94 protein-coding genes and 2 pseudogenes (2 of these 96 cut by a window edge) are annotated in these 115343 nt (G+C 53.6%); 31 read left to right on the top strand and 65 right to left on the bottom strand.

Features of this window, described 5'->3' with window-relative positions; translation table 11 throughout:
* Window positions 1-178, top strand: partial view of a glycoside hydrolase family 31 protein gene (locus IV433_RS06300; protein WP_195813491.1) — the 3' portion only. It extends 1862 nt beyond the left edge of the window; 178 of the gene's 2040 nt are visible here — the last part of the coding sequence; its start codon lies off the left edge, out of view; it ends in the stop codon at window positions 176-178.
* Window positions 179-451: 273 nt separating this feature from the next.
* Here IV433_RS06300 and IV433_RS06295 read toward each other — a convergent pair whose 3' ends face one another.
* The 3 genes from IV433_RS06295 to IV433_RS06285 all read right to left on the bottom strand — a co-directional run bounded on the left by IV433_RS06295 (window position 452) and on the right by IV433_RS06285 (window position 2483).
* Window positions 452-1018, bottom strand: coding sequence for a YfaZ family outer membrane protein (locus tag IV433_RS06295; protein ID WP_195813490.1), 567 nt, complete (start codon window positions 1016-1018; stop codon window positions 452-454).
* Between the two features lie 182 nt (window positions 1019-1200).
* Window positions 1201-1692: a FidL-like protein gene (locus tag IV433_RS06290; protein ID WP_195813489.1), complete on the bottom strand. Its 492-nt coding sequence runs from the start codon at window positions 1690-1692 to the stop codon at window positions 1201-1203.
* Window positions 1689-2483 (bottom strand): winged helix-turn-helix domain-containing protein, encoded by a 795-nt coding sequence (locus IV433_RS06285; protein ID WP_195813488.1) that lies wholly within the window; start codon window positions 2481-2483, stop codon window positions 1689-1691. Before IV433_RS06285 ends, IV433_RS06290 begins: the two co-directional genes overlap by 4 nt.
* A 348-nt stretch (window positions 2484-2831) precedes the next feature.
* Between IV433_RS06285 and IV433_RS06280 the strand changes: the two genes are divergently transcribed.
* Window positions 2832-3959 (top strand): HD-GYP domain-containing protein, encoded by a 1128-nt coding sequence (locus IV433_RS06280; protein WP_195813487.1) that lies wholly within the window; start codon window positions 2832-2834, stop codon window positions 3957-3959.
* On the opposite strand, the gene IV433_RS06275 is transcribed toward IV433_RS06280, so the two are convergent.
* From IV433_RS06275 to IV433_RS06260, 4 genes are all read right to left on the bottom strand, one after another.
* Entirely contained in the window at window positions 3934-4806 is an 873-nt protein-coding gene (locus tag IV433_RS06275) for a hypothetical protein (RefSeq protein WP_195813486.1), read from the bottom strand. The two genes, IV433_RS06280 and IV433_RS06275, sit on opposite strands and share 26 nt — an antisense overlap.
* Window positions 4797-7151: a fimbria/pilus outer membrane usher protein gene (locus tag IV433_RS06270; RefSeq protein WP_195813485.1), complete on the bottom strand. Its 2355-nt coding sequence runs from the start codon at window positions 7149-7151 to the stop codon at window positions 4797-4799. The genes IV433_RS06275 and IV433_RS06270 overlap by 10 nt, the downstream gene beginning before the upstream one ends.
* Window positions 7152-7317: 166 nt before the next feature.
* A complete protein-coding gene (locus IV433_RS06265) occupies window positions 7318-7896 on the bottom strand; it encodes a fimbrial protein (protein ID WP_195813484.1) in 579 nt (192 codons plus the stop codon).
* Window positions 7897-7985: 89 nt separating this feature from the next.
* Window positions 7986-8681 carry a fimbrial biogenesis chaperone gene (locus tag IV433_RS06260; RefSeq protein WP_229893234.1) on the bottom strand — a complete coding sequence of 232 codons (696 nt, stop codon included), beginning with the start codon at window positions 8679-8681 and terminating at the stop codon, window positions 7986-7988.
* Window positions 8682-8876: 195 nt separating this feature from the next.
* Between IV433_RS06260 and msrB the strand changes: the two genes are divergently transcribed.
* Both msrB and msrA read left to right on the top strand, forming a co-directional pair.
* On the top strand, window positions 8877-9416 hold the full coding sequence (gene msrB / locus IV433_RS06255; RefSeq protein WP_229893233.1) for a peptide-methionine (R)-S-oxide reductase MsrB: 540 nt from the start codon (window positions 8877-8879) through the stop codon (window positions 9414-9416).
* A 16-nt stretch (window positions 9417-9432) separates the two neighbouring features.
* Window positions 9433-10170 (top strand): peptide-methionine (S)-S-oxide reductase MsrA, encoded by a 738-nt coding sequence (gene msrA / locus IV433_RS06250; RefSeq protein ID WP_195813482.1) that lies wholly within the window; start codon window positions 9433-9435, stop codon window positions 10168-10170.
* An 823-nt stretch (window positions 10171-10993) separates the two neighbouring features.
* Here msrA and IV433_RS06245 read toward each other — a convergent pair.
* Entirely contained in the window at window positions 10994-11884 is an 891-nt protein-coding gene (locus tag IV433_RS06245; RefSeq protein WP_195813481.1) for a proline iminopeptidase-family hydrolase, read from the bottom strand.
* Window positions 11885-11972: 88 nt separating this feature from the next.
* Window positions 11973-12728: a LuxR family transcriptional regulator gene (locus IV433_RS06240; protein WP_195813480.1), complete on the bottom strand. Its 756-nt coding sequence runs from the start codon at window positions 12726-12728 to the stop codon at window positions 11973-11975.
* Window positions 12729-12956: 228 nt separating this feature from the next.
* Here IV433_RS06240 and IV433_RS06235 point away from each other — a divergent pair, with 228 nt between their 5' ends.
* From IV433_RS06235 to IV433_RS06205, 7 genes are all read left to right on the top strand, one after another.
* Entirely contained in the window at window positions 12957-13895 is a 939-nt protein-coding gene (locus IV433_RS06235) for an ABC transporter permease (RefSeq protein ID WP_152326787.1), read from the top strand.
* The gene (locus IV433_RS06230) at window positions 13892-14752 is read left to right on the top strand and encodes an ABC transporter permease (protein ID WP_195813479.1); all 861 of its coding nucleotides are present in this window, start codon (window positions 13892-13894) and stop codon (window positions 14750-14752) included. Before IV433_RS06235 ends, IV433_RS06230 begins: the two co-directional genes overlap by 4 nt.
* Window positions 14749-15756, top strand: a complete 1008-nt coding sequence (locus tag IV433_RS06225) for an ABC transporter ATP-binding protein (RefSeq protein ID WP_195813478.1) — start codon at window positions 14749-14751, stop codon at window positions 15754-15756. Before IV433_RS06230 ends, IV433_RS06225 begins: the two co-directional genes overlap by 4 nt.
* Entirely contained in the window at window positions 15740-16783 is a 1044-nt protein-coding gene (locus IV433_RS06220; protein ID WP_195813477.1) for an ABC transporter ATP-binding protein, read from the top strand. The genes IV433_RS06225 and IV433_RS06220 overlap by 17 nt, the downstream gene beginning before the upstream one ends.
* 1 nt (window position 16784) lies before the next feature.
* Window positions 16785-18299 carry an ABC transporter substrate-binding protein gene (locus IV433_RS06215; protein WP_195813476.1) on the top strand — a complete coding sequence of 505 codons (1515 nt, stop codon included), beginning with the start codon at window positions 16785-16787 and terminating at the stop codon, window positions 18297-18299.
* Between the two features lie 221 nt (window positions 18300-18520).
* Complete coding sequence (locus IV433_RS06210) at window positions 18521-20017, top strand: MFS transporter (RefSeq protein ID WP_195813475.1); 1497 nt, start codon at window positions 18521-18523, stop codon at window positions 20015-20017.
* 46 nt (window positions 20018-20063) lie between these two features.
* Entirely contained in the window at window positions 20064-20642 is a 579-nt protein-coding gene (locus IV433_RS06205; protein ID WP_165060528.1) for a TetR/AcrR family transcriptional regulator, read from the top strand.
* 35 nt (window positions 20643-20677) lie between these two features.
* Here the strand turns inward: IV433_RS06205 and IV433_RS06200 are convergent, their stop codons facing one another.
* The 35 genes and pseudogenes from IV433_RS06200 to tssB form a co-directional block, all read right to left on the bottom strand.
* Window positions 20678-20824, bottom strand: a complete 147-nt coding sequence (locus IV433_RS06200) for a DUF2474 domain-containing protein (protein WP_370530251.1) — start codon at window positions 20822-20824, stop codon at window positions 20678-20680.
* Window positions 20825-20852: 28 nt separating this feature from the next.
* Window positions 20853-21860 (bottom strand): cytochrome d ubiquinol oxidase subunit II, encoded by a 1008-nt coding sequence (cydB, locus tag IV433_RS06195; RefSeq protein WP_195813473.1) that lies wholly within the window; start codon window positions 21858-21860, stop codon window positions 20853-20855.
* 2 nt (window positions 21861-21862) lie between these two features.
* Window positions 21863-23287 (bottom strand): cytochrome ubiquinol oxidase subunit I, encoded by a 1425-nt coding sequence (locus IV433_RS06190; protein ID WP_101079060.1) that lies wholly within the window; start codon window positions 23285-23287, stop codon window positions 21863-21865.
* Window positions 23288-23925: 638 nt separating this feature from the next.
* Entirely contained in the window at window positions 23926-24747 is an 822-nt protein-coding gene (locus IV433_RS06185) for a DUF2145 domain-containing protein (protein WP_195813472.1), read from the bottom strand.
* Window positions 24744-25181 carry an STM0539 family protein gene (locus IV433_RS06180; RefSeq protein WP_195813471.1) on the bottom strand — a complete coding sequence of 146 codons (438 nt, stop codon included), beginning with the start codon at window positions 25179-25181 and terminating at the stop codon, window positions 24744-24746. Before IV433_RS06180 ends, IV433_RS06185 begins: the two co-directional genes overlap by 4 nt.
* 42 nt (window positions 25182-25223) lie before the next feature.
* Window positions 25224-26594 carry a VasL domain-containing protein gene (locus IV433_RS06175; protein ID WP_195813470.1) on the bottom strand — a complete coding sequence of 457 codons (1371 nt, stop codon included), beginning with the start codon at window positions 26592-26594 and terminating at the stop codon, window positions 25224-25226.
* A 114-nt stretch (window positions 26595-26708) separates the two neighbouring features.
* A complete protein-coding gene (locus IV433_RS06170) occupies window positions 26709-27158 on the bottom strand; it encodes a hypothetical protein (protein WP_326838644.1) in 450 nt (149 codons plus the stop codon).
* A 73-nt stretch (window positions 27159-27231) separates the two neighbouring features.
* Entirely contained in the window at window positions 27232-27657 is a 426-nt protein-coding gene (gene tssE / locus IV433_RS06165) for a type VI secretion system baseplate subunit TssE (protein ID WP_195813468.1), read from the bottom strand.
* Between the two features lies 1 nt (window position 27658).
* Complete coding sequence (tssJ, locus tag IV433_RS06160) at window positions 27659-28195, bottom strand: type VI secretion system lipoprotein TssJ (protein ID WP_229893265.1); 537 nt, start codon at window positions 28193-28195, stop codon at window positions 27659-27661.
* Window positions 28176-29273 carry a type VI secretion system baseplate subunit TssG gene (gene tssG / locus IV433_RS06155; RefSeq protein ID WP_195813466.1) on the bottom strand — a complete coding sequence of 366 codons (1098 nt, stop codon included), beginning with the start codon at window positions 29271-29273 and terminating at the stop codon, window positions 28176-28178. Before tssG ends, tssJ begins: the two co-directional genes overlap by 20 nt.
* Entirely contained in the window at window positions 29237-31000 is a 1764-nt protein-coding gene (gene tssF / locus IV433_RS06150) for a type VI secretion system baseplate subunit TssF (protein WP_195813465.1), read from the bottom strand. The genes tssG and tssF overlap by 37 nt, the downstream gene beginning before the upstream one ends.
* A 120-nt stretch (window positions 31001-31120) precedes the next feature.
* The gene (locus IV433_RS06145; RefSeq protein WP_229893232.1) at window positions 31121-31807 is read right to left on the bottom strand and encodes a hypothetical protein; all 687 of its coding nucleotides are present in this window, start codon (window positions 31805-31807) and stop codon (window positions 31121-31123) included.
* A gap of 100 nt (window positions 31808-31907) precedes the next feature.
* Window positions 31908-32151 (bottom strand): annotated as a pseudogene (locus IV433_RS06140) (DUF6396 domain-containing protein); the annotation flags it as partial.
* A 144-nt stretch (window positions 32152-32295) separates the two neighbouring features.
* The gene (locus IV433_RS06135; RefSeq protein ID WP_195813464.1) at window positions 32296-32958 is read right to left on the bottom strand and encodes a DUF2931 family protein; all 663 of its coding nucleotides are present in this window, start codon (window positions 32956-32958) and stop codon (window positions 32296-32298) included.
* Entirely contained in the window at window positions 32955-34538 is a 1584-nt protein-coding gene (locus IV433_RS06130) for a T6SS phospholipase effector Tle1-like catalytic domain-containing protein (RefSeq protein ID WP_195813463.1), read from the bottom strand. The genes IV433_RS06135 and IV433_RS06130 overlap by 4 nt, the downstream gene beginning before the upstream one ends.
* A gap of 29 nt (window positions 34539-34567) precedes the next feature.
* Window positions 34568-37075, bottom strand: a complete 2508-nt coding sequence (locus IV433_RS06125) for a type VI secretion system Vgr family protein (protein ID WP_195813462.1) — start codon at window positions 37073-37075, stop codon at window positions 34568-34570.
* Between the two features lie 26 nt (window positions 37076-37101).
* A complete protein-coding gene (gene tssA, locus IV433_RS06120) occupies window positions 37102-38706 on the bottom strand; it encodes a type VI secretion system protein TssA (protein ID WP_195813461.1) in 1605 nt (534 codons plus the stop codon).
* Window positions 38706-42119 (bottom strand): ImcF-related family protein, encoded by a 3414-nt coding sequence (locus IV433_RS06115; RefSeq protein WP_195813460.1) that lies wholly within the window; start codon window positions 42117-42119, stop codon window positions 38706-38708. Before IV433_RS06115 ends, tssA begins: the two co-directional genes overlap by 1 nt.
* Window positions 42103-43263, bottom strand: a complete 1161-nt coding sequence (locus IV433_RS06110; RefSeq protein ID WP_195813459.1) for a type VI secretion protein — start codon at window positions 43261-43263, stop codon at window positions 42103-42105. The genes IV433_RS06115 and IV433_RS06110 overlap by 17 nt, the downstream gene beginning before the upstream one ends.
* Window positions 43264-43266: 3 nt before the next feature.
* Complete coding sequence (locus tag IV433_RS06105) at window positions 43267-43533, bottom strand: PAAR domain-containing protein (RefSeq protein ID WP_195813458.1); 267 nt, start codon at window positions 43531-43533, stop codon at window positions 43267-43269.
* Window positions 43534-43597: 64 nt separating this feature from the next.
* A pseudogene (locus tag IV433_RS06100) lies at window positions 43598-44487 on the bottom strand (formylglycine-generating enzyme family protein).
* Window positions 44488-44501: 14 nt separating this feature from the next.
* Entirely contained in the window at window positions 44502-45395 is an 894-nt protein-coding gene (locus tag IV433_RS06095; protein WP_195813457.1) for a formylglycine-generating enzyme family protein, read from the bottom strand.
* Window positions 45396-45457: 62 nt separating this feature from the next.
* Window positions 45458-46351 carry a formylglycine-generating enzyme family protein gene (locus IV433_RS06090; RefSeq protein ID WP_195813456.1) on the bottom strand — a complete coding sequence of 298 codons (894 nt, stop codon included), beginning with the start codon at window positions 46349-46351 and terminating at the stop codon, window positions 45458-45460.
* Window positions 46352-46365: 14 nt separating this feature from the next.
* Window positions 46366-48651, bottom strand: coding sequence for a hypothetical protein (locus tag IV433_RS26125; RefSeq protein ID WP_229893231.1), 2286 nt, complete (start codon window positions 48649-48651; stop codon window positions 46366-46368).
* 25 nt (window positions 48652-48676) lie between these two features.
* Window positions 48677-51175, bottom strand: a complete 2499-nt coding sequence (locus IV433_RS06080) for a type VI secretion system Vgr family protein (RefSeq protein WP_195813455.1) — start codon at window positions 51173-51175, stop codon at window positions 48677-48679.
* Between the two features lie 38 nt (window positions 51176-51213).
* A complete protein-coding gene (locus IV433_RS06075; RefSeq protein WP_195813454.1) occupies window positions 51214-51603 on the bottom strand; it encodes a hypothetical protein in 390 nt (129 codons plus the stop codon).
* A gap of 171 nt (window positions 51604-51774) precedes the next feature.
* Entirely contained in the window at window positions 51775-52263 is a 489-nt protein-coding gene (locus tag IV433_RS06070; RefSeq protein ID WP_370530244.1) for a putative T6SS immunity periplasmic lipoprotein, read from the bottom strand.
* A complete protein-coding gene (locus IV433_RS06065; RefSeq protein ID WP_195813453.1) occupies window positions 52257-52805 on the bottom strand; it encodes a type IV secretion protein Rhs in 549 nt (182 codons plus the stop codon). Before IV433_RS06065 ends, IV433_RS06070 begins: the two co-directional genes overlap by 7 nt.
* 15 nt (window positions 52806-52820) lie before the next feature.
* Window positions 52821-55463 carry a type VI secretion system ATPase TssH gene (gene tssH, locus IV433_RS06060; RefSeq protein ID WP_195813452.1) on the bottom strand — a complete coding sequence of 881 codons (2643 nt, stop codon included), beginning with the start codon at window positions 55461-55463 and terminating at the stop codon, window positions 52821-52823.
* Between the two features lie 289 nt (window positions 55464-55752).
* Entirely contained in the window at window positions 55753-56244 is a 492-nt protein-coding gene (gene hcp / locus IV433_RS06055) for a type VI secretion system effector Hcp (protein ID WP_101079103.1), read from the bottom strand.
* Window positions 56245-56276: 32 nt separating this feature from the next.
* Entirely contained in the window at window positions 56277-57971 is a 1695-nt protein-coding gene (locus IV433_RS06050) for an OmpA family protein (RefSeq protein ID WP_195813451.1), read from the bottom strand.
* Window positions 57972-57974: 3 nt separating this feature from the next.
* Window positions 57975-58628 carry a type VI secretion system protein TssL, short form gene (gene tssL, locus IV433_RS06045; RefSeq protein ID WP_195813450.1) on the bottom strand — a complete coding sequence of 218 codons (654 nt, stop codon included), beginning with the start codon at window positions 58626-58628 and terminating at the stop codon, window positions 57975-57977.
* Entirely contained in the window at window positions 58625-59962 is a 1338-nt protein-coding gene (gene tssK, locus IV433_RS06040) for a type VI secretion system baseplate subunit TssK (RefSeq protein ID WP_195813449.1), read from the bottom strand. Before tssK ends, tssL begins: the two co-directional genes overlap by 4 nt.
* A 15-nt stretch (window positions 59963-59977) precedes the next feature.
* Window positions 59978-61522, bottom strand: coding sequence for a type VI secretion system contractile sheath large subunit (gene tssC, locus IV433_RS06035; RefSeq protein WP_195813448.1), 1545 nt, complete (start codon window positions 61520-61522; stop codon window positions 59978-59980).
* Between the two features lie 28 nt (window positions 61523-61550).
* The gene (tssB, locus tag IV433_RS06030; RefSeq protein ID WP_195813447.1) at window positions 61551-62048 is read right to left on the bottom strand and encodes a type VI secretion system contractile sheath small subunit; all 498 of its coding nucleotides are present in this window, start codon (window positions 62046-62048) and stop codon (window positions 61551-61553) included.
* A gap of 864 nt (window positions 62049-62912) precedes the next feature.
* Between tssB and IV433_RS06025 the strand changes: the two genes are divergently transcribed.
* Together IV433_RS06025 and IV433_RS06020 are read left to right on the top strand one after the other, a co-directional pair.
* The gene (locus IV433_RS06025) at window positions 62913-64460 is read left to right on the top strand and encodes a methyl-accepting chemotaxis protein (RefSeq protein ID WP_195813446.1); all 1548 of its coding nucleotides are present in this window, start codon (window positions 62913-62915) and stop codon (window positions 64458-64460) included.
* Between the two features lie 149 nt (window positions 64461-64609).
* Entirely contained in the window at window positions 64610-65158 is a 549-nt protein-coding gene (locus IV433_RS06020; RefSeq protein WP_195813445.1) for a GNAT family N-acetyltransferase, read from the top strand.
* A gap of 62 nt (window positions 65159-65220) precedes the next feature.
* Here IV433_RS06020 and IV433_RS06015 read toward each other — a convergent pair whose 3' ends face one another.
* A complete protein-coding gene (locus IV433_RS06015; protein ID WP_195813444.1) occupies window positions 65221-66768 on the bottom strand; it encodes a methyl-accepting chemotaxis protein in 1548 nt (515 codons plus the stop codon).
* Window positions 66769-67242: 474 nt separating this feature from the next.
* Between IV433_RS06015 and IV433_RS06010 the strand changes: the two genes are divergently transcribed.
* Both IV433_RS06010 and ovoA read left to right on the top strand, forming a co-directional pair.
* Window positions 67243-68274, top strand: coding sequence for a tyrosine-type recombinase/integrase (locus IV433_RS06010; RefSeq protein WP_370530250.1), 1032 nt, complete (start codon window positions 67243-67245; stop codon window positions 68272-68274).
* Between the two features lie 145 nt (window positions 68275-68419).
* Window positions 68420-70561, top strand: a complete 2142-nt coding sequence (ovoA, locus tag IV433_RS06005; protein WP_195813443.1) for a 5-histidylcysteine sulfoxide synthase — start codon at window positions 68420-68422, stop codon at window positions 70559-70561.
* 209 nt (window positions 70562-70770) lie between these two features.
* On the opposite strand, the gene IV433_RS06000 is transcribed toward ovoA, so the two are convergent.
* Window positions 70771-70938, bottom strand: coding sequence for a YhfL family protein (locus IV433_RS06000; RefSeq protein WP_152328047.1), 168 nt, complete (start codon window positions 70936-70938; stop codon window positions 70771-70773).
* A gap of 313 nt (window positions 70939-71251) precedes the next feature.
* Between IV433_RS06000 and IV433_RS05995 the strand changes: the two genes are divergently transcribed.
* From IV433_RS05995 to IV433_RS05980, 4 genes are all read left to right on the top strand, one after another.
* Window positions 71252-72850 carry a tannase/feruloyl esterase family alpha/beta hydrolase gene (locus tag IV433_RS05995; protein ID WP_229893229.1) on the top strand — a complete coding sequence of 533 codons (1599 nt, stop codon included), beginning with the start codon at window positions 71252-71254 and terminating at the stop codon, window positions 72848-72850.
* Between the two features lie 173 nt (window positions 72851-73023).
* Complete coding sequence (locus IV433_RS05990) at window positions 73024-73641, top strand: TetR family transcriptional regulator (RefSeq protein WP_195813442.1); 618 nt, start codon at window positions 73024-73026, stop codon at window positions 73639-73641.
* Entirely contained in the window at window positions 73634-73969 is a 336-nt protein-coding gene (locus IV433_RS05985) for an SMR family transporter (RefSeq protein WP_195813441.1), read from the top strand. Before IV433_RS05990 ends, IV433_RS05985 begins: the two co-directional genes overlap by 8 nt.
* A 35-nt stretch (window positions 73970-74004) precedes the next feature.
* Window positions 74005-74871 (top strand): helix-turn-helix domain-containing protein, encoded by an 867-nt coding sequence (locus IV433_RS05980; RefSeq protein ID WP_195813440.1) that lies wholly within the window; start codon window positions 74005-74007, stop codon window positions 74869-74871.
* A gap of 63 nt (window positions 74872-74934) precedes the next feature.
* Here IV433_RS05980 and IV433_RS05975 read toward each other — a convergent pair whose 3' ends face one another.
* On the bottom strand, window positions 74935-75714 hold the full coding sequence (locus IV433_RS05975) for a (S)-acetoin forming diacetyl reductase (protein ID WP_195813439.1): 780 nt from the start codon (window positions 75712-75714) through the stop codon (window positions 74935-74937).
* A 228-nt stretch (window positions 75715-75942) separates the two neighbouring features.
* On the opposite strand from IV433_RS05975, the gene IV433_RS05970 reads away from it, so the two are divergent.
* The 3 genes from IV433_RS05970 (at window position 75943) to ompC (ending at window position 78449) form a co-directional block, all read left to right on the top strand.
* Window positions 75943-76353, top strand: coding sequence for a hypothetical protein (locus IV433_RS05970; protein WP_195813438.1), 411 nt, complete (start codon window positions 75943-75945; stop codon window positions 76351-76353).
* 153 nt (window positions 76354-76506) lie between these two features.
* Window positions 76507-76695: a hypothetical protein gene (locus IV433_RS05965; protein ID WP_195813437.1), complete on the top strand. Its 189-nt coding sequence runs from the start codon at window positions 76507-76509 to the stop codon at window positions 76693-76695.
* Between the two features lie 614 nt (window positions 76696-77309).
* On the top strand, window positions 77310-78449 hold the full coding sequence (ompC, locus tag IV433_RS05960; protein WP_195813436.1) for a porin OmpC: 1140 nt from the start codon (window positions 77310-77312) through the stop codon (window positions 78447-78449).
* 85 nt (window positions 78450-78534) lie between these two features.
* Here ompC and IV433_RS05955 read toward each other — a convergent pair whose 3' ends face one another.
* Window positions 78535-78804, bottom strand: a complete 270-nt coding sequence (locus IV433_RS05955; RefSeq protein ID WP_195813435.1) for a DUF3761 domain-containing protein — start codon at window positions 78802-78804, stop codon at window positions 78535-78537.
* Window positions 78805-79214: 410 nt separating this feature from the next.
* Between IV433_RS05955 and IV433_RS05950 the strand changes: the two genes are divergently transcribed.
* Entirely contained in the window at window positions 79215-79700 is a 486-nt protein-coding gene (locus IV433_RS05950; protein WP_195813434.1) for an RrF2 family transcriptional regulator, read from the top strand.
* A 96-nt stretch (window positions 79701-79796) separates the two neighbouring features.
* Here IV433_RS05950 and oqxB read toward each other — a convergent pair whose 3' ends face one another.
* A complete protein-coding gene (oqxB, locus tag IV433_RS05945) occupies window positions 79797-82949 on the bottom strand; it encodes a multidrug efflux RND transporter permease subunit OqxB (RefSeq protein ID WP_195813433.1) in 3153 nt (1050 codons plus the stop codon).
* Window positions 82950-82965: 16 nt separating this feature from the next.
* On the bottom strand, window positions 82966-84138 hold the full coding sequence (locus IV433_RS05940) for an efflux RND transporter periplasmic adaptor subunit (protein WP_229893264.1): 1173 nt from the start codon (window positions 84136-84138) through the stop codon (window positions 82966-82968).
* A gap of 411 nt (window positions 84139-84549) precedes the next feature.
* Here IV433_RS05940 and IV433_RS05935 point away from each other — a divergent pair, with 411 nt between their 5' ends.
* The 3 genes from IV433_RS05935 (at window position 84550) to IV433_RS05925 (ending at window position 86765) form a co-directional block, all read left to right on the top strand.
* Entirely contained in the window at window positions 84550-84906 is a 357-nt protein-coding gene (locus tag IV433_RS05935; RefSeq protein WP_095925761.1) for a helix-turn-helix domain-containing protein, read from the top strand.
* A gap of 400 nt (window positions 84907-85306) precedes the next feature.
* Entirely contained in the window at window positions 85307-86068 is a 762-nt protein-coding gene (gene kduD, locus IV433_RS05930) for a 2-dehydro-3-deoxy-D-gluconate 5-dehydrogenase KduD (RefSeq protein WP_152328057.1), read from the top strand.
* 58 nt (window positions 86069-86126) lie between these two features.
* Window positions 86127-86765: an RpiB/LacA/LacB family sugar-phosphate isomerase gene (locus IV433_RS05925; RefSeq protein ID WP_101079130.1), complete on the top strand. Its 639-nt coding sequence runs from the start codon at window positions 86127-86129 to the stop codon at window positions 86763-86765.
* Window positions 86766-86838: 73 nt separating this feature from the next.
* Here IV433_RS05925 and IV433_RS05920 read toward each other — a convergent pair whose 3' ends face one another.
* Both IV433_RS05920 and IV433_RS05915 read right to left on the bottom strand, forming a co-directional pair.
* On the bottom strand, window positions 86839-87159 hold the full coding sequence (locus tag IV433_RS05920; RefSeq protein ID WP_195813431.1) for a cupin domain-containing protein: 321 nt from the start codon (window positions 87157-87159) through the stop codon (window positions 86839-86841).
* A gap of 6 nt (window positions 87160-87165) precedes the next feature.
* Entirely contained in the window at window positions 87166-88347 is a 1182-nt protein-coding gene (locus IV433_RS05915; protein WP_195813430.1) for an oligogalacturonate lyase family protein, read from the bottom strand.
* Between the two features lie 293 nt (window positions 88348-88640).
* Here IV433_RS05915 and proP point away from each other — a divergent pair, with 293 nt between their 5' ends.
* Both proP and amyA read left to right on the top strand, forming a co-directional pair.
* Window positions 88641-90143, top strand: a complete 1503-nt coding sequence (gene proP / locus IV433_RS05910; RefSeq protein WP_195813429.1) for a glycine betaine/L-proline transporter ProP — start codon at window positions 88641-88643, stop codon at window positions 90141-90143.
* A 122-nt stretch (window positions 90144-90265) separates the two neighbouring features.
* Entirely contained in the window at window positions 90266-91747 is a 1482-nt protein-coding gene (gene amyA, locus IV433_RS05905) for an alpha-amylase (RefSeq protein ID WP_195813428.1), read from the top strand.
* 37 nt (window positions 91748-91784) lie between these two features.
* Here amyA and IV433_RS05900 read toward each other — a convergent pair whose 3' ends face one another.
* The 4 genes from IV433_RS05900 to fbaB all read right to left on the bottom strand — a co-directional run bounded on the left by IV433_RS05900 (window position 91785) and on the right by fbaB (window position 97214).
* The gene (locus tag IV433_RS05900) at window positions 91785-93107 is read right to left on the bottom strand and encodes a J domain-containing protein (protein ID WP_195813427.1); all 1323 of its coding nucleotides are present in this window, start codon (window positions 93105-93107) and stop codon (window positions 91785-91787) included.
* Window positions 93104-94366 (bottom strand): hypothetical protein, encoded by a 1263-nt coding sequence (locus tag IV433_RS05895; protein WP_195813426.1) that lies wholly within the window; start codon window positions 94364-94366, stop codon window positions 93104-93106. The genes IV433_RS05900 and IV433_RS05895 overlap by 4 nt, the downstream gene beginning before the upstream one ends.
* A gap of 4 nt (window positions 94367-94370) precedes the next feature.
* A complete protein-coding gene (locus IV433_RS05890) occupies window positions 94371-96056 on the bottom strand; it encodes an Hsp70 family protein (RefSeq protein WP_195813425.1) in 1686 nt (561 codons plus the stop codon).
* A gap of 108 nt (window positions 96057-96164) precedes the next feature.
* Window positions 96165-97214 carry a class I fructose-bisphosphate aldolase gene (gene fbaB / locus IV433_RS05885; RefSeq protein ID WP_195813424.1) on the bottom strand — a complete coding sequence of 350 codons (1050 nt, stop codon included), beginning with the start codon at window positions 97212-97214 and terminating at the stop codon, window positions 96165-96167.
* A 237-nt stretch (window positions 97215-97451) separates the two neighbouring features.
* On the opposite strand from fbaB, the gene IV433_RS05880 reads away from it, so the two are divergent.
* A complete protein-coding gene (locus tag IV433_RS05880; protein WP_195813423.1) occupies window positions 97452-99140 on the top strand; it encodes a sensor histidine kinase in 1689 nt (562 codons plus the stop codon).
* The gene (gene btsR / locus IV433_RS05875) at window positions 99134-99853 is read left to right on the top strand and encodes a two-component system response regulator BtsR (protein WP_195813422.1); all 720 of its coding nucleotides are present in this window, start codon (window positions 99134-99136) and stop codon (window positions 99851-99853) included. Before IV433_RS05880 ends, btsR begins: the two co-directional genes overlap by 7 nt.
* 25 nt (window positions 99854-99878) lie before the next feature.
* Here the strand turns inward: btsR and yjiA are convergent, their stop codons facing one another.
* The 8 genes from yjiA to IV433_RS05835 all read right to left on the bottom strand — a co-directional run bounded on the left by yjiA (window position 99879) and on the right by IV433_RS05835 (window position 112866).
* The gene (gene yjiA, locus IV433_RS05870; protein WP_195813421.1) at window positions 99879-100844 is read right to left on the bottom strand and encodes a GTPase; all 966 of its coding nucleotides are present in this window, start codon (window positions 100842-100844) and stop codon (window positions 99879-99881) included.
* 13 nt (window positions 100845-100857) lie between these two features.
* Complete coding sequence (locus IV433_RS05865; RefSeq protein WP_104924916.1) at window positions 100858-101061, bottom strand: YbdD/YjiX family protein; 204 nt, start codon at window positions 101059-101061, stop codon at window positions 100858-100860.
* A gap of 79 nt (window positions 101062-101140) precedes the next feature.
* Window positions 101141-103291, bottom strand: a complete 2151-nt coding sequence (locus IV433_RS05860; protein ID WP_195813420.1) for a carbon starvation CstA family protein — start codon at window positions 103289-103291, stop codon at window positions 101141-101143.
* Window positions 103292-103566: 275 nt separating this feature from the next.
* Complete coding sequence (locus IV433_RS05855) at window positions 103567-105948, bottom strand: virulence factor SrfC family protein (protein WP_195813419.1); 2382 nt, start codon at window positions 105946-105948, stop codon at window positions 103567-103569.
* The gene (locus IV433_RS05850) at window positions 105945-108932 is read right to left on the bottom strand and encodes a virulence factor SrfB (protein WP_195813418.1); all 2988 of its coding nucleotides are present in this window, start codon (window positions 108930-108932) and stop codon (window positions 105945-105947) included. The genes IV433_RS05855 and IV433_RS05850 overlap by 4 nt, the downstream gene beginning before the upstream one ends.
* A gap of 4 nt (window positions 108933-108936) precedes the next feature.
* A complete protein-coding gene (locus IV433_RS05845; RefSeq protein ID WP_195813417.1) occupies window positions 108937-110295 on the bottom strand; it encodes an SrfA family protein in 1359 nt (452 codons plus the stop codon).
* 181 nt (window positions 110296-110476) lie between these two features.
* The gene (locus tag IV433_RS05840) at window positions 110477-111370 is read right to left on the bottom strand and encodes a dihydrodipicolinate synthase family protein (protein WP_195813416.1); all 894 of its coding nucleotides are present in this window, start codon (window positions 111368-111370) and stop codon (window positions 110477-110479) included.
* 50 nt (window positions 111371-111420) lie between these two features.
* A complete protein-coding gene (locus IV433_RS05835) occupies window positions 111421-112866 on the bottom strand; it encodes a DHA2 family efflux MFS transporter permease subunit (protein WP_195813415.1) in 1446 nt (481 codons plus the stop codon).
* A 352-nt stretch (window positions 112867-113218) separates the two neighbouring features.
* On the opposite strand from IV433_RS05835, the gene IV433_RS05830 reads away from it, so the two are divergent.
* Window positions 113219-114130: a DMT family transporter gene (locus IV433_RS05830; RefSeq protein WP_195813414.1), complete on the top strand. Its 912-nt coding sequence runs from the start codon at window positions 113219-113221 to the stop codon at window positions 114128-114130.
* 27 nt (window positions 114131-114157) lie between these two features.
* Here the strand turns inward: IV433_RS05830 and IV433_RS05825 are convergent, their stop codons facing one another.
* A protein-coding gene (locus tag IV433_RS05825; protein ID WP_195813413.1) for an LVIVD repeat-containing protein crosses the window boundary here: on the bottom strand, window positions 114158-115343 show its 3' portion. The gene runs 62 nt beyond the window's last position; the window shows 1186 of its 1248 coding nt (coding positions 63-1248); the start codon falls outside the window, past its right edge; it ends in the stop codon at window positions 114158-114160.

Below are 115343 nucleotides of genomic sequence, written 5' to 3'. Positions count from 1 at the left end.
TGTTTTACATGCTGGCCAGCGGGAGCGTGAAGTCTGGCTGCCCGCCGGTGAAAACTGGATAGCCCTGAACGGTGAACGTTATCAGGGCGGACAGAAAATCATAGCCGATGCGCCGCTCAGTGCTATTCCGGTCTTTATTCGTGAGGGTACACTGGTGCAGGCAGAACTGGGTCTATAACTGTGCCTTAACGAGGGTGATGATCATGCTGCGGATGATGAGATTCCGCATGGTGGGCGTCATGATGATGGTCGTAATGCGGGTGATGATCGCGCGGGCGCGCCATCATGCAACCTGTCAGAGAAAAAACGAGGCTCAGGGAAAGAACGGTTTTTAAGAAATTGTTCACAACATATGACTCATTCAATATTCAGAACCGGCAGATCTCCCTTTGCGCAATGAAAGCGGAGATCTGCTTCAGATAAACGGGCTTTTGAAATCAGACGCGTGAAATCAGAAATCCAGTTCGCCACCTAAATACGCGCCATCAATAATGCGCTCATTCGGATTCCCTGCGCTGCCGTCAACGCCAATATAACGGTAACCGGCTTTTACTTTTAATGGCTGGAAGGGAACCCAACTGAATCCGCCGTCAGCTTCAACATAGATTTTCGCACGGTTATTTAAAGAATCGGGCGCGGCATAACCTTCAGCATAAAAAGCCAGAGAGTCAGTGAAGGGCACGGTAATACCGCCGCCGACCGGGAAGGCCACGCCTTCATTATCGGAAACTGAACCTTGCATATACACGGCTTTTGCGCCGAGGTTGATCATTGCCGGGCCAACAGGAATATTAAAACCTGCGCCTAACGCGCCTGCCTGACGTCCGTTGCTGGTGTTTTTTGCCCAGTTGCTGTCAAGGTAAAGACCGGAAGTTGCACGGCTCATACCGACATTGAGTTCGGTGAAATCAGTGCCTGCTTTGGCGCCCAGTTCTAACGCCTGAGCCTGCCCGGTGAAGGCCATTACTGCGACCAGCGTGCTGCCGGCAAAGAGAGTTTTCATTGAATTGATACGCATTTTAAACCTGTCATATGTCGTTTTATGTCTTCTGAAGCACCTGACAAAATAGGCCAGCCAGGTGCTGGTATGAAGATGCTATAAAACGACACGAGGCTTACTCACCTCAATTTATATCTGTAAAAACGACATATATAGTTTTTTATGCTTCAGTTCGCGATGATGAAGGTTTTAAATCTAAGTCAGTTCGCCACGCAAACGAACTGTGGCGCGTAGGGGCTGCTGATCACATACGCGCTGTCACGGATATTTCTTACCCCGATGTTTATCGATGTGCTGTCGCCGCTGTTTTCCAGCCAAAGCTGATTGAAGTCCGCATCCGGCGTGGTGTCCAGTGGTGACGGTGTCACTTTTTCAATGGTGAAGTGATAGGTTTTACTGTCGACCCGGACGCCGTGAGTAAGGTAAATCGTGCGCTCCAGATAGGTATTTTTCGAAGGTGATTTCACATTGCCTTCGTACTGCACAATACCTTTGTCCTTCCCGTAAAACTGAAGGTTTTCATTGAGTGAAAAAATTAATTGTCCTCGTTCGAGATCCATACTCCATCTGGCAAAGCCTTTACAGTTAAGCGACGGCACAGAATTACGCGGGAAGAGGAACGCCACAATTAAGGCGATGAAGACCACAGCCAGCAGTAATAGAGAAAAACGCAGAGGTTTCAGGTATCTCATGGTTTGATCCATTTATAATGATAAAAATTATCACAGGAGATAATTTCTCTGTTCTTCCCCAGGACGCATAAAGACAGCAATGTCCGCCGGGTGTCCAGATTGGACACTGTCACCTCACGGTTATAAATAATCACATTGTCTTTGAGACATTGAAGGCCATTTTTCTTCATGATATTAGCCACTTCCTGCATAGCATCCTTTTGACGCCGTTCAGAAATGTCCTTAAGAAATATCACTTCACAACCGCTTTCCTTGTGAGTTACCACTGTTTTCTCATCATGATCATCCTGATATTCCCACAACCCTAAAGCGGCGGCGCACAATACGGTCAGCGCCCCCAAAATGGCCGGCAGGGTTTTCTTTTTTGGCGCAGCCGTGACAACCGGCGTTTCAGGAACCAGGGGCTGAGAAAGTGGAAGCGGCGTCCGGGGTACCGGCGCGGTTTCTTGCTGCGTTGTCTCCGCTACCGGCATCACGCTGATGCGGGTATTCAGCCTGAAGCCGACTTTGGGCAGCGTCACAATCAGTTCATGGCAATCGAGCATCGCAAGATTGCGGCGCAGGATACTGACGTACTGGTTGAGATTATTGCCTGATGCCTGCAAACCGTGGCGATCCCACACGGTTTCCAGTAAGTAATCACGGGTCAGGTCACGCCCGTCCGATAACAGAAACTCCTCCAGAAGGCGCGACGCTGGCAGAGTGAGTTTTATAATATCTTTGCTGGCGGGATAAAAGAGCGACCCGTCGTCTGAGTTGAATTCTATTTTATTATCAATAAGATATTTCATCTGACCCTGTTAGATATCCATGAAGTCGTTCAAGTGATCTTCTGAGAAAAGGCGTCTCAGATTAAGAGTATACAAATTAAAAACCGATAGTCGTACTTCGGGAAAATATCGGTGAATTTTCTCTCCTTCTTACTGTTATCCATTATTTGTGTATGGGTAATTTTGTTGCCGGGGATAATTAATTATCCGGTGAAGTCTGCTGAATGAAAAATAAAAACCTATATATGCCCCCATCGGGTAATTAAATTGTCTGCTTAATTAAAATACGGTTTCCTGTGCTGCCTGATCACAACGTATCGGAGGGAGCAGGGCCACGCGCATTTTCTCCCGCCTGCACGGGAGCATTCAATGACCGTCAATTTTACTGATTTTCTCACTGCTTTTTCCTCGGCACTGGACTTGCTGAAACCGGAAACTCCTCACCAAAGCGCCCGCCGGGCCTACATTACGCAGAACATCGCCCGGCATCGTGGCCTCAGCAAGCCTGCTCAGCGGCGTTTGTTTATTGCCGCCTTGCTGTGGGATATCGGTAACGGCGCGCATTCTCCGGCGCATTGCGCGCAACGGCTGAGTAATATCCCGCTGCTGGCCGGATGCGCCGGTCTGATTTGTGGCGCAGGTATTCACAATGCAGAACACAGCCTGCTGCAACTGGCAGACGACCTCGCCGCCCTCAGCGTGTATGAATTTCCCCGCGGGCATTACCCCGAAAAGGCCATGCAAACCTTGTGCGATTCCATCGGGTGTAAATACGCGCTGGATGACGTTATTGCCCTGCGTGATCTGGGTTTACAGCAGGAATTCTGGAAGCAGCTCGCATCTTCTTCTCTCAGCACTGAAATTCGCCTGCTCGCACCTTTCCCCGCACACACTCTGACGGACACTGAGTTACTCCAGATTGCCAGCCTGCTGGCGCGCGTGATTGATACGCATTGTTGCTCGGCCATGGGTCATTCTTTCAAAGTTGCCGAACTGAGTGCTCAGCTGGGCGGTTTGTATGGTTTTTCACAGACGGGCATAGAAAAAATTCATATCGCCGGTCTGCTGCACGATCTCGGAAAACTGGCGGTCCCGGCGGCGGTGCTGACGCAAAAAACGCCGCTAAATGAAATGCAGAGAAAACAGGTTTTCCGCCATCCGCTGCATACCTGGGATGTTTTATCCGCAGTGCCCGGTCTGTGCGATGTCGCGCAGAGCGCCAGTTTTCACCATGAACGGCTGGACGGCAAAGGCTATCCTTTCTACCTGAAAAGCACGCAGCTGGATCTGGGCTCGCGCATTATTTCCGTCGCGGATAATTATGCTGCGCTGACGGAAGAACGTTGCTACAAGGCGGCATACTCACCGGAAAAAAGCTTTGCGATCATGGAAGAAAACGCCCGCGGTGGTGGGCTGGATGCGGCAGTCGTGGGCGCGCTGAAGTCCGGCCTCAGCGTTAGCCCGGACATACTCAGCGCATCGTCAGTACAGCCGTAACACTGACATTGAATTTCCCGGTCTGCACCGGCTCACCGGGAGCCCGGCTCAGTTCCGCCACGTAACCCGTCTCATGAAATGCCGCGTCCGCATCGGTACTGGCGGCGCTGAAATCAACATATTTTCCCTGTTCCGTCCTCACGCTCAGCCCGATGCCCGGCAGACTGGTTACGATGTGTTGCGCGTCAATCCGCTTGCCGTTGTACACAAAATGAATGTCCAGGTTGTCGTAATCCTCCGGCGTGTTACAGCGCAAGGGCAGATGAAAACGGACGCGGGAAAGCACCGGAGACGTGCCGGGCGTGGCGTCGGGGAATGTGACGTGCAGGGAATTACGGGTGATGCTGCACTGGCTGACGTTAAGCCGCAGCGCATTCAGGCCCAGCGACATAAGCGGCGCACCTGCCTGATTAAGGGTAAACAGGGCGGGTAAATTGTATTCACCGGCCTGAACCCGACCGGTTTTATACAGGCGGATCGCGAAATTTTTCATCGACGCCGGAACGGACGACCCCGTCAGCGCCGCGCCGTTGTGAAGGCACAGGCTTCCGTCCTGCTGGCAAAAGCTAAAACCAATCCCCGGAATATCCGTCTGATAAATGCCCCGGCCTTCATCCCAAACCGGGTGCGGGATCATCACATTAAGGTCAGCGTCGGGCAACACCGCATGGCTTAACGTGCTGGCAGGAAAGGTGCCCAGCAGCGTGCCGCCGGGTTGGATCTGTTTTACCGCAACGTTCCCGGCTTTAAGTAACAGGGTTTTGTTTTCGCTGGCCTGTGTCTGGGATAACAGAACCGGAGCAAGCAGAGGCAATAACAGCCAGCTATTGCGGCGCGCTATGAACATGATAATTTCCACAAAGTTGATGTGTCGGAAGAAGCGCCGGAGGTTGCCGGGCGGGGAATATGGCACAGCAGCTTGCCGTTGAGGGTGACGGCCAGCGGCCAGCGGGCTTTACTGAAATCCGCCAGCAAAATACCTGCTGCGCCGCCGGTGCCCAGTTCAGAATGACCGGCATCCTGAACGCTGACGCCGAAAGGCAGCGGCTGCTGTTTTTTATCGAGTATTTTGGAAAAACGCCGGTCGTGGCGGCGGGCATTAAATTCGGCTTCGATGACTGCGCCATGAGTCGGTATCACCCTTTTTACAGTCGAAGACGCATCGATATGTCTGTCGAGGGACTCAGGATCCAGCTCCACATCGTTTGCCCGGTAAGGCACGGCGTACGGGATCACCGCGTTGCCCCAGCGATCGGTAGAGATATTTTCACTGTTTTCAATTTTCAGCCCCGATGTCTGCGGGGTGTGAACCAGCACCACCGTGTCGCCCAGCGGCTGGCTGAGCGTGATGCCATGATGATGCACCAGCACGCCGCCTTCCAGGCCGAGGCTGGTTTGCTGATAACCCCGCCCCTGTGAAATCCCGGCGCTGACAATGCCCGCCGCACCGCTGTAATCACCGGAAATCTGCGCCGTTTTCTGGCTTCCCTGGCCGGAAAGACTGACGTCATAACCCAGCTGATTATCCTCAAGAAAAGAACCGTTCACCGAGGCCGTCTGCTGCGTGCCACCCCGCGAATCTGTCAGGGCGTTGTAACCGATGTGGTGTTTTTGGGATTCGCCCAGCGGGATGACGACGTTGAACGTCAGGCTGTTATCCGTAACGCCCTGAAGGCTTCGCTGATGAGTGTAGTAAACCTGAAATTGTGATTGCCAGCGGTTGACGCTCAGCCCGAGACGCGAACTGCGCTGATGGCTGCCGTCCCCGCGCCGGTCTTCGGTATAACGCAGCATCACGGTCATTGTGCCGATGCTCTGATCGAGCTGAACGTTGTACTGATCACGGTAGCGGATGCCTGCCGGGCTCAGTTCGGCGGCGCTGATCGCTTCGCCGACTTCCTGATAATTCTGGCTGTATTTGTGCTTCCAGCTCAGGCTCAGGGTGCTTTGGGTTTCGTCGACCGTGCGCACAAACAGCGTTTCCAGCTGTTTCCCTTGCCGCATTTTGGGGGTGCTTGCGGTTTGGGACTGACTGCGTTTAAGCAATAACGACAGCCCGCCGATCACCGGGATATTCGCACCCAGCCCGCCGCCGCTGTTCTGATAACGAAAGTTGCCCTGCGTCGCCATCTGCTGACCGGCAAGCAGGGTGAAGGTATTGCTTAACCCGTAAAAGGCGCTGGCCTGATAGATTTTTGGCGTAAGCATCAGACCTGCCGTCGTGCTGTTGCGATAGCGTCCGGCAGAGATTTCATAGTTAAAAACGCCCGGCGGAAGCAGGGCGGCAATGGCATTGAACGCCTGAGTAAAATGTTGCGTACTGCCATCGCTTTCCATCACGGTGATATCAAGATCGCCGGAGCTGCTCGCGCTGTGTAAATCCTTAATCAAAAACGGGCCGGGCGTAACGCGGCGCTGGTCAATCACAAAACCGTTCTGGCGGATGACCACGGTGGCGTTGCTGCGCGCCGTTCCGCTGATGACGGGCATGTAAAAACGCTGATTATCCGGACGCATTTCATCGCTGGAATAGAGCGTCATGCCGCGCAGTGAAACGGACGAAAAGATTTTGCCATTCGTGAAGAAATCGCCGCCGCGAAATGTACTTTTCAGCGCGGCGATGTCGCGGGTGATATAGCTGGCGCTGCTCTGATAATGGCTGCCCGCCTCGCTGCTGTAGTTAAAATAGCCGTCGTTGCGCAGCCGCCAGTTTCCCAGATTGATGCCGCTGCTGAGCGTCGAACTGGCGGTGTCATTTTGCTGACTCTGGCTGCCGGTATTGCGTTGCAGGTTCAGGTTGTAGTTGAGCCGCGCGGCGTTAAGCCCGGCCACCCAATTTTGTTCGGGCGCGATATCGCCTGAACCGGCGGAAAACCGTGCCTGCGGAACCGTCAGGGAAAGCTGCTCGCTTCCGGCGTCATAATTAACCTGGGCGTCATCCACAAAAGCAGCCAGCGGGTGCGGCCCTTCAGGGGAATGGTCGGGCGTAATGCCCCAGGCGCTGAGTTGCGCGGTGGTAAAAACGGGCTGAACGGAACCGTCCGCCAGCTGAAAAGACTGCGTGATCTGGCCGGTTTCCTGAGTATTGATCAGCAGAACGACCGGATAATTTCCTGCGATCATCTCGCCGCCTTTTTCCAGCACTGATGTATCCACGCCCTGCAAATTTCCCACTTTTTCCATTAAAGACATATCGAAGTCTTCACTGCACGCAACGCCCGGATAACACATCGGGAGCAAGAAAAGGGTAAGAAAATGCGGGGGGATTTTCATGATGGGTGCCGGGATTCGAGCCGTAAAGCCCGGTAACATCTGACGCCCGTGAGGTGAATGACGCCAGATGTTATTTCCCTATGCGTTACTTATATGTGAACGCAAAAGTTGCGTTGGACGTCAGAGCACCGGCGCTGACTGTGGCGTCCTGTTTCGCATATTCCACCACAAAGTTGATGCTTCCGTTACCCTGATTCAGGCGGTCGATGTAATCGGCAGAAGGCACGACGCCGCCATTCACCTGAAGAGGTGTTGCCAGATCCTGCTCACTGAAAAGCTCGAAGCCTACGCCTTTTGCACTGGCGGCATCGGTGCTGGCGTTGGTCAGGATATTCGGCGTTGAGCCATCGGTATGACCATCTATGGTCAGGGTCAAATCATCTGCACTGGCTTTTTCAGCGCAGTTCACAGAAAGGTGAAAACGTTGCTGATTTTCCGCGGTGGCCTGGCCGGTGGTGAGCGCGGCAACTTTCGCCTGGTTGATTTCCGTCAGGTTCACGGAATGATCGGTATCACTGTCATTGATGGTACAGGTCGGGGCTTTCACTGAACCATTGAACTGAATTTCAACCGAAGAAGCGGCGTCATCAGCGTGGACCATACCGGCGACCGGTAATAAAGATAAGGCTAAAGCACCTGCTAATACATTTTTATTCAACGTCATTTTCTTGCCTTTATAAATTTAAAGCGTGGAGACTCACTTTCCTTCAGAGAGGGTTTAAATCGCTGTGGGAAATTTTATTAAAATACATACTAGAGAGAGATGTTTTGTATTTTTGATACGCCGCCAAAATCATTGATAATATTGTAATGCACCTGATGGACTACGGCGCTGGCGGGAACGGAAATTGTCAGGGTGGAAAACGGTTCAACCATATTGGCGGATAGTTTGTTTTTGTCGTTACTGACCGGGCCACCCCATACTTTATCGAAGGTAATATGGTAAGGCGTCGGGTTGGTGACGATCAGTTTTCCCGGTTCCGCGCGCCAGGTCATTTGGGTAAAACTGTCATGAAGTTCCGGGTCTATCCCTTTCGGGCGGTAGAAAATTTTGATGCGGGTCTTGAAGGCGACAACCAGCTGCGGCCCGCTTTCTTTGGCTTTTTGCGGGATTTCCTTCACGTTCAGCCACATCATCGTTTCACGGTCTGACGGAAGATTACTGGCGTCGATTTTTTCAATGCGCAACGTACTGGCATTATTTCCGCTGATTTTAGACAGCGGCGGATACACAGCAAAACGACCTTCTTCCTGACCTTGATCGTTTTCAATCCAGGCCTGTGCCAGGAAATTAATTCGCGTCGGGTTATCGACTTTTACAGATTCCTGCGTTTTCGATTCAGGATATACCACCCGGGTTTCATTAAGAATAAGCGAAGCATGACAAAAGAAAGGAGGTAAATAAGTCACCAAAGCTAAGGTTAACGCCGTGACTTTTTTGCTGTTCATGTTTTTACCGGTATTAATGTATTAGGATAATTCGCAGGAGATTATTATAGGTGGCTGGTATCAACGCTTCTTCAACGGGTTTCTGCTGCCTGTTTTAGATGTAAATCAATTGATACCAGAATATTCAAATTCGTCAGTTATCACAAAATGGTTAACTTTTCGGGAGGATTCGGTAAGACATCCGCCGGTAATCTGATGCCATCGACAACTACCGCAACGGTGACGATGATGATCAACAGACGTAATTTCCTCTTAGGCAGCACCGCCGTTTCGGCGATTGCCGTGATGGGGCTTTTCCCCGGGGTCTTTACCCGCAAGGCCGATGCGCAGGCAAAAACTGAAACATTCGAAATTGAACTGACCGATGCGCAGTGGCACCAGCGCCTCAGCGAAGCACAGTATTACGTTTTGCGTGAAGCCGGTACTGAGCGCCCTTATTCCAGCCCGCTCAATAATGAGCATCGCGAAGGGCAGTTTGCCTGTGCGGGTTGCGCGCTGCCTTTATTCTCTTCGGCGACCAAATTTGACAGCCACACCGGCTGGCCGAGTTTCTGGAAACCGCTGCCTGACGCGGCGCTGACCAGCCGGGATACGACACTGGGTATGGTTCGCGACGAAGTGCATTGCCGTCGCTGCGGCGGCCATCTTGGCCACGTATTTGACGACGGCCCGCAGCCCACCGGTCTGCGTTATTGCATGAACGGGCTGGCGATGACGTTCAGTCCAAAAGTTTAATTCCCGCGAGGCTGCTATGAAAACAACTGTGAAAACATCCGAAAAAAGAGTGAAGTCGTTACGCAATATCAGCGTGATCGCCGGTCTGGTGCTGGCGTCTGCCTTTGTCTTTCAGAATAGTGCCTGGTCGTGGGGCGGCGCGGAAACGGCGGTGGTGATCCCCGCACCGGCACATGACGAACCGGCGGGCACATCACACAGTGAAACGGCCGTGTTTGCCGGTGGCTGCTTCTGGGGAATTCAGGGCGTATTCCAGCATGTGAAAGGCGTGACCAGCGCGGTGTCCGGATACGCGGGCGGCGACGCGCAAACCGCCAGCTACGAGCAGGTCAGCGGCGGCGATACCGGGCATGCGGAATCGGTCAAAGTGACGTTTGACCCGACGCAAATCACCTACGGCGAACTGCTGCACATCTTCTTCTCCGTGGGGCATAACCCGACCGAACTGAACCGGCAGGGGCCGGACACCGGCAGCCAGTACCGCTCGGCAGTGTTCCCGATGAATGCGGCGCAGGCGGAAGTGGCGACAGCGTATATCGCGCAACTGAACACCAGCAAAAGCTACAGCGATCCGCTGGTGACGAAGGTGGAAAGCAATGCGCATTTCTATCCGGCGGAGGCTTATCACCAGAACTTCCTGAATGATAATCCGGACTATCCGTACATTGTGGTGAACGATCTGCCGAAGATTAAAGATTTAGAGAAAGTTTTTCCGGGGGATTACCGGGAGAAACCGGTTCTGGTGACAAAGTAGAGCTTGACGCTCTGGCTTTAAAGTCAACACCTTGGGCTCGCCGCCCAAACTGCTCTCAAACGGCAGCTTGGCGTAAATTTCGGTTTTTCACTTGCAGTGATCGCTCAGCGGCTCGCGCCGAAACCGACCAAAGAGGCCCAGGACGGGGCCTCTTTGGAATCTCCGCGTCTTTTTACAACCCGCGCTATCGCTCGCTGGCTATGTTTCAGGTACCGCAGCTATTGCCGCGAAAACTTGCCGCTGCGCGGTACCTTCATTTCGGTCTTCGAGCCTTTTGGTCTCGAAACACTCATTCAGCAAGCTTTCTGAAAGCGGCTGGAGGCTTCTTCACGATATAACAATGGATTGGTTTGCTCCTCCCCCTGCGAAGGGGGAGGCCGGGAGGGGGTTTAGCAGGCAACTGAGCCGCTAAAACCAACACCCCATCCCGACCTTCCCCTCGTGAGAGGGGAAGGAGAAATTCAAAATCAGCCTGCATAAATCTTCCGAATTACATAGTCCTTGGCCGCTTTCAAAACGACGTCGAGTGAGTGGTGAGAAACAGCGAGAGTCTTTTTTTCGAGCAGGTTCGAACCCGAGGCGAGAGAACCGCGCAGCGGCGGCGTTTGCGGCAATAGCCGGAGTTGCTGAAACATACTTTACTAGCGGCAGCGCGCAGTTAAAAAGCGCGGGTGTCCAGAGGGCGCGCGCGTTAACGCGCCCTTTGGGCCAGTTTGGGCGGCGAGCCCAAGGTCTTGACCTTGAGTGATCACTGCAATTGAAAAACCGAAATTTACACCAAGCTGCTGCTTCAAAGCTGTTTGGGCGGCAACCCAAAGCCAAATCAAACCCCTTCCAGAAACTCCTGAATGCATTCCATACACGCTCCCCGTTCTTCCACATGCGGCATGTGGCTCGAATTCTCAAAAATCACCCACCGGACGTCTTTGATCATGTCGGCAAAGGGCTGAACCACTTCGGGGGCGGCTTCGTCGTAGCGGCCGGAAATCAGCAAGACTGGTACGTTGATCGCCGGCAGACGGTCGATGATCGTCCAGTCTTTCATGCTGCCGATGACGTGAAATTCGGTCGGGCCGTTCATGGCGTGATAAACCGTCGGATCGGCGTCCATCGCGGAGAAGGTGCGTTTTACCTCTTCCGGCCACGGGTCGAGACGGCAAACGTGGCGCGCGTAGAAAACCTGCGAGGCGGCTTTGTATTCTTTGCTGTCGATCGTTCCGGCCTGTTCGTGGGCGAGCAGGGTTTCCTGCACACCGGCAGGAAGTTCGCTGCGCAGGCGGGCGGCGGCTTGCAGCCAGAGTTCCATCGAGGCCGGTGAGTTGGCGATGATCAGTGCCTTCAGGCCGGGGGGCTGCGTAACGGCGTGTTCGGCACCTAACATTCCGCCCCAGGATTGCCCGAGCAGGGCGTAGTTTTCTTCGATGCCGAGATGGCGCAGGAGATTGTCCAGCTCTGCCAGAAACAGCGACGGTTGCCAGAAACCGGCCGGTTTATCGGGAAGATGCGTCGAACGACCATTGCCTACCTGATCGTAATGAATGACCGCGCGACCCGTTTCGGCGATGTCGCGAAAGGCGTCCACGTAATCGTGCGTGCAGCCCGGTCCGCCGTGGGCGATCACCAGCGGAGTCTTACCGCTGCTGAGATCGCCGCTGATGCGGTACCAGGTCTGGTATTCCTGAAGCGGCGCGTAGCCTTCAGTGATGTTGACCATTTTGTTTCCCCTGTCGGTGAATAATCTTCTCAGGGTAAACATCGGGGCGGTGCTGAACAGCTAGTAAAAAAGATAGGAAATCGGGCGGTCAGCTGTCCAGCAGGCGGTAATGCAGCGCGCGAACCACCGCCTGGACGCGGTTGCTGGCCCCCAGTTTACGGCCAGCAGTGTTGAGGTGCAGCGTGACGGTGGCCACCGAGCGGTTAAGTTTGCGGGCGATCTCTTTGGCCGTTAACCCCTCCGCCGCCCAGGCCAGACATTCGCGCTCGCGCTTGCTCAGCCGCACATGTTTGCAGGTCAGCACGCTGGCGTCGAACAGCGGAAAGACGCACTCCTGAAACGTCAGCGCCAGCAGGCTCAGCTCCGCCAGCACATCGTGAATATCCAGTTCATGCCCCGCGCTGGTGTGTATGCCGGTCACGGTGACAAACCCGCCGTTCGGCAAATGCAGGGGGACGGTCGCGCCGCACGGCATATTGTTATCACACATGTAATGCGTGACCGGTTTGTTGAGGTCGCTCAGACGGTTTTGCAGGGACGTGTTGTCCGGCCGCTGATAGGACCACACAAACGGCGCGCAGCTTTCCAGCGCGTAATGCTGCACCGGATCCACCTGATAGTAGCCACTTTCCAGCCACAGCTTTTGCATGTCGCCCGGCACGTTACACATCCGCAGCAAAGAGGGCGTGATCAGCTCGCCTTCCAGCGATCGCGGTACCGGCGTGTAATCGTAGATCAGGGCGTCGAACCCCAGACGCGACGTCTGCGCAAAGAGCTGGTTAAACGCGCCGTCCACGGTGGTTTCCCGTAATGGCGCTGCACTTTCTTTCACCGCGAGTTTCATGAATTCATCTCCGCAAGTTGCTCTTTCCGCCATGAATGTGCTGATCGGGCACCGATTTTGCTGCTGACCGGTTGTTAAGAAAAAGTTATGCAATCGCAGTGCCAAATCGCCGACGGGACAAACCTAGTATTTTTGCTAACTACCGGTGAGGTTTTGCTGAGGCTAACGTAGAGCCACAGGGGGAATGACGCCTGCTCTGCACCAAAAACAGTCATTAAGAGGATTGCCATGCACCGTTACCGATTTTTGCTCTGGCGCCCGCTGCAACTGCTGCCGGTTTTGCTGGGGATCAGCATCCTGACGTTTGTCATGGTGCGCGCCATTCCCGGCGATCCGGCGAGGATCCTGCTGGGCGTACGCAGCACGCCGGAAGCCATCGCCCGGATTCGTGCGCAGTACGGACTGGATCTGCCGGTCTGGCAGCAATATCTCTACTTCTTGCGCAACCTGTTGCACGGCGAAATGGGAAAGTCGCTGATTTACCGCGTGGATACGCTGAAACTGATCATGTCGCGCATCGAACCGACGCTGTATCTGGTGCTGGGCAGCGTGATGCTGGCGATGCTGTTTACCGTGCCACTGGCGGCAACGGCGGCGCGAAACCGCGGGCGGCTGGCAGATCAGATGATCCGCCTGCTTTCTACCGTCGGCCTCGGATTACCGGCGTTCTGGCTGGCGATCATGATGATTTTGCTGTTCAGCCTGTCGCTCGGCTGGTTTCCGGTGTCGGGCTACGGCAGCGATTTCGGCGAGCGTTTACATCATTTGTTTTTGCCTTGTCTGACCGTGGCGCTGGCGTTGTCGGCGGTGCTGACCCGCAACCTGCGCGCCAGTTTATTGATGGAATTGCAGAACGATTACGTTACCGCAGCCAGGGCGCGCGGGCAGAACGAGAACCGGATTTTCTGGCGGCACGTCATGCCCAACTCGCTGGTGCCGACGGTCAATCTGCTGGCGGTAAATATCGGCTGGCTGATTGGCAGCACGGTGGTGATTGAAAGCGTTTTTGCCATTCCAGGCATGGGACAGTTGCTGGTTAAAGCCATTATCAGCCGCGATTACATGGTGGTGCAGGGCGTGGTTTTGGTGTTTGCGCTGGCGACGGTGGCCGTCAATCTGGTGGCTGATTTGCTGACGGTGGCGTTAGATCCGAGGGTAAAGCTATGAGCATGACCGAAAAAATAGCCACGCAGCGGTTGGGCAGCTTTCACCTGCGTTGGTTGCCGCGTCAGCAGGCGCTGCGGCTGGGTATTCTGATGCTGAGCGCGTGGGTGCTGATTGCGCTGTTTTCCCCGTGGATTGCCCCGTTCGGCCCGATTGCGCAGGATGCTTCTGTGACGCTGTCGCCGCCAACTTTTGCGCACCCGTTTGGCACTGATAATTTTGGCCGCGACATTCTTTCCCGCGTGATGTGGGGCGCGCGGATTGATCTGCAAATCTGCATTATCGGCGTCATCTTTCCGTTCACCTTTGGCACGTTGATTGGTGCGTTTTCCGGGTACCTCGGCGGTGCGGTGGATACGTTTTTCATGCGCGTTATCGATGTGGTGCTGGCGTTTCCATTTCTGGTGCTGATGCTCTCGATCATCGCCATTCTCGGGCCGGGGTTGAGCAGTTTTTATATCGCGATGGCGATGGTCGGCTGGGTGTCTTACGCCCGGCTGGTACGCTCGCAGGTGCTGACGCTTAAACACCGGGATTTTATTCTGGCCGCGCGCAGCCTGGGTTACAGCCATCCGCGCATTTTGCTTTTGCATCTTTTACCCAACGCGCTGACCAGTTCGCTGGTGTTTTCGATGTCCGATTGCGTTCTGGTTTTGCTTAGCGGCGCGTCGGTGAGCTACCTCGGCTTAGGCGTTCAGCCCCCGCTGGCCGAATGGGGCGTGATGGTCGCTGAAGGGCAAAGTTTTATCACCACCGCCTGGTGGATAACCACGTTTCCGGGCCTGGCGATTGTGATGCTGGCGATGAGTTTCAGCCTGCTGGCCGACGGTTTAGGCGACAAACTGGGGGAGCGCCCATGACGCTGTTGCAGGTTCGCGGTTTAACCATTGAAGACCGGCAGGGCGTGGCGCTGGTGGATAAGCTTTCCCTTACGCTCAGTGCCGGTGAAATTCTCGGTCTGGTGGGTGAAAGTGGCTCCGGAAAAACGCTGAGCTGCCGTGCGATGATGCGCCTGTTGCCGGGCGAAGGGCTGAACATCCGCGCCGGAGAAATCCGCCTGAATGACACCGATTTACTGACGCTCAGCGATAAACGCATGACGGCCATTCGCGGGCGGGAAATTGGCATGATTTTCCAGAACCCGGCCAGCCATCTGAACCCGGTGATGACCATCGGGCAGCAGATTGCAGAAAGCCGCCGCCTGCATTTTGGGGCGAGCAGCCGTGAGGCACAGCGTCAGGCCGTGGAGTGGCTGCGGCAGGTGGGCATTCCCGATCCGCAGCGTCGCGTGGACAACTATCCCCATGAGTTTTCCGGTGGTATGCGTCAGCGCGCGATGATCGCCGTGGCGCTGGCCTGCGAGCCAAAAATTCTGATTGCCGACGAACCGACTACGGCGCTGGACGTCACCGTACAAATGCAGATTTTACGGCTGCTTTGCGATCTGCGCGACAGGCTGGGTATCGCCATTATTCTCATTACTCACGATCTCGGCGTGGTAGCACAAACCTGCGACCGCATCGCGGTGATGTACGGCGGTCGCTTGTGTGAAACCGGCGAAAAACGCCACGTACTGGCGCAGGCGCTGCATCCTTATACCCGCGGCCTGATTGACTGCCAGCCCGCCAGCGAAGGCGGCGCGGGGCGGCTGATCACGTTGCCCGGCCAGCCACCGGTTGCGGCGCGTTTCCCGACCGGCTGCCGTTTTCATCCGCGTTGTTCACACGCCACGGCGCAGTGCCATGACCTTCAGCCCGCGATGCAGACCGCTGCGTTTGCCCGCAGCCACGTCGCCGCCTGCCATCACCCTTTGCGGGTTCTCAGTCCGGTGATATCCGGGAGGGAAAATGAATCCACTTTCTGACCGGACTGCTGCGCCGGATCCGCGGCCTTACCCGCTGCTGGAAGCCGAAGATTTGTCGGTGACGTTTCCGGTATCCGGCGGGCTGGGGCGTAAAAAGCGCGTTGTGCAGGCGGTAAACGGTGTGTCGATGTACATCAATGCCGGAGAAACGCTGGGGCTGGTGGGCGAATCGGGCAGCGGAAAAAGCACGCTGGGGCGCGCGATGTTGCAGCTGGAAAATGCCAGTGCAGGGCGTGTGCGCTTTAACGGGCAGCTGATTACCGGCGGCGTGAAACCGGATATTGCCCGGCTTCGTCAGCAAACGGCAATGATTTTTCAGGATCCGTTTTCCTCACTGAATCCGCGTCAGACGCTGGGCCAGAGCATTGGTGAAGTGCTGCGTGTACACCAGAAAGTCGCGAAAGCGGCGATCCCGGTGCGGGTTAACGAACTGCTGACGCTGGTCGGCCTGAGCGCGGAACATGCGTCGCGGAGACCACAGGCGCTGAGTGGCGGGCAGTGCCAGCGCGCCGGAATTGCCCGCGCGCTGGCGATTGAGCCACGGCTGATTGTCGCCGATGAATGCGTCGCCGCGCTCGACGTGTCGATTCAGGCCCAAATCATCAATTTGCTGATGGATCTGCGCGAGAGCATGGGGCTGGCAATTTTGTTTATCGCGCACGATCTGGCGATTGTGCGGCGTCTCTGCGACCGCGTGGCGGTGATGTATCTGGGGCGGATTGTTGAAAGCGGCCCGACGCAGACGGTCTTTACTACGCCGCGCCATCCTTACACTGCCGCGCTGGTGGCGGCTATCCCCGAAATTGACCCCGACCGCCCGCTGCCGGAGAACCCGTTACAAGGCGAGCCGCCCAGCCCGGTTTCGCTGCCTGCGGGCTGCGCTTTTCATCCACGCTGTGCCCGTGCGATTCCTGCGTGCAGGCAGGGCGCGGCACCCGAAACCCGGCATATTGCCGACCATGCTTTCGCCTGTGTGCTTGATGCGCCCGGTAGCGAAAGGATTTTTCCGATGACTGAAGGAATGTGACATGAAGCAAAAGCATTTTAACGTTGTGGCCGCCGGGGTGCTGCTGGCGTTGAGCCTGGTCAGCGAAATGGCGCAGGCGGCCGGGGTTCTGACCATCGGACGTCGTGAGGACAGCACGACGTTTGACCCGATCAAATCGGCGCAAAACGCCGATAACTGGGTGTTCTCGAATGTGTTTGATCCGCTGGTTCGCGTGGACAATACCGGCACCAAACTGCTGCCGGGGCTGGCGGAAAGCTGGACGATTTCGCCGGACGGCAAAACGTATACGCTGAAAATGCGCGAGGCAAAATTCTCAGACGGCACGCCGGTCACGGCTTCGGATGCGGTGTTCAGCCTGACGCGTATCCGCGACGATGCCGGTTCACTGTGGAAAGATTCGTACAGCATTATTGATACGCTGAAAGCGGACGATGCGCACACGCTGGTTATCACGCTGAAAACGCCGTCGGCAGCGTTTCTTTCCCAGCTGGCGCTGCCCAATGCGTCGGTGATTTCACAGGCGGCGCTGACCAAACAGGGCGCGGATGATTTTGCCGAACATCCGGTGGGATCGGGCGCATTCAGCGTGAAAGAGTGGACGCGTGGCGAGAAAGTCGAGCTGGTCAAAAACCCGTATTACTGGGATGCCGCGAAGGTGAAGCTTGATGGCGTCGAGTGGCTGACGCTGCCGGACGACAATACCCGCATGCTCAAAGTGCAGGCGGGCGAAATCGATGCGGCGCTGTCGATTCCGTTCTCACGCATTTCCTCATTGCAGAAAGACCCGAAACTGGCTGTCGAACTGGACACTTCTACGCGAGAAGACCACTTGCTGATTAACCATTCACACGGCGATCTGGGCAAAGTTGAAGTCCGGCAGGCGCTGGATTTCGCCATCGACAAAAAGTCGATTATCGACACCGTGACGTTCGGCTACGGCAAAATCGCCAATTCCTATATTCCTGACGGCGCGTTGTATCACTACGCCGGTAACTTACAACGCCCTTATGACCCGGAGAAAGCCAAACAGCTGCTGGCAGCGGCGGGCGTGAAAAATCTGACGCTGAAATATCTGGTGAACGCCGGGGATGAAGTGGACGAGCAAATCGCCGTTCTGCTGCAACAACAGCTGGCAAAAGCGGGCATTACGGCCAGTCTGCAAAAAGTGGATCCGAGCCAGAGCTGGGACATGTTAGTCGCGGGCGATTACGACATTTCGGTGATGTACTGGACGAATGACATCCTCGATCCCGATCAGAAAACCACGTTTGTGCTGGGACATGATTCCAACAACAACTACATGACGCGTTATCACAACGATAAAGTGAAAGCGCTGGTGGCCGCCGCCCGCGTGGAAATGGATCCGGCAAAACGCCAGCAGATGTATATCGATTTACAGAAAATGGCTAAAGCGGACGTGAACTGGATAGATTTGTATTACAGCCCGTACCGCAACGTGACACGTAAAAATATCAAAGATTTCCATCAGAACCCGCTGGGCCGTTTCACGCTGGAAGACACTGTTAAAGAGTAATTTCGCCACACCGGGGAAATAATAAGAAAGCTGAGATAAAAGTCTGTTTACCCCTTTTGCCCACCTTCCGGTGGGCTTTTTCTTGCCGCTGAGTTCTGCGTTTCTGCCCGCCGGTGTGTCAACCGATCCTCAACCATTACGCTGGCTTCGCTTGATTTTGAGCGCCCGCTCAAGTACCTTTCGCTCTTGAGCAAGTGCTCAAAAACTTTCTGAGGCTGTATATGTTCGTCCAAAACCGCTGGCTGATCCTCGCCATTGTCACCAGTACCCTTTTCCTGATCATCATTGATATGACGGTGCTTTACACGGCGCTGCCGCGTCTGACGCTGGCGCTGGGGGCGTCGTCATCCGAAAAATTATGGATTGTGAATGCGTATCCGCTGGTCGTCGCCGGGCTGCTTCCCGGCGCGGGTATGCTGAGTGACCGTCTCGGGCATAAAAATCTGTTTATGAGCGGCCTGCCGGTGTTTGCGCTGGCGTCGCTGTGCGCGGCTTTTGCGCCGTCCGCAGAATGGCTGATCGCATCCCGCGTGTTTCTGGCGATTGGCGCGGCCATGATGATGCCTGCGACGCTGGCGATTGTGCGCCATGTGTTTACCAATGAGCGCGAACGTGCGCTGGCGATTGGTATCTGGTCGGCGGTGGCGTCAGGCGCGGCGGCGCTCGGGCCGGTGATTGGCGGCGTGTTGCTGGAATATTTCTGGTGGGGCTCTGTGTTCCTGATCAACGTGCCAATTGTGCTGGCCGTATTCCCTTGTGCGCTGGCGCTGATCCCGCGCGGCAAAGGCAACCCGGAGCGTCCGTGTGATTTCACCGGTTCTGCGATGGTGATGCTCGGGCTGGTCGGCGTGATTTATGCGCTGAAAGAGCTGAGCAATATGAACTCTTCATGGGCGGGCGTGTTGTTCCCGGCCTTTGCAGGCGTACTGTTTCTGGGGCTGTTCGCCAGAAGGCAAAAACGCGCCGTGCAGCCGATGATCGATTTTTCGCTGTTCCGCAACCGCGCTTTTGCCTGCGGCGTGGGCGTGGCGATCACCTCAATGATTGCGCTGATCGGCATCGAACTGGTGCTGAGCCAGCGGTTGCAACTGGTGCTCGGGCTGACACCATTTATGGCCGCGATGTTTATTTTGCCTATTCCGGTAGCCTCCGCGCTGGCATCGCCGCTGGCCGGAATGCTGATGCCAAAATACGGCGTCCGTAAAATTATGCTCGGCGGTTTCGCGCTTTCCGCCGCGGGAATTGTCAGCCACGCGCTGCTGTTTGAAGGCGGCACCGCGATGCAGCTCATCAGTCTGTTTATTTTAGGTTTCGGCCTTGGCGGCGCGGTGACGGCGGCCTCGACCTCCATCATGCTGAACGCCCCGGAAGAAAAAGCCGGGATGGTCGCAGCGATTGAAGACGTGTCATGGGAAATGGGCGGCGTGCTGGGTGTGACGTTGCTGGGCGGCCTGATGACGGCGGTGTACAGCCGCAGCCTTATGCTGCCGGACGGTATTGTGACCGGCGACGGCGCGTATGACAGCCTCGATGAAGCGCTGAATATCGCCAGCCATCTCAGCCCGGAGCATGCGACGTTAATCAGCGAACTGGCGCGTACGGCGTTTGATCAGGCGTTTCTGGCAGTCCTGATTTCTGCCGCCACGCTGGTGATCGCCACCGTGGTGGTGCTCAAAATCGTCCTGCGTAAGCCGGTGGGCGTGCGCCAGTCTTCCTGATAAACTGCGGCCTGAGCGGTTGCTCAATGCCAGCACAGGATTGATGATGAAAGAAAATCGGGAAGCGTTGAGGGCGAAAATCCTCGACGGCGCAATCAGCCTCTTTATCGAAAAGGGGATTGAGAAAGTGACGACGCGCGAACTGACGGAATACGTCGGGATCTCGCGCAGTCATATTTATCACTACTTTCCCGACTGGCAGACGCTGTGTATCGAAGCGCTGACGGAGGTAATGCTGGCGGAGCTCAAGGAGTTCACCGCAGAAATCGTGGCGCTGCCGCCGCAGGAAAAACTCCACACGCTGGTAAACAGTTATCTGCCGGACACGCAGGGTGACATCTGGCGACTTTACGGTTCGCTGTGGCAACTGGCGGCGCACAACGAGGCTTACGCCGCGCTGGCGCAGCTGATGGTGAGAAAATGGCTGGATTTGCTGGCTGAAATCATCAGCGCAGGCACTGAAGCGGGGATATTTCGATCCACCAACGCCGCACGTGTTACCCGCCAGCTTTCCGCGATGCTCAACGGCTACGCCGATCAGCTGATCGTCATGCCCTCAGCAGAGGTCAGGCAGGAAGCCATGGAAGATATCTGTGATTTCGTGGAATTGGTGTTGAAGAAATAAGTAAAAGGCCGCTACGGATGCAGCGGCCCTCTGTATCAATGCTCCCGCATTCCCGCTGCAAACATCAGCAGATGAAATACTGTCGCGACGACAAACAGCGCTAACACACTTCCACTCCAGATGACGGCCATCCAGCCAACGCGTTTTAAAAACGGCGCTTTGGTGATGTTGTTGCCATCCATTTTTCTGATGAGATTCATACGAAATTCCTCAGTGATAACCCTGATCCGGCGTCACTTTTCCGCGGAACACGTAGTAGCTCCAGAAGGTGTACACCAGAATGATCGGGATGATGAACAGCGCGCCCACCAGAATGAAGCCCTGGCTTTGTGGCGGTGACGCCGCTTCCCAGATAGAAATGGACGGCGGAATGATGTTCGGCCAGATGCTGATCCCCAGACCGGTATAGCCCAGGAACACCAGCGCCAGCGTCAGCAGGAACGGCGCGTGATGCGCATTTTTGCTGATGGCACGGAACATCCACGCAGACACTAATACCACCAGAACCGGCACCGGCAGGAACCAGTAAAGGTTAGGGCGCGTGAACCAGCGGGTGGCGATATCGCTGTGCGTCAGCGGTGTCCACAGGCTGACTGCCAGCGTCACCAGCAGGAAAACCACCAGCAGAGGTTTAGCGATTTTGTGCATCGCTTCCTGCAATTCGCCTTCGGTTTTCATGATGAGCCAGGTGCAGCCGAGCAGGGCATACGCCACGACCAGCGCGAACCCGCAGAACAGGGTGAACGGCGTCAGCCAGTCCAGCGCGCCACCGGCATACGTGCGGTTAACCACAGGAATACCATTGATGACGGCGCCCAGAACCACGCCCTGACAGAAGGTCGCGATAACCGATCCCCAGATGAAGGATTTATCCCACACATGGCGCTTGGCCGGGCTGGCTTTGAAACGAAATTCAAACGCCACGCCACGGAAAATCAGACCGAACAACATCAGGGTCAGCGGGATGGACAGCGCATCCAGAATCACCGAATACGCCAGCGGGAATGCGCCGTACAGCGCCGCACCGCCCAGCACCAGCCAGGTTTCGTTGCCGTCCCAGACCGGCGCAACGGTGTTCATCATCACGTCGCGCTCGTGCTCTTTTTTCACCAGCGGGAACAGCAGACCGATGCCCAGGTCGAAGCCGTCCATCACCACATACATCATCACGCCGAAGATGATGATCAAAAACCAGATCAGCGGTAAGTCGATACCCATTATCAAGCTCCCTTAGAGTCGTCGGACAGTGATTCCGAAATAGCAGACAGCGGACGCGCTGGCGTACGGTGCTGGCCCGGACCACCGTGGTCTACGCTTTCGCCTTCGTGCGCCTGCGGACCTTTGCGGATCAGACGCATCATGTAGCCGTAACCCACGCCAAATACGGAGCAGTAAATCACGATGAACAGGATCAGGCTGACGCTCATCTGGAGAACGTTATGGTTCGATACCGCATCTTTGGTGCGCAGCAGGCCGTAAACGACCCAGGGCTGACGCCCCATTTCCGTGGTGATCCAACCCGCCAGGAGCGCCAGCAGACCGGAAGGCCCCATCAGGAAAGCAAAGCGCAGGAACGCTTTAGAGGTATACATTTTGCCGCCACGACGCAGGATCAGGCTCAGCACACCCAGTAAAATCATCAGCATGCCCAGACCGGCCATGATGCGGAAGGTGTAGAAAATGACGGACGAGTTCGGACGATCTTCTTTCGGGAAGGATTTCAGCGCCGGGATTTGATGCGTCAGGCTGTGCGTCAGGATCAGGCTGCCGAGATACGGGATTTCAATCGCGTAGCGTGTTTCTTCGCGGTTCATATCCGGGTAACCGATCAGCACCAGCGGCGTCGGTTTATTGTCTTTATTTTCCCAGTGACCTTCGATGGCCGCGATTTTAGCCGGCTGATATTTCAGGGTGTTCAGGCCGTGTGCATCGCCCAAAAATGCCTGAATCGGGGAGACAATCAGCGCCATCCACATCGCCATCGACAGCATGGTGCGGATTGCCGGGGTATCTCGCCCGCGCAGTAAATGCCAGGCCGCCGCAGAACCCACGAAGAACGCCGACGCCAGGAAGGCCGCGGTGGTCATGTGCATCAGACGGAACGGGAAAGACGGGTTGAAGATGATTTTCATCCAGCTGACCGGCACGACCAGATTGTTAACAATCTCGTAGCCCTGCGGTGTCTGCATCCAGCTGTTGGACGCGAGGATCCAGAAGGTGGACATCAGCGTACCGAGCGCCACCATGCAGGTGGAGAAGAAGTGCAGACCGGGGCCGACGCGGTTCCAGCCGAAGAGCATCACGCCCAGGAAACCGGCTTCGAGGAAGAACGCGGTTAACACTTCATAGGTCAGCAGCGGGCCGGTAATGCTTCCGGCGAACGAGGAGAACATGCTCCAGTTGGTGCCGAACTGGTAGGCCATCACCAGGCCGGAGACCACGCCCATACCAAAGTTCACGGCAAAAATTTTCGACCAGAAATGATACAGGTCGCGGTAAGCCTCTTTCTTCGTTTTCAGCCACATGCCTTCCAGAACTGCCAGAAAACTGGCAAGCCCGATTGTGATTGCGGGGAAAATGATGTGAAAAGAGACGGTGAACGCAAACTGGATCCGGGCCAGTTCTAGCGCATCAAGACCAAACATAACAACCTCTTTTTGTGTGTCAGGTAACCCTTCCAGACATTAATACCGGTACGGGAACCGGTAATTTCTGACATTCGCAGGTGAAGTCTTGAATGAAAGGGTGGTACAGCTGGGTTTTCGCGAGGGGCCGATTTAACCACAGGGGTTAAAGGTATTAACAGGGACGGTTTCGTGGGGAAATTACCGGCTGAAACACTTTTGTGGCAGGGGAATGGGAGCGGGGAAGGAAACTTATTTCAGCCCGAAACGCCCGAGTGAAGAGTAACCCTGAAAAGTACGCGGACATGATGTTGCATTGATCTGGATCAAAGAGTTTTGATGTTTTCTGAATGTAATTACCCTGCGTCCAGTAATGACTTGTTGTGTGCCATATTGGTAACTAAAAAGTTAAATCTCCAGCGGCATCAGCGCATTCTGATTTTAATGCAATGTAAATTTATGTCATCGGTTTTGGTTGAAATGACGTCAAAATAGGTAATGGTTGTAGTATTTGTTTACATTTATGTATCACAACCTGGTGAAGAAAAACCGCAGGGTAACAGTATGTTCCGATACCTCTCCGGCATGCCTTTCTGTCACAAAGGGTGCTAGAGAGGTAATCCGTCACATCTGAATTTTGTTCCTCAATTTAGTTTATTTCACTCCGGCAAGGTAAAGATGCATACGTTTTTCTGCCATTTTCCGTGGTAACAATCTGGGCGCGGCTGGCTAAACTGTTGCAGGAAACCGATAACGCTGTCGCCACTGCTAAAGCTAATTTTCCCTGCCTTAATCAGCGCCTCTGGCCTGTCATCGATAAAAATATTCTGCGAGGACAATGAAGCAAAAATGCGTGCAGGCAAACCTGCCGCGATCTCCGAGGGCTGATAACCTTTTTGTTTTAACCAACGCTGGGCCTGCATTCGATCTGATATGTCGGGTTGGCTGGTCTGTGCAAAGGACTCCAGCAACCAACTGTTCGAGTTCTGATAGCGCCAGAAATAAGGATAAGCCACCAGACTGTAACGGCTGTCGTGAAGTCGCTGAGCTTGCTGGGGATCGCTGAGCAACATTTTTGCCCCATTCTGTAGCTCCGGATCGGGGATCAAAATAGCAATCTGCTTCCCTGTCAGGTCATCACTTAAAAACTCATACAACCCCTGAACATAAAGCGCCGAACGTGGTGTTTCACAGATATTCAGATTGTGTATCACCTGCCAGTTACCGTCAGAGTTTTTCCTGGCCCAGGCGGCGTGAGAATACTGAATATCGTATCTCCCCAAATCCTGCCCCTGACGTACCAGAATGACAATTTCATCCGGACGCACATTTAGCGCATTTTTTAAGGCAACCGCATTCGCCATGGTTTTTGAAACGTTGATCACATCAGGCTGAATATCTGAGTCACAAGCTGAGCTGGCAGCATAGGTTGGCAGGGCTAAACAACACATCAGGCAGAGGCAGTAACTGAGCGTTTTCACGGTTTTTCAGCCATTTGTGCGCTCGAAGATAATCCTTCGTCACTGGCGTTGCGCATATGGGCAACGGCTTTTCCCTCTTTCTTCAGCACCGCCCCTTCGCCCTGAGGAGCGGGTTCGAGGGTAAGACGATCCCCAGCTTTCAATTTGGCATCCTTTGCCATTTTATCAGACAGTTTTAACTTTACGGTTTTCCTCTCAGGCGTTTCAGTCAGCAAGGTGGCAGTCTTCTCTCCTTTGCTGTATTCCACGCTTTTAATCACCAATGCGGCGGGTAACAGAATCGGGGAGAGGATCAGTCCGCTGACCACAACAGAACTCCCGGCGCTGGCCACTCCTCCGGATAGCAGTAACACGGCTGAGCGTTCATCTGCATGGACGCAGGTACTGCCCGTCATGAGTAAAGTGATCAGGCCGATATTTAAAAATTTGTTCATGTGGAGGGACCTCAAATTGAAATATGCTTTGGCCGCTGCTTATCAGGGCTGTGGTTGGGAGGGCATCGAGGCTGGCATCAGCAATGCATACCGGTTCAGCAACTGCGTGAACTGATTATCCAGTTGCATCAGCAGCTGAGGAGATACGGCATTTTTTTGCTGCTTCGCTTCGGCTAATTTACGCAGCGATTCTTCGACCGACGTGGCTGTGTTCAGCGCCTGCTGAATGGCAAAAACCGACGATTTGAGCTGCGAGACGGTCATATATTTGCCGCGCTGTTCATCCAGCCCGTTAAGCTTATCTGCCAGTTGCTGCAACTGCGCGTTGGCCGAATACCAGCCGTTGAGGTTTTCCAGCGGCATAGCATTGGCGGTCAGCTGCTCGTTCCATTCCTGCGTCAGCTTTTTCGTCTCGGGATTGTCAGGCCAGAGGAACCGGGTCTGCTGTATCAGCTGCGAACCGGTGTCCTGCGCCCAGCGCGGCGAAAGTGCGGCCAGATGGCGGGTTAGCTGGCGGGTGGTGGCAATGATCTCTGGCGCCTCGCGGTGAAGTGATTCTGCCTCGCGATTTTTCAGGGCTTGCAGCTCAGTAGCGCTCAGAGGTTTAGGCGTGTTAGTCAGTGACGCTATCAGCCGCTCGCTGGCAGGCGGATGATAAAACGCGTTCACGCCTGCCACCACGCCGCTGCCGACCAGTACGGTGACCACAATCCCCGCCACAAATCCTTTCCACTGTAACGGACGCCTCGCTGCCGGAGCGGGTGCAATCACCACCTGCGGAAGCTCGGGTTCTGCCTGAGCAACATAAACCCAGGGTTCTCTGGCCTGGGTATCCCATGTTCTTTCAACTTTTTCGGCGGCAGCGGGCAGCACAACGGCAGAGTCTGTCGTGGCGTGCATGTTTTCGAGGCGCATCGCGGCACCCTGCATATAGGTGCTCAGCACGGTAAGCTGGCTGGCGTGTTTTAGTTCAAGACGTTGCAATACATCACACAGCGCATTGATGAGTTTTTCCGCCTCATAAATTTGCGGCAGGTCGCGGTATTCCAGCGTCATTCCCCGAAGGGATTGCTGCAAGCGCTGGCTCAGCCCGGTCAGAATTTCCATCCGTGCATGAACCGGCTGCGGCCATAGCCCCGGCCACTGGCGGGAGATCAGCGCGTCGAGTATCGCCAGCCCTTCATTCAGCCCGGACAATCCGACGAGTTGCGCCCGTGCCTGCGTGTACCACGATGCAGTTTGCAGCTCGATGCCGTTTTGCTGGAACAGGCTCAGACACAGCTGTTCCACTTTTTTCCAGTTCACATCCGGACGCGCCGGGTGTGTCAGTTTACTCAGTTCTTCGCGTAAAACGGCATAATCAGCCAGCGCACGCGGGTCGCCCCCGGTGCGCAGCTGGCGTTCAATAGACATGGTTGTTTTCCTTAACTTACGTAATTCTGCTCTTTCACATAGCGGATCAGCACAAGGCCTTCAGGTATTCCCGAAGGCCAGTGCATTAAAGAATTCAGGTGGCAGGATTAAAGGTCAGGACAATAAACCTTCAATCATGTTGAAAAAGATCTCTTCGCTGAACGTTTCGCCGGGCTGCGTGGACCAGCCCGCCGGACGCCATGTCCAGTGATTGTGCTCTGCGGAACGCATGAATAAACGGCAAAGAGGGACAGGAGCGCCCTCAGCGCAGAGGCTGACTTCTACGCAGCCGGTCACGCCCTGACCGTATAAAAAGGCAGGCGTGAATTTCACCATCTTGTTTTCATAACGCAGGTGGATGCCGGGAATGTTGAATGCCTTTCCGCCTATCAGAAATTCAACCAATGAAACGGAGGTGCTTTCCGTCCGGATGCCGGTACCGGCCAGCCATGTTTCCATGTTCTCCTGAAGCTGACTCATCTGTTGCTGAAACTCAGCGATATCAGCCTGACCTTTATTTTCAAACACGGTACGGCCCGGTTGTTTGTCTTGTAGCTTTTTCAAAAAACGTTCTTTAGCTGACATACTTCCTCTGTCATTGACGATGGCAGGTGACACTCAGGATTGAATCTGACCATCAAACATAATTCTGCTGTTTCATATGTCGCATCAGCACCCGGCCTTCCGGCATAAACTCAGTCCCAAACCGCACCAGACCAAGCTCTTTCAGCTCGGCGTCGATGGCGTATTCAAGATGCCCTGGTGTGGACTGTGGCAGTAAAATCACGTTCAGCTTTTGGATCCGCGGCTCGTATTTCAGCAGCGTGGCGGAGAGCGCGGTCAGCAGGGAGTGCGCGGTGCCGGGCATCCCCTGCAAGATTTTGCTCATGTCCGGCAGGCCGTAATCCGGCAGATGCGAAATCGTTCCTGCGCGGCAGTTAAGGACCCGCTGCATGTTGTCGAGCACGGACAGAATGACCTGATTGGCTTCGCTGACCTGATGAAGCTCAATGCCGCCGGCAAAATTGCCGAGCAGCATTTCATAGACGGAAGGCTGCGGCATCTCACTTGTCCTTCAGGGGGATCAGCGTCATCCCCTGATTATTGAGCTCAATCTGGCGGGCTTTATCCGGGTCAAGGTCATCGCGGCTCAGCACCAGTCGCCAGGTGTTGTTGGTGATATCCGGGGCCAGAAACAGCCCGGCCACGGCGACAAATTGCGCCTTTTCGTCCATAGGCATATCCACCGTTATCGCCTCGCCCGGACGGACGCGGATGTCTTTTTCCGCGACCAGATCGGCTTTGATGGCCTGACTGTCTCCGGCAAACAGTGACGGATAATCCGTGCCGTCAAAAACCTTGCGGTCTTTCAGCTGATAGATGCGCACGACTGTCGCCAGCGGCGCACCTTTGGCATTGTTGTTGACCGCGTCACGTGCCTGAATATCCAGGTGCAGCGTTTTTACCTGCTTGTAGAAAATAGATTTCGTGACCGCAACAGTGCCGTCGCTCACTTTTTGGGTCAGCCCGCAGCCGCTCAGCGTGAAAGTTATTGCCAGTGCCAGCAGTGCGCAGCGGGTGTTACCAGCGGTAATCGCCATGTTCATCGGTCTCTCTCCGGTGTGGGTTTTCCTGAACGCGCTGATAGCGGCCCAGATTAATCGTAATAACGGTATCGTTAACGGGTGTGGCCGTGACGGCGCGTTGTGTACGCATGACCGCGGTTCGCCCCAGCAGCACGCCACTTTCTTTTGGCTGGCAGGAAAGCCGGGCATCCGGCAACAGGCTGCGCAGCACCGAGAGCTGCATGCGTACGTGCAGCCGCGAGCCGAGATAAACGTGCAGCAGCGCCATTAAATCGGTGTGCAGTTGCCCGCCGGGCAGCCACTCGCGGGCTTCATCCGTATTGCGGGTGTTCAGGTTCAGCAATATCTGGCTGTTGACGTCCACCGCGTGGGTGCCCATGACCGGGCTGCTGCGCATACTGACGGGCTGACGCGCACTCATAGCCAGCCGGTTGCGCAGCGGAATGCGCAACTTGTCGTGCGCCATCACCGTGGCCTGTGTGTCCGGGGCCAGCAGCGTAACCAGCGCCACGACGCCTTCACTCGTGCGGGTCGGCAGGCGCATCATACCGGTCAGTGCGAGAAAGCGTGAGACAGGCGTTGCCACCGTTTTCGCGCATCCGTCAATCCCCAGACCGCACAGGCTCAGCAAATATTTCGAGGTCCTGTCCGTACCGCCCGCCACGAAGGTGGCCGGATATGAGTATTTGCGCCAGATGCGGTAGTACTGGGTGATCATCCGGTGGTTGAAGATATCCAGAAAATCACTGACGGCCTCGTGCCCGTCCCGGCGCTGAGTGATGTCGTCGATATAGGCCGTCGGCAGCGGCGATTCCACACCGTATAACCCCATAAAGGTGGTGCGGATCGTGGGCGGCAGGTGCGCCTCGTCCGGGAACTCCACCCGTTTAAATTCACTGGCCGGAAAGCCCATCCCCGGATGCGGACGAAAACGCACCGGGTCATATTTCACCTGCCAGTGACTGCCCAGTGCGGGTGCATCCGGCTGGCTTTGTTCCAGCAACTGACAGAAGCGGTAAAACTGCGTGTACGGCAGTTTTTCGCGCATCTGTTCAATTAGCCGGGCAGTCGCTGATTGTGGTTCTCTTTCCATCGGATGCATTTGCCTTCGGGCTGAACGATTAAGGTGAGCTGATTAAACAGGTGGATGTCGGCATACAGCGCCAGGAAGCGGTTGAGCATTTCCCCGAACAGGTGGATATCGCCTTCGCCGGTAAAGCCGTTGCCGTCAATCGTGACTTCGATGTCGATACCGCGCAGCAGGAAGCCCTTTTCAAAGCGCTGGATCTGGTGATGCTGCACCTCAAGAATGGCGTCGAGACGGCGGTTATTCAGCTCATCACCCTGCCAGTTGTACAGCTCCAGCGTGCCGCGCAGCACTTCGGCGCTGCACATCAGGTTGAGATAGCTTGAGCCGAGATGGCTCAGCACCCGCCATTGAAAACGATCTTCCGCAGGCGGATAGGCGGGCAGCGTCGGCTTACACAGATTGCGCACTTTCAGCGGGGTTTGCAGCACCGCTTCGCAGTGGTCGAGCAGGGTGCTTTGCAGGGCTTTGCGCGGTAACTGGCCGTTGGTGCCGGTGATTTTCAGCGAGACGGCTTCGCGCGCAAAATCGCGGTCCGATTCCCACTGCACGCCGCCGAGGATAAGCCAGGTGTCATGCATCCCGGTCACACCGCGTTTGACGCGGGTGTGATAATAGCGCTCAGGCGCATGACGGCGCTGCATTCCGCCCTGATGGCGGAAGCTGGTGAATGGCACATAGCTGGCCTCCGAGGTGCGGCTCGACCCGGTGACCGAGTCCACCGAGTAAATCTCAGTATGCCCGTCCTGCAGACGACGCGGGCGCAGCATGTATTCGCTTTCCAGCCCGTTGATAATCAGCGGGTCGGCTTCCAGGGAAAACAGGTTAATCACCGGTACACAGTGAAGATGCATCACATCGTCGGTCACCGGCAGGTCGCTCTGCCACTGGCTGCTGAGTACGACCTCAATGTCGAAATAATCAATCCCCGCAGGCAGCGTGATATCGCCCAGTCCGTTGAGATTGACGAACATAAACTTCTCGCGGAAGGTGAAATATTCCAGCAAAAGCTGGTAGCCGCTGAACGCGCTTTCGCCTTTTGGCCACAGCAGATCTTCGTCGGCAAATCCGCCGGGGGAGAACCAGCCGTCGAGCCGGATGCGGTCGGCCTGATTGGGCAGACGCAGATACAGCGCCGCCTGACGCCGGGTCAGCGCCAGATGCAGCGCGCTGCTGACCGGCGCGTCGCCCGCCAGATAAAAGCTCAGTTGCGTTAAATCCACCTGCGACCAGTCGGCCTGGGGACTGCACGCCAGACGCAGACGCAGCACCGAGCGCCCGTCCGGCTCGGTGGCCATCACCACTTTGGAGACGGCGAGCGGGTTAAGCATCAACTCGCGCGTGGTACGGTACTGGCAGATGGTATTTTTCGGCCCGACGGGGCGGGAAAACACTTCCATCCCCGCAGGCACCACTTCGGCAATCTTCATTGACGGCACGTCCGGCGTGAGCGCCACAATCGAAAGCGAGGGGATAGTGCGCAGATAATGCGGCCACAGCATGCTCACCAGCCCTTCGGTGAACTCCGGCAGGTCATCATCAATCTTTTCGCGCAGGCGCCCCATTGAGAAGGCAAAGCCTTCGAACATGCGCTCCACGTAAGGGTCGGGCGTACCGGGTTTATCGAGGTCAAGCATCGCCGCCCGGTCAGGGTGAGTTTGTGCAAACTCTTTTCCCGCATCGCGCAGATAGCGCAATTCGGTGTCGTAATAACGCAAGGTTAAGTCTTTCATTATCTTTCCAGAATAAATTGATTTCTGTTACGGCAGATAAATAAATGCCCAAGTCTGAGCGGGTGTATAGATATAGTCATCAGCAATGACAGCTAGCCTATAATTTATTCCGCTATTCGTTTATTGCCTGAATTGCTTGTTACACCATAAGCAAAATTCGTCAATAGTATCTTCATCACCAATATCTGGCGTTTCCTTGATTATATTGGCGGCATTAGAAGGTCTTTTTATGCTGAAGGTTTTCTCTAACCAGTCAACAAATGAGTAATTTATTTTTATCTCCTCTCCATCTGCTATTTCTTCAGGCGATAATGAAAAATCACAGACATCACCTAACTGACCATATCCTATAGAAAGCAAAGATAAGAACTCCTTTGCATCATTAGCAATGATACAACATAGCGTCGAAGCAGAACCCGACCCCATGTGAACAAATCTAAGCTCATTGTTATCATCAAGCCAAAAAGCAAGGCGAGAACCATCAAATCCACTTTCCGCGAATGGCACCAGCCTTGATGATATTTCATCCGTGATTTCCGGAAGATCAAACCAATAATTTAGCCCTTTCTGGCTTGAAGTAGTGAAAGTGACGTCTGGGGAAAACTCATAGTCAGCACTTATTCGACCATACAGATAAACGGTAGGATCCCCCACCATTCCTTTAGGTGTTTGAATAAGTCCGTCATGAGACTCGATAAGACCGTTATTTTCAATCCACTTGTAAAGAAGTTCTATTTCCTTTGGTATGTTTATACCATTTTTTAATTTGTTAATTCCATCTTGTAAATCTGTTAATAAATTACACATAAATTCCTTTGATTTTTATAAACGTCGTTATTATGTTTGCCTGATAATTTCGATATTGCAGGTTTGAGTTTTTGTATGACATCGTTAATTTGAGATGCCATCAGTAGCCGCTTTTCGGGCAGGGCTCACCGGTTTTACACAGCAGACGTACGGAGGCTGATTAGCGGCCTGCCTGTTTCCGGGTTGAGTTGTTTGTCTTTCGCCAGCTGTTCAATCAGGGCTTCGCTAGGTTTCGGGGGCGGCACGTTGGCTTCATGGGCTTCGACCCATTTCAGCTTACCGTTCCAGGCGGGCAGCGGGGCGGGTGGCAGCGGGACGATATCGTTGATTTCAGGCACTTTAGGGGTGATCGTAGGAAAAACGACTCAGGGTAAGTGTCTGGGTCCGCGCATGACCGCTACAACCTGCCAGCAGCAACAGCGATAACAGACCTGTTATTATTTTCATGCTTCTTCTCCCTGCATAGTCTGTATTAATCCGATAATGACTCACCAGCTTCCGTAGGGATACTTTTTGTCTTTTATGAAGGCTTTGATATCGTCATCGTAATCATAGGTAAAATCACTTTTAGTCACTCCTTTACACATATCCAGATCTTTACCTGAAACGGTGGTTATTTTTGTACTGCTCTGTAATAAGTCAGGATTACCATTATTCTTCAGCCACACCCGAACTTTTCCTTCTGGTGCCAGACCAATCACCAAATAACGAAAATAATAAGTTTCTTTCGCGTTATACCAGTCTGGCTCTGAACTGGTCATTTTATTTTGCGTGTCCGGTAAGAAGAATAAGGTGGTTTCATAAACCTTTTTATCGATAATTGAATCCCAGCAAAATTTAATCATTTGAGGGGGGGCTTTAGCTTTGTTGAACGGTGAAGAACCCAGGCCATTATGTGAGTCCCATTTGCCCACGCTATCACCTTGCGGCTGATCGATGGTCTGGAAAACATAGCCATAGCCATCAGTATCCAGCAGTTTCACCAGGGTGACCTGGGCAGGCAGGGCCTTGGGGGTTGAAAATGTGAAATACCATTCATCCCAGGGGGCTTTAAAATTCCCTTTCTGCGTCTGCGTCTGCGTCTGCGTCTGCGCATGGCTGCTGCAGCCTGCCAGCAGCGACAGCGATAACAGACCTGTTATTATTTTCATGCTTCTTCTCCCTGCATATTCCATACGGCACGAGCCCACCCCGGATTGGGGCGATTGACAAAGCCAAACAGCTCAGCGGTTTTTGCTGCGCCATATATGACTTTTACTTTGTTTCCGTCGAGCCAGACATCTTTAAATGCCACCGCATTCCAGCTGGCTGAACAATGCAGATATTTACCAATCAGTTTCATTTCATCCGCGGAAAAAGGAGCGGGCGTTCCTCCGACTACAACCTTTTTTGCCTGGGTAATGGCTTTTTGGCAAAGAGGTTCCAATTCTGGTGGCAATTTCAAATCTGTATTCGTATTACGAATACGATCAAACTCACATCCAGCGTCCTGCGCAGTATCAAACATTACCCGTAAGGTGATTTTTGACCAGTCATTCGTGACCACCCGTTCCAGAGTCAATGCTGCACCAACACGCTTTTCAGTAATGCCGGCGCGTTTCTTATTCGGATTAACCAGGTAGTCAAACCATGTTCCGACCTTTACCACTCCCGAAGGCATAACAGAACTCAGATTTGGTAATTTCTGTAAAGCCGGAATTTCAGCTTCGCAATGGCGGTAAATATCTGTCATCTCAGCAGGAATATTTTCACTGACGGTTGCAAATTCAGGTTTGGTGAGAAACAGATATTCTTTTTCTTGCGGATTATAGCCACCGCCAATATCGGAATGCACGCCGGGGAGGGGGAGCTCAGGCCAGGACTCTTTAATACTGTTAAGGCTAAAGTTATAACGGCATTCGTTCATTGCCGTAATCTGAAACACGTTTTGCGCAATATCCTTCGGCAGTGCCAGCTCAATACCGGGGTTTACTCCACCGTGGATGTCCAGCAAATTTTTTACACCGCCAACTGCACAGACCGTATCAAATAGCCCGAGGAAACGTACTTCTCCTGCGGGTTTCCCATGCTGATTTCGGCCATCAAGCCCTTTCGTTATTGCTTCCTGAATGGCCTGATCGCCGTTTCTGACACGGTTTGCGAAGTGACGGGCAGCAGCAGCACCGCGGCTAAAACCGAAGATATCAAACTGAATTTTTTCTATAGCGCATGTAATACCTCTGCTTTCTTTGAACAATAGTGCAACCTGCTCAGCGATTTGTGTAATGCCCTCATTCGTCTTATCAATAACGCCTTCAAACAATACCCCCAGCCCCATACCTATAAGGCTGTCATCTTTGTCTCTTGATGTACCTATTCCCTGAATATATATGGCGCGCTGATATAGTTCTTTACCCTCAGTTATTTTATTATCCTGAGAATAAAGGGTATTCAACCAATGAATATTCGAATAATACCCAAGATAACTCCCCGCACTGTTGCCGTTTTTATCCAGTTTTTTGACACAGGATGCTGCATCTTCAGTGTTCATTCCCACATCCAGATGGGTGCAGGTCTCGAGGAGGCGCTTATCTATATTGAAAACATTATTGCCAGTGCCATCAAAAAACATGCCGATGGTGAGCGTGATGCCGGGCACTTCTTTACGCTTACAAATCACGATTTTTTCTGAAACGTTTACGTCAGAGGTATGCTGACCATCACTGACTTCCCATGTATTACGTTGTGCCATTCTGCAAGTTCCTTGAATTTAATATCGTCCTATTTAGTGCCCAGGATTTCTATATTCATCCTGCCCGGAGCCGCGGTATAGACTGGGGCTGTCTTCCCGTTTTTATCAGAAACGCCTGCATATATTGTTCCTTCTGCGGTTGTTATGCGGTATTCAGTGAGTGGGATAGGTTTTCCTTCCTCATCCTGCAACGCATAAACTGCACCGTAGCCTTTCGGGAACGTCACCGGAGGAGTATTCAGACTCGCCGGCCCCATCTTTTGCCAGTTGGCCGACTTAAATAAGATGTTTTGCGGATCGGCAATCTCGATATTCCCGCCGCTGAGTTTGATGTAGCCGCCGCCGCAATTCACCACCAGCTCTGTTGCTGCTGTGATTTCGACACGGCCTTCAACGCTCGTAACCGTTATATCTTTTTTAGCAAGCGCTTCGATGTTGTTGTCCTGTGCCTGAATTTCTACTTTCCCTTTTGCTGCAAACAACTTCATGCCCGTCTTACGCGCCAGCATGCTGATGGCGTCACCGGCGGCAACGGTAAAACGCTTCATTGCGCTGATGTCAGTGTTTTGCTGCGACATGATACCTACGCTGGCACTGCCCGATGCCAGGCGAACGGCCTGTGGGCTGCTGATACCGATGCCTTGAGGTGCATTCAGAACCATTCCCGGTTGGATCAGTTCTTTGAGGGCCGCGGTCAATGCCTGCTGACTTTGCGTATCGGATGGTAACGCCAGAGCACTTTCGGCCGCTGCAGATAAGCTTTTTGCAATACTCAGCGCACTCTCCAGTTGAGTAATCGCGTCCTTCATCCCCAGCATCATTCCGCTGGCAGATGACTGCGTATCCGCAGTAATAAACACACCCGCTCCGCCGCGAATGGTCACCCATTTATCGGTGCGAAGTTCAGCACCTTCACCGCGAATTGTTCTTGAAGCATCCACGTTGTGCCCTAAATTCAGCTGCGTTTTGCCGCCGTATTCGGTGCTGAGCTTGATGTGCTCTTCGCCGCGTTTGTCTTCCATCCGCAGTTTGTTATTCGCCGGTGTGCGGATCACGTTTCGGGTGCTGTTCTTTTCAGTGACGTGATCCACGTGACGCGAGTCGTGCAGGGCGTGGGCGATGTAAGGCCGGTCGGGATCGCCGTCGTGGAAGGCGATCGCGACTTCTGTGCCCTGAATGAGCGGGAAGTGAATGCCGTATTCGTCGCCGCCGTAAGGTTTGGCGAGGCGCACCGGCATGCTTTCCTGACCCTGCGTTTTATCGTCCTGGTCGGCATCGAATTTCACGCGATACAAACCGGCGTTGTCCTGCCAGGCGTAGATGTCGTTCGGTTTTGCGCTGGTGACGCGCGCCATCATCGTGCCGCTGACTTTCGGACGCGGCATGAGCGCGGGGCGCCAGCACAGCGTTTCGCTGAAGGGCACGGCGGCGAAGGTGACCTTTAGCGCTTCTTTGCGGCTGGCGGTGAATCCGGTGCGCAAAATCACCATCGGCAGTGATAACTGTTCGGGCAGCATGGACGGAATGCTGTTGTCGGCCACGGTGAGCACCTGCGCCGGGTGCAGCGTGGCGCCGGTGCTGTTGCCGGTAATCAGCGTTTGTGCAGCCAGAAAACGTTCATGGTCGAGACGCGCCATGAAGTTGCCGGTTTCCGCCGCCGGGTCAGTTTTTGCGCCGGACTCCGGATGGCGGGGCTTGTAGTGATAGACGTCGCCATAATTTATCCCTTCACCGTCGCCGCGCGTCATGTCGGCCTTGGCGGACTGATTGACCTTCTGCGCTTCGCGGAAGTTATAGTCTTTGGCGGTGACGCTGGCCTCAACGACGTGGTGCTGAACGCTCAGCCCCCAGACCGACTCCGCGCTGCTGTCGCTCATGCCTGACGGGCTGCTGAGCGGCAGCGTTTTCCCGAATTCATAGGCACTTTGCTTATCGGCAAAGTGCACGACTTCAGTTTGCGTGTCCGGCTGCAGGCTGAAGAAATAGAAAATCCCCACTTCCGAAAGCAGGCGTTCGATAAAGGCCAGGTCACTCTCCTGATACTGGTTTATCTGTTCGCGTTTTGGGTAAGTCTGTTTCAGTGCGAACTCATATTCCCAGCCCTTAAAGCCATGTTCTTCCAGGATCTGCGCGACGACATCCTGCACGGATTTATTGACGAAGAAACGGTGCGTGCGGAACTGTTTGCCCAGCAGGGCTAGGGAAGGCTCCAGCGTTAACCGATATTTCGCCTCGTCGGCAGAGCCTGAAATCCGCTGGAAATCCGTGATAACGCCGTGGACAACTTTTTGGGCAGTCAGGTTTTGCAGCAGTCCGGTGCCCATCGTCAGCGTGACCGGTTTACGCAACAGCTGAGCGGCGCCGATGTCGTGGTCGGTGCTGGTGAAGGTGATGGAGTAGCGATACGTCCGGCTTATGCCCTCATCCCCGCGCAAGCTTTCCACGTCGAGCGGTGACGTACAGGGAGGAATATCAAGGCGGTAACGGTTCAGGGTGGTTGCGCTCAACGCAGAAACAGTACTTTTAAGAATATCCATCTTTCGGCCAAATCCTTATGTTTTACTTATCCACACAACACCGCAGCGCGCGCCGGGTCGAGGCTGATTAATCCGGCCAGTAAACTTTCCATTTCACCCTGAAGGCGGGGTTTATCGGCGTCCGCGCGGCTGGCTTTGATGCGCAGCAGTTTCAGGCGACGGGCTTTGACTTCGAACAGCAGGTCCGGTTCCCACTGCGTGAGTGTTAGCCGGGCTCCGTTGCCATCCAGTTCACCGAGAAGATGCAGCGCCATGTCGTTCTTGCCGTACTGTTCGGCGACGCGTGCCATCAGCAGGCGGATCAGCCACTGGTGGCGTGGCGTGCGGGTGCCGGGGCGGTTTTGCAGCCAACCGAGCGCGGCTTCGACACCGTCGCTGTCTGCCTGCGCCAGTGCTTCCGGTTCAAGCTGCAGGATGTCGTCATCGCCGGAACCGGCCGTGCTGGCAGAGGCGGCGGAGTCGTTGCTCCACTCAGATGACATCGTGACCTGCTGGGTGATCCAGTTCATCGTCACTTCATCGGCAAACGGCGTGCCGTCACTGAACGCCAGCCCTTCAAGGCCCGGTAGTCGGGTCAGTAAACCACTCAGATCCTGCTCAATAATGCCCGCCCAGCTTTCATACGGTGCGCCCGCTCTGGTCAGCGCCTGATGGACATACCACTGCAGATCCAGCCACAGATGGTTGACACCTTGCGCAAACAGGCTGTCGGTTTGTTCGAGCAGTTCCAGCCAGCTTTGTTGCAGGTACAGACGTTTGAGCAGGGCGCGGTGTTCGGGTTTCGGCGGCATCAGGCGGGTACGTCCGTCGGCAGCCAGCGGCGGCAGTTCATGCAGTGTATCCAGCCGGATGCTTTTCATCAGATGATTGCCGGAGAGCCAGCCGTCCGGCTGGTCGCGCAGGAATTTTGCCAGCAGCTTGCCCTGATCGAGCAAATCGCGTCCGGAGGCGACCGGTTTTAGCGCCGGAGAATCCGCTGACGTGTTGCCTGCCGGACTGCCTGAGGCCGCGCTGTTTTGCGGGACAACGGCGTCAAAGCCGCCGGACTGCGCGAGGCGGTTTTCCAGCGCCGTGTAGAGTGCACCCAACTGTGGTCTGGAGGCGGTTTCCCAGGTGCTTAACCCCTGTTCGATGAGCGCCAGTGCACCGACGATGCGGGCAAAATCAACGCGGTTAACCTCCGGGAACAGTGACAGACTGTCCAGAACGCGTGAACCCGCAAGCCATTCCAGTGCCGTTCTCCGGCTGTTTGCACGCTGCGGATGCAGGGATTCACCAAAACGGGTAATCAGCCCGGCCAGCAGGGAAAGTGCGTCCGCCAGCCCGGCTTCGCCGTCGCGGTGAAGCCGGGCCCAGATGTAATAAGTGGCAACGCGCACATCTTTGCAGTGTGCTGTAAGCAGTTTTTCGGCCAGCTCACAGGTCAGTGTGGTATCCGCGCCGGAGAGCTTATTGACCTCTTCGCGCATCTGCTGGAAGTCATCATTGTAGCCGGGGTCTTCGCCGGCCGGCATTTCTGAGGTGACCGGCCTAAGCCAGTTCTCCCAAAGGGCGGTCTGCTGTTCTGCCTGCTCGGGCAGTGACTCCGGGTTTGCAGAACAGGCGCTTTGTAAGGTGATTAATGTGGACATTACTGTTCCTCAGCAAGGGCGTCGGGGTCGAAAGGTTTTTCAGCCGGTGCGAGCGTTACCGCCTTTACCTGAAAAATTTGTGCGGGCAGCGTGAAGTTGCGCAGCTTCAGCAAGGCCAGCGGGCCTTCTCCGGCTTCGGTGCGCAGGGTGTAATTGAGCGGCCTGCCGTCGGGCGCTTTCCAGGTGATATTGAAGCTGCTGTTAACGCCCGGATACGGCGTTACGGTGGCTTTATCAAGCAGGCGGATTAGCCCCCACGCACCCGGCATATCGGCATACTGGCGCGTACCGGCCTGCGTGCTTATCCAGCTCAGGCTGGCTCCCGGCGCTTCGGTGTCGTGCGGCCAGGTGAAACGCTTCCAGGCAGGCAGCTGGTTGTAATAGCTGAGTTTCTGACTGTCGACAATCAGGTCGGTCTGCATCACGTCTTTGGCGGTTCCCGGACGCAGTTCGAAGCTGATACCCGCCTCACCGTTGGCAAACACCACGTCAGAGAGCATGCTCAGCTGGTCCACGGCCTTGAGGAATGCCGGGCTGAAGGTCAGCCCCTGCGCATTGATGCTGTCCGGCACCCAGTGGCTGCCTTCTTTATGCAGCACGCCGTTCAGGCGGGTTTGCAGGAAGCGGGCGATTCGGCCGCTGTCGCTGTTGAGGTAACGCGCCATCAGCGGCAGGGAGACTTCGCTGCTGGTGTCTTTGAGCGGATAGCGTCCGCCGAAGGTGCTGTTCCAGTCATCGACAATCGCGGCCTGCCACTGGGCGTTCAGGCTTTCGGCGGCCGGCGTTAACACCTGCTGCCACGCCTGTTCCATCGGTTGGACAAACACCGTCTGCCCGAACCCGCTCCATTCCTGCCCGAGGCTGGCGGCCACCAGACTGCCGTAATCACGGGTTTCAGTCAGGTCCACCGCTTTCCCCTGAAACACGGTTTGTGCCAGCGTCTGGGTCATGGCCTGCGGATCGGCGGCGTTCACCACCTGCTGCAGCTTGAGGCGAACCTGCGTGACACGGGTCAGGAAGGTCTGCAGGCTGAGGCTGGTCTGCCCGCCGCCTTTGTTATCCATCAGAGCCAGTACCGGGCCGAAGGTCGCGTCCAGCGGCCCTTTAGCGCCTGCCTGCTGGTCGATGGCCGGTTGTTCATCGCGGTTTAACAGATTTTTGGCGGATTTCACCAGCGAGTCAGACAGCGCTTCGCCAGTCTGCCCGGTTTTGCCCTGAATGCTCAGGGTATTCATCAGCGCCACGAGCGGCGACTGACGCACGTCGGCCATCAGCGTGAGCTGGTCGATGGCATCGGATAGCGTCTGCGCCTGCTGCCAGCGCAGGCTGTTGAGGAACTCCAGCCAGCTACCGGAGAAGTCCGCAAAGTAACGTTCTTTCAGGCGGGCCTGCAGCGCCTCCGGGGAGTCCTGCTGCCCGGCGGTGGTTTTGATGTCGCTGAGCACCCAGTCCATCTCTTCACGGCGTCCGCTGACGACTTTTTCAATGGCCGGTTTAACCGATTCTTCCCAGGCTTTGCGGGTGAACATGCCCGGCACCACGGCATCTGTGGTAAAGATGCGGCTCGCGTCGGTATCGCCGGTCATGTCCGCCAGACGAAGGTCTGCGTACTGATTGGCCACCTGTCGCAGCATTTTCTGGTAAAGCGAAGACTCGCTGTTGCGCGCGCCCATCTGGCGGACCAGCAGGGTGCGCACCTGGCTGACCAGGCGGTCATCCGTGGTCAGACGCCACTGAGGGTGCGCAGCGAGATTGCGGGCATAAAAGGCTAACAATGCAGGGCCATCACCTTGCCAGACGCCGTCCGGCACGCCAGCGTGCTGCGGCCAGTCGGTCAGTAACGTATGACTGAACCAGGTGAAGTCCATCTTCTCCGGGCGCGCCAGCATCAGGTACATTTTCATCTGGTCGTAAGCGGGTCTGATGAGCTTGTCGCGGTTCGGGTCATCAGGCGCAAGCTGCACCAGCGCTTCGAGCTGAGACTCAAGGTGCTGAGACGCGGCGTCACGCAGCAGCGGCAGTGCGCTGGCACCGTAATGCGGCCAGAGGGCAGCGAGCAGCGGGTCGTTCTGGCTCAGGCCAAAACGGGTGTACCACGGTGCGCCATCAATTTGGCGATATTGCAATTTATCCAGCGTGTGCTGTAACGCCAGCTGCGCCTGCAGGCGCGCCGGTAAAGGCTGTTTGTCGTTTGCCGCGAGCTCAACCTGTGACTGTGCATCCTTAACGGCGTCGCGGTTAACCAGAAAGGCCATCACCGAACCCGCGCCCCACAACATCATCGCACCGGTCGTAATCAGGGCGAACAATCTGCGCCAGGCAAAACCGAGCTTCTTCGCCGCAAGCCCGGCAGGCAGTGCGGTCAGAGAACCCAGCAAAACATCCCAGCGGTTATCTTTGCCCCAGTGATGTTTCACGGTGCGTTTGGCCTCCACCGAGGCCGGGCTGAACATCACGCCCGCCAGCGGGGAAGGGCGGTAAGGATTCAGCAGCGTGCCCAGCGGCCCGGCGACCGACTCCGGTGTACGTGCCAGCTGGTCAGCCAGTTGCAGTAAAAACTGATGCCCGGTGTCAGCACTCACCTGCTGTGTGCCTTGCTCTATCAGCACCGGCACCAGACCGCTGAGCTGTTCACTAAGCTCATCCGCGCGGCAACCCGCCGGCAGCAAACAGCCGACAGACTGGGTAATGCGGTCAGCTTTTACACCTTCGGCGATGTGCAGCGACCAGACATACAGCGGCAGCCGCCAGCCCAGGAGGGTGTAACGCGCGGTAAACGCCTGCGCGACGCTGTCCATCATGTCGGTGGAAAGCGCTGGCCGCGCATCTTTCTGGCCGGGTAACGCGGTTTTCGCGAGGGCAGACGTCACCCAGACCACGCCATCCAGCGGGCGGCGGCGCAGTTTACGCAGCGCGCCCAGCCATGCGGCATCCGCCTGTGCGCCTAAATCGCCACCCCAGAGTAAAACGGTGCCCGCATCTTCCTGCCAGTTTTGTCCGGTCAGGCCGGGCGCAAGCTGCTCCACATCCGCCGCGCTGCCGGTGAGCAGCAAAATGCGGACTTTACGGAACCAGAAGCGGCCATAGGTCTGGCGCAAGGCCTGGCGGATTTCAGCAACCGTGATGTGACGCGGCGGCGTTTGTGCGAGGCGGTTTTCACTGTCCGGCAGAATATTTTGTTTTTTCTCTTCTTTGCGGTGCATGACCTGACGGGCCAGACGCGCCAGTGAAGGGCCAAAGCGCAAAGCGGCACCCAGCACACAGACCAGCAGGAAGGCGACGACCTTTTTGCTGGTTGTATCGAGCCCGATCATTTCGCCGTGACGCCAGATCGCCCAGCCAATAAGGCTGAGTATCGCCAGTAGCAGAACCGTCAGCCCGCCAACACGCCAGATCCTACTTAACGCGCTCATCCCCACTCCCTGATGTGATGGTATAGACAAAATTTTCTGCTCCTGTTGTGGATAACGCTAACCATGATTGTTGCCCGATGCGGACAAAATCAGCCCCCAGCGCAAGGGTGAGCCAGGGGGAATAAGGCCCCTGAATACCGCAATATGTTTCGACAGTTGTCATGTCTTCTGCCTGCCACTTCGTGCCCAGTGCATTACCGGTACCAAGCAGCCTGGCTGTGGATTCTTTCCATTTTTGATGGTCAGCAAGAACACCGGCAGTACGAATCGCATGCGTTTGCGTCGTCAGAAACAGTGTCAGATCTTCATCAAAATGATCCATATCGAGAGGCATAGGACGCAGCAGCCGGACAGAATGTGGTAATGAATACTTACTCGCCACGTCATCGCTGGTAAACATCAGTGCGCCCAGTCCATCGGAATAAGCCTTGTCGCCATGTAACTGCATGACCAGAACCAGATGAACAAAAGACTCCGGCTGTCTGAGGCGTTCATCGAGAGTACTAAAGGAAAGCTGGTCAGTAAGATTGAGTGAAGCTGGCCCCGGTTGCCCCGGGAACACTTCCTGCCAGGTTTTATTAAACCGGGCCAGTAAATCTTGCCGGGTTCTTTCCGGTTCATCGCTGAGTAAAGTGACCTGAAGAGGTAATTCAATGGGCAGCCCCGATATTGCCTCCTGCACACTCGTCAACAGAACGGACAGGGGAGATTTGTCTTCGAGATAATCAATGCGGCGAACGAGTCGCGGGAACTGCTCGAGGCCGGTGGCATTTTGCTGCAACAGCGCGGCTGAAATATGGTCTGGCAATAACAGGCAACTTGCCGATATCGCGATATAGCGCTCTGCCCATGCAGTCCACTGCTGCTGAGCATGTTCAGCTTCCTGCGTAAAAAACTGAAAGCGTTCCAGTTCACGTCCGTAGAGATAGCCGCGCATGCAGAAAATCAGTATCCAGAGGACCACGGGGATCAGCGAAAATAACCAGATGTTCACTGCATTGAGGACACTCAGCGTTCCGGAAGCGTGTAAAACGAAGAACAACACACCAGCGATGACTGCCAGTACGCCACTGAGCAACCAGCTTCCGGAAGAAGGGGGAGCGGGTTGCTCAGGCGTAAAGGGTTTTTGACGTTCCCAGCCCATGACTTATCCTATTGCGCAATCCGGCGCGCTTGAAATGACCTGACAACCGCACTGACACCGGCAGCCATCGACTACAACGGCTTTACCATCAGATGCCCAGTCAGGAGAACCTTCCACAATTTGGTTAGTGCCGTGTCCGGGAACAGGGCAACTGATTTTGTCGCCAACAAGTGCGACAGTTTTTCCGTTCACGACCATAGTTGACGATGCAGAAATAACAGCGCCACCGTGCGTGGTTTTATCGCCGAGTAATACAAAGCCTTTTGGCATAAAATATTTCCTTCTAAATGTCCATTCCTTAATAATTAATATGAGATTACACCCATGAATAGTTCTAATTATTAATCACACAACGGAAAACATAGCTTGGCGCAATACCATCCTCTTCGTATTTACTACCTTCCAGCACCGGAACAGGTAGTGCTGACTGGCGGAAAATAGTTAATGCATATTGCACATCACCACCAACGTTGCCACGCCGAACTTTCTTTTTCCCAGTACTCGGTCCTTGCGGATTTTTTAACGCAGAGTGCGAGTAATAGTCTGCTTCATACCAGTCATTTGCCCACTCTGCACCACTTAATCCCATATCATATAATCCCAGCGGATTTGGAGGATATTTACCTATTGGGTAGACAGGCAAATACAACCCCTCAGTGTATTCACTCAACTCATCATCACCTGGAACATTTTTCCCTTCAGTAAACTCACCATTATCTGTTGCATAAGGCGAATACTGCCCTCGTGAGCGGGCGGCATATTCCCACTGTGCCTCAGTAGGCAAATCCACTTTTTCCCCCAACTGTTTACCCATCCATAAGCAATAATCTTTTGCCATCTGCCAGGGAACACTGACCGATACATTATCTTTTAATAATGAGGGGTGCCCTGCCCCAAGTCCTAATGGTAATTTACTCTTGCCTGATATTTTTATATATTCATTAAAATCTTTATTAGTGACTTTATATTTGCTTATCATAAAATCGTCTAATATTACCTCATGCAATTTTTTATCATCATGGTTAATGCTTAATGGCAGTTTATCTCCTATCAGAGGGCCAAAGTCCCCCATTAAAACTCACCGCCTTTTACCAGAACCATATTATCCAGTGAGTGCTTAACAAGTTCCTGTGCCTGCTGCTTATTTTCGGTTGACTGGCTGTTATCACAACCTGCAAGCAAGAGAGGAGAAATCAAAAAGAGGATTATATATTTATTATTCATGAACCACTCTCAGACTAATTATTCACTACACAACGGAAAACATAGCTTGGGGTAATACCATCTTCTTCATACTTGCTTCCATCTAGCACCGGGAAAGGAAGTGAGGACTGACGAAACATAGTCAATGCGGATTGATAATCACCACCTGCATAACCTCGAAGTACTTTTTTCTTCCCAGATTGAGGACCAGTAGGATTTTTTTGCGGGGAGTAGGTATAATAATCTGCAGCATACCAATCATATATCCATTCTTTTCCGCTCAATCCCATGTCATATAACCCTAAAGGATTGGGTGGGTATTTCCCAATAGGATAATAAGGTAACCCCAGCCCCCCCGTCATTTGTTCTTTCTCTTCATAAGTAGGGATGTTCATACCTTTTTCCAACTTACCATTGTTGGTAGCATAAGGGAAATACTCTCCTCTGGATCGTGCTGCATATTCCCATTGAGCTTCTGTTGGTAAATCAATCTTTTTCCCTGACATCTTGCCTAACCACAAACAATAGTCTTTAGCTTGCTGCCAGTTAACATAGACAGAATAATTAATCTTTTGTAATGAGCGGGAATTTTTAGCCAATATATATAATGGTAGTTTTCTAATTCCAGTCACACTTAAATAATCATTATAATCAACATTGGTCACTTTGTATTTTGATATTGAGAAATCACTTAATATAACTCTATGCAGTACTTTGTCATCTTGTTGAATACTAAAAGGTAGTTTCTCTCCAACTAATGGTCCAAAATCCCCCATTAAAAACTCACCACCTTTAACCAGAACCATATTGTTCAGTGAGTGCTTAACAAGTTCCTGTGCCTGCTGCTTATTTTCGGTTGACTGACTATTATCGCAACCTGGCAGAAAAGTTGATACAACTGATAACAATAAAACAACTTTATATTTCATGACATCGTTCCTGATTTATCTATTACATTCAGTTATTACTCAGTCATAAACTAAAATAGAGATCAGTTATTCACTACACAGCGAAAGACATAACCAGGAGGTATACCATTTTTTTCATAAGTTCTACCCTTTGAAACAGGAACAGGTAACGCTGACTGTCTGAACATAGTTAAAGCATATTGCATATCACCACCAATATTGCCACGTCGAACTTTCTTTTCACCTGTATCAGGGCCCTGGGGGTTTTTTACTGGTGAGTGGGCGTAATAGTCTTTTGAATACCAGTCATTAGTCCATTCTGCTCCACTTAATCCCATATCATACAACCCTAATGGATTTGGTGGGTATTTTCCGATCGGATAAATAGGTAAAGATAATCCATCGCTCCCAATATCTATTTCTTCATAGGTAGGGATGTTCAAACCTCTAATAATAGTTCCGTTGTTAGTTGCATAAGGAAGATATTTCCCCCGAGAGCGAGCTGCAAATTCCCACTGTGCCTCTGTCGGTAAATCTATCTTTTTTCCTGACACTTTAGCCAGCCATAAGCAATAATCTTTGGCCATCTTCCAGGGTATATTAACAGAGATATTTCCGTCTAATAATTTAGAGTGCTGCCTATACAGAGCACTGATGGATATTTTTTCACCTCCGGCTAATTTTACATAGTTATTATAATCTTCATTAGTGACTTTGTATTTACTCATCATAAAATCATCTAATATAACTTTGTGCAATGTCTTATCATCGCTGTTAATACTAAATGGAATTTTCTCTCCAACAAGAGGACCAAAGTCCCCCATCAAAAACTCACCACCTTTTACCAGAACCATATTATCCAGTGAACGTTTAACGACCTTCTGAGACTGTTGCTTATTTTCAGCCGACTGGTTGTTATCACAACCGACTAAAAAAATCGATAGAACTGATAGTAAAAAAGTAAATTTGTATTTCATAGTGTCTACCTCAATTATGCCATTCGAGTTTTATTATCTTCCATTATATCATTAGAGTGCTGACTATCGATCATCGCTAAATATTCATCCATTAATTTTTCAGAGATTGGTACGAAAGGCGCGTCAGGGTCAACCTGACTGGGTAAACTTTCGTATAACCATGCGAGTTTTTCACCGTAGTTGGTTGATGTTAAATACTTCACCTCTCCATAGGATAAAAAATCTACTAGAATTTTTTCATTAGTAGTTTTATCTCCTTTTCTTTCCCCTGGCGTTTTACTTAAATGCTGCATAATATTATTATAATCAGCCTTGCTTTGTACCCACTTCAACGCCTTGAATATAGCCTGCTTACGTAACTTCATTGGGCCACTCTTCCAGTAATTAAAGGTGAGTGGGTTAAGATTTTGATTGCGTGGATCAATTGAATCAACCCAACTAATATCCATTAACTGGGCAATAATTGCACCTTTTGTCTCTGGTGGGGAATATTTTAACTGGTTGGGGTTGTCCCGTATGCTATTCATTAAAGCGACTCGTTTATTCTCCTTCTCCAAATCATTTGCCAGCTGATCCAAAATGCTATCAACACTATCCAACATCGCCTCAGCAGCCTGCATTCCTTGAGCAGCCATTATAAGCGGTATTGCACATAACGCTTTAAATGAACCGGACTCCATCATTTCCTCTAGCTTTTGATAATCAACATTTCTCAGCATATACATAAAGCTTTTCATAAATGCAGCAAAGGTCCCGCCATCCACTTCAAAACCTGCACTCCCTTTTGCGCCAACCCCCCAACAAAAAGCGGCTTTGCAATAGATACGAAAACGCCCCTGAATATAGGTTACGTAAAAGACTCCACTTCCCCCGGCACCAGCCTGGACAGTGACACCCATTTCCAGTTTTGCTATTTCAGCGAATTTTTTCTCTTTAGGGACAATGGCACTCTTGTCGTCATGCTTTATGTTTTTCGCTTCTGTAGAACTGGCGTCATCTGGGTGAGGATCAAACCATTCTATAGCACCACTGATGTTTCCCCCGGCTTGTATACCAACGAATGCCCCAATCTCTCCCCCAGCCTGCGCTTCCGGAATTTTGGGATTCACCAGATTAACCCGTCGTTGCCCCGGCGGTGGAGGTGGCGGTAATGTAGTTGAACGCCCACGAATACCATACCCTTTCCCCATTTCACCACTCCAGTCCATTTCCACGCCAAGTTCAATACCAAGGCTTGCCCCCACACTTCCGGACAGGACTGTTTTAATTGCAAACCGCAAAGCACCCATATTACAGATACCGTCCGGAGTTTCTGGTGTCACTTTGCCGGGGAACAATAAACTGATGCCAAGACGATCGGGTAGGTACAACGAGGCCTCTGCCTTTGCCTCTCCTAGCGCAAAGCTGGCATGCCCCTCTACTTTTCCTTTAACCTTGCCTTGCAACGGGTTGAATTCGCCTTCCAGACCCGCTCCCTGGCTATAACGCATTAGCTGAGCCTGCGCACTGATATCAACATATTGATGGTAGACGGACTCATCACCTTTCCCACCGTCTTTCGGCCAGGAGAGAGATTTATTCATCTCTTTTGCCCAGTTTGTCAAAATAACATTACTGTCTTCAATTAAATCAAGTTTTACTTTTTTCTCGGTATCTTTTAATTGTTCTTTCAGTACCTGAGTATCTATTTTGGCTTTGCGAACTGTTCGCGTAACATTATTACCCTCTGCATCCTGCGTGGTAATATTTTTGTTTTCATACTTAATAAAACTGGCTTCACCACTTTTTTTATCTACTTCGCTTAGCTGATATCTTCGCCAGTGGCTACTTATTCTGTCTGAACGAACATAGGTGCTTTTAAATCCAGTCACTGAATTCTTTTTTAGCGGTATAAGTTCCATTATTCCAATGGCGGTATCTTTCATTTTATCATCCAGAAGTTCACCTTCTGGAGAATTTTTAGTTAAAGACATTAGCTCATTACGCAATGCCTGATTTGCTGTATTCAGGGCATCATAAGCTTTTTGGATTTTATCTTGTCCTTTTCTTTCTGGTTGACGCCCGGCCTGACTTATAGCTTCGAAATTAATATCATCAAGGTTTTTCTGGGCTTGCTTCAACTTCTCCAGTAAACCAGCCATTAAGTCATGTTCTTGTTCCAACACCTTACTACCCGATGCATCGACACAAAGTAATGTGGCGCTTCCGGGATGGAAATAAACTTCTGGGGCATATTTACCTTTTACCACAGTTCCTTTACTTTCCTGGGCTGTTTTACTTTCCTGTTCACCGCTAGCCATGCTTATCTCCTATTTTACAGGTCTGTTAAAGTAACTCGATTTTCAGGTCGTCGGGTAGTGAGGTATAAACATCAATTGTTTTTCCTTCTGAATCGGTTCTGCCTTCGAAACTCTTACCTTCACCTGTTGTTATCCGATAGAGGGCATTGGGCATGATTTTCCCATCATCTTCACTACGAGCAATGAAATTCTCAGCGTATCCCTTTGGTAATTCAGGTTTTGCAACATCATAATCCGCTGGACCCATTTTTTGCACATTTGTAGACTTAAGCAAAATATTACCCGGGCAGCCTAACTCTATATTTCCACCGCTGAGTTTGATGTATGCCCCTGCGCAATTCACCAACAACTCTGTTGCTGCTGTGATTTCGACACGGCCTTCAACGCTCGTAACCGTTATATCTTTTTTAGCAAGCGCTTCGATGTTGTCGTCCTGCGCCTGGATTTCTACTTTCCCTTTTGCTGCAAACAACTTCATGCCCGTCTTACGCGCCAGCATGCTGATGGCGTCACCGGCGGCAACGGTAAAACGCTTCATTGCGCTGATGTCAGTGTTTTGCTGCGACATGATACCTACGCTGGCACTTCCCGATGCCAGGCGAACGGCCTGTGGGCTGCTGATACTGATGCCTTGAGGTGCATTCAGAACCATTCCCGGTTGGACCAGTTCTTTGAGGGCCGCGGTCAATGCCTGCTGACTTTGCGTATCGGATGGTAACGCCAGAGCACCTTCGGCCGCTGCAGATAAGCTTTTTGCAATACTCAGCGCACTCTCCAGTTGAGTAATCGCGTCCTTCATCCCCAGCATCATTCCGCTGGCAGATGACTGCGTATCCGCAGTAATAAACACACCCGCTCCGCCGCGAATGGTCACCCATTTATCGGTGCGAAGTTCAGCACCTTCACCACGTTTTTCACGGGCAGCGTTCACATTGTGCCCTAAATTCAGCTGCGTTTTGCCGCCGTATTCGGTGCTGAGTTTGATGTGCTCTTCGCCGCGCTTGTCTTCCATCCGCAGTTTGTTATTCGCCGGTGTGCGGATCACGTTGCGGGTATTATTCTTTTCGGTCACGTGATCCACATGACGCGAGTCGTGCAGGGCGTGAGCGATGTAAGGCCTGTCCGGGTCGCCGTCGTGGAAGGCGATCGCGACTTCTGTGCCCTGAATCAGCGGGAAGTGAATGCCGTAAACGTCGCCGCCGTACGGCTTCGCGAGGCGCACCGGCATGCTTTCCTGACCCTGCGTTTTATCGTCCTGGTCAGCATCGAATTTCACGCGATACAAACCGGACGCGTCCTGCCAGGCGTAGATATCGTTGGCTTTTGCGCTGGTGACGCGTGCCATCATGGTGCCGCTGACTTTCGGACGCGGTTTAAGTGCAGGACGCCAGCAGAGGGTTTCGCTAAAGGGAATAGCCATCCACTGTGCGACGAATGCCTCTTTCCGGCTGGCACTGACGTTGATGCCCGTAATCACCACGCCATTTGCCGCGGCGGCGGGCAATGTCGGCACAAGGGCGAGTTCAGTGATCGTTAAAACCTGGCCGGGGCTGAGGTTGGCATCGTTTGCCATGCCCATGATACGCGCCTGCTTTGACAAGAATCGCTCGTGGTCAAGGCGGGCGTGAAAGTTGGCGGTTTCTACCGCTGGGTCGCTTTTAGCACCGGTATCCAGATTCCGGGGCTTGTAGTGATAGACTTCACCATAGGTTACGCCGTCACCGTCACCGCTCGTCACATCGGCTCTGGCCGACTGCAAAACTTTCTGGGCTTCACGGTAGTTGTAGTCTTTGGCGGTGACGCTGGCCTCAACCACGTTGTGCAGCACATTCAGATCCCATACCGACTCAACGCCGCTGTCGCTCATCCCGGACGGGTGGCTCAGCGGCAGGGTCTTACCAAACGCGTAGGCGCTTTGCTTATCGGCAAAGTGGACGACTTCAGTTTGCGTATCGGCCTGCAGGCTGAAGAAATAGAAGATCCCGACTTCGGAAAGCAGGCGCTGGATAAATGCCAGATCGCTCTCCTTGTACTGGTTTATCTGTTCGCGTTTTGGGTAGTTCTGTTTAAGTGCAAACTCATATTCCCAGCCCTTAAAGCCATGTTCTTCCAGGATCTGCGTCACGACATCCTGCACGGATTTATTGACGAAGAAACGGTGCGTGCGGAACTGTTTATCCAGCAGGGCGAGGGAAGGTTCCAGCGTTAACCGGTATTTTGCCTCGTCGGCTGAGCTTGAAATCCGGCTAAAATCGGTAACTACGCCGTGAACCACTTTCTGATCAACCAGGCCTTGCAGCGATCCGGTTCCCATGGTCAGGCTGGCGGATTTGAGCAGGAACTGAGTTGCATCCAGATCTTTATCGGCACTGGTGAAAATAACAGTGTAGCGATACGTCGTGCTCAACCCCTCATTGCCACTGAACTCTTCCACATCTAAGGCGGAAGAGCAGGAAGGGATGTCAAGTCGATAGCGGTTTAGCGTTGTTTTGGCAATATTGGAAAGTGTATCAATCAGACTCATGCTTCTTACTCCATGTAATTCTTCAGTGCCTGTGAGGTTTACCGCTGGCAGGCAGCAAGCGGGGTGTCCAACGCGTAGCGGCAATATGGCAGAGAAATCTCCCTTTCTGTCGGTGTCACGTTATAAACATGCCCGTGATTCACTTCCAGAGTGACAACAAAATTTCTAGGCTTACCTTCATGTTTCGCTGAGGTTAATAAGTATTCGACAATAAATTGTCCTTTATCCGGGAAGCGATAAAACGAAGGTGGAATACATAATTTTCCGTCAGTGACATTGAAACATACACTTTCGTCCTGCTGACTGACCTGTGCAGTTTCATCAGGTCGCATCCTGTCACCGGGACCGGGGCAGCCTGTTAATACTGGCAAGCTTAATAACAGCAATAAACCAGACCACAAGAAACGATATTCAAATATCTTCACCATGGGAACCCCCGCAGCGCTTCTTTAAACTTTTGCCGCACTGCGGACTCAGTGATATCACCATCAAGAGTGACATCGCCATCATTCCTCAGGCTGAGCCATTGGCGAAATTGGAAAGTGTATCAATCAGGCTCATGATACTTACTCCATGTAATTCTTCAGTGCCTGTAAGGTTTACCGCTGGCAGGCAGCAAGTGGGGTGTCCGACTCGTAGCGGCAATATGGCAGGAAAATCTCTCTTTCTGTCGGCGTCACGTTATAAACATGCCCGTGATTCACTTCCAGAGTGACAACAAAATTTCTAGGCTCACCTTGATGTTTCTCTGAGGTCAATAAGTATTCGACAATAAATTGTCCTTTATCCGGGAAGCGGTAAAACGAAGGCGGAATACATAATTTTCCGTCAGTAACTTTAAGACCAGGAGAAAAATTGAAATTCTTGTTCTTTGATGGAATTTCTCTTGGATTAATACCCATATCTTTTGGTTGATAATCCTGCGGTTCAGCAATTGAAAAACAGACGCTCTCCCCCACAACGCTCACCTGCGCAGTTTCATCGAAACGCATTCTGTCACCGGGCCCCGGGCATCCAGTCAGCATTAACATGGTTGGGAATAAAAATATGGCAGGCACAAAAAATCGATTTTTAGATATATTTACCATGGAAAACCTCGCAGTGCATTGCGGTATTGCTGCCGTATTACTTGCTCAGTAATATCGCCGTCAAGGGTAATATCAGGATATTTGTTGCTCCATAGTCGATGCCAGATATCATAACCACGAGCCTGTAATGTAAAATTGTCTGCAATTATTTGAGCTTGTTGCTCCATGGGATATTCACATAGCAGTCGGCCATCCAGCGTATATCGATAACTCACCAGCCAGCTGATTAAGCCCCTACCAATCACATTCATCCCTTTTTTTCGTTGCCAGACATGGCTCATTTCGTGGATAAACATATGCTGCAAGTTATCTGTTGATGCCGAAAAATCATCTCTATATTCATTACGGAAATAGATCTCCCCGTTTGGGGTCATCGCCGTATGTTCATTCTGCAAATTGAATGGCGGATAACTGTCTCTATGGATCCACACGGTGCCGTATTCGATGGAGGATCCAAAAACCTTTTTCGCCAGCGCGATTTCTCCGGGAGTCAGCAAGCGGATCCCGCCTTCTTTTAATATTTTGTCTGATTCATCTGCCATCTGAAATCTCCTTTATTACTCCCCAAATTCCAGCGTAATCCCTTCCTCTTCATCCCAGCCCAGCGCCAGTGAAGTGGTGCGTTGCTGCCCGCTCATGCGGCTCAGCAGTTGCTGGCTCAGTACCGGCAAAATTTGCTGGTTGAGCAGGCTGTCGATGTTACGCGCGCCGGTGTCCGGCAGCAGGCAGGCGGCGACCAGCGTGTCGTAGAGGCTTTCTTCGATGGTGGTTTGCAGGCCGTAATGTTTGTTCAGGCGCTTGGCGACCTGCGCCAGTTTCATCTCAACAATGGTGCGCAGCGCGGTGGCGGCCAGCGGGCGGTAAATCAGAGTCTGGAAACGCGCGAGCAGCGCGGGCTGGAAGTGGTCGCGCAGGATAGGGCGCAGCATTTCCTGCAAATCGCTGTCTGTCGATTCCGGTTGTTCTTCCAGCAGCTGCATGATGTGGTCGCTGCCAAGGTTGGCGGTCATCAGGATGACGGTATTTCGGAAGTCGATCTCTCGCCCTTCGCCGTCGCGCATAAAGCCGCGGTCGAAGACCTGATAGAAGAGGTTGATGACGTCGCGGTGAGCTTTCTCGACTTCATCGAGCAGGACGACGCTGTACGGACGTTTGCGTACGGCTTCGGTCAGAATCCCGCCCTGGCCGTAGCCGACGTAGCCCGGAGGCGAACCTTTCAGCTGGGAGACGGTGTGCGCTTCCTGATATTCGCTGAGGTTAATGGTAATCAGGGATTTCTCGCCGCCGAACAGGCAGTCGGCGAGTGACAGCGCGGTCTCGGTTTTACCCACGCCGCTCGGCCCGACCAGCAGAAATACGCCCAGCGGACCGTTCTCTGACGTCAGGCCGGTTTTGGCGGCGCGCAGACGCTGCGCCATATCCACGAGCGCGTGATCCTGCCCGACGACGCGCTGCCCCAGATGATTTTCAAGTTGCAGCAAATCGGTTTGTTCGTCTTTTAACAGGCTGGACAACGGCACGCCGGTCCAGTCGGCAATCACGGTGGCCACCGTGCGCACATCAACATCCAGACTCAGCAGCGGCGCGTTGCCCTGCAAATGGCTGAGCTGATCCTGCAGGCTGGCGATCTCTTCCTGACGGCTGATGTCCTGACGGGTCTCCAGCAGTTGCTGCGTCAGGGCTTTCTCCGCGTGATACTGCGTGTCCAGCGCGGTGAGCTGTTCGTTCAGACGATCGGTCTCATGTTCAATTTTTTCAAGGCGATCGCCGTGCGTTTTGTTGCCCAGCGCAATATCTTCCAGCAGTGCCTGCTCTTCCATTTCCAGCGCGGTGATTTGCGCTTTCAGACGGGTTAAATCTTCCGGCAACGTATCGAGGCTCATACGGACGCGGGCGCTGGCGGTGTCCAGCAAATCTACGGCTTTGTCCGGCAGCTGACGGCCAGTGATATAGCGGCGCGACAGGCTGACGGCGGCTTTTACCGCTTCATCGGTAATGTGTACGCCGTGATGTTCGGCGTAGCGCGATTTCAGGCCGCGCAGCATCAGGCTGGCCATCTCGTCGTCCGGCTCGTCGACTTTAACAATCTGGAAGCGGCGCTCGAGGGCGGCATCGCGTTCAAAATACTGTTTGTACTCCGACCAGGTGGTGGCGGCGATGGTACGCAGTTCGCCGCGGGCAAGGGCGGGTTTGAGGAGGTTGGCGGCGTCCGCGCCACCGGCCTGATTGCCTGCACCGATGATGGTGTGCGCTTCGTCGATAAACAGAATAACCGGCGTCGGGGATTGCTGGACGGCGTCGATGACGTTTTTCAGGCGTTGTTCGAATTCGCCTTTAACGCCCGCACCGGCCTGTAGCAGACCCAAATCCAGCGTGCGCAGGCCGACCGTTTTCAGGCTGTCCGGCACGTTCCCTTCCGCAATGCGCAGCGCAAGGCCTTCCACCAGCGCGGTTTTCCCCACGCCCGGTTCGCCCACGAGGATCGGGTTATTTTTACGGCGGCGGGAGAGGATATCAACCATCTGGCGGATTTCGTTATCGCGGCCAAATACCGGATCAATTTGCCCGGTTTTCGCTTTTGCGGTGACGTCCAGCGTGAACTTATCCAGTGCGGCTTGCAGGGCTTCGCTCAGACCGTTGCTGGAGAGGTTATCCGCTTTCGGCGTGGCAGAGGGCTCATTCAGTGAGGACACCGGCATGTTCAGGCTTTCTTGTTGCTGGAGTTCTGAACGCTCTTCTGACACCGCATCCAGCATCGGTTTGAGGCGGCGGAGATGTTCTTCACTCAGGCTGAACAGCGGCCACAGGCCTTTACAGCGCAGCAGCTTAGGTTTGGCAATCAGAGCTTCGAGAAGATTCACGCTGCGGATGGTCTGATTGTCGTCCTGCAAAGAGGCGGCCAGCCAGGCAGATTTCATCAGCGTCTGCAAATCGTCGGAGAGTTGCGGGCGGGTGCGCACGGAACGCGGCAGGGCATCGAGATGGGCCAGCAGGCTTTGCCAGAGCGCGTCCATGTCCCATTCATAACGGCGGGCCAGCACGGTGATGTCGCCTTCGCCTTGTTCGAGCAGTTTCAGCAGCCAGTGTTCAGGCGTGATTTCCGCATGTGCGCGGGTCTGGCAAAGGGTCGCGGCAGCTTCCAGCGCTTTCGCGCAATACGGGTTCAAACGACGAAGTAAAACGGCTGACTGGTGTTCCATGCGGGCTGCTCCTTGATTTTAGGTACGCTACCGCCCGTCGCTGTTTCCTTGTCATCAGGAACCTAAAGCGCATCAGGACGGAAGGCAGATTGTTTTTTTACTCAGCACCCGACACGCAGACGCTCAGGAAAACGGCGGACAGAAAATCCTGTCCGCACAGGGTATTACCCTAAATATTTCGTGCTGCAGAAAGGCGGCAAGTTCGCAAAGCCCCGGGAGCATAGATAACTATGTGACCGGGGTGAGCGAATGCAGCCAACGCATCTGCGGCGCGAAAGATGACGGGTAATTAGGCGGTGGTACGTTCGTTCCACGAATCGGAATGAATGATGTTGCCGTCTTTGTAAGTCCAGGTGATTTTTTCGTAACGCAGCTCAATCGCTTCGAGGTGATTGTGTTTCTCTTTAGCCGGGTCTTTGATGTCGTGCATTTTTGGCGCGACTTTCACCAGTTTGACGTTCTCAAGCTTGGTGTTGAAATACTCAACTTCCTGGCCAGCGTCGTTGATGCGGTACCATTTGAACTCAGCAGATTTCAGGGTCTGACCGGTGGTCACTGCTTTGTATAAATACGGGCTGGATGAGTCGATTTCTTTGGTAAACAGGAACGGGGTGTGAATACGAGTACCCGTCAGTTTGCCGGTGTTGTTATCGGTCGGGATGTACAGGTTGTGTTCCTGCGCAACCACTTCGATGCTGCCTTCGCGATCTTTTACGTCTACGGAGCCTTTAATGTCCGCGCCGCCGTCGTCTTTCAGCCACAGATAAACAGGAATTGCCATGGGTAGTTCTCCATTTCTAGGTTAAGCATCCATCAATCATTTGATGAATCGGGGGTTGCTGTTGCCTTGCAGGCGTCTGCCTGCGGCACCAGACTGATTTCGACACGGCGGTTGGCCGCACGGCCTTCTTCCGTGTCGTTGGATTTCAGCGGGCGGCTTTCGCCAAAGCCCTGTACGGCAAAACAGCTTTCCGGTACGTCGCCGGTGTCACGCATCCAGTCACGCACGGATTCGGCGCGCTTCTGAGAGAGCACCTGGTTGAATTTGTCGTCGCCGGTATCGTCGGTGTGCCCGGCCACGACAATCAGCCAGCCCGGTTTGGCCTTGATGCCGACCAGCGCGTTAATCAGCACCTTGGTGGAGCCGCTTTTCAGCACGTATTTGCCGGTATCGAACAGCGACAGGGCATCGAGCCGGAAGGTTTTTGGCCCCTGAATGATTTTCTTAATCACCGGAGGCGGCGGCGGTGGCGGTGACCAGCTGTTGATTGCACTTTGCAACGGGGCAATCAGGCGCATGCCCTGATAGAGCCCCAGAGACAGACGCATCGGTGCACCGCCGCGCAACCAGCCGTCCAGAAGCCGATCGTCGGCGCGCAGTTGCTGCTGTGACTGGAGTTTGGGGGCTGGAGGGGTTCCCGTCAGGCGGTTATAGACGGCCAGATGATCGCCCACGCTTTGTATCAACCGCTGGTTATTGATGTACGACGCCAGCAGGGCGAACAGCAGGAACAGGCCAAAGAGCAGCCCCGCAAGCTGCCAGCTTTGCATCAGACGTGACACGCCGTGGCGGCAGGGCAGGTAAGGCAGCAAAACATCCGGCAGAGGCAGGCACTCCTGTATCGTGGCGGTGGCAGGTTTCAGTGTGGTCAGCCCGGCGATATGAGTCTGCCACAGGTTGTCCGCACTGCCCGTCACCGGCGTAAAGCAACTGCCCCAGGCGCACGGGGTCAGGGCTGGCAAATCGCCCTGACGCTGTCCGATTACGCCGAGAACCTGCGAATTGCTCCAGCTCAGCAGACTTTCCATCCACAACATGCCGCTGAGCCGCTCCAGTCCGTTGCCTGCGTTCAGCTCACGACTCCATTCAGCCAGCGGCATAACACCGGCTCCGGCCTCACGGACTTGCACGCCGGACAGCCCCGGCGTTACCGTGAACCAGCGTTCAGCCGCCGTGTCAGATGTCACCAGCGGGGAAAGCCAGGTGCTGATCCAGACAGGCGGAATGCCTGCCAGCCACCCTTTACACTGCACGATGGCACGGTGCCAGGCGCGCAACTTCTGGATGAAATCATCCGGGTCCTGATGCATTTCCGGCACAACGGCCAGCAGCACAGAAATTTGCGCGACAAGTGCCGGGCGTTCAGAGGCGAGGTGCTGAGCTAAAAGGGGAAGTTGTTCAGGCATTGCGACCGGCAGATACCAGCCCTGACGCGTTTCGCGAAAAGGCTGGTTGTTTGAAAACAGCGGAGCACTGTCGCCGCACACCAGCACGACCGCGCCCTGGAAATCTTCCGGCGGCAGGTGTGCACCGGCAATGTGCGCATGGGCCAGTTTGTTGCGGCTGTCACGACGCCACTGAAAATACGCCACCGCCCCGCAGACAATCACCACCATCATGCTGAGCGCCACACGGCTGCCGGTGCCAAGCGGCCAGAAGCCGGTGATCAGCCACAACGCCAGACAGGTACCGAGAAGCAGCAGCAATAACCGCGTTAATCCGCGCATCCGTCAGTGCGCCCCTGTCAGCTGCGAGACCATTTTCGCCAGCGTTGTGGAAAGTCCGAACCACAGCGCGACCAGAAAGGCAGCACCCAGCACCCAGGAGAGCCAGTAGGTTTTGCGGCCGGAGCGCAGGCGTGATGACCGCGAGACGACGGGAGCGTCCTGCGTCAGTGAGAACGCGGGGACAAGCAGGCTCAGCTTGCGGACCACGTCTTCACGGCGCTCATCGCCCTGCTCACGGTAGCGGCCAGCAAAGCCCAGCGTCAGCGCACGGTAAAAGCAGGTCAGCACGGCGGTATCCGGTGCGGGTTCATGCAACACGGTGCGGATACGCTCCCACAGTTCTTCGCCCGCATTGAGGGTGTTGAAGTAGCGCGCCTGCAGCGGGTCTTTCAGCCATTTTGCATAGCCACTGTCCTGTTTTTGCCTGTTCATCACGCTTTCATCCAGCAGCGCACATTGTGTGTAGAGCATGTGGTTGCAGCTCGCGTCGCTGAACCCTGCGCGGGAAAGGGCCTCCCGCGCACCGTCCATCCAGCCGCAGGCCTGACGGTACAGCGCTTCTCCGTCGGTGATCTCCTGGCCGTTACGTAACTGACTTACCATCAGCCAGCAGGGATAGAAGACTTCATCAACGATTGATGTATTGATCTGACTCATGAGCGCAGCACCGCAAACAGTTCAAGCCTGACATCACCCAGCGTGCCCGGCGTGTAGAAGGCGCAGTTGCCCGCCTCCAGCATCGCCACGGCGGCCGGGCTGTTGAGATCAAGGGAGAAGTATTGGTTTTCAAGACGCAGCGGGATAGCCGCCGGCACGTGCGACAGCGGCTTCATGATCACACCGCTGAGCGCAACGTTCACCACATCAGACACGGCCTCGAAGCTGCCCGCTTTGCACAGCAGCGGGAACTGGGTCTGCAGCAGGTGATTGGTCATTGACGAGCGCACGGAGAGATAGAAATCCGCCCCTTCGCGCAGACGTGCATCGTGCAGGGAGCCGGTCCAGAACTGACCGTCGTGTTTGAGGTCAATGGCTACCATGCGCGACGGCAGGCTCGCTTCGAGCAACTTATCCAGCAGCACAAACAACGGCGGGAAAACCTGCTCAGGCGCATCATGCTGATACAGCGGGATGTCTTCCGCTTTATGCTCGAGGGAGAACGTCAGCAGGCTGCCGGCCAGTCGCACCAGCTCACGGTAAAACAGCTCCGGGTGGCGTGACGGGGTCTGAATAAGCTCGGTAAGAACCGGTTCCATGCTGTTTAATGCATTGAGCAGCCAGAACAGCGATACGTCGGCCACGGCAAAATCCGCCATGCGCTCGTTGCTTTCACGACGCATGGCCATCAGGCGACGGCGGCGGGCTTGCAGACGATGAAGCAGGTCGCTCAGTTCGGTCTGTACCAGCGGGCTGGCGGCAAGAGAGAGCATTGGCGGAATGAAGTTCTCATCCGGCATCCACTGACCTTGCGCGCTGCGTATCAGGCGTAATACCGGGCAGGTCAGGTATGCGGCGTTTTCCTGATGTGTAAAGCGCAGGGTGATGGCGTGGTGCATGACTGCAAGTTCGGTACGTTCATGCCCGGTCAGCTCCTGCACGGTATGCCATTGCTGCTGCCAGCGGCGCGGGCGTTCGCTGTCCTGACCGTCATCCAGGTTGCCGCCGTTGGCAGACAACAAAGGTAAGGCCAGCACAATGTCTACGCTTTCGCGGTCTGTGATGGTTGACAAATCACAGGCCGGCGGCAGGTTATCGGCCAGTTCGGTATCAATCTGTGTGCCGTCCTGAAAGCGAACGACAAGGCGCAGGGCGTTCAGACGTGAGAGTGCCAGCGAACCGCTGTCGAAGGCGGCCTCGATAACGCCCCAGGGATTCGCCAGCGCCATATGAGCCACGCCGTCAGCCATATAGGCATCCCAGCGGGCCTGTTGCTGAAACTGTTGCGGGGCCAGAAAGGCCCCGTCAGTCCACAGTGGTCGATAAATTTTCATTACCACTCCGGCCTTTTACGCTTTCGCCTTCGGCATCTGAGAAACCAATGACAGGTTGACGTCCATACCTTCCACCTGGAAGTGCGGTACGGCGTACAGTTTCACGCGGAAGAAGCCCGGGTTATCTTCGATATCTTCTACGGTCACTTTAGCGTCGCGCAGTGGGTGAGAAGCCTGCAGGTCGTCGCCCGGATCGGTCATTTCAGTCACCAGTGAGCGCACCCAGGTGTTGAGCTCAAGCTCAAGCAAACGGCGGTCTTTGGTGGTGCCGATGTTTTCACGCTGAATCAGTTTCAGGTAATGCGCGATGCGTGACAGCAGGAAGATGTACGGCAGACGCGCGTTGATACGGCTGTTCGCAGTAGCATCAGCCGTGTCATACAGTGCCGGTTTCTGCGCGGAGTTCGCGGAGAAGAAGCAGGAGTAATCACGGTTTTTGTAGTAAGACAGCGGGATGAAGCCGAGATTGGCGAATTCAAATTCGCGGGTTTCCGGGATCATGACTTCAGACGGGATTTTCACCTGATTGCCGGTGCCCAGATCATACAAGTGGATTGGCAGATCAGTGACTGCACCGCCAGCCTGCGGGCCTCGGATCTGTACGCACCAGCCGTTTTTGATGAAGCTTTTCACCATGTTTGCTGCAAACGCGAAAGACGCATTGGTCCACAGATATTTCTCGTGGTCCGGGCCCTTCACTTCTTCAACGTAGTTGAAGCTGCGAACTGGCACGGTGTCCGGCCCGTATGGCAGACGACCCAGCACGCGCGGCATGGTCAGACCGATATAGCGGGAGTCATCGGAGTCACGGAAAGATTTCCATTTGATGTATTCAGCACGGTCAAAGTAGTTGCCGATATCCTTGATGGCGGCCACTTCTTCCATGGAATCTTTCAGGAAGAATTTAGGGCCGACAGCACCGACAAACGGCATATGTGCCGCAGCAGACACTTTGGAGATATTGCGCAGCAGCGCGACGTCTTGCGGGCTGGCATCAAACTCGTAGTTGGAGATCACAGAACCGATGGGTTCGCCGCCCGGTGTGTCATATTCCTGGATGTAGGTATGACGGTACAGGCCACTTTGAATGATTTCAGGGCAATCTTCGAAGTCCTGACGCAGGTCGTCTTTAGAAACGTCCAGCAGTTCAATTTTTACGTTCTGACGGAAATCAGTACGGTCGACCAGGAACTTCAGCCCACGCCAGCCGGATTCCATACGCTGGAATTCAGGGTGGTGCATGACTTCGTCCAGCTGGCGGCTGATTTGCTCGTCGAGCATCGCGATGTGGCCGTCCAGCAAGGTTTTGTCCAGACGTTCAACTTTTTGACCGGACTGTTTCAGGCGTTCCAGGAAGACCTGAACTGCCGCTGTGACACGTTCATCCGTAGAGACATCAGACAGCGCCTGATCGTCCTGGAAGGCATTAACATCACCCAGTGCAGAGACTGGAGTCAGATTGATTTTTTCAAACAATGACGCATAAACACTTCCTGCGTCGGCACGTTCCAGCACGGTTGTGCGGCTTTCTTGACTGTTTTCAGTAGCAGACATCAGCATAGTCTCGGGTTAATCCGTTCAGGAAGGGTTAAGAATTCTGGGGAGCCAGAGCAGCCAGTTCAGCACGCAGGTCATCGCTCAAATTGTCATCTTTCAGGATGGCTTCGAGTTCTTTGCGGAAAGTGGCGTTGTCCAATAAGTTGGATTTGAGGTCACGTAATAAATTACGCATAGCGAGCATCGCGCGCAGTTGTGGGATCTGGCGTGCAACCTGTTCAGGCTCGAAATCTTTCATCTCTTTGAAGTTGAGACTGACGCTTTCTTCGCTGCGATCGCCGGCCAGGGTGTTTTCCACGGTCAGGTTGAGCGACGGGCTGAAGTCGGCCAGAACACTGTTAAAGTTATTTTTGTTGATGTTAACTTTTTCACGCTCTGACAATGGACGGGTCTCTTTACCATTGCTGTAGTCGCCCATTACCATTAATTTTAAAGGTAATTCGACTTTCTTCTGGGCGCCGCCAGTATGTAAATCAAGTTTAATATTGACGCGAGCCTTGGGTATTTCTTCCTGAAAGCTATTAGACATGCCTATCCCTTACTGTGGAGTGATAAACGCTGCCAATGAATCCATAAATAAATGAAAGGTTGGCAACCCTGCCAAAAAAACATCCTTTTTATGCACGTCGGTGTGCAACTAAAATCAGGGTCACAAGCGAGACAAAATATTTTTGGGAACATTTTGCAGTGTGTTTTTGAATTTATCTGGAAAGAAAATTTCAGATAAGTACCTGTTGACGGCATTTTAGAAACATTAGGTGTTTTAAGGAAAACTAAATATGTAAATAAATGTTACTGATTTTGGTGTGGCCAAATACAGATCATTTTATTGATATATAGGAATTTTCTTCATATAACCCCGCAGGCCGCATGGAGTAAGGGTTTCGGACTTCAGTAGATTTTTTTACAAGTAGAAGGTCGTAAGAAATTTCTTAGTAATTGTCCGTCTGCTCTCAAAAAATATATAACAACTCGCAATCAATTTGTATTTAGTGCAGGGTGAGAAAAGAGAGTAAATATAAGACTTTTCCTCTAATTTTCCTAAGAATATTCGCGCCGTGAATCATTCGTGCTGTCAGGATTTATTGTTCATTGGTGTGATTATATTTATTCCCTCTGATTTAGCGATTTCTGATCGTCAGGAAAATTGCCTGTTAAAGATCATTTAAAAGAGGTTGATCACAAGTTTCTTAATTCAGGCGTGAAAGAACATTTCAAAAATAGGGAAAACGCCTTGTTCTGAATAGTCAGATTTAGTCTGCCGACTACTCCGTTGCCGCCCTCGCAGACACCGATCATCCTGCCGTAAATTTCAGATAGGGCGATGAGAATGTTAAACATCTGGTGCAAATTGCCGATAAACAGACTCCAGCCCCATTTTGAGAATGTATCGATGTCGCTTAAAAAGTCTTCTTTGCTTGTTTTAGTTGTTCTTTTTACTCTCTTTTTTACCAGTATGATTTCAAACGTCTGGTTGCTGACGCAGAGCAACCAGTCTCTGGATGACGTGAATAAAGAAATCCGCGTGGTGCTTTCCATCATTGACCCGATCAACCACAGCCGTACCTCGCGTGTTCGCGTGATGGAATATATGAAGGAGATTGAAAACAACGGCGGCCAGCCGTCTGCTACTTCCCTGGACGGCGTCAGTGAAGTGATGGGAAAAGCGGACGCCGCATTCCAGGCATATATTAATGCGCCAAAATTACCGGGCGAAAATGCACTGGCGGAGGCTTACCGCACGGCTTATCAGAACTATCGTCAGAACGGGATCGAGCCGTTGATTGATGCGGCGAAAGCGGGCGATCAGGCGCAGTTCAAAGCGCGGATCCCGGCGGTAGTTCAGCTTGATCATCAGTACGAAGTGGTGCTCGATAAAGTGCTGGCGCTGCATGAGCAGTACGCCAGAAATCTCAACAGCGACGCGCAGGACAATTTTAAGTTTGGTATCGGGCTGACGATTGCGTTTGGTTTGCTGTTCCTGATCATCATTATTGGCGTGTTGTTATTACTCAAGCGCTTCGTTCTGACTCCGCTGCTGAGCTCCCGCGATCATTGCCGCAAAATTGCAGAAGGTTATCTCGATACGCCGGTACCGTTTAAAAACAGTTCCCGCAGTGAAATTGAAGAACTGATGCAGTCGATGGAACATATGCGCCAGTCCCTGACCCAAATTATCGGGCAGGTACGTGACACCAGCCATACCGTTGCGCACGCGTCGCAGGAAATTTCCGCAGGCAATATCGATCTGGCCTCGCGTACTGAACAACAGGCCGCGGCGCTGACACAAACTGCCGCCAGCATGGAAGAGCTGGGCGCGACGGTTAAGCAAAATACCGAAAACGTCAGCCGGGCCAGCGGTCTGACGCGCGAAGCGGTAAAAAATGCCCGCGCAGGTGAAAAGGTGGCGCAGGATGTGATCGGAACAATGGGGCGCATTAACAGCAGCTCCAAAAAGATCGAAGACATTACGGGCGTCATCAACAGCATTGCTTTCCAGACCAATATTCTGGCGCTGAATGCCGCGGTTGAAGCCGCACGCGCCGGCGAACAGGGTCGCGGATTTGCAGTGGTCGCCAGCGAAGTGCGCAGTCTCGCGCAACGAAGTGCGGTGGCGGCAAAAGAAATCGAAAGTCTGATTTCTGAATCGGTTGCCAATATAAAGGAAGGGTCGGATCAGGTTTCCCGTACCGGAGAATCTATTTCGGCAATCATTTCGTCGGTTACGCAGGTCGATGTTCTGATGGAACATATTTCGACGGCGTCCGATGAGCAAAGCAGGGGGATCAGTCAGATTGAGCAGGCCGTGACAGAAATTGACGGCGTGACCCAGCAGAATGCGGCGCTGGTGCAGGAATCGGCGGCGGCGGCGGCTTCTCTGGAAGAGCAGGTGCTTCATCTGACCCGGTCGGTGTCTGCGTTCAGGCTGGCGAACGCCTGAGCCCGGCAGCGGACTGATCGGAAATTGTGATTAATCAGGCCGGACAGGGAAACCTTGTCCGGCTTTTTTATTGATACGGAAACGGTTTCACAATGAATAACACTTTGATATAACGGATGAATTGTCTTTTATATTAACGAGCAAACTCCATGACTTTACTGGCCTCACCTTTACTCAGTCTGCGTCACTTTCATCATGACGACCTCGACGCTTTCACCCGTTATCGCCAGGATCCGGCTGTTGCCCGCTATCAGAGTTGGGAATATTTCACCCGTCCGCAGGCGGAATTGTTGTTTGAACAGATGAATGAAATTCCTTTTGGTACGCCGGATAACTGGTTTCAGATTGCGATCGAACACGCTGAATTCGGCATGGTAGGTGATTTCGGGCTGCACTTTGTCGATGACTATCAGGTGGAACTGGGTATAACGCTTGACCCGAAATGGCAGGGAAAAGGGATCGCTAAGAGCTCATTAAATCTGTTGCTAACGTATCTTTTTGACCATCTCAAAAAGCACCGCGTGTACGCCGTTACCGATATCCGCAATCACGGCAGTTACCGGTTATTCGAGTCAGCAGGATTTCGGCGGGAAGGAAGTTTCCTGGAAAACTGCTTTCTTAAAGGGGAATGGTGCAGTGAATATTTGTATGCTTTGCTGGCGTCAGAGTGGGAGGTCAGAAACATAGTCAGGCAATAACCCAGCACCAAATTCGGCGAAATCTCCGGATCGGGTGCTGAACATGATCGAATTCCTACAAACTATCTGAACACACCGACGGCTTCCACCAGCCGGTCGGCCTGTCGTTTCAGGCCGGTGGAGGCGTGCGCACCTTCCTGAACCTGAAGCGAATTCTGATGTGTGATCCGGTCGAGTTCCTCGATGGCTTTGGCGATATCCAGTAATCCCAGATTTTGTTCGCTGGTCGCGTTACGAATTTGCCCGATCAGCGACGAGACATTTCGCACCTGAGAAACAATTTCCGCCATCGTCTTACCGGCCTGATCGACCTGTTTTGATCCCGACACAACGGTCTCGACGCTGGTGTCGATCAGTCTTTTGATTTCGCTGGCGGCGCTGGCACTTCGTTGCGCCAGGCTGCGGACTTCACCGGCCACCACCGCAAATCCTTTTCCCTGTTCTCCGGCGCGGGCCGCTTCGACTGCCGCATTCAGCGCCAGAATATTTGTCTGGAAGGCGATGCCGTCAATCACATTGGTGATGGTCGCAATCTGTTGCGAACTGTCGGTGATTTCCTGCATTGTGCCGACGACTCCCTGCATGGCGTTACTGCCTTTTTCCGCTGCGGCGCTGGCGGTCAGCGAAAGTTTATCGGCTTCGGCGGCCGTTTGCGTATTGCTCTCAACGGTCGCACTCATTTCATTCATCGCGGCGGCAGTCTCGCCAACATTCGCAGCGGTCTGTTCAGTCCGCTGACTCAGCGCTTCGTTTCCGTTTGCCAGAGATTCACTGGCGGTGCGGACTTTGTGTGCCTGATCGTTAACGTCGTCCACCATCCACCGGCAGATCAATCCCAGCTGGCCAACCGAGCGCAGCGTCATCCCGATTTCATCGACGCGTTCCATCGGCGTGATCGTATGACTCGCACCGCTGGCAACGCGCAATGTCTGATGACAAAGTTGTTCGACCGGGCGCGTGATTTGCCATTCAAGCCAGAAGCCTAAAAGCAAAATGAAAAATGTGCTGAGCGCATATGCAGAATACAACTGAGCTGACGGCAACGCGGTGAGTGTGGAAATTGCCAGAGAGTTAAGCAGGAATAAAAGGAAGAGCCCGCTGCGGATCCGTCCGCGAACTGAAAGTGTTTTTAGAATTGAGAACGGACGGGTGATGCCGGTGCGGATCAGCAGACCCCGAAACAACCGGCGGTTGTTCAGCTCGCCACGATTCATTTTGTCATAGAGCGCCTGAGTGTCAGAAATTTCGGTCGCCGTGGGTTTGGTCCGGACAGAAAGATAGCCTTTAGTTTTTCCGCCACGAATAATCGGCACCACGTTTGCCCGAACCCAATAATGGTCGCCGTTTCTGCGGCGGTTTTTTACCAGCGCCGTCCAGGGAATACCTTGCTGCAATGTGGCCCACATATCTTTGAAAGCGGACGGCGGCATGTCGGGATGCCGGACAATATTGTGGGGCTGACCGATAATATCTTCACTGGCAAAACCGCTGACTTCAATAAAAGCATCATTGGCATAGGTAATATGGCTGTCGGCATCAGTCGTTGACATCAATGTAGCGTCGTCCGGGTACTGATATTCCCGCTGTGATACAGGTTGATTATTGCGCATAGTGACATTTCCATGGCCAGACTGCGATTTGGAGGAGATAAAAGAGGTTTAACTCTTTAGATGTCGGCATAACCAAAATTTTCTTTAGGGCTGAAAGCACGTTATTGAAATTAATGTATTCAGGTGGCAAAACGGGAGATATTTTCGCCAATTTATAAGCTACAACGATGTGTTCAGTTGAAAATATGCGCTATATCATTATGTGTGCTGTTTTTATGACCAATCTTTCAGGCGCCAATCTCCGTCATAACTTCTTAATTTTTCTTTATTCATTCTTTTTGTGACTCCAGACTTAATAGGTCTGGAGTCACAAACATTTTGCCTCTGTTTCGCGGGCTTGCTATAACTGCGCACTGTGATTTTTCTGATGGATTTCAGCGGGCGGGCAATGTGGTTTCAGTAACAGAAGTCGGAGCGGATTTTGCCGCCGAAAATGTAGGCCGCCACGTTCTGGCCTATCTTCAGGAGGTCAAAATGACACCACTGGCGAAACTGGACGATTTTGACGAAGAGGGCAATGCGACGGTCCGGCAGGTGATCAATATCTGGATCCGTCTTTCGCTGATGCTGACCCGACGTCGTCCGGAAATCGCGGTGTCTTCTTTGATGAAACATGTGTTGCCAGTGATCGGGGATGTACCGCTGAACAAAATTACGCGCCTGCGCCTGAACCGGTTGTTTAATATTTTGCTGGCCGAAGGGAAGATTTCGGAAGCTAAACGGGTTTTTGCGTTGTGTAAGCAATTTTTTGGTTGGGCAGAAACGCAGGGTTATCTGGCACATTCGCCGCTGAGTTCTATGAAACGCCGTGACGTCGGTGGCCGCAACACGCCGCCGCGCGAAAGGGCGCTGACCGATGCTGAAATCTGGGTGTTCTGGCATGGTCTTGATTTATGGGATATTTCAGAACAATGTCGCTGGGCATTGCGCCTGTGTTTACTGACCGCAAGACGGCCGGACGAAGTGATCCGCGCGCGGAAAGACGAATTTAATTTGCGAATTGGCGTCTGGCGACAGGGCACCCGAAACAAATCAGCCCGCGATCACAGTCTGCCTCTGACGCCGCTGGCGACTATTTGCATCAATGCTTTATTCGATGCCAGCCCGAAAGACAGTGTCTGGCTGGTTCCTTCCCCGAAAGACGCGCAGAAACCGTTATCCAGAGGCGCAATTACGCAGGTGATCCGCCGGATGTTGCGCGCCGGGCGTGGCCTGGGTATCGATGCTTTTACGACCCGCGACTTACGCAGGACTGCACGTTCCAAATTATCGTCCCTCAATGTTCCCAACGATGTTGCCCGCAAAATTATGAATCACTCGCTGGAAGGCATCGACAGGGTTTACGACACTCACGACTATTTACCGCAGATGAAACAGGCGCTCGAAGCATTTTCTGACAATATAAAGGGCATTATTGACGCCCCGGATTACTTCGACTTACGCCACAAGTATGAAGGCGAGTTTCTGGAACTTCCGGAAATTTCGCTGCTTTATATGGAAAGATAACGCCATTTAAATGAATTTCAGGCTTGTTCATCTTCATCTGTAAAAACACCGGGCAGCGATCCAAACCTCTGCTGGCACGGTTTGCAAAGTTGAACTGCTACACTTGGATATTGTTCGTCGTTGCCAGAAGATAAAGGAAATTATGATGCATTCACCACAATCAAACATGGCCGGTTTACCCGAACCGACCCGGACAATCCTGCTGAGTACCGGAACCGCGGAACAAAAGCGTCAGGAAATTCGCGCGTACTTTATTCAGACATGGGAACTCTATGAAAGCCTGTTTGATTGCCTGACCGACGAACGTGCATATTTCACTAAAGCGATTTCACTGCGCCATCCGCTCATTTTTTACTTCGGCCATACTGCCACTTTTTACATCAATAAACTTATGGCGGCGGGGCTGATCCCGCAGCGTATTGATTCCCATATCGAGGCGATGCTGGCGATCGGCGTTGACGAAATGAGCTGGGACGATCTCGACGATCAGAATTATAACTGGCCTAATGTCAGCAATTTACGGGCATATCGCGACAAGGTTCGCGAAGAAGTTCTCGGCATTATTGATTCGATGCCGCTGACGCTCCCCGTTGGCTGGGACAGCCCGGCGTGGGTAATTCTGATGGGCATCGAGCATGAACGTATCCATCTGGAAACATCCAGCGTGCTGATCCGTCAGTTGCCGGTGAGCTGGGTCACTCCGCAGCCGCACTGGCCAGCATGCCACATTGCCCGCCATGACCGTCAGACCGTACCAGAAAACGAAACGCTGGCAGTTAAAGGTGACATTGTCACGCTCGGTAAGCAGGACGACACTTACGGCTGGGATAATGAATACGGTTCAGTAACACATAAAATTCAGGCATTTAGCGCCAGCAAAATGCTGGTCAGCAACGCTGAGTATTTTACTTTTGTAGAAAGCGGTGGTTATCGGGACGCGAAGTGGTGGGATGAAGAAGGCGCCGGGTGGCGGGACTTTGCTCAGGCCGAAATGCCGACTTTTTGGGTCGGATCGGCAAGCGAACCGGAGCAACTGAAACTGCGGTTAATGACCGAAGAAGTGGAGATGCCGTGGGACTGGCCGGTTGAAGTGAATCAGCTGGAAGCGGCAGCATTTTGCCGGTGGAAGGCGGTACAAACGGGCGAATCTGTGCAATTACCGACCGAAGCTGAATGGATGATTTTGCGAAATCAGGTAGAAGGGGACCAGCCTGACTGGGAAACTGCGCCGGGGAATATCAATCTCGCCTGGTGGGCGTCGTCATGCCCGGTCGATCACTTCGCTCAGGGGCATTTCTTCGACATCGTGGGGAATGTGTGGCAATGGGCGTCCACGCCGATCAGCGGCTTTGAAGGTTTCCGCGTGCATCCGCTTTATGATGATTTTTCTACGCCAACGTTTGACGGTAAACATTCGATGATTAAAGGCGGAAGCTGGATTTCTACCGGTAATGAAGCGCTGAAATCCTCGCGTTATGCGTTTCGTCGTCACTTTTTCCAGCACGCCGGTTTCCGGTATGTGATATCCGGTCATCAGGAAACACAGACGGTGAATCCTTACGAAACGGACGGCCTGATCGCGCAGTATCTGGATTTCCAGTACGGGCCGCGTCATTTCAATGTACCCAACTATGCTGAACAACTGGTTGATATTGCCGTTAAAAATGTCGATTTACGCAGGAGGGCGCTGGACATAGGTTGTGCGACCGGACGCGCAAGTTTCGAGCTGGCACGACATTTTGATTCTGTGGTCGGGATGGATTATTCGGCCCGATTTATTGATGTTGCTTTAGCGCTGGCTCGCGGCGAAGCCTGTCGTTATGTTATTCCGGAAGAGGGCGAGCTTATCGATTATTGTCAGGCCTCATTGTCTGAAGTGAATATCGGTGCAGAGCAAACCGGGCGCGTGAGTTTTGTACAGGGCGATGCCTGTAACCTGAAGCCGCAGGGCGAACTGTATGATCTGGTTCTGGCCGCAAATTTACTGGATCGTTTGCGCGAACCGGCCCGTTTTCTGAAAGATATCGCGCCAATGATCCGCAGTGGCGGGGTGCTGATGTTGTCCTCGCCGTATACCTGGCTGGAAGAATTCACGCCGAAGCAAAACTGGCTCGGCGGTTTCCGCGAGAACGGAGAAGCGGTGACAACGCATCAGGCTTTGCGTCGTTTGCTGGCCAGCGACTTTGAGGAGATTCAGGTTCCGCAGGATATTCCGTTTGTTATCCGCGAAACAGCCCGCAAATTCCAGCACACGGTTGCAGAACTTACGCTGTGGCGTAAGCGGTAAAACATCGGCAGATTTCTGTCAAAAATATCTAGCGGTCACGAAAAGTGGCCGTTTTTTTATTTGACATTAAATCCTGTAAGAACTGATACGACTCAGGTATTGAAGTTACCACGGAGTTTTTTCATAACGATTAGAATGTTGTAACTAAAATCATACTTTTAAAAAACCGCCCTTTAAGGGGCGGTCAAAGTAAAAAAGAAAGACTCGGACTATTTATCCGTCGGACCACAGCCACCAATCATTTTAGAAATTGAAATGGCAGGGTGAAGCAGGTATGTGTAGTCGCAGTTTTTCTCTTTATTATAAACGCTACCGGTACAACCAGAAAGGGTGGCAACTAAGGCAGAAAGAAGTGCGAACTTGATGACGTTTTTCATGTAAATCCCTTTAAAAATAATAGTGTAATTAGTGCCGTTCAGTAACCTGACGGCGACAGCAATATACGCCTGAAAAGTCTGCGCATACAAATAAAACATCTCGTTTACCTATTTTATTTAAGGATATTATTCAATAGAATCAATTTGTTATTATTTATTAATATGCTCTTACCCTTATGTATAGATAATTAATATTACTCAGGTGGGATAATGTTTTAAAATTCAGCTACATTTCAGAGAATAACAGGGCTTCAATCAGCCCTGATTTAATGACACACTGCCGTTATTGCGACTTTAGGACATATGTCTTCTGATGAAATTGATTCTGCCTGGTTTGTTGTTAATGCTGATCGCCGGTACTGTTTCCGCCGCATCTGTTTCAGGATTGACCGAAGCACAATGTGTTGCCCTGAAAAACACGCGTATTCCGGCTTCCAGGATTGGACTTCCGACGCGTGGAGCCGTGATAACGACCGTCGCGATCGCCGGTCAGCCCGTGGAAACCCATTGCAAACTCGAAGTGCAAATCAAACCGGTTGACGTTAATGCGCCAGATATACAGTTCCAGCTTTATCTGCCCCTCGTCTGGAATGGCAAGGCGCTGCAACTCGGCGGCGGGGGATTCGATGGTGCCATAAAAGGGGCGGATACCGCGCGGCTCGCGCCCGCATCCGTACCCGGCGCACTGAAACAAGGATATGCCACCTTTGGCAGCGATTCCGGCCATCAGGGTGGGGTGTCCGACGCGTCATTTACGCTAAATGAGGAAGCCTGGAAAAATTTCGCGGGTGCGCAGATTAAGAAAACGCACGACGTGGCAGTTGCACTTATTGAACAGGCTTATGGCCGAAAACCGTCGCGTCTCTATTTTCAGGGCAACTCTCAGGGCGGGCATGAGGCGCTGGCCGCCATTCAGCGGTATCCGCTCGATTACGACGGTGCTATTGCGATCCATCCGGTTTACAACGTTGTCGAGCTGCATATGGCAGGCATTCGTATCGGACAGGCTGTTTACAATACGCCGGGAGCCTGGATTTCACCGGCGAAGGCCGCGCTGATATCCAATACCGTTTTGGGTGCCTGTGACAAGCTGGACGGGCTGACCGACGGCGTGGTCGCCAATGTGAACGCGTGCAGGGCGGCCTTCAAACCGGAGAGGTTACGTTGTCACGATGGCAAGGATGACGGCGATCTTTGCCTCTCTGATGCACAATTATCTTTGGTGGAAATGCTGAGTAAACCGGTGCCTTTGGGCGTGAGTTTACCCACTGGCGATCACTTTGCATCCTGGCCGATTTTGCTGGGTGCGGATGCCCCTGCGCTGGTCAGCGTATTCGGTTCCGGCGCTGATAAGCCGATACCTGCTGCATCGAACATCATCATTTCCTTTCCTTATATGATGGGCGATCAGGCTGTGCGGTATGAAGTGATGCGTTCGCCGGATTACGATTCCCTGCAATTTAATCCCGCGGAACATGCGGCACGGCTGAAAGAACTGGCGTCAGAGGTTGATGATGACAATGCAGATATCAGCGCTTTTATTCAACACGGTGGAAAATTACTGCTGATGCACGGCACGGCAGACATGGCGGTGCCGCCGGGAAATACGCTGGCTTATTACGAAAAGCTCAAAGCGCGGTTTGGAGAGAAAGAATTGCATCAGTTTGCGCGATTCTATCTTGCGCCCGGATTTACGCACAGCAGCGGCCCGTTCCGGGTGAGTTGGGATTCTCTCGGCACGCTGGATAAGTGGGTAGATCACGGCATCGATCCCGGTCAGCAGGTCATGACTGATACCAACAAAGCCACCGCCGGTCGTGAAATGCCGCTATGCGAATATCCGCAGTTTCCCAAATATAAAGGGCAGGGAGACACAAAATCAGCCTCGAGTTTCGTGTGTACGACTGACTGATTCCGCCCGCTACTGGATGAATATCCGCCGTTTGGCGGGTACTCATTTCTGATCAAATGCAAGTTAATTTACCTATATATAATCACAGGTGAATGAACGTTCTCAAAAAACTTGAACATCCGTCCAAGTCTTGGCATTATCCTCTGCTGTCTCTTCACCTTCGGATTTTTCAAGTGGCCTATCTCTGTAAAGAGGCGCGCAAGACAACCATTCTTGAAGCCGCCGCACGGGTTGCGCGCTATGAAGGATTAGCTGCCACCACGGTGCGCCGTGTTGCTCAGGAAGCGGGCGCGGCCACCGGTCAGGTTCATCATCATTTTTCCAGCGCAGGAGAACTTCGCGCGCAAGCCTATACGCAGGTGATGAAGATCCTGAAAGAACAGTTGCTGGAAAGAAGCCAGCAGATGACCGCCCGCGAACGGCTAAACCTGCTGTTGATTGATCCGCAGGATGATCAGTCGCTGATGGCCATTCCGCTCTGGCATGAGGCCATGTTGCTGACTGAACAGGAGCCGCTGATGAAAGCGGCATTTGCCCTGTCGGTAGCCGACTGGCACGAACTGGTATCTGATGCGATTGAATTCGGTCGCGAGAAAGGGGAATTCTCCAAAGGCGAATCTCCGGAGCATATATCCTGGCGGCTGATAGGTCTGAGCAGCAGTATGGATGCCATGTCGCGCCTCGACACGCTCGGGTTAACCAGTCAGTGTGCGGAATACAATTTACACCGCGCTATCCAGAACGAGTTGTACGTCAGCGAAGCTGGCTGTAAGGAAACCTCTGATGTTTAAAACTTATTTGCTGCTCGGCCTGGCGATTGTTGCCGAGGTTATTGCGACCAGCAGCCTGAAAAGTTCTGAAGGATTCACCCGTTTGTGGCCAAGCGTTGTCACACTGCTGGGCTACACGATTGCCATCTTTTTACTGTCTCTGACCCTGAAAACCCTGCCGACCGGCATTGCATATGCGATCTGGTCTGGCGTTGGTATTGTCCTGGTATCCGCCATTGGCTGGTTTGGTTACGGGCAAAAGCTGGACACCCCGGCAATGATTGGCCTCGGGCTTATCATCGCGGGCGTGATTGTCGTGAACGTGTTTTCAAAATCTGTCGCGCACTAACTATGGCGACTTTATCGCAGCACAGGGAGTTCATTTTGCAGAGCGAACAAAAACCTGATTTCCATGATGACTTGATCAAAGAGCTACTCTACTGGATCGAAGTCAACTTAAGTGATCGTCTGACCATGGAAAAGGCCTCGAAGAAAACCGGCTATTCTCCCTGGTATCTTCAGCGTTTGTTTAAAAGTAAAACAGGTTTCGCGCTGGGCAAATACATTCGTGACCGTCGTCTGACGATGGCCGCGATTGCTTTGCGGCTGACCAATATGCCGATCCTTGATATTTCGCTGTATTACTCATACGATTCTCAGCAGACGTTCACCCGTTCGTTCAAAAAGAACTTTGCTGAAACGCCGGGAATGTACCGCCGGAATGCGTCGTGGACAATGAGTGGCATCACTGCACCGCTGACCGTGGATGAGTTCCCGCAGCCGGAATATGAAATTGTAGAATTGCCGGAAATGGCATTCGAGGGCCAGACTTCAACGCATTCTTATCCGATTGAAGCGCTGTTTAACGCCAAGAATCACGTACATCGTGCCGAATTGTTGCGCTATCTGGAAACGCCGGAATCATTACTCGCGCCGGTCTGGGGCTTATCCGATTGTCGCCCTGATACGAATGATGAAGTCGCCAATGCATTACAGATGGATTATACGGTCGCGCATGAAGTGAAGATCAGCGACAACCATGACATTCTGGTGCCCGCCAATCGTTATCTGAAGATCCGTTATCCTTATGATCTCAGCCGCCTGAATGACTTCATTCTGTATTTGTATTCAGTATTTCTGCCGACGCTCGGTCTGGAATTCATCATGCAGCCGGATCTGGAAAAATACTCCCGGGAATCTGCGCTGAACGGTGTGACCTGCGAATATTACATTCCGCTGGCCCGGCACTGATTTCCACACCTGTAAAAACACAAAAGCCTCCCGAATGAGAGGCTTGCAAGAAAAAACATATCTTTAATTAAAGACCATACCACCGTCAATCAGTAACGCCTGACCGGTCATATAATCGGAGTCCGGGCCAGCAAGGTAGGAGACGCAAGCGGCGACATCTTCTGGCTCTGAAAGACGTTTCAGGGTGATGTTTTTCGCAAACTCCTTCGTGCCGTAGCCCACAGGCTGACCTGCGGCCGCAGAAACCTGGCGGTCAATCTCTTCCCACATCGGCGTTTTCACGATGCCCGGGCAATAGGCGTTAACGGTAATCCCCAGTGAAGCCAGATCGCGTGCTGCAGTTTGTGTCAGCCCGCGAACAGCAAATTTGCTGGAACTGTAGATAGCCAGTTCAGGATTACCGACATGGCCCGCCTGAGAAGAAGCATTAATGATTTTGCCGCCATGCCCCAGGGATTTGAACGCTTTCACCGCCGCCTGGATCCCCCAGATAACGCCTTTCACATTGATATTATAGACTTTATCGACGATTTCCGGCGTGATGTCTTCGATCAGCGTTGTCGGTGCGATCCCGGCATTGTTCACGATGACGTCAAAACCGCCGAGCTGTTTTGTTGCTGCCTCAACGGCGGCAAAAACCTGTTCGCGGTTTGAAACATCAGCCAGCTGAGCAATTGCTTTACCGCCCGCATGATTAATTTCTTCGGCAACTTTCTTCGCTGTTTCCTCGTTGTAATCCACAACCGCAACAGCAAATCCATCCTTCGCCAGACGAAGCGCAATTGCACGGCCAATCCCCTGGCCGCCACCTGTTACTAAAGCCACTTTTCCATTTTTAGACATACCACTATCCTCTATGTATTCGGTTTCTTTTCAGGTGCTGCGCGCAAGGCACGGCCAGACCAGCCCGGTACCATTGCGTGAGCTCCGTACTGGTTTACGCCTCTGAGTCTGCATGTGCAAATGTTAGCCACGGTAATTAACTGTACTCACCCTACTAGTTAGTAAGCGTCAGAATATCAGGCAGAGTCGGGTAGAATGCATGAACCGAACGCAATAAAGGATGTTGGAATGACAGAGTCAAACCGTGCCGCTTTCCGTGAACGCCTGACCGCGTTGGCGCAATCGCTTCAGTTAGCACCCCAGGTAGCCGAGAATCAGGTTTTGGATCGCATGGCGCTGAGTTTTCGCAAATTGCTGAACTTTCTCGCTGAAGATAACAATCTGACGCAGAGCGTTTTTTTGTTACCCCCGGAAGGGCCGGAAACTCAGGCGATGCTCACCGCTGTCATTTCAAAAAATCTGGCGTTCAGCCAGCAGGACAAACTGTTTCGTAATGATATTCCGGCTGAACTTCTGGCGCAGTGTTTCACCGGCATGCTGGTACAGCTCGCACATCAGGCCGCCAGCCCGGCACAGCGGCACCAAAACAGCCTCGCTTGTGCAAAACTGTTCTGTGAAGGTGTCTGGCTGAGGGAATAGGGAAGAGATTCTGCTTTATTCTATTAATGAGAAAGCAAAGCATAAATCGTTGGTTCAAATCACAGTGCAGAAACGGTTAACTGAAGTCATTCCAGCGGCAGACGATGTCTGCCTGTTTCTTTAAACAGACGCAATGATCAACCGGAGGCCAGTATGTCAACGACTGCACAAACTACTGAGCAACGCTCGTTATGGCAGCGCATCACTCATCGCAAGGTGAAGGATCAGACTGAAGAAAAGGCGCAGGACACATCGCGTCTGCTGGAGAGTTTTCTGGCGACAGGGTGCCTTTACGGCATTGACGTGGGGAACACAGATCCGGCGTGGTTTCGCCGCTCCTGACCGTTATATTCGCTTGTTGCGCTTCAGTTACTGGAACGAACTGTGCAACGGGCAAACCTTCTCCTGATAGTGCAAAGCTGTACCCTGAATAGTTGGTGTTGCCGTTGCGCTGTGTGGACAGCGTAGCTGTAGCATCAGGTATGAAGGTTGTTGTGGAAAGTCTCTCTGACCTCGTCGTAGAAATTTTAGTTCTCTCTCATTTGTTGAGCCCATAACTTTCGCCGGTTATGGGTTTTTTTATGCAAAAAAAAGCCCCGCAATCAGGCGGGGCAACAATAAAGCCGTTGACAGGGATCACGGCAAGTTAATGCGAATAGTTAAAACCAAGGAAGGGTAAATTGAATTGCAGTGATGATTCTGCAAGTCGGGAATTAATTTACCACAAAGTAATTCCTTCTTAGAAATATTTTATTTATATGGTTTAACTTTAAATATTCACAGAACATATAATTAAACACCTTTGAAATATTTAGCAATAAATAATAAAGCCAAATTCAATAATTCCCCTACAAAACAAGGGAACTATATAGGTAGTATTAGTGCGAGCACCAACTCATTAATAAAGTACATATAATAAATTCAAGTATTCAATTAAATGATAAAGGAATGACGTCATGAAATTAAAAGCACTGGCTCTTATTATTCCAGCATTACTGGTGGCAGGCGCAGCGCATTCAGCTGAGATTTATAACAAAGACGGCAATAAACTTGACCTGTACGGTAAAGTCGATGGCCTGCATTATTTTTCTGACGACTCTAGCAAAGATGGCGACCAGACTTACGTGCGAGTTGGCTTTAAAGGCGAAACTCAGATTGCCGACCAACTGACCGGTTACGGCCAATGGGAATACAATATTCAGGCAAACAGTGTTGAAGGTACTGATACTAATTCAACAGCGGGTAACGCAACTCGTCTGGGCTTTGCGGGTCTGAAATTCGGTGACTACGGTTCATTCGATTACGGCCGTAACTACGGCGTAGTGTATGACGTTGAAGCCTGGACCGATATGCTGCCAGAGTTTGGTGGTGATACTTACACAAGCGCTGACAACTTCATGGTTGGCCGTGCTAATGGTGTTGCTACATACCGTAACACTGACTTCTTCGGCGCAGTGAAAGGCTTGAACTTTGCAGTTCAGTATCAGGGCGCGAACGATGGCGATGTCCGTGGCGAAGGCACAAATAATGGTGACCGTGCGATTCATAAACAAAATGGCGACGGTTATGGTCTGTCTACTACCTATGATTTCGGTATGGGTATCAGCGCAGGTGCAGCATACGCTTCTTCTGACCGTACTAACGACCAAGTCACCTATACAACTGCTGACGGTGACAAAGCGGAAGTGTGGACCGTTGGTGCGAAATACGATGCAAACAACGTCTATCTGGCAACTATGTATTCTGAAACCCGTAACATGACTAATTACGGTAAATACGACGGTGCTATCGCTAACAAAACTCAGAACTTTGAAGTCACTGCACAATATCAGTTCGACTTTGGTCTGCGTCCGGAAGTTTCTTACCTGCAATCTAAAGGTAAAGACCTGAATGCTAATACCACTCAGGCTGGACAAGACAATGATAAAGATCTGGTTAAATACGTTTCTGTTGGCACCAGCTATTACTTCAACAAAAACATGTCCACCTATGTTGATTATAAAATTAACCTGTTGGATAACGATGATGACTTCTACAAAGCATACGGTACTTCTACCGATGATATCGTAGCAGTTGGTCTGGTCTACCAGTTCTAATTATTTAGCGTTAACCTGAATATTAAGAACAATCAAAACCCATCTCCGGATGGGTTTTTTACATTTAAATCTCAATTAATATTTATTATTCTAACCACTGCGCAACACCACCGTGGCGTGAACAAGTTCCACGGTGGTGTGTACTGAAACTATAAGTTCCATCACGACATTGCGCAGAAGCCCCTTCGGGGATGTTGCCTGATTTGCTATGTGCCGGTTTATGGACGCTTTGCCCGTCGGAATTAATATAATCGCCTTGTTCTATAAGTTCGCTATCCTGAGAATTATTTTGTTTTGCCAGGGCGGGTTGAAAAAGCAGAAAGCCAGTGATTATTAAACAAGCGAATAATCGCATGATGTTGCTATCATCCGGTGATAAGAAGTGTGCGCAAAGCGTACTCTCTGTTTACAGCGATGCAATCCTGATATTTAACCATTAATGACGTGCTTAAATGAGGTGCTTCAACCTTTTTCAAGCCATATTCCTGCCCGCGTAAAATTTTGGTTAAGATTCGTTTAAAAAGCCGACAAATCCTTGCCTGATCCTCCTGAAAAATCTCTCAAGCGCTTGAATTTAAAGAGGTGAAAACCGTAAATAACCGGGGTCGATTATTAAGCGATTTGTGCCCTACATGATTGAAATCTATTGATAAATCGCATGTACAACCGACGGAGTATTTGGTATATTATTGACCAGATCACGTACAGGGCTATTTCTCTGTGATACGGTGTTTTACCTAAGACTTGGTTTCTCAGGACAATGACATGTTAGATTATCGCTTTCCGACAGCTATGCAGATGGTGTTTTGTATCGCTCAGTCCCAAAAGGCTGGCCAGCGCTGCACCAGTGCGATTTTAGCAACGGGTCTGGAAGCCAACTCCAGTTTTATCCGCAAACTGATGGTGCCGCTGACTCAGCACGGCATTATTGTCTCCACTCTCGGTCGTACCGGCTCTATTAATCTCGGGCGCCCGGCGGAAGAAATCTCACTGCGCGATATTTACTGCGCGGTCATTGAAGATAAGCGCCTCTGGGCTGCCCGGCCTGATGTTCCGGCCCGCTGCGTCGTCAGCGCCAATGCCTGCATGTACTTCAAGAATATCGTCAACGAAGCCGAAGAAGCCTCGCTTCAAGTTTTAGCCCGTCATACCGTGGCGGATGCGCTGGCGGAGTTCGAACGCGGCGGCAAGTACAAATGCACCAAAGATCTGGCCGCAGAATACGCAGAGAATGTTTCCTGCTCTAAGTAAACCGCAGAGAGCATTTATACCCGTAGCGTGAATTTCAAACATAAAAAAGCCGGGAGATTTCCCGGCTTTTTGCTGTCTGGATTTTGTGCAGTGATATCAGACCGTCTGCGTTTCCAAAACAACTTTCTTACGTGTAACAAGCTTGCGCAGTGCGACGTAAAACACTGGCGTCAGGAACAGTCCGAACAGCGTCACGCCTAACATGCCGGAGAAGACGGTAATACCGGTCACGCCGCGCACTTCCGCACCGGCACCGTGGCCGAGTATCAGCGGAATGGTCCCCGCAATGAACGCAATCGACGTCATGACTATAGGGCGCAGACGCAGGCGGCACGCTTCGAGCGCGGACTCGATAATCCCTTTGCCCTGAATTTCCAGTTCGCGGGCAAACTCGACAATCAGGATGGCGTTCTTACAGGCCAGCCCCATCAGAACCACCAGCCCGACCTGTACGAAGACGTTGTTATCGCCGCCGGTAAGCCAGACGCCAAACAGCGCGGAAAGCATCGTCATTGGCACAATCAGGATCACCGCAAGCGGCAGCGTCCAGCTTTCGTACAATGCGGCGAGCACCAGGAACGCCAGCAGTACAGACATCGGGAAGACGATCAGCGCCGCATTGCCCTGTGTAGATTGCTGGTAACTCAGATCCGTCCATTCGATATTCATGCCGTTTGGCAGCAGATTTTTCGACATTGCGGTCAGCTCGGTCATTGCCTGCGCCGAAGAGAGAATGCGCGGGTCAGCATCGCCAATCAGATCAGCCGCCGGGTAACCGTTATAACGGATCACCGGGTCAGGCCCGTAGGTGGTAGTGATATTGAGCATGCTGCCAATCGGCACCATCTCACCTTTGTCGTTACGGGTACGCAGGTTACCGATATCTTCCACGCTGTCACGGAACTGGCCATCGGCCTGCGCCATCACTTTCCAGGTACGGCCAAAACGGTTGAAGTCATTGATGTACGACGAACCGAGATAAACCTGTAGCGTACTGAATAACTCATCCAGTGAAACGCCCTGAGCCTTGGCTTTATCGCGGTCGATATGCGCATCAAGCTGCGGCACGTTGGCCTGATAAGAGGAAATCGGGTAGCCCATTCCCGGCGTTTGCATGATGGCACCGGACATCGTATTGATCGCCGTTTGCAACGCACCGTAACCCAGCCCCGCGCGATCCTGCACGTAAAGCGAATAACCCGACCCCTGACCTAAGCCGAGGATCGGCGGTGGCATAATTGAGAAGGCAAACCCTTCCTGTATCTGCGAGATTTTGGCGTTGATTTCCGCGTTAATCTGCGCCGCCGTACGGGTACGTTCGCTCAGCGGTTTCAGGGCGAAAAATACCGTCCCGGTGTTTGGCGTATTGGTAAATTGCAGCGCATTCAGGCCGGGGAAGGCCACCGCGTCAATCACGCCGTCCGTGCTCAGGCCCATAGCGCTGATTTTGCGGATCACCGCATCAGTGCGCGAGAGTGAAGATCCTTCCGGCATTTTCACACCGGCAATCAGATACAGTTTGTCCTGCGTCGGAATAAACCCGCCGGGCACCGCTTTAAACATAAATGCGGCGGCGCAAAGCAGCAGAACGTAAACACCAAATACCGCGCCGCGGCGACCCAGCGTCTTTGATACCGCATTCTGATACTTATGCGAACTGGCGTTGAAGAAGCGGTTGAACGGCCGGAAGATCCAGCCAAATAACCGGTCAATCAGCCGCGAGGGCATATCCTTCGGCGCGCCGTGCGCTTTGAGCAACAACGCCGCCAGAGCAGGGGAAAGCGTCAGTGAGTTGATGGCAGAGATCACGGTAGAAATCGCAATCGTCACCGCAAACTGTTTGTAGAACTGGCCGGTCACGCCGGAAAGGAAAGCCATCGGCACGAACACCGCACACAGCACCAGCGCAATCGCCACAATCGGCCCGGAAACTTCCCGCATAGCCTGATGCGCGGCCTCGCGTGGCGCTAAACCTTCCTCAATATTACGTTCGACGTTTTCCACCACCACGATGGCATCGTCGACCACTATCCCGATCGCCAGAACCAGCCCGAACAGACTGAGCGTGTTAAGCGAGAAGCCGAGCAGATACAAAATGCTGAATGTCCCGATCACGGAAATCGGTACGGCCAGCAACGGAATGATCGACGCACGCCAGGTTTGCAGGAACAGAATCACCACCAGCACGACCAGGACTACAGCTTCCAGCAGCGTATGAACCACGGCGCTGATGGAATCACGGACAAACACGGTCGGGTCATACGGCGCGCGCCAGGTCATACCTTCCGGGAAACGCGTCGACAGCTCGGCCATTTTTGCACGCACGGCGTCGGACAAATCAATCGCATTCGCGCCCGGCGACTGGAAGATACCAATCCCGACCGCATCTTTATTATTGAGCTGCGAGCGCAGGGCGTAACTGCCGGAACCCATTTCGATACGTGCGACGTCACGAAGACGGACGATTTCGCCATTGTCACCACTTTTCAGGATGATTTTGCCGAATTCGTCTTCATCTTTCAGACGCCCCTGCGCGTTAATAGACAGCAAATAATCGCTGTCTTTCGGCATCGGTTCTGCGCCCAGCTGACCGGCAGAAACCTGCACGTTTTGCTCCTGCATCGCTTTCACGACGTCAGATGCCGTCAGACCACGCGCCGCAACTTTATTCGGATCGAGCCACACGCGCATCGCGTATTCACCCGCGCCGAAAATCTGAATCTGACCGACACCCGGCAGGCGCGCCAGCTCATCTTTCACCTTCAGCGTGGCGTAGTTACTCAGATATAACGAGTCATATTTACCGTTCGGCGACACCAGATGCACCACCAGCGTTAACGTCGGTGACTGCTTCTGTGTAGTCACGCCCTGACGGCGCACATCTTCCGGTAAGCGCGCTTCAGCCTGCGCCACGCGGTTTTGCACCTGAACCTGCGCCTGATCCGGATCGGTGCCCGGACGGAAGGTCACGGTCGTCACCAGCACGCCGTCTGAACCGGCAACCGATTTCATGTACACCATGTTTTCAACGCCGTTGATGGCTTCTTCCAGCGGCGTCGCCACGGTTTCGGCAATCACTTTCGGGTTAGCGCCCGGATACTCAGCGCGAACCTGCACACTCGGCGGCACCACATTCGGGTATTCGCTGACCGGCAACAGGGGAATGGCAATCGCCCCGGTGACCAGAATTAAAATCGACAAAACAGCCGCAAATATTGGCCGGTCGATGAAAAAGCGGGAAAAGTCCATGAGTCAGGATTCTCTTTTATTGAACTGCGGCGGGAGTAGGCGTAACGCTGTTGGCCGCCATGGCGACGGTTTTCGCGTTTACCGGCATTCCCGGCATAAAGACTTTTTGCACGCCGTCGATAATCACGCGATCACCGGCTTCAAGGCCTTTCTGAATGATGCGAAGGCCGCCGGACATCCGCCCGAGTTCCACATCACGACGCTGCGCTTTGCCGTCTTTATCCACCACGTAGACAAACTTGCGATCCTGATCGGTCAGCACGGCTTTATCGTCCACCAGCATGGCGTTGAACTGCGCGCTGCCCGGCAGTTGTACGCGGGCAAACAGTCCCGGCGTAAACGTGCGGTCGCGGTTATCAAGCAGGGCGCGCATACGGATAGTGCCGGTGCCAGAATTGAGCTGGTTATCGGTGAAATCGACCACGCCCTGATGGGGATAGCCATTTTCGCCAACCAGACCAACATGAACCGGCAGGCGGTTTTGCGGGTTATCGCTGCGCTGGCCGTCACGCGCCATCGCCTGGTAACGCAGGAACGTGCCTTCATCAACGTCAAAATAGACATACACGGTATCGAGGGAAACCAGCGTCGTCAGTACGCTCGCGGTATCACCGGCTGTCACCAGATTACCGATGGTGATCATGGCGCGGCTGGCGCGTCCGTCAATCGGCGAGGTTACGCGGGTAAAATCAAGATTGAGCTGCGCCATGTCCAGCTGCGCCTGCGCGGCCAGAACATCTGACTGCGCCTGCGACGCGGCAGAACGGCGTTGCTCAGCGATTTCTTTGGAAACTGCCTGCGTACCGATCAGCGCTTCGGTGCGTGCGGATTCGCTTCGGGCCAGACCGGCCTGATTGCGGGCGCGGACCAGTTCGGCCTGCGCCTGTTCCTGCGCAGCGCGATAAGTCCGGTCATCGATGGTGAATAACACCTGACCTTTTTTGACTTCCTGTCCTTCCTGATAATTCACTTTGTCGATGTAACCCGACACGCGCGGACGGAGCTGAACGCTCTGAACCGCCTCGACGCGGCCATTAAAGGCATCCCATTCGCTGATTTGCCTGATTAAAACATCTGCCGCGCTGACCTGCGGGGCAGGCGGAGCGGCGTTTTGCGCCACGCTGTTATCGCACCCGGCAAGCAGGGCAACAACCAGCGCAATCCCGGAAAGACGCAACGTCAAAGGCATGCCGCCGGAACGGCCGCGTGCATTAACCTGTGATTTTTGCAGGTTCATCATTATTTTTATTTCCAGTGAAGTAAGTGCTGCCAGGCAATACACCGGCCTGTCCTCCGGGTAACGTCCTTTGCCTGATCTGACTTTTTTGGGGCTTGTACCGTTCATCAGCACAATTATGTATCAATGTCTGATACAGTTAGTTCGAGGGGATTGTAGGGACGCCGCTACTAAAGTGCAAGAAATACTGTTACACTTTCTGTGCTATTTTACAGAACGTTTACTTCGGGGAAGTGGACTATCCCGTAACGAGAAATTAAATGCAATAGTAAAACTTGCATTTAAGTCGAAACTGCGTCACTTTATAAAAAGACGAGCTGCCCCGGGGGGCGCCGAACAATAAAAAAGCCGGAGAGAAAGTCCATGAGAACCGAGGATTTCATTCACGACCTGATCGACTGGATCGATCACAACCTGGAAGAGCGTCTGGATATTAAAACCGTCGCCAAGCGGGCAGGGTATTCACGCTGGTATCTGCAACGGATGTTTAAAGAACACACCGGTTTGCCGATGGGTGAGTACATTCGTGAGAAAAAACTGAAGAAGTCTGCCGATATGCTGGCCAGCAGTGGCGAACCTATCGTCAGCGTGGCGATTTCGCTGGGCTTTGATTCGCAGCAGTCGTTTACCCGCAGTTTCAAACGCCAGTTCGGACAAACGCCGGGCGACTGGCGCCGTGGCCTGAGCCTGGCAACGGAATGTCAGGGCTGCCTGCACTGAGTTTCCTCTCCGCTTTCTCTTCTCCCTGAGACGGCGTGTACCACTGGCCCGGCTTTCGTCGGGCAGTGAATTTTCTTCCCCATATTTTATTCCAATCCCTTTCAAACCCCACGCTGACCGATCCGGTACGCTTTTTACTGCGCATTTTTCACTGTTTCCTTCACCCGTTTCGGGCATCTGCCTGCCTTCTCCTGTGCCTGCAATAGTCAGGACGTGATCAACCCAACAAAAAACAACATCAAAGTTCACATAAATTGAAATGATGTTTCAATTTGTTGAGTTGTGCGAATTTTGTCGCTAAACTCGCTCCATTACTTCGGCGCCGGGCCGTGCCCGACATCATTCAAGACGTCCGACGGAATCGCGTATTCGCCTCCGTTTTATGAAAAAAGGAAACATCATGATTCTGGATAATTTCTCTTTGCAGGGAAAAGTGGCTGTTGTCACCGGCTGTGACACCGGATTGGGTCAGGGTATGGCCGTAGGTCTGGCAGAAGCGGGCTGCGACATCGTGGGGATCAACATTGTTGAACCGACGGAAACCATCGAACGCGTGGGCGCCACCGGCCGTCGCTTCCTGAGCCTGACCGCCGATCTGAGCGATACCAAAGTGATCCCGGCGCTGCTCGAACGTGCGGTCGCGGAAATGGGGCATCTGGATATTCTGGTCAACAACGCCGGGATTATCCGTCGTGAAGACGCCATCGAGTTCAGCGAAAAGAACTGGGATGACGTCATGAACCTGAACATCAAATCCGTCTTCTTCATGTCTCAGGCCGTCGCGAAACAGTTCATCGCGCAGGGTACTGGCGGGAAAATCATTAACATCGCGTCGATGCTTTCCTATCAGGGCGGTATCCGTGTGCCTTCTTATACCGCGTCAAAAAGTGCCGTGATGGGCGTGACCCGTCTGCTGGCGAACGAATGGGCGAAACACAATATCAACGTGAACGCCATCGCGCCGGGGTATATGGCAACCAACAACACCCAGCAACTTCGTGCCGACGAAGCGCGCAGCGAAGAAATTCTGGGCCGCATTCCGGCCGGGCGCTGGGGTTTACCGTCTGACCTGATGGGGCCGGTCGTTTTCCTGTCGTCTCCGGCTTCTGACTATATTAATGGCTACACAATTGCCGTCGATGGCGGCTGGCTGGCGCGTTAATCCCGCCACAATTCAACTTGCGCAGCGGAGAAATCCGCTGCCACAACGAGGAAATCTCATGAAAATTGCATTGATGATGGAAAACAGTCAGGCTGCTAAAAACGCGATCATTTTGAAAGAACTGAACGCCGTGGCGTCTGAAAAAGAGTATCCGGTCTACAACGTCGGCATGTCTGACGAACAGGATCATCACCTCACCTACATCCATCTGGGCATCATGGCCAGCATTTTACTGAATTCCAAAGCCGTCGATTTTGTGGTCGCAGGCTGCGGCACCGGGCAGGGCGCGCTGATGTCCCTGAACATCCATCCGGGCGTAAACTGTGGTTATTGTATCGATCCGGCGGATGCTTTCCTGTTCGCGCAGATCAATAACGGTAACGCGCTGTCCCTGCCATTTGCCAAAGGGTTTGGCTGGGGCGCAGAGCTTAACGTTCGTTTCATCTTCGAAAAAGCCTTCACCGGCGTGAAAGGCCAGGGTTATCCGGCAGACCGTAAAGAGCCGCAGGTTCGCAACGCGGGGATCCTGAATCAGGTGAAAGCGGCCGTCGTGAAAGAAAACTATCTCGACACATTGCGCGCCATTGATCCGGAACTGGTGAAAACTGCTGTCACCGGCGAACGTTTCCAGAAATGTTTCTTCGAAAACTGCCAGAACAAAGAGATCGAAAACTTCGTACGTGAAATCCTCGCGTAATTTCAGTTTCTTCCAGGCGATAAAAAACCGGTACTCAGTGAGTACCGGTTTTTTAATGGGCAAAGATGACGGGTTAAAGGAAATCCTGGCGCTGCGGCGTAAACGTATCAAGCAACACGCCTTTTTCCAGGCATACGCAGCCGTGCATTATGTACGGTTTTTTATACAGCGTATCGCCTGCTGAAACCTCGTGCGTTTCCTCGCCGATGGTGAATCTAAAACGCCCAGACAGCACATACGTCAGTTGTTCATGCACATGATTATGCATCGGGCCGATAGCCCCCGTTTCAAATGAGACTTCCACCGCCATCATCGTGCCGCCATGCGCCAGAACGCGACGACCTACACCGTCGCCCAGATCCTGAAGTGGAATATCTTTCTTATAAATAAACATCGTCGTTTAGTCCTCGCGTAATGAACTGAGCAGGCCTGCCGGGATTTCGGCCAGATACAGCGCCGGAAGCCCTTCGTGATCGGTAGTGAACAGCACATGACGATCGTCCGGCGAGAAAGAAGGGTGCGGATGCGTCACCTGACGATCGCCATCGAGCACGCGCCAGGAACTGTTATGTGCTGCAAGCGGTGCGTACCGGCGGGATTCGGCATCAAAAATGTACAGCCACGGATCGTTATCAATTGTATGGCTGGCGGTATCCTGCACATCCACCGGCGTGCCGGATCCGTCGCCCACCAGCAATGATCCGTTTTCATTACTCATCAGATGTGAACAGGCAGGCATCGTCATCAGTGAAACGTCTTCCCCGGTTTGCGGATCAAAGCGCCGGATATGGCGATCGTGCTGGCCTTTCAGGTAGGACACGTACATCAGTGCTGATCCGTCCGGCACCCAGAATTCATGAGTGCAGCTTTCGCCTGGCGCATGTTCTTTCACCTTGCGCACGTTGCTGCCATCTTCGTTTACCAGCCACATGCGCGCATCGACCAGATCGTGCGGGCCTTCGTGGCAGAATGCGACGGTATTGTCATCAAACGGACGATAAATCGGATGGCCAAGCCACTCATTTTTCTCGTGGATCACACGGGATTTTCCGCTGAGCAAATCGACGCCCAGCAGACGGCAGTGCGGGTTGCTGTGATAAAACGTCTGGAAAATCGTCCAGTCGGTGAGCGGCGTCCAGTCCTTGCGACTGATTTCGATACCGACCAGACGGGTACATTCACTGTTTGCCACCCACGTTCCGTACCCGACCCATTCTTCAGGTACCTGATACACGGTACGTTCACTGAAATCTTTCAGCGTGACGCATTGCAGGCTGCGCTCATTCTTCACGTAGTAAAGCGACTGATCGTCGGGTGAAAGAAAACCACCGAACGTGTTATCGCCTGCGCCTTCGGTCAGCTGAACCGCTTTTTGCGTGGTGAGATCCAGAAGATAATAGTTGCGGTTACCGTCGAACTCCCCGGCGAAAAGCAGCTTATTGCCATCACGCGTAAAACACTTTTGATAGAAATAATTGCGATGACACAGAACGTCGGGAGGCGTTAAACGCGTCACACGGGCACCGGTCTGAGGATCCTGAACGGTGTGGAAATTGAATTGAATCTGAGAACCTTTAGCCATGATTCACCCCATCAGTAGCATGAAATTAGCCGCTATTCTGGCTTCCTTTTCATTAATTAAAATGCAGTTTCATTAATTTGAAAACACATTACCACTTGACGCGATGCAACAGGGGCAGGGGAAAACAAAAGTGTAAAGCTGATCACAAAATGGCCGCCTTTTGCCTCTGCCGAAAACCATTCTATAATGATAGGGCTTGCTGAAAAATTATTGATACCTGAAATAGTTAAAGGGTACGAACAAAAATATCTCACGCTTACACAGTGGAGTATTTTAGAAAAGGGATGTAAAAGATGAGATTAAGAAGAAAACGTGTTAAACCTATGCAAATCAATGACATTACTATCATTGACGACAAAAAACTGAAGAAAGCTATTACCGCCGCCGCGCTGGGCAACGCGATGGAATGGTTTGACTTCGGTGTGTATGGCTTTGTGGCCTTCGCTTTAGGTCAGGTGTTTTTCCCGGGTGCCGATCCCGGCATTCAGATGATTGCAGCACTGGCAACCTTCTCGGTTCCCTTCCTCGTCAGACCTCTGGGCGGTCTGTTCTTCGGCGCACTGGGCGACAAATTTGGCCGCCAGAAAGTGTTATCCGTCACCATTATCATCATGTCCGTCAGTACCTTCTGTATCGGTCTGATACCCGGCTATGCCACTATCGGCATCTGGGCGCCGATCCTGTTATTACTGGCGAAACTGGCGCAAGGCTTCTCCGTAGGCGGTGAATACACCGGTGCGGCGATTTTTGTTGCTGAATATTCTCCGGACAGAAAACGTGGCTTCCTCGGCAGCTGGCTTGATTTCGGTTCCATCGCCGGGTTTATTCTGGGTGCGGGCGTCGTGGTGCTGATTTCCAGCATTGTCGGTGACGCGAACTTCCTCGAGTGGGGCTGGCGTATTCCGTTCTTCATCGCCGCACCGCTGGGTCTGATCGGGATTTACCTTCGCCATGCGCTGGAAGAAACCCCGACATTCCAGCAGCACGTGGATAAAATCGACAGCGACTCACGCAAAGATATTGCCGAGCCGCCGAAAGTCTCTTTCCGCGAAATCCTGACCAAACAGTGGAAACCGCTGATTATCTGCGTCGGCATGGTGATCGCCACCAACGTCACCTACTACATGTTGCTGACGTACATGCCAAGTTACCTGTCTCACAGCCTGCATTATTCTGAAGATCACGGCGTGTTGATTATCATCGCCATCATGGTCGGTATGCTGTTTGTGCAGCCGTTTATGGGGATGCTGAGCGACCGTTTCGGGCGCAAACCCTTCGTCATTATCGGCAGCATCGGCTTGTTCATTCTGGCAATTCCGTGCTTCATTCTGATTAACAGTGATGTGATCGGCCTGATTTTCCTCGGGTTACTGATTCTGGCTGTGCTGCTGAACTGCTTCATCGGCGTGATGGCGTCCACCTTACCGGCGATGTTCCCGACGCACATCCGTTACAGCGCGCTGGCCATTGCGTTTAACGTCTCCGTGCTGATTGCCGGCCTGACACCAACCATCGTGGCGTGGCTGGTGGAAGCGACCAACAACCTGTACATGCCTGCGTACTATCTGATGGTCATTTCCGTCATTGGCCTGGTGACCGGTATCTTCATGAAAGAAACCGCGAACCGTCCGCTGAAAGGCGCGACGCCAGCCGCGTCTGACCGCGCAGAAGCCCGTGAAATCCTTCAGGAGCATCACGACAATATCGAACATAAAATTGAAGATATTGATGCGCAGATTGCTGAACTCGAAGCAAAAAGAAAGAACCTGATCGCGCAGCACCCTGAAATCAACTGATTCAGCGCTGATGCAAAACACAAGCCGGTCACCTCCTGACCGGCTTTTTTTTGTCCTTTACCTCGCAGTTCTCTATTCCTGCTCCATACTTCATTTCCCGGTCATCTTAATGGAAATCCTGTATGCAGAATCCTACGTTGTTTCAGTTCTTCCACTGGTATTACCCGGATGGCGGAAAATTGTGGCCTGAGGTTGCAGAAAAAGCCGCGTGGCTGGCCGAAATCGGGATCACAGCAGCCTGGCTTCCCCCGGCATATAAAGGCGGTTCCGGCGGATACTCAGTGGGTTATGACACTTACGACTTATTCGATTTGGGCGAGTTTGACCAGAAAGGCTCACGCGCCACCAAGTACGGCGACAAAGAGGGATTTCTGGCTGCTGTTCAGGCGCTGAAACACCATCAGCTTGGCGTCATTCTCGATGTAGTGCTCAACCATAAAATGGGCGCAGACGAAAAAGAGCGCGTGCAGGTTAACCGCGTCAATATGGATGACCGTGAAGATATCAGCGACGACATCATCGAAGCCGATGCCTGGACGCGATTCATCTTTGCCGCCCGAAACGGGCAGTACTCCAAGTTTGTCTGGGATTTCCACTGCTTCAGTGGCGTCGATCACATTGAAAACCCGGATGAAAACGGCATTTTCAAAATCATCAACGATTACACCGGTGGCGGCTGGAACGATCAGGTCGACGACGAGTTTGGGAATTACGATTACCTGATGGGCGCCAACGTTGATTTCCGTAATAATGCGGTCAGCGAAGAGCTCAAATACTGGGGCCGCTGGATCATGGAACAAACCGGCTGCACGGGGTTCAGGCTGGACGCGGTCAAGCATATTCCGGCCTGGTTCTATAAAGAATGGATTGACCATATTCAGGCTGAATCCGAACAGCCGATGTATCTGGTGGCAGAATACTGGTCGTTCGATGTGCCCACACTGCAAAATTACATCCATCAGGTGGAAGGCAAAACGATGCTGTTCGATGCGCCGTTGCAGCTGAACTTCCATCATGCCTCAAAGCAGGGCGCGGATTTCGATCTGACCACCATTTTTGACAACACGCTGGTCGCCGCCGACGCGTCACACGCGGTCACGCTGGTCGCCAACCACGACACGCAGCCGCTACAGTCGCTGGAAGCGCCGGTTGAGCCGTGGTTCAAACCGCTGGCTTATGCGTTAATCCTTCTGCGTGAGCAGGGCGTGCCAATTGTGTTTTACCCGGATTTGATTGGCGCAAGTTACGAAGATGAAGGGGATGACGGCAATAATTACACCATCGAACTGCCTGCGATCCCGCAACTGGAAACGCTGATCAAAGCACGCCAGACATACGCGTGGGGCGTTCAGACCGATTATCTCGATCACCCTAACTGTATTGCATTCAGCCGCAGCGGAACCGAAGAGCATCCGGGCTGCGTGGTGGTGATGTCAAACGGGGAAGGCGGAGAAAAGACCATCGAACTGGGCGACGGTTTCGCGCATAAGAAATGGCGCGATTTACTGGAACACCGCGAAGACATCATTGAAACCGATGAAAATGGCGCGGCGCAGTTCTTCTGTGAAGCAGGCAGCGTCAGCGTCTGGGTTCTGGCGGAGTGAAAAGTCAGGCTGGCGGAGAGGCCAGCCTGTTATTTTTTCAGCGGATCCCCAAAGCAATCAAAAAGGCATACATCGCCAGCAACAAAACAAATGACACAATGCCCACAATCCCTTCAGATTTTTTCATCAGCTGCCACGGGAACACCACCAGAATAATCATGGCGTTAAGAGGAACCTGGTACCATTTCCAGGCCTTCGGCGCCATCATCCAGAGCACACAGAAACCGACAACACTCATTACGCCGTAATTGGTTATCAGCATTTGAAGATGGCCAGATTCTGGTTTGAAAGCGTCGAAAAAGCCCAACAGCATTTTCACTAAAATCAGAAGGGCGAGCAGCGAAAGTCCGCCTTCCGCAACCTTCAGCCACCAGGGCCGGTAACGCAGAACTCTTTCCAGAAAACTGTAGCCCTGCGTATAAACGCCGATAATCGCGATCAACAGGATCCGGTCACGCCACTTGTCAGGGTCTTCGCGTGTCGCAAGCAATGTCAGTAAAAGCCAGAAACCAGTCAGAAACACCGCGCCCCAGCTCATGGCTGTTCGTGATTCATCGAGCGCTTTCACCAGTTGAGAGTTTATTTTCGGCAACAGTGAAGGGAAATTCATCCTGATATAACTGAGTTCATCATACAGCGGCTTCAGAAAATCAGGCATCCACCTTGCCCACCACGCAAGCGTAGCGCCTTCGACGGTAAGCAACCTCAACCGCTGCCGATCCAGTGCGGATTTCTGATATTTATTTTGCAACTGAGCCAGGTAATACTTCGCGCCCGTATTTTCAATCTGACGATAAAGCGCGGCCAGACGATGCGCGGGTATACCACCCGGCTGATAATGGTCAATATCCCAGCCCATGATCTCTGAAACGCGAATAAGCAGCGCCGAATACAAACCTTCGCGCTCACTCAGCTGCGCGGCCAGTTCCTGACTGAAGACTTCCCGCAGACGCAGATTTTGCAAAAGCTCACCGGATAGCACGGACTTGAGCAGGTTCAGGCCTTCGGTTTCATCTTCCATCATGAGATCGATGATTGCAGTCACCGGCCTTAACGCCTCTAATTCCTGTTCCAGCGCATCATCGATATCCGGCGCGAGCTCTTTTAAAGGCTCGATGTGAACCGGCATCCGTAAAGCGAAAGAGGGGGATTCATTCAGAGTTTCCGTGACAACGTCACTCTGCGAAGGGCGTTCCGCATAAGCTTTCGCCTGCTCGAACGCCTCCCTCAGCCGCTGATAGCCTTCCGGATCCTGATCTGGCCGCGTTGTTTTCAGTTTACGGGCGTAAGCGCGCTTGATAACGCTCAGATCGTCAGTAGGTTCGATGTCTAAGACTGACCAGATGTATGGGTTGTTCATGCCACCGCCCAGGTCACTAGCCACGAATAAAGGAATAACATCAAAGCACAAATGACGATGCGCCATATCACGCCAGATTTTTTTGCCTGCTGCCATGGAAATGTGACAAATGCGGTCAGGCTATTGCTGATAAGGTTGTACCAGCGCCAGTATCGCGGACAAATTGCCCATATGAGGAAAAGTACGAAAGCGGCAAGCATGCCAAAAAGTGCCGGACCACGTCCCGGGTCGTCGTACATGAAATGCAGTTGCCCGTACAAGCCGCTGAAGATTTTTGCAAACACGGCAAAGATGAGCAGCGAAAGCAGAGTTTCGAATATCGCCACAACGTTTTGCGAATGTCTGAAATTACGCTTTAGCTCGCTTTTGCCCCACGTACAGATAAGTAGAACGGAAATAATAATCGACACATCGCGCAGCGGATGTTCGTCATGGCGAATTCCAATAGCGATCACCATTCCCCAGAACACGATAAAAAAAGCTGTACTCCAGTCCAAAGCTAAACGTAGCCCGGATAACGTTTTGAGCAACTGCGGATTAACCCGCTCCAGCAATACAGGATGGTACGTGCTGATTTCTTCTACGGTCTTACGTAGCAGGCCGACATAACCCGGAATTAACCTCGCCATGAAAGGCAGTTTTTTGCCCTCAACGCTCAGCAACTGAAATCGTTCATGTTCCTGCATGGACTTCTCAGATTCATTTACGAGGGAATCCCAGTATTGTGAAGCCTCTGTGTTTTCAGTCTGCGTGTAAATCGCCCATAACTGATCCACGGAAATCCCTTCAGGTCTGAAATTTTCGATTTTCCATCCCATCATGGCGGCCACGTTGATCAGCACTGAACGGGTAACACCTTCACGTTTACCCAATTCCTCTGCCAGAAAATGGTTGAACATCTCACGGGCGTGAATATTTTCCAGAGGACCTTCAGACAAACAGGTGTACAGCCTTTCAAAACCGGCGGTGGCATCGGCAAGCAGCAAAGTCACAATTTCATAAACCTGATTGAGGATCTGCTGTTGCGAAACCGGCGCACTGTATTCAGGCTTCGACAACTCTGTAAAAGCACGATCTTGTGCAGCATTTAAACTGCGTACATTTGGAATAGTTTTCGCCTGCTCGAACGCCTCCCTCAGCCGCTGATAGCCTTCCGGATCCTGATCTGGCCGCGTTGTTTTCAGTTTACGGGCGTAAGCGCGCTTGATAATGCTCAGATCGTCGGTAGGTTCGATGTCTAAGACTGACCAGATGCTCATCCGTTTACTCCCATTCCTTGCGAAGATACGCGATCAGTCCCTCGATTTCCTTGCGTGCTTCAGCGATTTGCCGGGCATCCTGCGTGTCCAGCACGCTTTCGAAACGGTAAAGATGATCGGCGATATATTGACGTTGCTCACCCAGACTTTGTTCGTAAAACGCATTGGCTTCGGCGATCAGCTGGCGGTTAACCAGTTGCTCACGCGGGTGCTGTTTGATGTTTTCCAGTTTCATCAGGCTGGCGGAAATTTGTTCAGGCGTGAGCGAGCCGGGGGATTTTTCGATCACCAGTTTTTGCATCTCACCGCTATGATCGATTTTGCATTCCACTTCCAGAATACCGTCGAGCGTATAGGTAAAACGCACGTCGGCGGTGATTTCACCGGCAGGGCGTGGCGGGATATCCAGCGATAATGAACCGAGCAAAATATTGTCGGAAACGCGGCGGCCTTCGCCCTGGTAAATCGAAAATTCGAGCATTTTTTGCTGGTCGGTCGTTGTGCGGACGGATTCAACACGGCTCACCGGCACAAAGCTATTGCGTTCGATCAGCGGCATAAAATGCCCCGTCTCATAGCCTTCGCCTTTACGTCGCGCAATCTCAATACCGAGCGTGAAGGGCATCACGTCAGTCAGCACTATATCGTCAAGTGCCTGATCCTGCATCGCCAGCCCGGCCTGAATTCCCGCCCCCAGCGCAACCGCTTCATCGGGCTGTAGATCGCAGCGCGGGAAACGGCCAAACAAACGCGCGACAGCCTGACGCACCAGTGGCATCCGCGTCGCGCCGCCCACCAGCACAATGTGGTCCACCTGATCGGCGGAAAACTTCGCATCACGCAGCGCCTGTATCACCGGCTTTTTCATCCGTTCCAGCGCACTTTCACAACACTGCGCCAAGATCTCCGTCGTGATCGTCCAGTTCAGCGTTTCGCCTTCATGCTGATAACTGACGGGCGTACTGTCCTGCGTCGTCAGCTGGCGCTTGGCCCGCTCCGCTAATGTGACGAGCCGGCCGTGTAAACCGGTGTCATCCTGATCGAGTTGCGGAAATTGCGCCAGCATCCAGCTGACCAGGCTGCGCGTAAAATCATCGCCGCCGAGAAACACATCGCCGCTGCTGGCACGCACTTCTATGACGCCTTCGAACATATCGATGATCGAGACATCAAAAGTGCCGCCGCCCAGATCGAACACCAGAAACTTCTGCTCCTGCTGATTCGCCAGCCCGTAAGCCAGCGATGCGGCGGTCGGTTCGTTCAGCAAGCGCTCAACGTGCAAACCCGCCAGCTCACCGGCAGTTTTTACGGCTTTACGCTGAATGTCATTGAAATAGGCGGGAACGGTAATGATGGCGCGTTCGACTTTACACCCGCAATGCTGCTCGGCGTCGGCTTTCAGGCTGCGCAACAGCAGGGCGGAAAGCTCTTCTGCACGAAAAGACTGATGTCCGAGCCGGAAATTATGGTCGGTGCCCATGAAGCGTTTAAAACTGGAGAGGGTTAAACCGGGGTGAGTAAACAGGCGGGCGTGAGCGGGTGCGCCGACAAGAATGTGCCCGTTATCATCGAGCCCGATAACCGAAGGCGTGAGATTGTGCCCGTAGGCATTCGGTATCAGAACGGCCTGACCGTCCTGCCAGATGGAAACAGCACTGTTTGACGTGCCTAAATCTATCCCTATCAACATCCGTATTACTCCCGAAAATAAACTGAGAATGGCCGAAAGAAGTGTCTGACGGCGAAACGTCTCTATCGGCCAAATTTACAGAATACTTAAGGGAATTAGTAGACTGACTTACGCGATGGTCACTTTCTTATCCAGATACACATCCTGCACCGCATTGATCAACGCCACGCCCTCTTGCATGGATTTCTTGAAAGCTTTACGCCCCAGAATCAGCCCCATGCCGCCCGCACGTTTATTAATGACCGCTGTACGCACCGATTCCTGAATGTCATTTTCGCCTGCCGCACCGCCGGAGTTAATCAAACCGGCACGCCCCATGTAGCAGTTCGCCAGCTGATAACGCACCAGATCGATAGGGTGATCGGTGGTGAGTTTGGAATAGACGCGTGCGTCGGTATAACCAAACTTCACGGCGTTGTAGCCGCCGTTATTTTCGGCCATCTTTTGCTTCACGATATCTGCGCCAATGGTGGCCGCAAGGTGGTTTGCCTGACCGGTCAAATCCGCGCTGGAGTGATAATCCACGCCGTCTTTTACAAATGCCGGATTGCGCAGATACGCCCACAACACCGTGACCATGCCCAGCTCATGCGCCCGCTCGAACGCGGCGGAGATCTCCTCAATCTGACGACGGGATTGTTCTGAACCGAAATAAATGGTTGCGCCGACGGCCTGCGCGCCCAGATCAAACGCCTGATCTACGCTGGCGTAGAGCGTCTGATCGTACTGGGTCGGATAACTGAGCGTTTCATTGTGGTTCAGTTTGACCAGGAACGGGATTTTGTGGGCATAGCGGCGGGACACGGAAGCCAGCACGCCGTAAGTTGAGGCCACACAGTTGCAACCGGCTTCCAGTGCCAGTTCGACAATATTCTTTGGGTCAAAATAGAGCGGGTTGGCCGCAAATGATGCGCCTGCGGAATGCTCGACGCCCTGATCGACAGGCAGAATCGACAGATAACCGGTTCCCGACAGACGACCGGTGTTATACAAATTTTGCATCGCAGCCAGCACGCGCGGCGAGCGGTTATTATCAATCATGACGCGATCGACAAAATCAGCCCCCGGAAGATTAAGCTGCTCAGCAGTAATGGTGGAACAACGATGTTGCAACAGGGAATCGGCTTCTTTACCTAAAACCTTAGATATATCAGTCATAACGAACTCCGTCTCGGGCTCTGAACAGGGGTTCAGAGCGATGAATGAACCTGCCTTACAGTAGACAAAGTAGACTAACGTTTTGATTCCGGCCAACTTGCACATTAGATGCTGAGGACTGACGCAAGCCACACATACAAAAAATTAATAAATCGATTTCGTTTTTCTGGCGCGTGCCAAAGAAACGTTTCGCTGAACGCGCTATCGTGTGCGCTTCACTGATTGCGGATGTCGGGCATGTACGAGTTCAATTTAGTTTTACTGCTTTTACAGCAGATGTGTGTGTTTCTGGTTATCGCCTGGCTGATGAGTAAAACCCGCCTTTTTATCCCGCTGATGCAGGTCACCGTCCGGCTGCCTCACAAGCTGCTTTGCTACATCACCTTCTCCGTATTCTGCATTATGGGCACCTATTTCGGCCTGCACATTGAAGATTCCATTGCCAACACCCGTGCGATTGGCGCGGTAATGGGCGGCCTGCTGGGCGGCCCTGTAGTCGGCGGACTGGTCGGGCTGACCGGGGGTTTACACCGTTATTCGATGGGCGGAATGACGGCGCTCAGCTGCATGGTTTCCACCATTACCGAAGGGCTGCTCGGCGGTTTGCTGCACAGCATTCTGATCCGCCGCGGACGCACCGATATGCTGTTCAATCCGCTGACCGCAGGCGTAATTACGTTCGTGGCTGAAACGGTGCAGATGCTGATCATCCTGCTGATTGCGCGGCCGTTTCATGACGCGCTGCATCTGGTCAGTAATATTGCCGCGCCGATGATGGTGACTAACACGCTGGGCGCGGCGATGTTTATGCGCATCCTGCTGGATAAGCGCGCGATGTTTGAAAAATACACGTCAGCGTTTTCCGCCACTGCACTGAGGGTTGCGGCTTCGACGGAAGGGATATTGCGGCAGGGGTTCAACGAAGAAAACAGCATGAAAGTGGCGCAGGTTCTGCATCAGGAACTGGATATCAGCGCCGTCGCCATTACCGATTGCGAAAAACTGCTGGCCTTTACCGGCGTGGGCGATGACCACCATTTGCCCGGCAAACCGATATCTTCCGCCTATACCTGGCGGGCGATTGAAAAGGACGAAGTGGTGTACGCCGACGGCAATGAACTGCCTTACCGCTGCTCGCTGCACCCGAACTGCAAACTGGGTTCGACACTGGTGATCCCGCTGCGGGGGGAAAATCAGCGGGTGATCGGCACCATCAAATTGTATGAAGCGCGCAACCGCCTGTTCAGTTCGATCAACCGCACGCTGGGCGAAGGCATTGCGCAGCTGTTGTCGGCGCAAATTCTGGCGGGAAAATACGAGCAACAGAAAGCGCTGCTCGCACAGTCGGAAATCAAACTGCTGCACGCGCAGGTGAATCCGCATTTCCTGTTTAACGCGCTCAACACGCTGATGGCGGTGATCCGCAACGACAGCGATAAAGCCGGGCAACTGGTGCAATATCTCTCGACGTTCTTTCGCAAAAACCTCAAACGTCCTTCAGAAATCGTCACGCTGGCCAACGAAATTGAGCACGTGAATGCCTATCTGCAAATCGAACTGGCGCGCTTTCCCTCGCGGCTTAACGTCGAACTTCAGGTGCCGGACCAGCTCTCGGCGCAGAATCTGCCTGCATTTACCCTGCAACCCATTGTGGAAAACGCCATTAAACACGGCACCTCTCAGCTGCTCGGCAACGGCGTGATTACTATCCGCGCCCGCCGTGACGGGCAAAACGTCGTCGTTGAGGTCGAGGACAACGCCGGTTTGTATCAGCCGCGCACCGAAAGCAACGGGCTGGGTATGAGTCTGGTGGATAAACGCCTGCGCGCCCGTTTTGGCGATGACTACGGGATCGCCGTCAGCTGCGAACCGGATCTTTTCACCCGCGTCACGTTGCGCCTGCCGATCGAGGAACCCGCATGTTAAGAGTGATGATTGTTGATGATGAACCGCTGGCATGCGAAAACCTGCGGCTCTTGCTTGAGAACGAAGGCGACATCGAAATTATCGGCGAATGCGCCAACGCCATTGAAGCCATCGGCGCGGTGCATAAACTGCGTCCGGACGTCCTGTTTCTGGACATTCAGATGCCGCGCATCAGCGGGCTGGAAATGGCCGGAATGCTCGATCACCGGCATCGTCCGCACATTGTTTTTCTCACCGCGTTTGACGAATACGCGGTGCAGGCATTCGAAGAATGTGCGTTTGATTACCTGCTGAAACCCATTGAACCGCTGCGTTTACAAAAAACGCTGGCACGGTTGCGGCAGGAACGTCAGGTGCAGGAAATCTCGCAACTGCCGGAAAGCCAGCAGTCGCTGAAATTCATTCCGTGCAGCGGCCACAGCCGGATCTGGCTGTTACAGATGGAAGAGGTGGCGTTTGTCAGCAGCCGGATGAGCGGGGTTTACGTGACCAGCCAGGACGGCAAGGAAGGGTTTACGGAACTGACGCTGCGTACGCTGGAAAGCCGCACGCCGTTGTTACGTTGTCACCGGCAATATCTGGTGAATATGGATTATCTGAAAGAGATCCGCCTGGAAGATAACAATCAGGCGGAGCTGTTATTGCGCGACGGCCAGACCGTGCCGGTCAGCCGCCGCTATCTCAAATCACTGAAAGAAGCCGTCGGGCTTTAAGTGCCAGGGCTGGCGGCAAGGCGGTTCAGGCGGGTTTCAGCCCGTCAAATGCCTCACGAATTTCGGTTTCCGGTAACGCCACGCCGATAAACACCAGCTGGCTGACCGGCGTTTCTTGCGGTTCCCACGGGCGATCCCAGTCGGCGCTGTACAGCCGCTGAACGCCCTGAAACAGCAGGCGGCACGGCTGATCTTCAATCCACAACATACCTTTGTAGCGCAGAAGGCTGTCCGCAAAACCGGAAAGCAAACCTTCCATCACGCCGGAGACCGCCTGCAACGCCACCGGATAATCCAGCTCCACCACGATGGAGGAAATCGTATTTTCCTGCTGTGCCACAACGCGGCGGAAAACCGGCTTTGAAACCACCACGTTTTCTTCCAGCATAAAACCACGCGTGTCGAACAACAGCGCCAGATCGATATCGCCGTTCACCACCGGGTACACCGGCGCACGGGCATTAATCCGCTGTAAACGCGCCATCAGCTCACCGCTGTCACCGGCCACATCGGTTTTCGTCAGTAAAATCCGGTCAGCATAACCAATCTGTGACTGCGCCAGCGGGAACTGATCCAGCTGTTGCTGCGCGTGAACCGCGTCCACCAGCGTGATCACGCCGTCGAGCAGATAGCGTTCACAGATAATTTCATGGGCGAAAAACGCCTGCAAAATCGGCCCCGGATCCGCCATGCCGGTGCATTCAATCACCAGCCGGTCAAACTGCACGTCGCCTTTATCCAGACCGTCGAGCAAATCCAGCAACGCGTCTTCCAGTTCGTTCGAACGGCTGCAACAGATGCATCCGTTGGTCAGCGTGGTGATCCGCGTCGCGCGATCGCCAATCAGCTGGCTGTCGATCGCCACTTCGCCAAACTCATTTTCAATGACCGCAATTTTGTAATCGTGCTGCTGATGCAGCATCTGGCGCAGCAGGGTGGTTTTGCCTGCGCCGAGAAAACCGGTTAAAACCGTGACCGCAATGGGTGTCATAACGTCATTCCTGTTAACAACAGCGCATCCCGCCTTTGCCGTCGCCGCCGTAGCGGGCCTGCTGGCGTTCGCGGAAAAATTCTTTGTAAGTCATCATCGGTTTGTCCGGATGATTAGTCTGCATGTGCAGCACGTAGGTATCGTAATCGGGGATCCCCACCAGCATGCGCGCCGCCTGACCGAGGTACTTCTTCGCCGCGCCTAAATTATCGAACACAAGCCGCTCCTTTGAGGGTATTGGCCGCCATGCTATATGCGGGAAAGCCCCGCGGGTGCGGGGCCGTAACACAACATTATCAGTGGCTGGAGAGTTTGATACCTTCCTCCGGCACCGGCACATACGGCGTTTCTTTATCGGTACGCTGGTCGGTTTTACGCGCCTGCAACCACGCCTTGAAGCCGTAGAAAATTATACTGTACACCACAATCAGGAACAGAATACTAAGCCCGGCGTTGGTGTAGTTGTTGATCACAATATGGTTCATGTTGCTGATTTGCTGTTCCGTCAGGTCCGCGCCGCCAGCGGCGATGCGGGCTTTATACTGGCTGGCCATGAAGAAGAAGCCTTCCATCTGCGGATTGGTGCTGAACAGTTTCAGGCCCAGCGCCCAGGTGGTACAGATCAGCAGCCAGACCGCAGGCAACACGGTGACCCAGATGTATTTTGTGCGTTTCATTTTGATCAGCACGACGGTCGCCAGCACCAGCGCGACGGCGGCCAGCATCTGGTTGGAGATCCCGAACAGCGGCCACAGGCTTTTTACGCCGCCCAGCGGATCGACCACGCCCTGATACAACAGATACCCCCACAGGCCCACGCAACCGGCAGTACCCACAATCCCGGCCACCAGTGAATCAGTTTTCTTCAGGAACGGAATAAAGTTGCCGAGCAAATCCTGCAACATGAAGCGTCCGGAACGCGTCCCGGCGTCCAGCGCGGTCAGGATAAACAGCGCTTCGAACAGGATCCCGAAGTGATACCAGAAGCCCATATCGGCAAACGGCACAATCTTGTTGAAGACGTGCGCGATACCCACCGCCAGCGTCGGTGCGCCACCCGCGCGGTTCAGCACGGAAGGTTCGCCGATGTCTTTCGCGGTTTGCAGAATTTGTTCCGGGGTGATCACAAAGCCCCATGAGCTCACCGTAGCCGCCGCGTGCGCCGTCACGTCTTTCAGTTGTGCGAGGATCATCGGCGCATTATCGCCGCCCAGCTCATGCAGGTTTGGCATCACAATGCCCAGACCGGCTGGCGGGGTGTTCATCGCAAAATACAAACCCGGTTCGATGATGGAGGCCGCAACCAGCGCCATCACGGCCACGAAGGATTCCATCAGCATTGCGCCATAACCGATAAAGCGCGCGTCAGTCTCACAGGCCAGCAGTTTAGGTGTGGTGCCGGAAGCGATCAGCGCATGGAAACCGGATACCGCGCCACAGGCAATGGTGATAAACAGGAACGGGAACAGTGCGCCTTTCCACAGCGGACCGGTGCCGTCAATGTACTGCGTAATCGCAGGCATTTTCAGTTCCGGATTCAGGATCACAATCCCGATCGCCAGCCCGACAATCACGCCAATTTTCAGGAACGTCGCCAGATAATCGCGCGGTGCCAGAATCAGCCAGACCGGCAGCAGCGCGGAAATAAACGCATAGCCAATCAGGGTAAAGGTGATAGTGGTGTCTTTAAACGTCAGCGCCGGGCCCCAGTACGGGTCATGGGCAATCACGCCGCCAAACCAGATGGAGGCAATCAGCAAAATCACGCCAATCACTGAGATTTCACCCACACGACCTGGCCGGATAAAGCGCATGTAAATGCCCATAAACAGCGCGATAGGCACCGTTGAACAGACCGTAAACACGCCCCACGGGCTTTCTGCCAGCGCTTTCACCACAATCAGCGCCAGCACCGCCAGAATGATAATCATGATCAGGAAACAGCCGAACAGGGCGATGGTGCCCGGCACCGGCCCCATTTCCTCTTTGATCATTTCACCGAGCGACGCCCCGTTACGGCGCGAGGAGATAAACAGCACCATGAAATCCTGTACCGCACCGGCCAGCACCACACCCGCCAGCAGCCACAGCACGCCGGGCAGATAGCCCATTTGCGCCGCCAGCACCGGCCCGACCAGCGGGCCTGCGCCCGCAATGGCCGCAAAGTGGTGACCGAACAGCACGTTGCGGTGCGTCGGCACGTAGTTCAGCCCGTCGTTATTGAGCACGGCGGGCGTTGAACGCGTCGGGTCGAGCTTCATCACTTTTTGCGCGATGTAGAGGCTGTAATACCGGTAGGCCACCAGATAGACCGAAACCGATGCCACCACAATCCACAGCGCACTGATATGTTCACCTCGCCGTAAGGCAACCACTGCCAGACAGCAAGCACCGATGATTCCCAGAATCATCCAGGGTATATGCTTGAATATTGATTTTGTATTCATATGAAACCTGGTTGTCAGAATAGCCAACGAATGCCCCTCACCGATTATGAGAGGAGCTTTTTATAAGAGAAGGGCACTATTTTTTTGCCAGACACAGGATGGCGAATTTCACCGCAAAACGGGGGAAAGAGTGGTTAAGCGGTTGTATGGGGAGATAAGCGGTTACTGGAGGCGGTAAGCGGTTTTGATGTCGCGCTAACCCACTGAATTTTGTGATTTAGATCTCACTGCAAACCCGCGTCACAGAGGCGTTTTGCCCCTGTGACGGGTTATTTTCAGGCCGGAACGGCTAATTTTCCGAGCAGACGTTCTAAGTGTTCGCGCTGTTGCGCAGGAATTTCACCGCCCGCGGCGTAACCGGCGTTACGCATGATGCTTTCCTGCAATCCGACCAGCCAGTCGTAAATGTAAAACGCGGTCGAATTGGTCGGCGTCGCGGAGAGTCTGGTCAGCCTGCGGGAGGATTTCCAGCTGGCGACGTTTTTCTGCGGCTTGGCGAAAATCTTATTGCCCTTATTGATGCGGCTTTCCGGGCGTTCGGCTTCGCTGAGTTTTTCATAACCAAGCCACGCGACAAAATCACCGAGCACGGTCAGCGCGCGGGAAACCTGCCGGTCGGCGTGATGTTCATGTTCACGCGCACCGGCGGGCAAGGTTCCGCCCAGTGATCTCACCAGCGCCTCGCCCATATTCAGCCGGAAACTGGCGGTGATCAGCTCTTCCATCAGCAGTTCCACTGTCGGTTTTGCCACGCCAAGAAGGGCGATCAGCGGTTCGTTTTCCGGCAAACCGCGCAGATGGTTTATCCAGTAACGCTGCACCTGACGCGCAAACGCCGCGCCGTCATCCTGTTTTTCCTGCCACGGCTGCACATCCTGTTGCTCGGCAAACAAATCAATGTCGATGCCGATACCAAAGCTTTCGGCAGCAGTCTGATCCTGCGGGTCGGTTCCGGCGTCCTGCCCTGAAATCTCGTGATAAATCCGGTGCAGCTCATCGCGGCCGGGCAGCAGTTTTTCCAGCAATTCGCCGTGGACGCCGGTACGCGTCTGCAAGGCTTTAATCACGGTCTGAACGGTATGCTGCTTTTTCGCCGGGTCAGCCACTTCGCCTTTCTGGAACCAGCGGCCCAGCAGGTTATCCGCCAGCTCGCGGTAAAGTTCGTCACGCAGTTCTTCGAGACGGTTCAGCCGGATTTCCGGGCGAATTTCCGCGACCAGATAATCGGCCATACGTTGCAGGCCGCGTTCGTCCATCGCCAGCAATGCGCCCCAGGCATCGCCCGGATTACCGACGTGACGCTGCACGGCCTCATCGAAATGCACCGATTCAGTCATGCGGCGGTCAAACGGCGTCAGCACCCAGACCAGCCCCGGCTTGCGGCGGCCGCGAACCTGCGTGTTTTCGCCCTGCATTTCTTTGACCCAGTATTCCAGCGTGCGACCAACGGCAACCACGTCATCACGTTTATCCGCGGCGGTACACACCATCAGCATATTCATTTCGTGGCGGTCGGTATAACGCTCGGGCAGATAGGCCATTTTGGCGCGGAACAGGGCGTCTTTTTCGTCGTCCGTGCCGTCTTCTGCCAGAGCGCTCTGCGCCGGTAAATCCAGCAGGTCAGTCTGTTCGAACAGCACTTCGCGAGGCGGCGAAAGCAGCGGAATTTGCACTTCGGACGCCAGCAGCGTCAGTTCAGCCAGTGACAACGTCACCTGTGAACCGGTTTCTTCACCAAACTGCGGGCAGACCGGCACCTGAATATCCCAGGTCGGCGACGGGCTGAAGATCCCGTCCGCAGGCTGCATCGCGTCATCCACCAGAATGCTCAGCGGCGCCAGCAGACTTTGCGCATTACCAAGATGTTGCAGCGTATGGGCGTAATGACGGTAAGCTGCGGTTAATGCAGGCGTATTGCCCCACAGCAAAGAGAACAGGCGGGCGCGATCGTCAACGTTCAGATATGGCGCAAGCTTCACGGCCACCGGCCAGTAATGCGCGTTGAGATGGCGGAAACGGCGGGCGTCGAGACGGATCATCGAATCCCATAACCCCATCATCTGCTCGCTGGTAAAGCCTTCAACCGGCTCCGGCTGGCGGTGCATCATCAGCTTATTGAGATGCTCGGTGATCTGCTGCGTATCGGGAACGTGATAGCTGGCATCCGGCTCAAACGCGCGGGCAACGATGCGTGCCAGATCGGCTTCGCTGAGCAGCAACATGCGCACCGGAAAAGCGCGGTCTCTCACATCCACCTGACGCGTAAAGCGGGTCGCCAGACGGGCGGCGCGGTTGCCGGGATTAATCTGCGTCAGATAATCAAGGGTCACGCCGCCGAGGCGGGTTTCAAGACGGCCATAGTTCCCGGCCGCCAGAGAGCAAATCAGATAGGATTTCCCGGCCTGAGAATGCCCGTAGAAACCCAGCGCCGGGGGCAGTTCGCACGCCAGCGCCAGACGCTGTGCTTTATCGCGGCAACGTTTGAGTTGCAGACGCAAACGGTCGGCTTCCAGATCCAGACGCGGTGCCTGTTCACGGGTGGCGTCCACCCACTCCAGCGCGTCGCCCATTGTCGCGGCAGCGGCCGCGAACTGACGCTGTAATTCGTTGGTGGTCAGCGCCGGTGCCGGTGTTGAAACTGTCATACTTGTTGTCATGAGACGAATACGCTCCCACTGTCGATCCAGTAATGGCTTTCACCCAGTGTGTTCAGCCTGAGCCGCAGATGATGAGACGGCACTTTGGTGCCGTTATCCAGCACCGCGCTGGCGATGTCGAAAAATTCCGGTGTCGGGTGATCTTCGCCTTTTTTAACGGCCAGTTTTACGCGCAGCACGCTGTCGCCAGCCACTTTACGCGCCAGCTCCGGCTCCGCAATCGACAAGGTATACAGCGGGGACGCAGGCCAGCGGTCATTTTCCAGCTGACGGAAACCGAGACAAATCGCGCCACGGATACGGAAACTGGCGGCGCTGTCGAGCTTGTAATCATGCGCATCCAGATCGATATCGCTGTAGCAAACATTGTCGTCGGTCAGAACCTGATTACCGTCGAGCATGCCGAGATAACGCACCGTGGAATACGGCTGGAAATCACCGGCCTTGAAATAGAAGCCTGGCAGCCGTAAATCCAGCGCCAGCAGGCACAGCATCGCGCCTACCGCCGCCGTCGATTTCGGGTTATCGATGCGCCCCTGTTTGTTAAACGGATACCAGCCGCTGGTGTGATAACCGTCCAGCGAAAGCATGCGGTTAATCGGTAACGGCTGGAGATGGCGGAACAGCGCCTGAATACCGGGGAAACGCGAAGGGCGGCCGGTCAGCAACAGCACGTCGCAATCGTGCAGCGACACCACTTCACAGAGCGAACGCAGATTCTGCGTGATGCTCATGCGGTTAGATAAAAATTCGTTGTGCAGTTTGCTGAGTTTGAGCACCAGCGGAGCCTGCAAAATATCGAAAACGGCGGAACCGGCAGGCAGCACGCGCTGAATTTCGCTGTGCAGATAATCCAGCACTTTTTGCGTCGGATGTTGCCCCAGCAGTTCGCCAAACGGCGCATCGATTTCCGCGTGTGTGTCCAGCGGATCAAAACGTTCGTAAACTTCCAGCACGGCGTGAGCCAGCGGGATGAAAATTTGCAGCGTACTTTGCTGACGCAGCGTCGCGTGCCCGTCCATACGGCCTTCACTGCCAAACAGGCGCGTCATCAGGCTGTCCGGATTCGCCAGCCCGGCGTTCTTCAGCGCGGCGTGCAGCGCAGGTAAAATATAAAGCTGGATCACATCGAGCAGAATATCGTCGCCCGCCACTTTAAACCCTTCGCGGAACAGCAGGCGCGGGGTGATTTTGACGTTATTTCCCATACCGTCGTCGAGCCAGTATTGGGTAATCGCCAGATCGGTGGTGCCGCCGCCAATATCAATCGACGCGATGCGCAGGGTTTTACCCACCGGTTCATCGTCGGCCAGTTCCCGATCCGGACGCGCCATGCTGGCAAAGAATTCGCCGGTATGACCGCCGAAGTTCACCTGCGTTTCGTTGTACAGATACACCATCTGGCCGCAGGTCGCTTCGTCCCACTCCATCTGCACATCGGGCACCGGCATGCGGCTTTTGGCTTTATCAGTCTGGTTTTTAAAACCGTCATCCGACGGATGCCAGCCCATAGATTTCCAGACAAGACCAATCGCTTCCTGCATTCTGCGGCGGAAAATTTCGCGCTCAGGTTTCGGCATCGCCGACGGCAGCGTCAGAATAATATTGCGGATCTGGCGGGGCGCGGACGAGCGCAGCATGCGGATGCGCTGCGCCGGACTGTTGATTTGCATCATCGCCTGCGCCAGCAGTTCGGACAGCATCAGCGTCATCACTGAGCTGCGGCTGTAATGAGCAGAAAACACCGGCAGACGATCTTCCGGCGGCAGGTCAGACAGCGGCTGACCTTCGTCATTGATGAGGAACGTCAGCGGCATCGCCGCCGCCACCGGCTCCTGCACCGCACCGTGGCCGCCCTGGCTGAAACGCCAGCCCGGCGTGTAACTGTCTTCATCCCACAAATAACGCCGCGGGCTGGAAATTCCGGTCGATCCTTCCGTGCCTTCGCGCAGCAGCGCCAGACGGCTGGCTTCACGCCCGGCACGCAGAATTGACGGCCAGATAAAGGCATCGTCACGGCCGCTTTCAACGGAAAAGTTCGGTTTACCAAAGCGCGCCTGAGCAAATTCCACACGGCTCTCAAACAGCTCGTTATAGAGAAAATGCGGCTGTGAGAGGTCACGCAGTTGCAGTTCGCTGGTCTGTTTCAGGCCGTCGGTTTCGCCAACATGGTCTTCTACCAGAATGCCGCAGGTGTGCGAGTTACCGACGTCGAGGATAAGATCCACGTTGATCGCCGGCTCCTGAAGCGTCGCGCCGTTGATCTTCAGCTCCGGAATACTCAGCTGGCTGCCGAGCATTTCCAGCAGGTTCAGATAGTGAGCCTGATACTCAAATTCACGCAGCGCCACTTTGATATTGCGCGCCTCACGGTCTTCGCGCAGTGCCGCCTGCTCGGTAAAGACTTCACGCAGCCAGCCGTCTACCCAGGTCTGGTCGAGAAACTCAGGCAACTCTTCGTTGTGCCACGCCAGCGCAAAGTTAATGCCATTTTTCACGTCGTCCGGCGTCGGAGCCAGCAGCGCCTGTTCTTCATCGCCTTCGGTCACGCGGGTATCAAACGCCACCACCACGCGGTGCGTACTGCCATCGGCTTCCGGCGTATCGAGCGCGCGGATTTGCACACGCGCCCAGTTATCCGGGCCCGCCATAAAAGTGCGCGGAGGATTAAAACGCAGGAACGGCAACGGCAGCCAGACCTGATCGAGCAATTTGAGCGACTGTTCCAGCGGGAAACTGAATTCAGGCCGCACCACTTCCGGTGCGCCGCCGTCCACGCCGGGTAAAAAATGGCGTCCATTTTGCGGGTTGAAATCCAGACGCAGCAGCGGGCCGTTGGCGCTTTTGCGCACGAACTTGGCGGGCAGTGCATCATCCCAAACCGGTTTGAGCGCGAAGTCGAGAAACTGAATACCGCTGTCCTGGATCAGGGTGACGGCCTGCTTAAAAATGGTCTGTTTAAAATCTGTAATGGTTGCCAGCATGCTGTTATTTACCTTCGCGCTTCATGGTAATTGGGTAAACCGTGTCACCGTTGTAACGCCCCTGACACACCGCAGCGCCCGTCGCGCCCTGAGTACAGCTGATTTCCGGCATCTGATAACGGGAACCGTCGCTGCATTTCGCCCTGTAGCGGCTGTTGATCACCAGCTTGCCCGACTGCATCAGGCCCGCGCCTGTTTCAGCGTGACAGGTCACGCCCGCGCCGTAGGTGATTTTCACCGTTCCCTGACCCTGTTTAATCTGATAACGCAGCACCGGCGGCTTGCCGGTTACCGGATCTTTAATATCGACGATGGCCGTCCAGTTACCGTTGAGGAATTTGGTTGAACCGATTTTTACGGCGTCCGCTGGCAGCACCAGTGAATTTTTGCTGACCGGACCCGGTGCAGGCGCTGGCTCAGCAACGACCGGGTTCTTCTCGGCTTCTGCCACCGGTTCAGGCGCAGGAACAACCAACGCCGCCGGAGCCACCGGCAGTGCGGCCGGAGCCGGTTTCGCAACCTCCGGTTCCGGTGCTTTCACTTCCGTTGCGACCGGTGGCGGTGCGATAGCGACCGGTTCAGCCGCCGGTTTTGGCGCTTCGGCTTTCGCGGTTTCAGCTTTCGGTTCAGGCGTTCGCGTATACAACCAGGCGGCAGCAGAACCGGCGAAGACCAGTGCCGCGACCGGTAATGCCCAGATCAGCGGTGATTTTTTACGGTGCGGCGCGGCGACCGGTTCAGGCGTTGCGTTTTCCTGTTCGGCGGCGCGGGCTTCAATAGTTTTGATCACGCGCGGTGCCGGAGGCAGTTCGATGACCGGTTCCTGTACGCGCGGTTTTTCGGCGGCGAGAGACAGCGTCGGCAGCGGTTCTTCGGCTTTCAGCGTATTACGCAAAGCGGCAAACGGGTCGGCGTTATGGGTGTTATCCAGGCTGACAAAGCCCCAGAACGTCAGTACCGGCTGGCCGCCCACCAGATAAACGTGGTTCTGATCCGGGAAACGAAACGCCTTTTCCAGCAGGGAGCCGAAAAACTGATTCGCGGATTTTTCAGAGGCTTTCGCCGTTTTGCTGATTTGCGCTACGGCATCCAGACAGTTTTCGAGCTGGCGCAGCGCGGAGGCGCGGGCCGCATCGGTGGCCGCTGCCCACGACACGACTTTGCCTTCGCGCGGGGAATACCAGTCAAGCCGGTCACCGGCTTCATTGAGTTGCGGTATAGCCAGACAATCGGCAATTGCAGGTTGTTTACGCAGACGTAAGGTTTCCCGTAATTGCAGGGCTGACGCGTAAACCGGTTGCCCGTTTTCGCCCAGCGCAAGGATGTCGTTGAGACTGCCACTGCGTAAAAATGATTTTGCCACGCCTGAAAAGCCTTTATTGGTTTTGCGCTGCGGAAGAAAACAGGCAGAAAAGGTTCATGATGCGGACACTTTAGGGGATTTAAGCGAAATCAAACGGGGGAATAAGCAACAAAAAGGGTGGCTGTTTATGGCGTGGGTATAAAGAAAGGAATAATGGCGGGACAAACGCCCGCCATCAAAATCAGGCCTGTAAACGCAGTTGTTCGAGAACGACCGCCAGACGCTGACGCGCATCGCCGCCCAGAGACTGGAGCGGTAACGGCAGGCAGGGCGCGGAAACCATGCCCAGTAATTCGGCGGCGGCGGCCACGACGCGGACACTGCCGTGTTTTCTGAATAACACCCATAACGGCTCAAGCTGCGCCGATAACGCCTGTGCGCTCTCCGCATTGCCACTTTTCGCCGCGCGGGCAATGGCGACCGGAATTTCCGGGAACAAACCGCCAATCACGGAATACCAGACGTCGCCGCCCTGCGTCAGCACGGTTGCTGCCGCCAGATCACCCGCAGCACCCAGTGCGATATGTGCAGGCAGTAAGGCGCGCAATGCGTCCAGACGCTGGCGGGTTGCGGCCGGATCCGGCGAAAGGTTAGGGATTTTGATGCTGGCAACGTGCGGCAGTTGCGCCACGCGGACATACAGTTCATCGGAAAATTCAAAATGCGTGGTGCCCGGATTATCATAAACGCACATTGGCACCGACAGGTTACGGGACACCGTTTCAAACAGCGTAAACACTTCATCTTCGGTGAGTTTCTGGTACGACACCGGTGCCAGTAATACCGACTTCACGCCCGCCTGCTGGGCATCTTCAGCCAGACGTAACACATCAGACGTCCGTACAGAACCGATACTGACCATCACCGGCACATCACCCGCATTTTCAACCGCCAGGCGTGCAACGCGGGCGCGTTCTTCGCGGGTCAGATAGGCGTAGCTGCCCGTTGAACCCAGCGCACCTATGGAATCCACGCCAGCACTGACCAGCCGGTCAATCAGCCGGACAAAAGATTTCTCGTCAATGCCGTTTTCCGTAAGCGGCGTAAGGGGAAAAGCGCTTAATCCTGTGAACATCGGTCTCTCCGAAAGAAGTTAAATAGCCCGGATAATCATAGCGTCATCATTCATTTTTTGCCGGACACCGCGACACCGGCGTCGGGTTTCAGCCGCAGTATATCCAGCCAGCCAATGAGTGTCAGGATCGCAATTACCACGAACGCGACTTTAAAACTCAGGCCGGGAATTGAATCCCAGTGCATCGCGGCGATCAGCTGTTCGCCGAGCCGCGTACCAAGCGCGCCGACAGTAATGCCCAGCCCGACGGAAAGCTGCAAAACCGTGCTGAACAGCGTGTTGGCATCGGCCATTTGTCTGGCCGGAACATCGGAAAACGCCAGCGTGCTGATGCCGGTAAACTGCATCGAACGGCTGAGGCCACCGAGAAACAGCAGCAACATCACCAGCCAGTCGGGAGTTCCTGGCGTCAGGAAAGCACAAAACAGCAGCGAGAAAACGCTCAGTAATCCGTTCACCACCAGCACCGGCCGGAATCCAAACCGGCGGATCAGCGGCGTTGTTGCCGGTTTCATCGCCAGATTCCCGGCAAAAACCGCCAGAACCAGCAGCCCGGCATGGAAAGGATCCATCCCGAAACCCACCTGCAACATCAGCGGCAGCAGGAAAGGCACGGCGCTGATGGTCACACGAAACAGCGAGCCGCCGCCCATGCTGATGCGAAACGTCGGGATCGCCAGCGAACCCAGATGCACCATCGGCGCGGGGTCATGTCGCAGATGACGTAACGCCAGCACCGACAGCACAACGCCCACCAACAGCAGCGCAATGGCGGTGATCCATAAAACGTGGTCCTGACTGATCAGCTCCAGCCCCGTCACCAGCGAAAGCATCGCCATGCCGGTCAGCAGAAAGCCCGGTTTATCGAAGTGCTTCGGCTGGTCAGGTTTTTCCTGCGGGAAAAGCCGCCACGCGAGCATCATCGCAATAATGCCCAGCGGAACATTGATGTAGAAAATCCAGTGCCAGGAAGCATAGTGAGTGATAAAACCGCCGAGCGGCGGCCCGAGAATTGGCGCGACCAGCGCAGGCCAGGTGAGGGTGGCGATGGCTTTAATCAGCTGCGGTTTCGGCGTGGTTTTCAGCACCGTCAGACGCCCGACCGGCACCATCAGCGCGCCGCCAATCCCCTGAATAATACGGAGAATGATAAATTCACTGACATTGGTCGCCAGCGCACAAAACAGGGAAGCCAGCGTGAACACGCCCAGCGCAAAGGTGAACACATTGCGCGCCCCGAAACGCTCCGCCGCCCAGCCGCTGGCAGGGATCAGCACCGCCAGCGTCAGCATATACGCGCTCATCCCTGCATTCAGATCTACCGCCGAAACGCCGAACGACAGGGCCATTTGTGGCAGCGCGGTGGCAATCACCGTGCCGTCGATAAACTCCATGAAGAAAGCGGCTGCAACCAATAAAGCAATAACGGAAATTCCGGGGTTAACCGCGGAATCTCCCTGCGGATGTTCTGACGCATCCGATTTACTCTGGCTCATTTATTCTGTCCCGGACACCACAAAGGCGCTGCAAGATGCAGCGAAAGATAGATGATAAGTATTAAACCTATCACACACCTTTGCGCGGGTTATAGATCTGCAGAGGATCAAAAAGAGCGGTTTTAAACAGGAAGTGCGGCAAAGAATGCCTGGTCCGTGAGTTTGCAGGCGGAGTGGGAGAGGTCTTGCTGTAAGCAAAGCGCCTTACGCAGAATTAGAAAGCAAGAAAAAGAGGGATGCGCCGTTAACACATTCGCTACACTCATTGACATAATTCAGGTCGCCCGTAACAAATACGGGAATCAGGGTGCAATAAAACAATACACCACCCCATACCCAAAAGGAGAAGTGAATGAAAAGTGGCGATTATTGCCGTTTGTTGTTGCTGGCGGCTATCTGGGGCGGGAGCTTTTTGTTTATGCGGGTGGCATCTCCGGCGTTCGGGGCGATCAATACCGCGTTTTTACGGGTGCTGTTCGGGTTTGTCGGGCTGGTGGTGATTCTGGCGGTGCTGCGCACACCACGGAATTATCAGGGGAAATTCCGCAGTGCGTTGCTGCTCGGCGTGATCAACTCCGGGCTGCCGTTTCTGATGTATTGCCTGGCCGCACGCTGGCTGCCCGCCGGGTATTCAGCCATTCTCAATGCCACAACGCCGCTGATGGGTGTAGTCGTGGGCGGGCTGTTTTTCCATGAAAGCGTGACGCTCAAAAAGGCGCTCGGCGTGCTGCTGGGGTTATTGGGCATTACACTGCTGACCGCCACCGGCGCGGCGCAATCCGTGTCGTCGCTGCTGGCGGGCGTTATCGCCTGTCTGATAGCGACCAGCTGTTATGCGGTGGCCGGATTCCTGACGCGCCGCTGGATTTCCGAGCGAGGCGGGCTGGATCCGAAACTGGTGGCGACCGGCAGTCAGCTGGGCGCGACGCTGTTCCTGCTGCCGTTCTTTTTGTACACCTCCGCAACCGAAGCGCCGGTAAGCTGGGCGCAGCCGGTGGTCTGGCTGTGCGTGCTGGCGGTCGGTTTTATCTGCACGGCCTGGGCGTATATTTTGTATTTCCGCCTGATCGCCGATATCGGTCCGCTGCGCAGCATGACCGTGACGTTTCTCATCCCGCCGTTTGGTATTTTGTGGGGCTATCTGTTGCTCAATGAAACGCTGTCGGAAGGGTTCTTTGCGGGTGGTGTGCTGATTTGTCTGGCGGTATGGCTGGTGCTCAGCCCGGGGAAGAAGATGGCGGAAAAGAAAATCGCCGCGTCTTAAACTGACGAATTCAGACGCGGCGCAGCATTAACCGAGATACTCGATGATGGACAGGCCACCGTTGTAGTCTGTGCTGTAGATGATGCCCTGCGCATCGACAAACACGTCGCAGGACTGAATCACCTGCGGCCTGCCGGGACGGGTGTCCATCATTTTGGCCGGAGCCGCCGGCACCAGCGCACCGGTCTCTTTCGGCTGATACGGATTGCTGATGTCGTATGCGCGAACACCAGCATTCTGGTATGTGGCGAAAATCAGCGTCGAGCTGATAAAGCTGCCTGGCCGGTTCTCATGCAGGTTATGCGGGCCAAAATGCGCGCCTTTACTGACATAATCCCGCTCATCCGGCTGCGGGAACGTCGAAATACTCACCGGACTGGACGGCTCGCGCACGTCGAATACCCAGATCAGCTTCTCACCGTCTTCCTGATTATCCAGCACCGCTTCATCGAGCACGATCAGCAAATCCCGGTCCGGCAACGGCAGCGCGGTGTGCGTACCGCCACCAAACGGCGGGCTCCAGTTACGGTGCGAAATCAGCTGCGGCGCGGTCCGGTCTTTGATGTCCAGCAGCGTCAGGCCGCCGTCGCGCCAGCTGGCATACGCCGTGTCGCCGCTGATGATTGCGTGATGCAGCGCGTAGCGTTTACCTTCCGGCCAGTCCGGCTTTTCACCGCCCGCGGTGTGCATCCCCGGCAACCACCAGCGTCCGGCCACCTGCGGCTGACGCGGGTCAGCCAGATCGATAGTCAGGAAAATGTAATCGCTGTAACCGTCGATCAGGGCTGAAACGTAAGCCCAGCGCCCGCCGACATACCAGATGCGGTGAACGCCAATGCCTTCCAGCCCGAGAAAGCCGATCTCTTTTGGCTGATCGGGCGTCGAAATATCAAAAATCCGCACACCGGCGCTCCAGCCGCGCTGCTGTGTGCCTTTGACCGTCTCGCTCACGGAACGGGTGTAATACACTTTTTCATCGGCAAAACGCACGTCGGCAAACAAATCGCGGGCGTTGATCACCAGCAGTAAATCGTCGTGCGCCTGTAAATGCACATTCCAGGTGCCCGGCGGTGCCGCAACGAAACCGGCAGGGCGCGGATTTTTCGTGTCGCGGACATCCACGATAGAAAAGCCCTGCGACACCATATGGCCGATATAGGCATAACCACGGTGAACCATGACCTGTACGCCGTCAGGCTTTCCGCCCTGATCG

The organism is Rahnella laticis, from assembly GCF_015644585.1.
GTDB classification, from domain to species: Bacteria; Pseudomonadota; Gammaproteobacteria; order Enterobacterales; family Enterobacteriaceae; genus Rahnella; species Rahnella laticis.
This window is presented reverse-complemented; position numbering and strand designations above follow the sequence as displayed.

Bases quoted from the DNA above. Each gene is read 5' to 3' on its own strand.
- IV433_RS06125 (WP_195813462.1), bottom strand. From the start codon at position 37,075: ATGGATATTCTTAAAAGTACTGTTTCTGCGTTGAGCGCAACCACCCTG.
- IV433_RS06215 (WP_195813476.1), top strand. From the start codon at position 16,785: ATGAAGCAAAAGCATTTTAACGTTGTGGCCGCCGGGGTGCTGCTGGCG.
- IV433_RS06270 (WP_195813485.1), bottom strand. From the start codon at position 7,151: ATGTCTTTAATGGAAAAAGTGGGAAATTTGCAGGGCGTGGATACATCA.
- IV433_RS05880 (WP_195813423.1), top strand. From the start codon at position 97,452: ATGTACGAGTTCAATTTAGTTTTACTGCTTTTACAGCAGATGTGTGTG.
- tssK (WP_195813449.1), bottom strand. From the start codon at position 59,962: ATGAAAATTTATCGACCACTGTGGACTGACGGGGCCTTTCTGGCCCCG.
- IV433_RS05975 (WP_195813439.1), bottom strand. From the start codon at position 75,714: ATGTCTAAAAATGGAAAAGTGGCTTTAGTAACAGGTGGCGGCCAGGGG.
- msrA (WP_195813482.1), top strand. From the start codon at position 9,433: ATGAAAACAACTGTGAAAACATCCGAAAAAAGAGTGAAGTCGTTACGC.
- IV433_RS06190 (WP_101079060.1), bottom strand. From the start codon at position 23,287: ATGTTTGGTCTTGATGCGCTAGAACTGGCCCGGATCCAGTTTGCGTTC.
- IV433_RS06065 (WP_195813453.1), bottom strand. From the start codon at position 52,805: ATGGCAGATGAATCAGACAAAATATTAAAAGAAGGCGGGATCCGCTTG.
- IV433_RS06235 (WP_152326787.1), top strand. From the start codon at position 12,957: ATGCACCGTTACCGATTTTTGCTCTGGCGCCCGCTGCAACTGCTGCCG.
- IV433_RS06080 (WP_195813455.1), bottom strand. From the start codon at position 51,175: ATGAGTCTGATTGATACACTTTCCAATATTGCCAAAACAACGCTAAAC.
- tssG (WP_195813466.1), bottom strand. From the start codon at position 29,273: ATGGAAAGAGAACCACAATCAGCGACTGCCCGGCTAATTGAACAGATG.
- ompC (WP_195813436.1), top strand. From the start codon at position 77,310: ATGAAATTAAAAGCACTGGCTCTTATTATTCCAGCATTACTGGTGGCA.
- IV433_RS06115 (WP_195813460.1), bottom strand. From the start codon at position 42,119: ATGAGCGCGTTAAGTAGGATCTGGCGTGTTGGCGGGCTGACGGTTCTG.
- IV433_RS06025 (WP_195813446.1), top strand. From the start codon at position 62,913: ATGTCGCTTAAAAAGTCTTCTTTGCTTGTTTTAGTTGTTCTTTTTACT.
- IV433_RS06015 (WP_195813444.1), bottom strand. From the start codon at position 66,768: ATGCGCAATAATCAACCTGTATCACAGCGGGAATATCAGTACCCGGAC.
- IV433_RS05900 (WP_195813427.1), bottom strand. From the start codon at position 93,107: ATGAACAACCCATACATCTGGTCAGTCTTAGACATCGAACCTACTGAC.
- IV433_RS06200 (WP_370530251.1), bottom strand. From the start codon at position 20,824: ATGGATGGCAACAACATCACCAAAGCGCCGTTTTTAAAACGCGTTGGC.
- oqxB (WP_195813433.1), bottom strand. From the start codon at position 82,949: ATGGACTTTTCCCGCTTTTTCATCGACCGGCCAATATTTGCGGCTGTT.
- IV433_RS06205 (WP_165060528.1), top strand. From the start codon at position 20,064: ATGAAAGAAAATCGGGAAGCGTTGAGGGCGAAAATCCTCGACGGCGCA.
- IV433_RS06145 (WP_229893232.1), bottom strand. From the start codon at position 31,807: ATGTGTAATTTATTAACAGATTTACAAGATGGAATTAACAAATTAAAA.
- cydB (WP_195813473.1), bottom strand. From the start codon at position 21,860: ATGGGTATCGACTTACCGCTGATCTGGTTTTTGATCATCATCTTCGGC.
- btsR (WP_195813422.1), top strand. From the start codon at position 99,134: ATGTTAAGAGTGATGATTGTTGATGATGAACCGCTGGCATGCGAAAAC.
- IV433_RS05995 (WP_229893229.1), top strand. From the start codon at position 71,252: ATGAAATTGATTCTGCCTGGTTTGTTGTTAATGCTGATCGCCGGTACT.
- proP (WP_195813429.1), top strand. From the start codon at position 88,641: ATGAGATTAAGAAGAAAACGTGTTAAACCTATGCAAATCAATGACATT.
- IV433_RS05830 (WP_195813414.1), top strand. From the start codon at position 113,219: ATGAAAAGTGGCGATTATTGCCGTTTGTTGTTGCTGGCGGCTATCTGG.
- hcp (WP_101079103.1), bottom strand. From the start codon at position 56,244: ATGGCAATTCCTGTTTATCTGTGGCTGAAAGACGACGGCGGCGCGGAC.
- fbaB (WP_195813424.1), bottom strand. From the start codon at position 97,214: ATGACTGATATATCTAAGGTTTTAGGTAAAGAAGCCGATTCCCTGTTG.
- IV433_RS05925 (WP_101079130.1), top strand. From the start codon at position 86,127: ATGAAAATTGCATTGATGATGGAAAACAGTCAGGCTGCTAAAAACGCG.
- IV433_RS05920 (WP_195813431.1), bottom strand. From the start codon at position 87,159: ATGTTTATTTATAAGAAAGATATTCCACTTCAGGATCTGGGCGACGGT.
- IV433_RS05840 (WP_195813416.1), bottom strand. From the start codon at position 111,370: ATGTTCACAGGATTAAGCGCTTTTCCCCTTACGCCGCTTACGGAAAAC.
- IV433_RS05895 (WP_195813426.1), bottom strand. From the start codon at position 94,366: ATGAGCATCTGGTCAGTCTTAGACATCGAACCTACCGACGATCTGAGC.
- IV433_RS06020 (WP_195813445.1), top strand. From the start codon at position 64,610: ATGACTTTACTGGCCTCACCTTTACTCAGTCTGCGTCACTTTCATCAT.
- IV433_RS06075 (WP_195813454.1), bottom strand. From the start codon at position 51,603: ATGGTGAAGATATTTGAATATCGTTTCTTGTGGTCTGGTTTATTGCTG.
- IV433_RS05835 (WP_195813415.1), bottom strand. From the start codon at position 112,866: ATGAGCCAGAGTAAATCGGATGCGTCAGAACATCCGCAGGGAGATTCC.
- IV433_RS06280 (WP_195813487.1), top strand. From the start codon at position 2,832: ATGACCGTCAATTTTACTGATTTTCTCACTGCTTTTTCCTCGGCACTG.
- IV433_RS05935 (WP_095925761.1), top strand. From the start codon at position 84,550: ATGAGAACCGAGGATTTCATTCACGACCTGATCGACTGGATCGATCAC.
- IV433_RS06110 (WP_195813459.1), bottom strand. From the start codon at position 43,263: ATGGGCTGGGAACGTCAAAAACCCTTTACGCCTGAGCAACCCGCTCCC.
- IV433_RS06000 (WP_152328047.1), bottom strand. From the start codon at position 70,938: ATGAAAAACGTCATCAAGTTCGCACTTCTTTCTGCCTTAGTTGCCACC.
- tssJ (WP_229893265.1), bottom strand. From the start codon at position 28,195: ATGGCGATTACCGCTGGTAACACCCGCTGCGCACTGCTGGCACTGGCA.
- IV433_RS05860 (WP_195813420.1), bottom strand. From the start codon at position 103,291: ATGAATACAAAATCAATATTCAAGCATATACCCTGGATGATTCTGGGA.
- tssB (WP_195813447.1), bottom strand. From the start codon at position 62,048: ATGTCTAATAGCTTTCAGGAAGAAATACCCAAGGCTCGCGTCAATATT.
- IV433_RS06070 (WP_370530244.1), bottom strand. From the start codon at position 52,263: ATGGTAAATATATCTAAAAATCGATTTTTTGTGCCTGCCATATTTTTA.
- IV433_RS06230 (WP_195813479.1), top strand. From the start codon at position 13,892: ATGAGCATGACCGAAAAAATAGCCACGCAGCGGTTGGGCAGCTTTCAC.
- IV433_RS05855 (WP_195813419.1), bottom strand. From the start codon at position 105,948: ATGACAACAAGTATGACAGTTTCAACACCGGCACCGGCGCTGACCACC.
- IV433_RS05985 (WP_195813441.1), top strand. From the start codon at position 73,634: ATGTTTAAAACTTATTTGCTGCTCGGCCTGGCGATTGTTGCCGAGGTT.
- IV433_RS06095 (WP_195813457.1), bottom strand. From the start codon at position 45,395: ATGAAATATAAAGTTGTTTTATTGTTATCAGTTGTATCAACTTTTCTG.
- IV433_RS06220 (WP_195813477.1), top strand. From the start codon at position 15,740: ATGAATCCACTTTCTGACCGGACTGCTGCGCCGGATCCGCGGCCTTAC.
- IV433_RS06295 (WP_195813490.1), bottom strand. From the start codon at position 1,018: ATGCGTATCAATTCAATGAAAACTCTCTTTGCCGGCAGCACGCTGGTC.
- IV433_RS05955 (WP_195813435.1), bottom strand. From the start codon at position 78,804: ATGCGATTATTCGCTTGTTTAATAATCACTGGCTTTCTGCTTTTTCAA.
- IV433_RS05940 (WP_229893264.1), bottom strand. From the start codon at position 84,138: ATGCCTTTGACGTTGCGTCTTTCCGGGATTGCGCTGGTTGTTGCCCTG.
- IV433_RS05915 (WP_195813430.1), bottom strand. From the start codon at position 88,347: ATGGCTAAAGGTTCTCAGATTCAATTCAATTTCCACACCGTTCAGGAT.
- kduD (WP_152328057.1), top strand. From the start codon at position 85,307: ATGATTCTGGATAATTTCTCTTTGCAGGGAAAAGTGGCTGTTGTCACC.
- IV433_RS06210 (WP_195813475.1), top strand. From the start codon at position 18,521: ATGTTCGTCCAAAACCGCTGGCTGATCCTCGCCATTGTCACCAGTACC.
- IV433_RS06285 (WP_195813488.1), bottom strand. From the start codon at position 2,483: ATGAAATATCTTATTGATAATAAAATAGAATTCAACTCAGACGACGGG.
- IV433_RS06245 (WP_195813481.1), bottom strand. From the start codon at position 11,884: ATGGTCAACATCACTGAAGGCTACGCGCCGCTTCAGGAATACCAGACC.
- IV433_RS06090 (WP_195813456.1), bottom strand. From the start codon at position 46,351: ATGAAATACAAATTTACTTTTTTACTATCAGTTCTATCGATTTTTTTA.
- IV433_RS06175 (WP_195813470.1), bottom strand. From the start codon at position 26,594: ATGTCTATTGAACGCCAGCTGCGCACCGGGGGCGACCCGCGTGCGCTG.
- IV433_RS06105 (WP_195813458.1), bottom strand. From the start codon at position 43,533: ATGCCAAAAGGCTTTGTATTACTCGGCGATAAAACCACGCACGGTGGC.
- IV433_RS06225 (WP_195813478.1), top strand. From the start codon at position 14,749: ATGACGCTGTTGCAGGTTCGCGGTTTAACCATTGAAGACCGGCAGGGC.
- tssC (WP_195813448.1), bottom strand. From the start codon at position 61,522: ATGCTGATGTCTGCTACTGAAAACAGTCAAGAAAGCCGCACAACCGTG.
- IV433_RS06240 (WP_195813480.1), bottom strand. From the start codon at position 12,728: ATGAAACTCGCGGTGAAAGAAAGTGCAGCGCCATTACGGGAAACCACC.
- IV433_RS05965 (WP_195813437.1), top strand. From the start codon at position 76,507: ATGTCAACGACTGCACAAACTACTGAGCAACGCTCGTTATGGCAGCGC.
- tssE (WP_195813468.1), bottom strand. From the start codon at position 27,657: ATGCCGCAGCCTTCCGTCTATGAAATGCTGCTCGGCAATTTTGCCGGC.
- IV433_RS06130 (WP_195813463.1), bottom strand. From the start codon at position 34,538: ATGGCACAACGTAATACATGGGAAGTCAGTGATGGTCAGCATACCTCT.
- IV433_RS06260 (WP_229893234.1), bottom strand. From the start codon at position 8,681: ATGAACAGCAAAAAAGTCACGGCGTTAACCTTAGCTTTGGTGACTTAT.
- IV433_RS26125 (WP_229893231.1), bottom strand. From the start codon at position 48,651: ATGGCTAGCGGTGAACAGGAAAGTAAAACAGCCCAGGAAAGTAAAGGA.
- IV433_RS06275 (WP_195813486.1), bottom strand. From the start codon at position 4,806: ATGTTCATAGCGCGCCGCAATAGCTGGCTGTTATTGCCTCTGCTTGCT.
- IV433_RS06265 (WP_195813484.1), bottom strand. From the start codon at position 7,896: ATGACGTTGAATAAAAATGTATTAGCAGGTGCTTTAGCCTTATCTTTA.
- IV433_RS06135 (WP_195813464.1), bottom strand. From the start codon at position 32,958: ATGAAAATAATAACAGGTCTGTTATCGCTGTCGCTGCTGGCAGGCTGC.
- IV433_RS05850 (WP_195813418.1), bottom strand. From the start codon at position 108,932: ATGCTGGCAACCATTACAGATTTTAAACAGACCATTTTTAAGCAGGCC.
- ovoA (WP_195813443.1), top strand. From the start codon at position 68,420: ATGCATTCACCACAATCAAACATGGCCGGTTTACCCGAACCGACCCGG.
- amyA (WP_195813428.1), top strand. From the start codon at position 90,266: ATGCAGAATCCTACGTTGTTTCAGTTCTTCCACTGGTATTACCCGGAT.
- IV433_RS06290 (WP_195813489.1), bottom strand. From the start codon at position 1,692: ATGAGATACCTGAAACCTCTGCGTTTTTCTCTATTACTGCTGGCTGTG.
- tssF (WP_195813465.1), bottom strand. From the start codon at position 31,000: ATGAAAGACTTAACCTTGCGTTATTACGACACCGAATTGCGCTATCTG.
- msrB (WP_229893233.1), top strand. From the start codon at position 8,877: ATGCCATCGACAACTACCGCAACGGTGACGATGATGATCAACAGACGT.
- IV433_RS06010 (WP_370530250.1), top strand. From the start codon at position 67,243: ATGACACCACTGGCGAAACTGGACGATTTTGACGAAGAGGGCAATGCG.
- tssA (WP_195813461.1), bottom strand. From the start codon at position 38,706: ATGTCCACATTAATCACCTTACAAAGCGCCTGTTCTGCAAACCCGGAG.
- IV433_RS05970 (WP_195813438.1), top strand. From the start codon at position 75,943: ATGACAGAGTCAAACCGTGCCGCTTTCCGTGAACGCCTGACCGCGTTG.
- IV433_RS05890 (WP_195813425.1), bottom strand. From the start codon at position 96,056: ATGTTGATAGGGATAGATTTAGGCACGTCAAACAGTGCTGTTTCCATC.
- IV433_RS05950 (WP_195813434.1), top strand. From the start codon at position 79,215: ATGTTAGATTATCGCTTTCCGACAGCTATGCAGATGGTGTTTTGTATC.
- IV433_RS06050 (WP_195813451.1), bottom strand. From the start codon at position 57,971: ATGCGCGGATTAACGCGGTTATTGCTGCTGCTTCTCGGTACCTGTCTG.
- tssL (WP_195813450.1), bottom strand. From the start codon at position 58,628: ATGAGTCAGATCAATACATCAATCGTTGATGAAGTCTTCTATCCCTGC.
- IV433_RS06180 (WP_195813471.1), bottom strand. From the start codon at position 25,181: ATGAACAAATTTTTAAATATCGGCCTGATCACTTTACTCATGACGGGC.
- tssH (WP_195813452.1), bottom strand. From the start codon at position 55,463: ATGGAACACCAGTCAGCCGTTTTACTTCGTCGTTTGAACCCGTATTGC.
- yjiA (WP_195813421.1), bottom strand. From the start codon at position 100,844: ATGACACCCATTGCGGTCACGGTTTTAACCGGTTTTCTCGGCGCAGGC.